This window comes from Sphingomonas sp. AC449, assembly GCF_979253475.1.
The window spans coordinates 1-115,343 of sequence record NZ_CEEDCZ010000009.1; the positions used below are offsets into that span (position 1 = coordinate 1).

Sequence of the window (115,343 nt, forward strand, 5' to 3'; positions counted from 1 at the left end):
GGATGCTGTCGCCCGTCGAGTTCGAACGGCAGCAGGCTTTGATGGCTCAAGGCGTCTAGAAAACGAGGGGCTACTCAAACCATTCACCGTAAACAATCTTGGAATTGCGATTGAGAGCCTACTCGGCTTGAGGAACGCCGCATAGCCTAGGTTTTTTACTAAATGCCTAAAGGCTTCTTATATCGAAGCTATGGTCAGGACCCATTGATGTGAGAGGCGCGATCTGATTCAGGCTCCGTGAGAAGAGCGTGGGATCAGCGACCTGTACTGGCTGACGGACGAACAGATGCCGCGCCTGCGGCCATATTTCCCTCAAGAGCCATGGTAAGCCGCTAGTTAACGACCGGCGGGTGTTGAGCGGCATCGTTTTCGTGAACCGCAATGGACTGCGCTGGCGTGATGCGCCCAGCACCGCCGTAAACGGCTGCGCCGTAAAATGGCTTCGCTTTGGCTAAAATTCGGGCTCGGCCCTTACTTGTTGCCTGTGCTCAATGGTCAACATGCGGAACGCCTAGATCACCGCCCATGTCTTCCGCCCGAGCCGACAAATGGCCTGCCGCGCCGGGGCTAAGCAGTAGCGATTAAAAATCAGACAGATTATAATGGCATCACGGGAACATGCCTGTGGTATTAGAGATTAAGTTTTAGCCGGCAAGCTTAGCGTCTTCGCGCAAACTCAAGGACGCAGAGGCGGTAAGGGTCACAAAGGAACATTCCACCCCTGTCGCAAGCATGTTGTAGCTTTCCGCAGCCCGTTCGGTAATCATGGCAGCATGCAAGACGTGATCTTACCGTCAAAGGGCCAGTTCCTACGCGAAGACGCTATCCGCGGCGGGATGGATTTGCTCTTCTTCGCGCACACCCGCCACCTGAAGCACGCGGACGAGGCGTTAGCAGCGGCCGGGCTAGGGTCAGGACCCATTGATGTGAGAGGCGCGATCTGATTCAGGCTCCGTGAGGAGAGCGTGGATGTCCACCATGTCGGGATTGCCGAGAAGGACGGACATGACGAACCCTATCTGTTCGTTGACGATGCCGAGGGTCTCGTCACCTGCGTCCAGATGGGTACGATCGAGTTCCACGGCTGGGGTGCGCGGATCAAAGACGTCGAGAAGGCCGACCGGCTGGTGTTCGATCTTGATCCTGATGAAGGCCTCGATTTCAAGGACGTCATTTCCGCGGCCCTTCATGTTCGCGACGTGTTGGCCCAGATGGGTCTCAAGACCTTTCCGATGGTGACGGGCGGAAAGGGCATTCACGTCATCGCGCCGCTAACACCGCAAGCCGAGTGGCCGGCCGTGAAGGATTTCGCACACCGCTTGGCACTCGTCCTGGCCCAGTCCGAACCCGATCGATTTACCGCAGCCCTTGCAAAGGCCAAGCGAACCGGACGCATCTTCATCGACTATTTGCGCAATCAGCGCGGGGCGACGGCAGTTATGCCGTACAGCGCTCGTGCTCGCGAGGGCGCGCCCGTTGCCGTGCCTATCACGTGGAAAGAGCTCGCTAAACTCGATCGCGCATCGGGCTGGCATATCGGCGATGCAGGCGCGCTGCTGAAGCGCGCAGCGTCAAAGGATCTGGTCGGTTGGGGACGCGCTGACCAAATTTTGCCCGACCTATGATCGACTCTCTTCGCCCGGTGCGCCGATGAAGATCGCGACTTACAACGTGAATGGCATCAACGGTCGCCTGCCGGTGCTTCTGCGCTGCCTGGAGGAAGCACAGCCCGACGTCGTCTGCCTGCAGGAACTGAAGGCGCCGGACGAGAAGTTCCCATTGAGCGCGATCGAGGCGGCTGGTTATGGCGCGATCTGGCAGGGTCAAAAGAGCTGGAACGGCGTCGCCATCCTCGCCCGGGGCGCCGAACCCGTCGAGACCCGACGGGGGTTGCCGGGCGACCCGGACGACGTGCAGAGCCGCTATCTCGAAGCGGCCGTTGGCGGTATCCTGATAGCAGGCTTCTATCTACCCAATGGCAATCCGAGGCCGGGTCCGAAGTTCGACTACAAGCTCGCCTGGATGGAACGCTTGATCGCCCATGCGGCCACGCTGTTCGGCACCGATGCGCCGGTCGTGCTGGCCGGCGATTACAATGTGATGCCGACCGAGATGGACGTCTACAAGCCGGAACGATGGATCAAGGACGCGCTGTTTGCGCCAGAAGTCCGAGCCGCGTTCTTTCGTTTGATCGATCAGGGTTGGCTGGATGCGCTGCGGGCAAAGCATCCCGACGAAACGATCTACACGTTCTGGGACTACTTCAGGAACGCGTATGGTCGCAATGCCGGGCTAAGGCTCGATCATCTTCTCCTGAACGCCCCTGCGGCCGCGCGACTGGCGGACGCGCAGGTCGATCATCACGTCCGGGGCTGGGAGAAGTCCAGCGACCATGCCCCTGTCTGGATGAAACTGAAGGCCGCGAGACGGAAGCGTTCCGCAACCTGATTGTCGGGCCGGCGCAAGCGATCGTTACACTGTGCACTTGATAATGCGCCGGCTTGGGACGCCCGTCCAAAGCCGCTGAGGCCTGCAGGCGCAGGTCGCCATCCCGCGTAATTTCGGGCACTGCGCTCCGGCTGTCGCGGGGCGCCGGTGACATCTGCTCATTTCGACGGCGCTGAGACAGCACCTTGCCGGTGTTCAGGCGCTACCGCGTTGACCGGTTATCTTGCCTGCAGCAGCGTCGAGCTTTTCACGGTCGTTCCCGACCTCGGCAATTAGGTCACGCGCCTGCTGCGCACTCAATCCATGCTTCTGGGCGAAATACTCGACCTCGTAAGGTTCGCTACCCGAAACACGGCTGCGATCACGGCCGTCGGTCTTGCTTTTGTCGTCTGCTATTTTTACGTCCTTAAAACTCCGAGACTTTGAAACGCTTGGGCCACAAGACGTTCCCGAGGAATTTCGGGAAATAGCTACGTCAAGTCGTCCACTAAACCGCCGCGGTGGGTGACACGATGGCGCTGCTCGTCAGGCAGAATCGAGTTCTACAGCGGTCAAATCCTGTCCCCGCAACCAACTTGATTTGCAACGCCTCCTCGGTCACCGCCGCAGGGGCTTTTTGCGTTTCTGGACACACGCATAGAAGCAACATTTACGTCAGCGCGCCGAGCGACTGGACGGACAATGAGGCAATTTTCTCCGCTGGCGTTGCCGTAGCGATAGACGAATGGATCCGATCAACGGCAGCGCATCCAGGGTTTAACGTACTGCCGAGATGCGTGCCCCTCAGGGTTCCCGTCGAAGGGGCCAGCATTAAGCGCTGTTGCCCCACCTTGCGTGATTGCGTCCGCAGGACCGAAGCATTCGATGTGAGGCCGCTAAATCGGCTTGCGTGGCTCGCTTACGCCGAGTGCGCTTGGCCGCGGAAGACGTCGCTGATCGCATTGTCGAAGTGCGAATCCATGAGCGCGGCTGCCTCGGTCGGCGCCCGGTCCGCAATCGCCTGCGCGATGTCCTGATGTACGCGGAAGACCACGTCGCGTTGCGCTTCGGTTTCGCGCGTGTCCCAGGCGGTTGGCACCGCGACCCGCATCAATTGTTCGAACGAGCGGACGATCTGGTGGAACAGTGCATTGCCGCCGGCCCGTGCAATGGCCTGGTGGAAGGCGATGTCGTGGCCGATGAGCCGGTCGAGATCGTTCGCGTGCAGCGCCATCTGCCTGGCATGATCGGCGATCACCATCACGTCCTGATCGCTGCGGTGTTCGGCGGCTAGCGCGGCTGTGCGCAGCTCCAGCGTGCGCCGGACATCCCAGACTTCGGTGGTCGTGACCTGCGCCGTGGCGACCGCGTGGTCGATCGAGGCCGCCATCACCGAACCGTCGATCGCGCCGACCCGGGCCTTGCGGCCGTTGCCGACGTCGATGAGGCGCAGTGCTGCGAGTGCGCCAAAGGCTTCGCGCATGACCGCGCGGCTGACACTGAGTTCCGTCGCGAAATGACCTTCGCCGGGAAGCGTGTCGCCGACCTTCAGATCATGGTCGCGGATGTGCGCGCGGACGCGGCGGACGGCCTGGTCGACCAGCGAGTCGCTCATGCGGCGAGCCGGGCGTTGCGCAGCTGGGTCGGTGCCTGGCCGAAGCGGCGCGAGAAGGCGCGCGTGAAGCTCGCATTGTTGAGATAGCCGCATTTGTAGCCGATAGCCGACACGGGCAGGTCGGTCGCAAGCAGCAGCTGGCGCGCGCCGCCCAGTCGGCGGTCGGCGATCGCATCGGCGACGCTCATCGCGAACATCGACCGGAACCCGCGCGTCAGCTGCGCGCGGTTGATCCCGCATGCGCGCGAGATCGTCTCCAATGTCAGCTTTTCGTTCCAGCGCTTGTCGATCAGGTCGCGTGCCGCGGCGATGCGCCCCGCCTCTGAGGCGGTCAGTGCGCCGGTGCCGTCGGCCGGGATCAGGCTGCCATCGCCGAGCTGTTCGAAGGTCGCACACAGGAGTTCGATGCTCTTGGCGACGCGCAACGTCGTCGCGGCGAGGCCCGTGAGCCGACAGTCGCGGACCGCGAGCGCGATTCCGCGCATCTGACTCGGCATGTGCCAGGTCGCCGCAGCGGCGGGCACCATGCCGAAGATGCGGGTGCACGCGTCGCGCTGGACGATGAACACAATATCGGCTGCTGACAGATCGCCGGCCGTGTCTGCATCCAGGTGGAACGAGCAGGTGGCGGGGGAGAAGACGTAGCTGAAGCCGATCGCGGTGTCTGTCCAGTCATCGAGCGCGGCGGGGCCGTCACCGACAAGCGCGACCATCTCCGGCGATACCTCGATCTGTGCCTTCATCATGCCTCTCCTCCCGTTTTCCAGGTAGAAGGCCACCATAACCTATCGGATAGCTGACGCAACTGCTTTCAGATAGGTTCGCTCGTCGCGGACGAGGGCGCGCGACGCATCGCTAGATAGAAGGCGATCAGCGACAGGAGGCTGGTGAGCGTACCGATCGTCGCAAGGCCCTGATCGAGATGGCTTTCGCCGCCGTAGAGGCTGCTGGCGACGGCCACCAGGGTTGGTGCGACGCCGAAGCCGATCAGCCCGGCAATGGCGATGAACGCGCCGATGCAGAGCCCGCGAAGTTCGTTGGGAATGAGGACGGTCAGCGCGACCGACGTCACCACGCCAGTGACGGCGCCGCACAGCAGCAGCGTGCCGAGCGTCGCGGCGAGCACCGGCACCGACGGCGCGATCGGGAAGAGCGCTGCGGGGATGCCGATCGCGGCGGCGATCACGGCGCCGATAAGCAGCCCGCCACGTCGCCCGCTTTTCTGACCCCAGTCGGCAGAAAGCCCGCCCAGGATCGCGCCGAGCAAGCCTGCGAAGAAGATGAGCGGCCCCATCCAATATGCGACCTGATCGGGCTGCAGGCCGAAGCTGCGCGAGAGAACGGGCGCGGCCCAGATCGCTGCCGCGGCGTCGGCCATGACGACGCCGACCTGGCCGACGAACAGCGGCAGCAGGAAGTTGCGGCGTGCCCAGAGTTCGCCGGCAACGACGCGGAGTGGTGCATGCGTGCTGGCGGCAACCTCCCGACGGGTGGGTTCGCGCATAAGGAACAGCGGGACCATCAGGACGGCGCCGAGGATCCCGAGCATGAGATGCGCGCTGCGCCACGGTGCCGCTTGCCAGAACCACGCGGGCGCGCCGCCATGCGCGACCATGCCGAACAGGATCCCGGTCAGCCCGAACGCCATCGCCTGACCAAGCGACTTGCCGAGATTGATGATGAGCAGCGCGCGCCCTCGCTGAGTCGGCGCACAGAGGTCCGCACAGAGTGACAGCGCCGCGGTGAGCGCGCCGGTCGTGCCGATCCCGGTGAGCATCCGCGCGACGAACAGCAGCACGACGCTGTTCGCGAACGCGGTCAGTATCGTACCGAGGACGAACGTCGTGACCAGCACGAGCATGATACGCACGCGGTTGTGGCGATCGACGAGGATACCGATCGGGATCGAAAAGAGCGCGAGCGGCAGCGCGGCGCTCAACCCCTGGATCAGGCTGAGGCTATAGTCGCTGAGGTGCAGCTCGGCCTTCGCGCCCTCTTGGACGGTGCCGAACGAGCCCATCAGTGCGAAACCGAGCATCATCGCCAGCGCGAGCGCGAACAATGGCAGAAGCGAGCGGGCGAACGGAGGCGCCGGCGGCGGCGATGCGCCGGTCACAGGCTGAAGATCTTGCCGGGGTTGAACAGGTTCTTCGGATCGAGGGCGCGCTTGAGCACGCGCATCACGTCGACCGCGTCGCCGAGTTCCTTGACCAGCCAGTCCTGCTTGCCCAGACCGATGCCGTGTTCGCCGGTGCACGTGCCGTCCATGTTAAGCGCGCGGGCGACGAGGCGGTCGTTGATCGCCTTGACCTCGCGCAGTTCGTCGGACGAATTCGGGTCCATCGCGAAGATCACGTGAAAATTGCCGTCGCCGACATGGCCGAGAATGGTCGCGGGCATGCTCGCGCTGGCAAGGTCATGCTTGGTCGCGGTGATGCATTCGGGAAGCCGGCTGATCGGCACGCAGACATCGGTGGTCCAGCCGACCGCGCCGGGCCTGAGCGCGACCGCCGCATAATAGGCCTCGTGCCGCGCCTTCCAGAGCCTGGCGCGTTCCTCGGGCAGGTTGGACCAGGCGAAGTCGCCACCGCCATTGTCCGCGGCGAGCGCGCTGACCATTTCGACCTGCTCGGCGACGCCGTTCGGCGAGCCGTGGAATTCAAAGAACAACGTCGTCACCTCGGGCAGTCCGAGCTTCGACCAGGCGTTGACCGCCCGGATCTGCATGTCGTCGAGGATCTCGACCCGCGCGAGCGGTACGCCGACCTGGATCGCCTGGACGACGGTGGTGATCGCCCCTTCGAGGCTTTCGAAGCCGCACACCGCCGACGAGATCGTCTCGGGGATCGGATGCAGGCGCAGCGTGACCTCGGTGATGATGCCGAGCGTGCCCTCGCTGCCGACGTAGAGCCGTGTGAGGTCATAGCCGGCGGCGGATTTGCGCGCGCGGCGGGCGGTCGTGATGACCTTGCCATCGGGGGTGACGACCGTGAGGCTCAACACTGCCTCGCGCATCGTGCCGTAGCGAACCGCGTTCGTGCCGCTCGCGCGGGTCGACGCCATGCCGCCGATCGTCGCGTTGGCACCCGGGTCGATCGGAAAGAACAGCCCGGTATCGCGCAGATGTTCGTTGAGCTGTTCGCGGCGGCATCCGGCCTGCACGGTGCAATCGAAGTCGTCGGCGTTGACCGCGACGATCTGGTTCATTTCGCCGAGATTGACGCTGACGCCGCCGCGGACCGGGACGGCGTTGCCCTCGATCGAGGTCCCCGCGCCGAACGGCACGATCGGGACGTCGGCAGCGACGCACAGGGTGACCAGGTCGACCACGTCCTGCGTCGAGCGCGCGAAGACGACCGCGTCGGGAAGGACGACATCGAAATGCGCTTCGTTGGCACCGTGCTGGCGCAGCATCGCGTCGGTCAGGTGCAGGCTGGTTCCGAACCGGTCGCGCAGCCGGTCGAGGAATGCGGGGTCGAGCGCTGCCCGAACGAAGGACGTGTCGAGATGCATGGGATCAGAACCTGAAGCCGAGGCGGACGCCGATACGGCGGCGGTCGCCGATGATGCCGAGATCGGAGGCGGGAAGCCCCGCGAGTTGCAACGTGGTCTTTTCGATATAGGCGTCGAAATAGTCCTTCTGCAGCAGGTTGTTGGCGAACACCGCCAATTCAATCGGCCCCGTCCGATAGGTGATCGCCGTGTTCACCAGCGCATAGCCCTTGAGGAAGGTCGGCGTGGTCTGGTTGAGCGTCCCGGCAAGGCGGCGGCCCTTGGCGACGACGCCGCCCGTCAGGGTCAGCGTGTCGCTGCCGCCAAGCGGGATCGTGTAGTCGCTATAGATATTGCCCGTGAAATCGGGCTGGAAGGTCAGCCGGTCCGACGACAGCGTACGCCCGGTCACGCGCGTGTATGGCGTTGAATCGGTGAGCCGCGCATGGACGTAAGTCACGCTGCCGTTGATCGTCCAGTTCCTGACCGGGCGCAGCGTCGCTTCAAGCTCGGCGCCGTAGCTTTCGACGTCGCCGGAGTTGAGATCGACCGTGACCAGCCCGCCGCCGGTCGCCGGCGCGATCGAGTTGAGCCCGATATAATCGGAATAGTCATTGTAGAAGATGTCGCCCGAAAGGCTGAACACGCGGTCGGGAGAGACGTATTTGGAGCCAATTTCATAGGTCCAGGCCGAGTCACCCTTATAGGTGCGGATCGGCGCGGTCGGCGCGTTGAAGCCGCCACCACGATAGCCGCGCGCGACCGAGGCGTAGGTCATCAGCTGGGGGGTCCAGTGGCGCGTGATCGACAGCCGCGGCTCGACCTGGTCGGACTTCAACTGCGCGTTGGTGATGGTCGGGGGCAGGCTGACCGGACCGACCGAGATCGCGACGTCGCCGTTAGCGCTGCGCTTCTCATGGTCGTAGCGCAGGCCGAGGGCGATTTCCCAGGCCGTGGTCGGTTTCCAGAACAGCGTGCCGAACGCCGCATAGGTGTCCGCTTGGGTCGCGTTGTTGGTGAGGCGGATCAGATTGGCGGGGACGATCCGCGTCGTGTCGGTCGCGCCGGTCGTCTCGCGGCTGTAGAACAGGCCGAACAACGAGCTCAGTGTACTGCCGATCTCGGTATCGAGACGCGCCTCGACGGTCTTGGTGCGCAGCTTGTCGGTGCCGGCCGAGCGGGCGATGTCGAGCGGACCGAAATCGGCGTCGCTGTCGGGCGAAATGCCGTTGCGCGCGTCATAGGAGCCGACCAGCGTGAATTTCGAATTGATCGCGTCGATCGGCGTTTCGAGCCGGGCATTGACGCCGCGATAGCGATATTCGACGCGGGACAGTGCGTTGAACTGCACGTTGCGCGAATAGTCGGTCGGGCCAGTGACGCGCGCATAGGGCGTGTTCGCGCCCTTCACCCAGTCGTAATAGCCGTTGACGGTCAGCACGATGTCGTCGACCGGCGCGAAGCGGATCGTGCCGTTCAGCGAGTCCGTCTTGAACGGGCTGGCGTCGGTGCCGAGCAGCGGATTGCGCAGGAAGCCATCCTGCTGGCGGTGGCCGGCGGCGATCCGGACCTGCAGCTTGTCCCTGATGATCGGGCCGCTGACCGACGCGGACGCCAGGATGCTGTCATCGGGTCCGGCAAAGCTCAGATTGCCGCGTGCCTCGACCGCGTTGGAGGGCTGGCGGGTGATGACGTTGATCGCGCCGCCCAACGTGTTCTTGCCGTACAGCGTACCCTGCGGCCCGCGCAGCACCTCGATCCGGTCGATGTCGAGCAGCGGGTTGTTCAGGTACGACGTGTTGGGCTGGTAGATGCCGTTGATGAACAGGCCGACGCCGGGCTGCACCGACTGGACGAGCGTGACGCCGACGCCGCGGATCGAAACGAACGCGCGGCCCGCGCCGTCGCTCGCGATGTTCAGGCCCGGCGTCAGCGCCGCGGCCTCGCGCACCGAATTGATACCGCGTTCGGTCAGCGTGTTGCCGCTGATCGCGGTCGCGGCGATCGGCACGTCGAGCAGTGTCTCTGCCCGCTTGCGCGCGGTGACGACGATGTCCTGATCGCCGGTCTGCGGCGCGGCGGAGGCGGCCTGGCCGGGCGGGGTGGAGGCGGTCGCGTCGGGGGTGTCGGCGACTTGCGCCCAGCTCGGCACGGGCAGCGCGAGAACGACAGCGGTCGAGGCAGCAAGCAGGGTGCGAAGGCGCATCGGTAATCCTCTCTACGGCTGGCGAGTCTTTGCTCACCTGTCTGAAAGGTTGTGCGCCCGACCCGACCTATCGGAAAGGCTGACGACTATGCCGATCGGATTTTAGGCTTGGCCGGTATGCGGGATCGCTCACCAGCAGCTATACCCGCCATCGGCCAGCACGATGCTGCCAGTCATCAGGCTGGCCGCGTCGCTCGCGAGAAAATGGACGACCGAGGCCACCTCTTCCGGATCTCCGAGGCGGGCCTGTGGCGTGCCGTCGATCCAGCGCTTGTACATTGCGCCGTCCTTGTTGGCGAAGGCGTTGAGCGGCGTCGCGATATAGGTCGGGGCGACGGCGTTGACGCGTACCCCGCGCGGTGCCCATTCCGCGGCAAGGCTCCTCGTCAGGTGATGCACGGCGGCCTTCGACGCGTTGTAATAGCTCTGCGGCTGCGGACGATTGACGATGAACCCCGACATCGATCCGACGTTGACGATGCTGCCCTTTGCGGCCGCGAGCATGTGCCGGCCAAAGGCGCGCGCGCACCAGAAGGTGCCGTTGAGATTGACGTCGATGACGTTGCGCCAATGCTCATCGGTCACGTCTTCGGCGGCGGTCTCGCTGCGCGCGATGCCGGCATTGTTGACGAGGATGTCGATCGTGCCGAACTGATCGGCGACCTGCGTCACCCGGCCCGGGTCGGTGACGTCGAGGACAACGCCCCCGACGTCATGGCCTTTCGCGCGGAGCGACTCGATCGCCGCATCGATCGCGTCGGAATTGCGGTCGGCGATCGTGACGCGCGCGCCTGCCTCGGCCAGCGCATCGACGAAGCAATAGCCGATGCCCTGCGCGCCACCCGTGACCAGCGCGGTGCGGCCATCGAGACGCAGACGGTCGAGATACATGCGGGGCGCTCCGGTCAGGGAAGGAATGAAGCGGCGGGCATCGGCGGCTCGAACCGTGCTTCGCCGGCGGCAAGCCTGTAGACGATCCGCGTGTCGCGCTCGAACGGTGCCCAGGGGAGCGACCCGTCGCGCGCGAAATCGACCCAGAGCCTGTGGACACGATCCGCCAGATCCTGCGGCGGATTGGTGCCGCACAGGCCGTCCTCGCCGGTGCAGGTTGCAAGGCTGTCGAACACGAACGGCAGTTCCATGCCGTGCGACGCGCCGAGCTCACCATCGAAGCGCGGCGAGCGCCATTCGAATTCGTACAGATGCGTGCGTCCCTGATGCTCCTCGGCGAACCGCCGCGCGGGCCAGCGGAAGACGAGGTCGGTCATCGCATCGGTCAGCGCCTGTCCGGGCGCCTTTCCGCTGCCCATGCCATAGGCCTTGAGCACCGCCCATGCGCGCGGCTGCGATTTGCGGAGCACGAACCAGGCGAGCAGCGTGCCGAGCTTGTCGCGGACACCGCTGGGGATGAGATAGAGGTTCATCTCCTCGGCATTGCTGCCGATCAGCAGGTCGACCTCGGCGCCTGCACCTTGGCTGAGCGCGTCGAGCGGCGCGATCGGGAGCACGTCGTCGCCATGGACGGGTACGAAGCGGCTGATCCCGAACACCGGCTCGCGCCCGTCGGGACCGCGCAGGTCGAGCCGCGTCGTCGGGAGCGAGACCCTCTCGACAGCGTCGAGCATGGCCTCGCCGGGGGGTACGCTGGCAAAGCCCGCGCGATCGGGGGTGATGCGGAGGAGCTTCGCGAGCTTGCGCACCAGACGCTGCGCAACGCCGATATCGCGCGTCATGCCGCCATGTCCGCTCTGCACGATCGCGCGGCGGAACAGGCCCTTGGCGAGCGGCGAGGTGAGCAGGTCGGCGATCGCCATCGCGCCTGCGCTTTCGCCGAACACCGTGACGTTCGCGGGATCGCCCCCGAATGCCGCGATATTGTCCTGCACCCAGCCGAGCCCGGTGATCATGTCGCGCAGGCCGAGGTTGGTCGGCACGCCCGGTATCGGCAGGAACCCGTCGATCCCCATCCGGTAATTCAGCGCGACATAGACGATGCCGTCGCGTGCGAAGCTTCTGCCGTCCTGTACCGACGCATCCTTGCACCCGACGACGAACCCGCCGCCGTGGATGAAGACCATGACGGGGAGGGCGGTGCGTTGGTCATGGGGACGTAGGACGTCGAGCGTCAGATACGCGTCGCCTTTCGACCAGCCCGTACCGATCAGCGGCGCGGCATCCAGCCCCGGCACCTGTCGCGTCCGCTGCGGCGCGTTTGCCCCCGGCGCCGTCGCGTCGCGCGGCGTCTCCCACGGAAGAACGGGTTGGGGGACGAGGAACCGATACTCGCCCACCGGGGCTGCGGCGTACGGGATGGCGCGATAGAACGACACGCCGTCTTCCGAACAGCCCTGGACGTCGCCAGCGGCGAGCCTCACGATTTCATTGCGCGTCGTTACCATCGTCGGATCATGCCGCGGGAGGGGTGCGTCAGGGAAGCGCGGTGGCTATGCCTTGCGGTAGGAATACGATGCTCAGCGGCGGCAATGCGCGCGCCCGGCTCAAGACGCGTGGGGTTGGGCGCGCTACTGATTGAGCCGAACGACCGTTCAACCAGTCTCGACGATGCAATAGACAAGCACCGGAACGCCAACGAACAGGATGAGAAGGACGAGATTGAGGTCCATGAGCCGGCCGAGCCAGTTCTGAATGTCATCCCGGCTCTCGTATCGATCGGCTTGCAAATTCAACCGGTCGAGCCGCGCGCCACCCTGGCCCGGTGTTGCGGACTCGGGCGCGTTACTGGCCGGCATCGTCACGACATCGTTTTGCGTGCGCGATAGCGTACTGCCCCGGTAATACCCGTCGGTTTTTGAGTTATGGTCTGTCACTGTGCGGTTTCCGCTATTCGAGAACATGGGCGCGCCAAGCGCATCCCAAAGGTCAGATCGAATAAAGCCCGAACTCAAGCGACACGCAGTCGCGAGCTCGGGCTAATCGCGTGCGGCGAGTTGGCCGGCGTGGTCGCGAAAACGCTTATGGGTTGCAAAAGCATCCATCGACGTAACATCGTGATGCGCGCGTTTCATGTCAACAGCTGCGGTGATTACCTATAATCATCTTGACCCTCGCTGCCGAAACGTTAGTTTGAACAGGCGGGCCGGGCCCCTCTGGCGCTTGTCTTCGGTCGAACGTGATGTCGGACCGCATCGGGGTAGCTCGATGTTTAGGCCTGGCCTGATTGCCTCCTCTCATCTCAGCTGGTCCGATCCATCATCCGAAAGGATCAGCAGTCCCGATCCGTCGTGATCGGAAGAGCAAAAGGAGAGCACATATGGCGTATCTACTCACAGCCGGGCTGGCACTCGCCGCCACTGGCGCGGTGATCGGCATGTCCGTGGATCACCAGAATCAAGTCGATCATCACACGGGTCCGGTCGCCGTGAAATATCGCGGTGATGTCGCCATCACGCACAAGCAGGTCGGCGCGGTGTCGCCCGGCGGCCGAGCGTCGTCGTTGCGCTGCGACTGGGCTGCAACCATGACCGTGGCGCGTCATGCCGTCGCGGCATCGGGGACGAACCTTGTCCGCACCATCGACAGCGAGCCTGGCGTGTCGGGTACCCGGCCTGGCTGGTGCGTCGCAAGTCGGCGAGCGATCACGCGGGAAGTTGCGGACAAGACCGCGGACATGAAGCGTCATCTGATGGTCGTGGCGCAGGAAGACGAAGCAATGCTGCGTGCCGAACTCGATCGGATCCATGGCGAGCAGCGCGCCGGATGATCGCGAATCTGACGCGGGCAGGCGTGCTCGGTGTCGCGGGCTGGGCGCTCGTGACGCCGGCAGTTGCCCAGAATGCCCGTTCGGCCTCTGTCGAGGTCATGACCGACGAGGTGCGGCGGGGCCTGAGCTGGACCGAGGGGCGCGCCGCCGCCGCCGGGGACGTTCGGGTTTCGCTCGGGCCGATCGATGCATCGGCGCGGGCGGTGACGACGCGTGGCAGCGCGCGACATGACGGCGCCGATACGGTGGTCGACCTCGTCGTCGGGACCGGCTGGGACCTTGGCGCGGTCCGGATCCGCACCGATGCCATCGGGCATGCGTTCGCCGGTGCGCGGGGGCGGATGGATTATGTCGAGGGTGCGGTATCGGCAAGCTATGCCTATGGTCCACTATACGCGACGCTGGGTGCCACCGCGGCCCCGTCGCAGCGGGCGATCGGCGGCAGCAACGTCTATCTCTATGCAAGCGCCAATGCCGGTATTCCCGGTACGCCGCTCACGATACTCGGCGAACTCGGCCATTCGACCGGCAGTGTCAGCGACCCCGTTCGTGCCGAGCGCCTTCGACCGGGCGGAAGCTACACCAATTGGCGGCTTGGGCTCGAGCATCGTCGTGATCGGTTGACGCTCGGCGTGGATTATGTCGGCACTGACGTCGATCGGACGGGCGACGCCAACAGATTTGCCGATCGCGGCAACGTGGCGGACAGGGTCCTCGGTCGCGTCCAGATTTCGTTCTGACAGATCTGCAGAGCCGGACGACACCGGCTCGAATTCTCGCGAGACGTTAGGCCGTCGGGCAGTTCGCGCTTCCCGACGGTATCTCGACGTCCGCTCGTTATCGATCGGACAGTGCTGCAGTGCGACACATACGATCAACCCTGACAAAGAATTCCAATCGCATAGATAAAGAAACTTGATGAAATATTTATTGCGGCAGGGTGGCTGATTGATTTAGGACAAGTTTCAGTCTCGGAGGTCCCAATTGACCCCGCGGCCACAAGGGGAGATTCTGATGCAGCGGGCCACCACTCTGAAATCGCTGCGAGCGATTTTCATCGCATCGACGATGCTGGCATCGCCAGCGCTCGCACAGCAGATGCCGCCCGCACCCGAACCCGCGCCGGCACCTGCGCCAGAGGCCCCCGTCGAACAGGCTGTGGAAGCCCCGCAGGCTGTCGAGGCGCCAGCGGCACCCGCCTCAGGTCAATCCGACATCGTGGTCACGGGATCGCGTATCACCGCGTCCGGCTTTACAGCGCCGACGCCGACCCAGGTTCTCAACGCGGACGCGATCGGCAAGAACGCGCAGCCAAACGTGTTTACCACCGTGGCGCAGCTGCCGTCACTGCAGGGCAGCACGGGCGCAACGGTGGGGTCGAACGGCACCTCGACGGGCGTGCAGGGCCTGAGCGCACTCAGCCTGCGTGGTCTGCAGCCGATCCGGACATTGACGCTGATCGACGGTCAGCGCGTCGTCGGCGCCAATGTCACCGGCGTCGCCGACGTCAGCCTGTTCCCCCAGCTGCTGATCGACCGCGTCGACGTCGTGACGGGCGGTGCGTCCGCAAGCTACGGATCCGACGCGGTCGGCGGCGTGGTCAATTTCGTGACCAACACGCGCTTCACCGGGTTCAAGGCCAACCTCCAGTCGGGGGTCAGCACCTATGGCGACGACGGCAACTATACCGTCCAGGCTGCGGTCGGGAAATCGCTCCTCAACGACCGGCTCCACATCATCGGCAGCGGCGAATACAGTCATGAAGACGGTATCGGGTCGGCGGGGTTCGGCGTCGGTTCGGATCCCAACGGCAGCGGTCCGGGCGGACGCAACTGGCTGGTCTCGCGCAATCTGATCAACCGCGGGATCATGAACGAGGGGCTGCCGCAATATCTCGACCGCAGCTTTACGCAGGCGAACAACACGGCGCTCTACGGGCTGATCACGGCAGGCCCGCTGCAAGGCACCGCGTTCGATATGGACGGAAATCCGCGCCAGTTCGACTATGGGTCGAACGGCGTTCCGGCGCGGGACGCCAATGGCAACGTTCTGGGCTGCTTCAACGGCGTCTGCGAGGGCGGTGACCGGTCGGGCAACGTGACCAATGCGAACTCGCTCAAATCCTCGATCACGCGCCTGAGTGGCTATGGCCGGATCGGGTTCGATATCGCGCCCGACAACGAGATTTACACGACGGTGAACGTCGCACGGGTCACGACGGGCAACATCCCCAATATCGGGTCCGCCCAGTTCGGCAATCTGACGCTGCAATGCTCCAATCCCTATGTCCCGGCATCGGTCCAGGCGGCGTGTGACGCGAATGGCATCACGGAGTTCCGCTACGGCGTCAGCAACGCGATCTTCCCGAATCCGATCACCGTCCGGACCGAGCGCGAGCAGTACCGGTTCGTCGCGGGGGCCAAGGGCAAGGTCCAGGCGTTCGGCAGCGACTGGCGTTACGACGCCTATTACGCGCACGGCACCGGGATCACCGATATCACGGTTCACGATATCCCGGTGATCCCGCGGTACAATGCCGCGATCCAGGCGGTCCGCGCGCCTGACGGGACGATCACCTGCGCAAATCCGGTCGCCGTCGCCAGCGGCTGCGTCCCGATCAACATCATCGGCGGACAGACGCCCAGCGCCGCCGCGCTGAACTACATCACGCCGGAAAACGGCCCCTATCAGCACTCCCGCCAGACGCAGGACGTCGCGAGCTTCTCGGTAAGTGGCGAACCGCTGCAACTCCCCGCGGGGCCCTTGGCGCTCGCGTTCGGCGGCGAGTACCGCCACGAATTCTACAGCGTCAATGCCGATCCCTATGGCAACGGCGTCGTGACCAGCGGTGCGTATAACGACCAGTATCCGAGCGATCCGCTGCTCAACCCACAGGGTGGCAACTGGTATGCCGGCAACTACCGCGACGGGCGCGGCGCCTATAGCGTGTATGAGACGTTCCTCGAACTGAACGCGCCGCTGTTCGACTCCGACGCCATCGGCAAGGCGAACCTGAACGGCGCCGCGCGCGCGACGAACTACAGCACGTCGGGAACCGTCTATACGTGGAAGATCGGGGGGACGTGGGATACGCCACTCGACGGCATCCGGCTTCGCGGCGTGACGTCGCGTGACATTCGCGCACCCAATCTGAGCGAGCTGTTCGCTGCGCCGGTCACGAGCAATCGTACGGGGACGACGGATCCGTTCACCCCGGGACGCACGCTCACCGTGTTGCAGACGACGACGGGCAACCCCGCACTCCGCCCCGAAGTCGCGCGGAATACCGAGTTCGGCATCATCCTGTCCCGCCCGAGCTGGGCGCCGCGGCTGAATATCTCGGTCGATTATTACCGGATCAAGATCAACAGCGCGATCGCGGCGCTGGACGCGCAGACGCAGATCAACCTCTGCTTCGCGGGCGTGACGTTCACCTGCAACAGCTTCGACATCAGCGATGCGAACAACGCATCGGTGACGGTCCAGCCGTTCAACTTCGCGTCGATCTTCACCGACGGTTTCGACATCGAGGCGAGCTATCAGATCCCGTTGTCCGGCATCGGCTTGCCCGGCCGGGCCACGGTGCGCGGCCTCGCCACGCACGTGAAGAATTTCGTGTCCGATCGCGGGCTGCCGAACACGATCCCGATCCAGGGCGCAGGCGTGAACCTGGGGCAGGGTGCGACGCCGAGCTGGAAGGTCCTCGCGATGCAGGACTGGACGACCGACCTGTTCGCGCTGACGCTTCAGGAACGATGGATCAGCGCGGGCGTGATCAGCAACGAGTTCGTCGTGTGCCAGACCGACTGCCCGGTATCGACGATCAACAATCCGACGATCGACCGTAACCATCTCGATGGCGCGCTGTATGTCGATGTCGGTGCGTCGTACAAGTTCACTCCCGCCGTGCAGGGGTACGTCAAGGTCGACAACGTCTTCAACAAGGACGCAGCGACGGTCCCGAGCGATGTGACCAATCCGGGCCTCTACGATGTGGTCGGTCGTGCGTTCCGTGTCGGCATGCGCGCCAACTTCTGACGCGAACGCGGGCCGGATAGCCGATCGGCGTGATCCGGCCCTCGAGACTCCGGCTTGTTGCGAGGGACGTCGATGCTGCTCTTTCTGTTGATGGCCGCCGGTCCCCAGACCACCACGCCGGCAATCGAGGCGGCGATCTCGGCAATGACGCTCGAGGAAAAGGCGGCGCAGCTCGGCAGCACCGCGCCGGAGGTGCCAAAACTGAACTTGCCCGGATATGATTACTGGAGCGAGGGGCTTCACGGTTTCGCGCGCGACGGGATCGCGACCGTCTTCCCCCAGGCGATCGGGCTTGCCGCGACCTGGGACACCGACCTGCTCCATCAGGTCGGCGACGTCGTCTCGACCGAGGCACGTGCGAAATACAATGCGAAGCTTAAGACCAGCAACCGGCGTCGCTTCTCGGGGCTCCATATTTGGTCGCCCAACGTCAACATCTTCCGCGATCCGCGCTGGGGCCGGGGGCAGGAGACCTATGGCGAGGATCCGTATCTGACCGGCACGCTCGGCGTCGCGTTCGTGCAGGGAATCCAGGGGCCCGACCCCGACCACCCCAAGGCGATTGCCACCCCCAAACATTATGCCGCGCATTCAGGGCCGGAGGCCGGGCGCAACAGCTTCGATGCGGACGTGTCGCCGCGCGACATGGCGGAGACCTATACCCCCGCCTTCCGCCGCACGGTGATCGAGGGCGGCGCACGATCGATCATGTGCGCGTATATTTCGCTGCACGGCACGCCGGCCTGCGCGTCGGCAGCGTTGCTCAACGACCGTGCTCGCGGTGACTGGAGTTTCCGCGGGATGGTCGTGTCGGACTGCGACGCGGTCGGCTACATCACCAGCTTCCATTACTACAAGCCCGACCTGCCCGGCGCCGCCGCTGCGGCGCTCTCGGCGGGCACCGATCTCGACTGCGGGCCGAGCTACGACGCGCTGCCCGCCGCGGTCCGCCAGGGCCTCGTTCCCGAAGCCACCGTGGATGCCGCCTTGCACCGTGTGCTGTCGTCGCGCGCGGCGCTCGGGATCGCCTTCGGGCAACGCAGTCCGTGGGATCGGATCAAGCCGTCGCAGGTCGATACGGCGGCACACCGCGCGCTGGCGCAGACCGCGGCGGAAAAGTCGCTGGTGCTGCTCACCAACAAGAACCGTCTTCCGCTCAAGCCCGGTCTCAAGATCGCGGTGATCGGGCCGAATGCGGACTCGCTCGATGTGCTCGAGGCGAATTATCATGGCACCGCCGCGGCCCCGGTCACCCCGCTGGAGGGGATCCGCACGCGCTTCGGCGCGGCACAGGTCCGCTATGCGCAGGGCAGCGGCCTTGCCGAAGGGGTGCCGTTGCCCGTGCCCGAGACCGCTTTGTCGGCAGGCGGAAAGCCCGGGCTGAAGGGCGAGTATTTCCGGACCAGCGCGATGACGGGGACTGCCGCGACGATCCGGCAGGACCGCAAGATCGACTTCGACTGGGACCGTGCGCCGCCTGCACCGGGGTTGGCGGAAAAGGGCTACGGGGTCCGCTGGACCGGGCAGCTCACGCCGCCCGCGCCGGGACGCTATCGCCTGCGGCTGGACATCGCGCGCTGTTTCGATTGCGACGGGCATGATCCGGTGCAGCTATGGCTCGACGACAAGGCGATCATCACCGATGTCGGCGACGACAGCGCAGTCGAGGCGAGCGTCGATTTCGACGACGCGAAGCCGCACGCGATCCGCATCGAATATCGCCATGTCAGCGAAGACGGCGGGATCGGATTGCGCTGGGTCGCACCCGATGCGGCGCAACGCGAGGAAGCACTGGCGGTCGTGCGTGCGGCGGACGTGGTGGTGGTGTTCGCAGGGCTGTCCCCGACGCTGGAGGGCGAGGCATTGCGGCTCGACGTACCCGGGTTCATCGGCGGCGATCGCACCGCGATCGAACTCCCGCAGCCGCAACGTGTGCTGCTGGAGACGCTCGCGACCGCAGGGAAGCCGCTGGTCGTGGTGCAGATGACCGGCTCGGCGATTGCCGACGCATGGAGCAAGCAGAATGCCGATGCGGTGGTCGCGGCCTGGTATCCCGGCCAGTCGGGCGGGACCGCGATCGCGCGGATGCTCGCGGGGGATATCAATCCCGGCGGGCGGCTGCCGGTGACGGTTTATGCGCAGACGCGCGATATGCCTGCGTACATCGACTATAGTATGAAGAACCGGACCTACCGCTTCTTCACCGGCACGCCGCTGTATCCGTTCGGCCATGGGCTCAGCTATACGCGCTTTGCGTATGACACGGTCTCGCCCGCGACCACCAGTATCGTGGCGGGGCAGCCGCTGGTCGTCACGGTCGGCCTCCGCAATGTCGGCAAGGTAGCGGGCGACGAGGTCGTGCAGGCCTATCTCGCGCCGACCGCACCGCAGGAACAGGGCCGCACTACGCCCGTATTGCAGCGGCAACTTGTCGGGTTCAGCCGGACCACGCTGCGCGCCGGCGAACGGCGTGCGGTTGCGCTCACGATCGAACCCCGCAGCCTCAGCCTGGTCGAGCGTGACGGTACGCGCGCGATCGTTCCCGGACGATACCGGCTGTTCGTGGCCGGCGGACAACCGGGTGATGCCGAGGCAACGGGTGGGGGCGTGTGGACCGACGTGACCATCACCGGCGACCGCGTCGTCCTGCCGAAATGACCGCTCGCAGCGACGTCCACGAGCAATTCGCGAGCCAGCTGCACCGGGCCTGAGGTTCTTCACCGGACAACGGTGAACGGGGCGCTAGACTACCAGTGACAAAGCGAGCGTCAGCACCAGCCCGATGACCGAGATCAGTGTCTCGCACACCGTCCAGCTGCGGATCGTGTCGGCGACGCTCAAGCCGAAATATTCCTTTACCAGCCAGAAGCCGCCGTCATTGACATGGCTGAGGATCACCGATCCCGCACCCGTCGCAAGCACGAGCAATTCGGGCCGGATCCCCGGATTGGCCGCGGCGAGCGGTGCGATGATGCCGGCGGCGGTGGCCATCGATACCGTCGCTGATCCGGTTGCCACGCGCATCAGCGCGGCGATCAACCAGGCGAGCAGGACGATCGGCAGATGCACGCTGGTCGCGGCGGCGACGATCGCGTCGGACACGCCGCTGTCTATCAGCACGCGGCCGAACCCTGCGCCGACCCCGACCACCAGCGTGATCATCGCAGTGGGCGCGAGGCAGTCGTTGGTGAATTTCTGGATCGTGCCAAGGTTCATCCCGCGTGCGAGGCCGAGCGTCCAATAGCTGACCAGCACAGCGGCAAGCAGCGCGACCACGGGGGTTCCAACGAAACGCAAGATGCCATCAAGGGTCGATCCCGGCACGGCAACCGCGGTCGCCAGGCTGCCAGCCATCATCAGCACGACTGGAAGCAGCAAGGTCGCGAGCGTTATCCCGAAGCTAGGGAGCACCCGGTCGTCATGCTCGTCCGCAACCGGGACAGGCGCGATCGGCAGGGGCGCGAGCCGTGGGACGATCAGCCGCCCGTAAAGCGGTCCGGCGATCGCCGCGGTCGGGATGCCGACGATCAGCGCGAACAGCACGGTCAGGCCGACGTCGGCGTTATACGCCTGAGTCGCGAGCAAAGCGGCGGGATGCGGCGGGACCATTGCGTGGACCACCGAAAGGCCAGCCGCCATCGGCAGCCCCATCCGCATCGGATGTTGCCCGAGCCGCCGCGCGAGCGTGAAGACGATCGGCACGAGCAGGACGAACCCGACCTCGAAGAACACGGGCAAGCCGACGATCAGCGCGACCGTCATCATCGCCCAGTCGGCGCGCGCGGGCCCGAAGAAACCGATGACGGTATCCGCGATCCGCTCGGCACCGCCCGATTCGACCATCATCTTGCCGAGGATGGTGCCGAGCCCGACGACGAGCGCGATATGGCCGAGCGCGCCGCCGACCCCCGCCTCGAAACTCTTGACGATCCCGCCGAGCGGAATTCCGACGACCAGCGCCAGCCCGAGCGAGACAAGAGTAAGCGCGATGAACGGACTCAGTCGAACCCGGACAATCAGCACGATGAGCAGGGCGACCGCGACCCCCGCCTCGATCAGGAGCAGGCCGCCCGGCGCCATCTTAAGGCTTTTTCCAGGCGATGCAGTCGACCTCGACCTTGCAGTCGACGACCATCTGCGAAACGACGCATGCGCGCGCCGGCGGGTTCGCCCCGAAATATTCCTTGAACACGCGATTGAACGACATGAAGTCGCGCGCGTCGTCGATCCACACGCCGCAACGGACGACATGTTCGGGGCCGTAGCCGGCTTCTTCCAGGATCTTCAGGACGTTGCGGATCGCCTGGTGCGTCTGCGGGATGATCCCGCCGTCGATCACTTCGCCATCGACCATCGGCACCTGGCCCGACACGTAGAGCCAGCCATCGGCCTGGACGGCGCGCGCGAACGGCAGATGCTGGCCACCGGTGCCGCTGCCGCCTTCGACGCCGTAGCGCTTGAGTTCGTCGGTCATGTCTTCAAAGTCCTTTGGTGGTGGGATGGGTTGGGTTGGACGCCGCAGCATCCGGCCGCCGCGCGCGCCGGTCGGGCCCCCAAGCGTCAGGGTCGCGATGCCGTTGACCCACACGCCGACGATCCCGGCAGCAGGAACGGTCGGATCGTCGTAGGTGGCGCGGTCGCCGATTTGCGCGGGATCGAACAGCACGAGATCCGCCGCCAGCCCTTCGCGCACATAGCCGCGGTCGCTCAGGCCGAAGCGGTCGGCGGGGAGGCCGGTCATCTTGCGGATCGCGGTTGCCATCGAAAACAGCCCGCGGTCGCGCGCGTAATGGCCGATCACGCGCGGGAAGCTGCCCCACAGGCGGGGATGCGGGCGCGGATCGCACGGCAGGCCGTCCGACCCGACCATCGTCAGGTCGTGTGCGAGGATCCGGTCGACGTCGCCGTCGGTCATGCAATGGTAGACGGCACCCGCCGGTTGCAGCCGCTCGGCGGCCGTCCGCAGATCGGTGCCCCAGTCTGCCGCGATGTCGGCGAGCATCCGCCCGGCTTGCGCGGGCTCCGCATCGGACCAGGTGATCTTGATCGGGGTTTCGGGGACGACCTGCTTCAGGTCGAGCGTCGAGGAACTGGCGGTATACGGGTAGCAGTCGCATCCGACGGGCTGCGTCGTCGCAGCCGTTTCCAGCATCGCAAGGATTTCGCCGCTGCGGCCATATTGCGGCGCGCCCGCGCATTTGAGATGCGAGACGACCACCGGTGCGGCGGCGTGGCGCCCGATCGCGAACGCCTCGTCGAGCGCGGCGACGATCTCGCCTGCTTCGCTCCGCAAATGCGTGCAATACAGTGCAGTGGTGTCGCGCAGTGCCTCTGCAAGCGCCATCACCTCTTCGGTCGATGCCGCATTGGCGTTGGCATAAGCGAGGCCCGTGGAAAACCCGAACGCGCCGGCATCGAGCGCGGTCGTCAGGTCGGCGCGCATCGCCATGCGCTCAGCTCCCGTCGCATCGCGGTCGAGCGCGTCCATGTGCCGCGCGCGCAGCGCGGTATGCCCCACCAGCGCCACCACGTTGGTCGCCGGGCCCGCGCGATCCACCGCCTGGGCATAAGCGGCAAAGTTGTCGTACCGGAATGCGTCCGCAGCGCCCAACAGCACGAGCGGATCTGGCAGGTCACCGTGCGCCGTGACATCCATGCCGCCGCTGATCCCGCAATTGCCGACGACGACGGTGGTCACGCCCTGCGTCACCTTGGCGGTCATGGCGGGCGCGGCGATCACCGCGAAATCGTCATGGGTGTGCGCATCGATGAAGCCCGGCGCGAGCACCAGCCCGCGTCCATCGATCGAATCGAGCGGGGGATGGCTGGCGGCCGGGCGGATGCTCGCGATGATATCGTCGCGAATCTCGACATCCGCGCCGTAAGCTGGGGTGCCGGTACCGTCGTACACGCTCACCCCGGCGATGATCGTCCGTGTCATTCCACATCCTCGACGGTTCCGGTCACAACGGCGTTGTCACCCTAGCGCGGAATAATGTAAACAATTTTCCTTAACGAGGAGCAGGCGCGTGAACGATCAGAAGCTCGAGCTCGACAAGGGCGTAGGTACCGAAGGTGCCGACCCGTGGCACCTGTTGCACGGCGATGTCAGCTTCCCGGCGGCGGTGCTCGACGAGCGGCGGATGCAGCATAATCTCGACTGGATGCGGTCGTTCATTGATGCCTATCGCGTTTCGCTCGCGCCGCACGGCAAGACGACGATGGCCCCCAAGCTGTTCCAGCGGCAGATTGCGCACGGCGCGTGGGGCATCACGGTTGCGACGAGCCAGCAGGCGCAGGTCGCGGCGGCGCACGGCGTCCGTCGGATCCTGATCGCGAACCAGATCGTCGGCAAGGCGAATGTCGCTGCGGTCGTCGGTCTGCTGGCGATCCCCGACCAGCACGTGATCTGCATCGTCGATTCCGCAGCGGGCGTGGCGTTGCTGGGCGAGGGATGCCGGTCGGCGGGCGTAGTGCTCGACGTGCTGATCGAACTCGCACCCGAGCCCGATCAGCCCGGGTATCGTGCCGGGGTTCGCGATGAAGCGGGGCTTGCGGAGGTTCTCGCCGCGCTCGATGCATGGCGCGATCATCTGCGGCTCGGCGGCGTAGAATTCTACGAAGGCGTGCTTCCCGACGAAGCGCATGTTCGCCGGTTCGTCCGTCGCGCGGTCGAGGTGACGAAGCGGCTGATCGCGGATGATCGGATCGACCGGACACCGGCGATCCTGTCGGGGGCGGGGTCCGCCTGGTATGACATCGTCGCGGACGAAACCGCATCGATGGCGAAGGCGGGCGAGGTCGAGGTCGTGCTGCGTCCGGGTTGCTACATCAGCCATGACGACGGATTGTACCGGGTCGCGCAGGAGGCAATCCTCAAGCGCAACGCCGTCGCCCCGACCTTCGGCGAGGCGTTGCTCCCGGCACTGCGGATCTGGGCGGTGGTGCAGTCGATCTCCGATCCGACGCGTGCGATCATCGCGATGGGGAAGCGCGACGTCGCGTTCGATGCGGGGCTGCCGCGCCCCGCGACGCTGTTCCGTCCCGAGCGGGACGATCGTCCCGTCGAGGCCCCCGTCCATTGGGAAGTCACCGGTTTGATGGACCAGCATGCGTATCTGACGATCGCGCCGGGCGACGACATCGCGGTCGGCGACGTGATCGCGTTCGACATCTCGCACCCGTGCCTGACCTTCGACAAATGGCGCAAGATTCTCGTGGTCGATGACGATTTTACGGTGATCGACGTCGTGGAGACGTTCTTCTGAAGGCGGGCGGGGGGCGACCCCCGCCCGGTTTCGTCAGGCGCGTGGTGCGGACGGCGGACGATCCGCAACCCCTGCGCCAAAGCGCGACGGCTTCGCGCCCATCGTGAACTCGAGCTCCCCGCCGCCGATGATATCGGCGTGCGCAATCCAGTTCTTGGTCCACGGCTTGCCGTTCCAGCGCACCGACTGGACATAGGGCCGGTCGGGCGCATTGCCGATCGCGCGGACGCGCAAGGTCTTGCCCGCACCGACGCGCAGTTCCGCAGTGTCGAACAGCGGCGATCCCAGCACATAGATCCCCGTCGTGGGATCGACCGGATAGAAGCCGAGCGACGTCAAAATGAACCACGCGCTCATCTGCCCGCAATCGTCGTTGCCGATCACGCCGTCCGGATCGTTCTTGTACATCTCGGCACACAGCCGCCGAACCATCGCCTGCGTCTTCCACGGCGCGCCGACATAGGCATAGAGATAGGCGACGTGGTGCCCGGGTTCGTTGCCGTGCGCATATTGCCCGACCAATCCTGCGATGTCGGGTGGCGCATTGTCGGGGAGGGTGGAGGGCGCGTTGAAGAAGGAATCGACCTTCGCCTCATACGCCGTATCGCCGCCCATGTGCGCGATCATGCCGTAGATGTCATGCTGGTTGAGGAACGTCGCCTGCCAGCCATTGGCCTCGGTATAATCGCGCCAGCGCGGTTGCGGCATGTGGCCGAGCGTGACCGGATCATACGCCGCCCACCAACTTCCGTCAGCAAAGCGCGGGCGCGCGAACCCGATCTTGGGGTCGATCACGTTGCGCCAGTTGCCGCTGCGCTTGCGCAGGACCGCCGCATCGCTGCGCTCGCCGATCGCGTCCGCCAGTGCCGCCATGGCGTAATCGTCATACGCATATTCCTGCGTACGGCTGACCGACTCCTTGATCTTGTCCGCCGGAATATAGCCGAGCTTCATGTAATGGTCGCGCCCGTGCGTCGCGAGGCTGTCCTTGTAGCTTGCGTCGAATGCGCGCTTGCGGATGTTGGGCCAGGCCGCCGCGTAATCGGCCTTGATCCCCTTGGCGTGTGCTTCGGCGAGCACGACGACCGAATGCCAGCCGTTCATGCAGCCCGTCTCGAACCCCTGGAGCGGCCAGGTCGGCGGACCGTACGGACTTTGCTGCGTCTGGCGGATCAGGTCGTGGACGAAGCGTTCGGCCATGTCGGGGCGCACCAGCGTCATCAGCGGATGCAGCGCGCGATAGGTGTCCCATAGCGAATAGGCACTGTACGCGCGCTCGCTGGCGGCGAGCGTATGGACTTGCTGGTCGAGCCCCATGTAGCGCCCGTCACGGTCGCTGAACAACGTCGGCCCCATCAGCGTGTGGTAGAGCGCGCTCGACAGGATCGTGTGCTGCGCAGGCGTACCGCCGGACACGCGCAGGATGTCGAGCTCCTTTGCCCAGATCCGGCGTGCGGCGGTGCTGGCGCGATCGAATGCCCAGCCCGGTGCTTCCGCCAGCGCGCCGCGCGCAGGTTGGACGGGATCAGGAAGGGAAGCGTGCAGGCATCGTCCGAAGGCCGGAACATCGAATGGATCAAGCCGACCTTGCTCGTCGGCGCGCCGATGCCCTTCAGCATCAGCGTCTCGGTCGCATGGCGATTGACGCGCTCGAACTTATACGGTCCGTCGCCGGTCTTGCGCTGCTGTTCGCGCATCGTCGCGACGGCGCGCGCCATCGCCTTTGCCCACAAGCCATCGAACGGAACGGTGTCCTTCGTCTCGCTCCAATAGGCGTGCGCCAGCCGCATCGGATAGCAGAGTGAATCGAGTTCCCACTTCCGCTCGGCGACGCCCGGCCGCATCTCGGTCATGTCGGTGATCGCGCCGAGGTTCGACTTGGTGGTGGGATCCGCCATGAACGCATTGGCGTAGGAGTCGATCAGGATGCAGCGCGCCTGCCGCTGGATCACACCCTGGAACAACCGGCGCAGGGCAGGGTCCTGGCGGCACAGATGGACGTAGGTCTGGAGCTGCGCCGAACTGTCGCGCAGCCACATCGCCTCGATGTCGCCGGTGATGACGAACGTGTCGGGCTTGCCGTCGATGGTGCTGGTGAAGACGGTGGTGTCGAGCGTGTTGGGGTAGCAATTCTCGAACAGTTGCGCGAGGCCGGGGTCCGCGATCTTCGCCTTCACGCGCGCGATCTCGCGTTCGACGGCAATGCTTACGAAGCGTCGGCGCGCAACGGGCGGACGCCGATCGAGGGGGGCTGCATGTTTTCGAGCGCTGGCGGGTGTAGCTCCTAGAAGCATTGCGCTGACCGACATCGCCAAACCTTCGCGACGGCTAAATCCTCTCAGAGTGAAATCGTTCATCCGGATATTCTCTCGATAATAGAATATAGCTTATGCCAAGAGTAGTTGAAGCTATCGGACCGTCCGATGTTGTACAGCGTTTGGCATAGGGACTTTCTGACAATCCCAAAATCATCGCTGTGCCGAATGCGATCGAGGTATCCTATAATTTTGAAATTGATAACGAGATCAGGCATGGGGATCAAGCGAAAGGAGAAAGTAATTTTCCTTATTCGCTTTGCGGCTCGTTCGACGCCGCTGTGACGGCAATGCGGCCGGCGTGACCGTTCGCGGCGAGCGCCGAATAAATAGGAGCTCCACCGGCTGCCGCATGTTCGGCGCGCGCGTTGGGCACCTGTACGATCAGGAGCTCATTCATGGTAAAAGTCTCTCGCGCGACCGATTATGCGGAGCGCGATGGCAGCATTGCGATCAACAGCTACACGACGGTGTTGCGCCGGCCCCGCGTTCCCCACGAGGTGTTCGCGACCTACTGGCGTGACGTCCACGGGCCGTTGTGCGCGCGCATCCCGGGGCTCGCCTGGTATGTCCAGCATCATCTGAACCGCGAGCAGGACGCGCATCTCTGGCCTGCGATTGACGGGATCGAGACGTTTGCGGACTATGAACTCGACGGCGGCGTCGAGATCGGTTTCGCCTCGAAGGCGGATCAGGATGTCTTCAATGCCGCTAGCCACATCCTGTTCGCCGACGAGCAGAACATGTTTGCGGCGACGGTTGCCTATGCGTTGCCTCAGGGATCGCGGACGCTGATCGACCGCGTCGCCGATCCGGTACCCAACGGCGATGACGGACTGGACCGGATCCACGTCCATCTTGGTGCCGCCACCGAGGATCTGGAAGCGTTTGGCGAGTTCATGCGCGGATTTGCCAAGACGCTGGCGGCAGACGACGCGGTGATCAAGCTCCGGCTGCACTTGCCCGACCGGTACGACAAAGCGAAGCCCGCGCCGCCTGCGCCGAACGTCGACCATGACGTACCCGCGTCACGCACGATAATCGCGGTGATCGAACTCGCGTTCGAGTCCCCGCTGACCCGTCGCAGGTTTTTCGAATCCGACGCCTTTCTGGCAACGCAGGACGCGCAGAAGGCGCATATCGCTTATGCCTCGGCCTTCGCCGTCAGTGGCGTCTACACCTATGTGCGCGACAAGCATCTGACGACGGCCGGGCTGCGCGGAAGCCGTCAGGCGCAACTGATCGAGCGGCTCGGGGCGAACAACCAGATCGCGCGCGACGTCCGGCATCTCATGCATACGGGAACGGTCGACTGACCCAGGCTGCCCCGCCCGAGGGCGCGGTACGACGTGCGGGCATCCTGCGTAAGGGGGGCCCCGTCTCCGGCGGTGCATTTGCAAACGGGGGCGGGGCGGAGGAGCGCGCCGCAGCGCAGCGTTTGATCATCGTCAATGCCGCATTGCCGGCGCCGTGCAAGCTGCCCGGACGGGGAGGGATGATGACCGAGCATGACGGACAGCGCGACGGCCGGGCGTCGGGCAGGGACCGGCATGTCATCGATGCGACCGACCTGCAGGCGTTGGTCGCTGATCACGCCAGACTTCACGGTCTGTGCGATCGTCTGGAGGCATGCGCCGATCTGTTGCCGGAGAAGCTTTCGCACGACGAAGCCGGCGCCCTCGGCCGGAGCTTGCAGGCAATCGTCGCCGGCCATCTCGATCAGGAAAATGCCGTGATCGATGCGTTGTTCGCGCACGATCCTGACGACGCCCTGACGGCTGCGCTGCTCGGGCGAATCCGCGCACGGCATCTGAGCGACGCGATCGATGCGGACGACATAGTAGCGGTTTTGTCCGGTGCTTCGAGACCGGGGGCGGAAGCGTTCGGCTTCATGCTGCGCGGTTTTTTCGAAGGATGCAGGGCGGCGATGGCCTTCACCGAACTGGTCGTGTTGCTGCTTGGTACTCCGCGCCTCAGTCGCGCTGCGCGGGCGGTGTTGATCGACAGCCTTTGCGCGCGACGCGCGGGTTAGGCGGCTTCGGCCAAGTCCTGCAACGCGCCTTCATCGGAGATCGTGATCGCCCGCCCCCCCGGGAGTGCGATCACGCCTGCGGCCTTCAGCCGGGTCATCTGACGGCTGACCGTCTCGATCGTCAGTCCGAGGACGTCGGCGATCTGGCCGCGCGTCAGTGGCAGATCGAACGTGATCGGGCCGCCGGGCGTCGCGCGACACCCGGTCGCGGACGCGCGCAAGGCCATGTCGAGCAGAAAACCTGCAATCTTCTCCTGCGCCGATTTGCGCGCCAGCGACAGGATCCGGGTCCGCGCCACCGCGAGCGCGGCGAGCGTGCGTTGCAACAGCAGGCGCTCCATCCGCGCATGATCCTCAAGCACGCGTTCGAACGCGTCGCGCGGAAAGATACAGAGTTCCGCGTCGGTCAGCGCGGTTATCGTGAAATCGGCTTGGCCGGCATAGGGCTGGCCGACGAAATCGGCGGGGTAAAGCAGCCCGACGATCTGCTCGCGACCATCGGGCGTCGCAGCGACCAGCTTGAGCACGCCGGACAGGAGATTTGCACAGATGATGCTGTCGTCGCCTGCCCAGATCAACGTTTGCCCGCGTGTGATCTTGCGACGGCGGCCAAGCGTATTGAGCGCGGTCAGCTCAAGATCGGTCAGGCTGCTGCAAAGAGCCTGGTCGCGGACGGCGCAATCCGCGCAGATATCGTGGTGAGCCATTGACCGGGTATAGTATGACCACCGCGAATATCCGCGTGAATTATTTGCAGCGGCGTAATGCGTTCAGGCGGTGTCCCCATCATCCGCAATCGGCAGATGGAACTCATGCCAGATACCATTGAGGATGCCGAAGCCGACCGCGAGTCCGAGGCCGAGAACCCAGGTGAAATACCACATGATTAGATGTCCTTGATGATGCCGGCTCAATAGAAATCGGGGTTTGTCGCGACCTCGCGCGTCGTGACCCGGCCGAACATCACCGAGTAGGCCCAGGCGGTGTAGGCCAGCACGATCGGCAGCAGCACGACGGTGACGAGCAGCATGATGCCGAGCGTCCGCGCGCTCGACGATGCGTTCCACAGCGTCAGGCTCGAATGCGCGTCGATGCTGGAGGGCAGGATAAACGGAAACATCGACAGCCCCACGGTTGCGATGATGCCCGTGGCCGATGCCGACGACCCTGCGAACGCCGCCCGTTCCCAGCCCCGCCGGATCCCGACCAGTGCGAGGGCCGCTCCGCCGAACCCGAGCACGGGGGCGATCATCATCCAGGGGTAGCGACCATAGTTGGCGAGCCACGCGCCACGCGCGATCTCGCTCGTGGTGTGCAACGGATTGGACGGGCCCGAGGGATCGATCGCACCGACGATGCGAAAGCCGATGTCCGCCTGCGCGACGAAGCCCCAGCCGACCGCGAACAAGAGGAGCGAGGCCAAACCGGCGACCGTCCCGAATGTGCGGGCGCGATCATGAACCGCGCCATGTTCGATCTTGATCGCCAGCCATGCACTGCCGTGAAGCATCAGCATCGACACCGACAGCAGCCCGCACAACAGCGTGAACGGCGAGAACAGCCCCAGAAAACTGCCGTCAAACACCGTGCGCATATCGCTGTCGAGGCGGAAGGGCGCGCCCGACAGGACATTGCCGACCGCCACGCCGAACACGAGCGCCGGCACGAACCCGCCCGCGAAGAGCGCCCAGTCCCACCGCGACCGCCACGCCGGATCCGGGCGCTTCGAGCGGTATTTGAAGCCGACCGGGCGTAAGATCAGCGCGGCCAGCACGAGGAACATCGCGAGGTAGAAGCCTGAGAAGCTGATCGCATAGACGAACGGCCACGCCGCGAAGATCGCGCCGCCGGCGAGGATGAACCATACCTGGTTACCCTCCCACGTCGGACCGATCGAGTTGATCACCATCCGTCGCTCGGCATCGGTACGACCGACGAACGGGAGCATCGCCGCGACGCCCAGATCGAAGCCATCGGTCAGCGCAAAGCCGATGAGCAGGACCCCCATGAGCGCCCACCAAATCAGACGCAGTGTTTCATAGTCGAACATGTCTGGTCTCCCCTCAGGCGGTGACGGCGACGTCGTGGGCGACGTGTGGCGCAGGCCGGAAATCCTCGTGGTCCTCGAACGGGCCCTTTCGAATCGTCGACAGGATCAGCCGCACCTCGATGACAGCCAGCGTGCCGTAGATCGCGGTAAAGCCGATGATCGTCGTCCACAGCACCCCGCGGGTCAGCGACGACGCTGCCAGGAATGTCGGCAGCACCCCCTCGATCGCCCAGGGTTGTCGTCCGATCTCGGCAAGCATCCAGCCGAGCTCGATCGCAATCCAGGGCAGCGGGATCGCGATGACCGCGAGCTTCAGGAACCAGCGCGTCTGCATGTGCAGTCGGAGCGACGTCAGCACGAAGGCGGTGCCGAACAGCGCGATCATCAAGAAGCCGATGAACGCCATGATCCGGAAGCTCCAGAACATCAGCGGCACGTTCGGGACAACGTCCCACGCAGTCGCGGCGATCAGCTGCGGGCTCGCCATCCTCGGATCGGCGATGTAGCGTTTGAGCAGCAGCGCATAGCCCAGATCACGCTTGTGCGCCTCGAACCGCGCGCGCTCGGCGATATTGGTGCGGTCAATCTTAAGATGCTCGACCGCATCATAGGCGATGATGCCCGAGGTGATCCGTTCCTGCGCCTTCAGCACCAGTTCGGACATCCCCGTCACCTCGCTATCGAGGCTTCGCGTCGCGATCAGCCCGAGCACCCACGGAATCTGCACCTCATAGCGGGTTTCGCGTGCGGCGACGTCGGGCATCCCGAACAGGGTCAGGCCCGCGGGGGCAGGGGCGGTGTGCCAGGCCGCCTCGATCGCCGCGAGCTTCATCCGCTGGTTGTCGGTCAGCGCGTACCCGCTCTCGTCGCCGAGCACGACAACCGAGAGCGACCCGGCAAGCCCGAATGCGGCGGCGACCGTCATCGAACGCCGTGCCACCGCGGTATAGCGTCCCTTGAGAAGCCAGAACGCCGAGATGCCGAGCACGACGACCGACGCGCAGACATAGCCCGCGCTGACGGTGTGGACGAACTTGGCCTGCGCGATCGGGTTGAACAGCACGGCGCCGAAATCGCTGACTTCCATCCGCATCGTGTCGGTATTGAACTCGGCGCCGGTCGGGTTCTGCATCCAGCCGTTCGCAACGAGGATCCACAGCGCCGACAAATTGGTGCCGAGCGCGACCATGCACGTGACGATCAGGTGGCCGAGCTTCGTCAGCCGCTCCCATCCGAAGAACATCAGCCCGACGAAGGTCGCCTCGAGGAAGAACGCCATCAACCCCTCGATCGCGAGCGGCGCACCGAAGATGTCGCCGACATAATGCGAGAAATACGACCAGTTGGTGCCGAACTGGAATTCCATCGTCAGCCCGGTCGCGACCCCCAGCACGAAGTTGATCGCGAAGATCCGTCCCCAGAACCGGGTGATGACGCGCCAGATCGGCCGGTTCGTCATGACGTACACTGACTCCATGATGACCAGCATCATCGAGAGGCCCAGCGTCAGCGGGACGAACAGGAAATGGTACAAGGCTGTCAGCGCGAATTGCAGCCGCGACAGGTCGATGACCGCAAGGTCCATGATGACGCTCCCCAGAAGGCCGTCGACCGGCCCTGTCCTCGAAAGCGTTAGGCACCGGGGGCAGCGCAAACATTGACCGCGGTCAAAGACGCGCACGGTGCCGCCGTCGATTGCGGTGGCATGAGCAGCATCGCAACGGCCGACGTTTCACGGGATCGCGCGCGCGCGTCGCGTGCCTATCTGAAGGCGGCAGTCGCCGATGGCGGCGGCGTGCGGCTGTCGACGAGCCTGCTGCTGCTCGACAGTGTCGCCGCGATCGGGTTCGCGGCCGGGCTGGCGGGCGGCGTCGTGACCGCGCACGACGGCGTTGTCGCAATGCTGCCCTGGGCGTTGCTCGCGGGCGGCTCGGCGATCGGACGCGGCGGATGCGCGATGCTTGCTGCGCGGGTCGGCGCGGGCGGTGCATACCACGCGAAGATACGGCTGCGGCGGCGGATCATCGACGCGGCGCTGCACCGCAGCCCGGGTTCCGACGCGACGACGGGCACGCTGATGAGTGCGGCGGTGGACGAGGTCGATGCGATCGACGGCTATGTTGCGCGTTTCCTGCCCGCGCGGAAGGCGGCGGCGATCGCGCCCTTGATCGTGCTGGCCGCAACGGCTGCCGCGAGCCCGATCGCTGCGGCGATCCTCGTGGCCACGTTCTTTCCGTTCCTCGTGGCGATGATCCTCGCGGGCGGTGCCGCAGCGGATGCGTCGCGGCGCCAGTTCGTCGCGCTTGCCCGGCTGTCGGGGCTGTTCGCGGACAGGATCGGCGCGCTGCCGACGGTGCTGGCCTTTCGAGCGGAAGCACGCGAGGCGCGCGCGCTTGGCGAGGCCTCGGAGGACCTTGCACGGCGTACGATGCGCGTGCTGCGCGTCGCGTTCCTGTCGTCGGGGGCGCTCGAGTTCTTCGCAGCGCTGTCGGTTGCGCTTGTCGCCGTGTATGCCGGGTTCAACCTGCTGGGTCTGCTGCCGTTCCCGGTGCCCGAGACGCTCGATCTTGGCCGTGCATTCTTCGTGCTGGCGCTTGCGCCCGAATTCTACGCGCCGATGCGCCGGCTGGCAGCGGCGTACCACGATCGGCAGGCGGCAGAGACCGCAGGCGAGCGGCTGGCGGCTGTGGAAACGGCCAGGGCGACGCCTGCGTCGTCGGCGTGTCTCGTGCCGGAAACGGTGCCTGCGATCCGCTTCGAGTCCGTTTCGATCCAATACGCCGGTCAGGAGCGCGCGGCGGTGTCTGGCGTCTCTTTCGACGTTTCGCCGGGGATGATCGTCGCGCTGACGGGCGCGTCGGGGAGCGGCAAGAGCAGCCTGCTGCATCTGTTGCTCGGCCTCGCACCGTTGTCGGCTGGCCACGTGTCGATCGGCGGTCAGGACCTGGGCACGATCGGCAGCATCGCGCCGATGGCCGCATGGATGGGCCAGTCGTCGCTGATCCTGGCGGGAACGATCGGATCGAACATCGCGCTTGCCCACCCCACGGCATCCTCCGAGCGTATCGCCGAGGTCGCGCGCATCGCTGGCCTGTCGCCGATGCTGCTCGCGCGGGGCGGGTTGGGTGCGGTGATCGATGCGAGGGGCAGCAGCCTGTCAGGGGGAGAACGGCGCCGTATCGCCCTGGCGCGTGCGATCCTGAAGCCGGCTCCCGTGCTGTTGCTCGACGAGCCGACTGCGCATCTCGATGCGGTGTCCGAAGCGCGCCTGATCACCGCGATTGCGCGGACCTGCGCCGGCCGCACGACGATCATCGCGACCCATAGCGCGAAGCTCGCCGCGATCGCCGATCTCGTCATCGATCTGGGAGACCGCACGTGACCGCGATCGACATGCTTCTTGCGAACGAGCGACGACGGCAACGGCGGGGGCTGTGGCGCGCGAGCGGGTTTGCGGCGGTCGTTGCGGTGGCCTCGGTCGTTCTGCTCGGACTGTCGGGATGGTTCATCACCGCCGCGGCGATGGCGGGGCTCGCCGGGACGACCGCGGCGTATGCGTTCAACTACATGTTGCCGAGCGCGGGTATTCGACTGCTCGCGATCCTCCGGACCGCCGGGCGGTATGGCGAGCGGCTTGCGAGCCATGAGGCGGCGTTCGGTGCGCTCGCCCGCATTCGCCCCGCCTTGTTCCTCGGGCTCGCGCGCGGTCCGGTAGCACAGGCGCTCGCCCTGACGCCGGGAGAGGCCACTGCGCGCATCGTCCAGGATGTCAGCGTGGTCGAGGCGCAGTTCGTCCGGCTCTCCGCCGCTCCGGGCGCGATTGCGGCGCTGGCGAGCGGTCTGGTTTTGTGTGTGCTTGGGGGGCCGTGGTCCGTCATCGCGCTGATGGTGTGTCTGTCGGGGCTGTTGGCGATAGCGGGGGTGCTGGCCCGACGTCTCGATGCGCCGGGGCGCGAGGTACAGCGCGCGAGTGGCGCATTGAAGGACGCCTTTGCAGGCATGGCCGACGCGGCGGCGGAACTGCGCTGCTACGGTATCGAGGCGCAGGCGCTGGCGACGGTCGACGCAAGCAGCCTGCGTCTCGCGGAGGCCCAGCGCGCACAGGCCTGCGTCGTCGGCTGGTTCGAGTTCATCCAGGCGGTCGCGCTCGGTGCGGCGGGTCTTGCGGTCCTGCTGATCGCCGCGCCCGCGGGCGCGGCGATCGCGGCACTGTGCGCGCTGGCCGCAGTGATGACGATCGACGGCGCCGCGCCGGTCCTGCGCGGCCTTGCGCAGCAGAGTGCGGTGCGCGAGGCGAAGACGCGGCTCGACGACCTGCTGGCGGGCCCGGTGGCGGAGCAGGGCTGCGGCGCGGGCGTTGCCGCGTGGTCGATCGATCTGCTCGATACGCATCTGCCGGCCGGCTCACGCGCCGCGCTGATCGGCGCATCGGGAACCGGCAAAACGACGCTCGTGGAAAGCCTGCTCGGCCTGCGACCGGTGGCACCCGGCACGGCATGCATCGACGGCACGGACATCGTCGGTATTCCGCTTGCCGCCCGCCGGGCGACGTTCGGCTGGGCACCGCAGGATGCGGCGTTGCTCGCGGGGACGGTCCGCGAGACGCTCGCGCTCGGCAATCCGCTGGTCGGCGATGACGCGCTGTTGGTGGCGCTTGCCGATGTTGCGCTCACCGAGGTCATCGAAGGTTTTCCGGACGGGCTGGACAGCTGGATCGGCGAGCATGGCGTGCGGTTGTCGGGCGGAGAGCGGCGGCGGCTTTCGCTTGCCCGCGCGTACCTCGTCCCGGCGCCCTGGCTATTGCTCGACGAACCCAGCGAGGGGCTCGATGCGGCGACTGAGCGGCGCGTCGCCCAGGGCCTTGCCGCCCGGCTGGCGCGTACCGGGCAGGGGCTGGTCATGGTCAGCCACCGCCCGGCGATGGGGGCGCTGTGCGACCGGCAGATCGCGGTCGTGCCCGAGCCCCGCGCACACGCGGTGTGGGCAGATACGGACCGCGCCGTGCCGGCCTAGGGCGTCACAGCCGCACGCCAAGCCCCACCCCGAACACCAGCGGATCGAGGCTGATCGCGACACGCTGCACACCCGCCGCCGTCGTTCGCAGCCGTGCGGTCGTGTCGATGTCGATATATTTGACGTCGAGGTTCAGGAAGACCTTTGGCGTGATGTCGATATCGACGCCCGCCTGTGCGGCCCAGCCGAAGCTGTCCTTCATGTGCACGCCGGTTCGCCCGACCGCCCCGACCAGAGCGTTCGACGCCGTCTCGTTCCAGAAGATCGTGTAGTTCAGACCGGCACCGACATAGGGGCGAACCGCGCCTGTCGGGTTCACGTGATATTGCGCGGTCAGCGTCGGGGGTAATACCCAGGTCGAGGCAAGCCTGCCGATCGTGCCCGTCGTGCCGGTGCGGCCGTCCGCATGATGCTTGGTCGTCGCCGCGATCAACTCGAAGCCGATATGGTTCGTCGCCATGTACGTGACGTCGACCTCTGGCATGATGCTGTTGTCGACACGGACGCGCTCGCCGGGAAATGCCGGCAGGATGCTGCCCGATGTCTCGTTCGGGGCAACCAGAATCGCGCGCGCTCGCAGCAACACGTCGCCCGCGGCGATCCCCTGCCGCGGCGCCGGATCGGTCTCCGCAAAAGCCGGTGCCGTCATGGCCATCGCCATGGTCGCACCGACGGCGAGGCTCTTGATCAATGAAGGCATGGTCCGGCTCCTGTGTTGCAATGCCGTCGGGCTAGTCGCACACCGGTGCCGGAGCGTTGATTGCGGACAAGGATCGGGTTGACCGCAGTCAAAGACGTCGCGCCGCGGCGGCACGCGACCCTGCCGCACGGGCTGGCTAACCCTCGCGGGTGCTTCGCCTTCACCGACGGGATTTCGCGTATTCGGACGACGGCCAATCAATGCGCGCAGCATGTCGATGCCGGCCGCCGCATGCGGCTCTAGTCGCCCGGGCGGTAGCGACGCTCGACATGCCCCTTGAGGTCTTCGGGATGGAAATAGACCGGGCGCAGATCGCCTTGCGCGTACCGCGTCACCTGATCGTCGAAGTGCGGTGACGCCGGGTCGCCGCTTTGGCCGCCCGCCATCACCGCCATCGCCTTCACGCGGGGACCGAATTCGACGATGGCGACAAAGCTGTTGCCGCTGGTGCCGTAATAACGCTTCGTTCCCGGCCAGGCCTTGGCGCCGAACGACGCGAGGCTCCCCCATTGGGCCGATGTAAAGGCTATGGGTGTCGAGCCGCGATCGTCGTCGAAATGCGGCTGGATCGCGTTGTCGAGCCGTTGAAAGCGATTGATTGCCTGCCACGGCGTGCGCCAGTCGCCGAAGTCGCGCGTGAGCCGATCCACCGCGGCGGACAGCGCGGCAAGCTTGGCGCCGGGTTGCACGCGTGTGGCGATGTAGTCGGGGACGTTGACCCGTTCGGCCTGCGCAAGACCGCCGACCTCGCGCCAGAGCTGATCGCCCCAGAACACCGCAAGGCTGGTCGCGACACTGTCATAACCCCAGCGGTGGTCCCATTTCGCAAGCAGCGCGATCGGTGCCTCCAGCGCGGCACGCCGCGGGTCGCCGGAAGGAAGCGCCTGCCATGCGGCGATCAGCCCCGGCAAAAGCCGTGCAAAGGCGGGCAGATACGGATCGAACGCCGCCGCGCGCAGCGTCTCCGGCGTCCACTGGCTCTTTCCGGTCAGCAGCAGGTCGGCATGGACGCCGCGCGCGTTGCCACCGACCTGATCCATGTACCGGGGATAGTCTGCGGCCTTGGGACTGTCGGGCCCCGCAGCGCTCCAGGGCCAGTCGTTCGTGTTGTGGACCCAGCCGGTACGCGGGTTCGCGACGCTCGGCAGGCTGGCGAGCGTGTGCAGGCCACGCCAGTCGGTCGCGGGGTCGCTGCCGTCGACGGGCCGGGTATAGTCGAACCGGTCGCTGCGAATCGGCATGAACTGCGGCATCAGGAACGCGACCTCGCCCTTCTGGTCGGCGAACAGCGTATCGTTGGACGAATTCGCCTTGCGGTCCGCGACGGCGATGTAGCTCGCAAGGTCGTGCGCCTTGGTCCGCAGATAGCTCTGCTCGAGCGCTGGGACGGGTTTCCACATCAGTGCGGTCGCGATCCAGCGCCCGTTCCGGCTTGCGACGATCGGGCCATGATGCGTGCGATAGGTCGTGAAGTGCCGCTCGCCGAGCAAGCCGTTCGCCTTGCGGAACCGCAACGTGACGACCTTGGTCGCGACCGGCCGGCGGGCCCTGCCGTACAGATAGTTGTAGCCACCTGCGCGACCGGCGATCCGCTCGGCGAACGCGTCGACATTGTCGACCGTGGACGAGGTGTGCATCCAGCCGGCGGTCGGATTGAAGCCCTGATAGATGAAGAACTGGCCCCAGGTGCTCGCCCCATAGGCGTTGAGCCCTTCGGCACTCGTCATCTGCGCCTCCGAGCGGAAATAGAAGCTCGTATGGGGATTGATGAGCAGCAGCGCGCGACCGCCGGCGGTCAGGCGGGGGGCAATCGCAATGCCGTTCGACCCGGACGGCTCACGCGGGACGATGCCCTGCTCCTCCGGACTGGGCGGCGTCGGATTGCCGTAGAAGGTTTTCAGCTCGCTCAGTGATATCCTCTCGATATCGCCCCCGATGCTGCCTTCGGTGAAGCCGAGCGCCATCCAGGGTTCGAAACGGCGGATAACCCGAGGCCTGGTCTGCGGATGCGTTGCCAGATAATAGTTCAGCCCGTCCGCCCAGGAGTCCGTCAACGTCCGCAACCACGCCGGACTGGTCGCATATTGCTGTTTCAGCTCAACGGGGTCGGCGAACAGCCGCTGACGCAGATCGGCCCATATCGCATCCTCACCCTCGGCCTCCGCGGTGCGGCCGAGCGCGGTGAGATAATTTGCCTCGATCCGCGCAAAATCATCCTCGGCTTGCGCGTAGATGAGACCGAACACCGCATCGCCGTCGGTTCGGCCAAGGATATGCGGAATACCCCAGTCGTCCCGCGTGATCGTAACGCGGTCGGCCTGCGCCTTCCATCGCGACAGATCCGTCGTCGGGGGACTGGAAGCCGCTGTCAGCAGCGCCAACAGGATCACCGGATTGCGCGCGTGACGAAGGAGCATATGCATGGGCGCACGGTAAGGACGAACACCGCGAAAGACCATGGATCGGTAGGCGGGATCGCGGATCAGGCTTCGGCGTGCGCGATCGGTCGCCCCGCCGTGCGCTTGCCTCAAGTCAGAACGAGAAGCTCATGCCGCCAGCCAGGCTGTGATTGCGCACGTCGAGACCGACAAGAATATCGCCGGTCGAGCCCGACACGCCACGTGCGGTGCCGCCGATGCGACCAGCCACGGCGCGCGCGTCGTTGACCCCTGTATACCGGTACTCGCCGAACACGGCGATCGAGCGGGACAGCGGTATCTTGGCCCCGCCGCCGGCGCGTACGCCCCAATGCCCGCTGATGTCGCTATCGGTGACGAGATAGGCAGGGCCGGCAAAGACATAGGGCTGCACGCCGGAACGCGGTACGCGGACCATCGCGAGCGCCGCGAAGGTGGCCGTGGTGGGTACGCCGACGCGGGGTATGTCGACCGCCACCGACCGACCCGGGTCGACGATGACTTCCCTGCCGAAGACCTGCTCGTCGAAGCGCAGATTCGCGGTCGCGCGGACGGTCTGTCGCTTCACGTCGGGGTTCAGCGTGGCGGCATCGACCGCGACGCCGAACCAGTCGAACCAGTGCCCCGCCCGGACGCCGAAGATCGTCGAATGGGTGGGCTTCAGGCTTTCGACGTCGATCCGCAGTTGTGCGGGAATAATGACATCGTCGATCCTGGCTTCGTTCGCGGTGATCGAGGCCGCGGTCCGTTCGGGGAAGGATCGACCTGCAAAGACATCCACGAAAGTCTGCGCATGCGCGGGTATCGGCGTGCTCGCTGCTATCAGCGCGAACAGAACGGTCCGTTTTCTCATGTCGTTGATCGTACCATCCCCTTATTTCGACGAAAAACTCCGTTGGTGTTCGTCCGTTCCGGGGCGATCGGGAAAGTCTCCGGCAGTACCGCGACAAAAGTCGTAATGGTCAATTAGATAGAGACGACCGATAGCGGCGCTTCGGACTGCAAGGCGCATTCATGAAAGCGGAGTGGGATATGCCAATCGAGCCTAAAGCGATGGGCACGCGATATCGCCCGGCGGTACCGCACGGCGTCGTCGTGATGGGCGTCAGTGGCAGCGGCAAGTCGACGCTCGCGGCCTTGCTTGCGCAGCGTATCGGCTGTCCGCTGCTCGAGGGGGACGACTATCATGCGGCCGCGAGCATCGCGAAGATGCGGGCCGGGCAACCGCTTGACGATGCGGATCGCTGGCCATGGCTCGACCGGCTGGGCGAGGCAATCGGCGTGGCAGCAGCCGGCGAAGCGGGCAGTAGGGCAGGCGGCACCGGGGCAGGGGCCGGCATCGCGGTGTCGGCGTGCTCGGCACTCAAGCGCAGCTATCGCGACCGGCTGTCGGCCGCGTCGCACGTGCCCCTGCGCTTCATCCTGCTGGAAACGCGACAAGAGGAACTGACACGACGTCTCGTCGCCAGGGCGGGCCATTACATGCCCGCCAGCCTCCTGGAGAGCCAGCTGGCGATACTCGAACCGCCAGGGGCTGATGAGTGTGCGTTGACGCTCGAGGCCACGACGGCACCCGATGCGCTGTGCAACCTGGCGCTCGCATGGCTTCGGACGAACAGCCCGGCTGACGGGGGACACGTGCGATAAACCGGAAGCAGAGGTAGAGAGATACTCGCGGTGCCAGCGCCTATGTCGGCCGGACTTGTCGTAGTTCCAGCGCATCCGCCAGTTCATCAGCCAACATGACAGGACTTCGCCAATTCGTATAAATGAGTTGGTTAATTATCTCCGGCAACCAGTCTGAAAGACATCGGGTCGACAGCGGGCAAATAACCTCAAAACGGTTACGGTTAGCTTAGGTGTCGGTGGGCCGAATTGTATAGTATTTGCTGCTGATGGATAATCGCGACAGAGCAAGACCGGAAAGGCAGGCCAGACTCCCGGGGCTCGTGATCGCTCGCTGGGGGATTTGCGGCGGGGCGGTCAGTGCATTGCTGACGCTGCTGGGCTGGATCCTCGATAAACCCGATCTGACGAGCTTTGGGATGATCGAGCCGTCACTGCCGTTCAGCAGCGTCGCATACCTGTTCATGGCGGCAGGCTTCGGGTTGTACGTGTCAGCACAGTCGCACCGCTTGGCCCGGCTGCTGCTCATCGTTCCGATCGCGATCGGCGCCGCACGGCTGGTGACGCTGCCGTCGCTGGGACTGGGCATCGATGGATGGCTGTTCGTCGCGGAGGTGAACCGTTCGCTCGCAGGTCGCGCGACGCCGCCCGGGATCATCCATGCGCTGGTGCTGATCGGCCTTCCGTTGGCGATCATGCTGACACCGGTCGCCACGCGTCGTGCTGGCTATGTCACGCTCGGCATCGCCGGATCGGCGCTGGCATTCGCAAGCCTGTCGCTGCTGTTCGTACCGATGGCCGAGGCGCTTGATGCGGCGGGGTGGCGCCTGTTCTCGACCTCGCTGCCTGCTGCCATCGAGACGCTGCTGCTCGCGTTGGGGGTGCTGGCGTGGCGTAGCGATATCGACGTCGCGGCAGGGCTGTCATCGCCCGAATGGCGCGTCATGCGGCTCGTCGTCCCGCTCCTGATGGTCGAGCCCGTGCTGGCATCGCTCGCCGAATTCGGGGCCGTCGAGGCGGGGTGGGTCACGCCGCTATGGGGCGAGATGTCGACGATCGCGTTGAACTTCGCGGCGATCGCGATCCTGCTGGCATGGTCGATGCGGAGCGCGGCGAAGCGGCGTGCGGCACTGGTCGAACTGAGCCAGGCGCTCGACGCGGCGCCGATGGCGCTGATCGATGCAGACGGGCGGATCGTGCACTGGTCGCGCGGTTGCGAAGACCTGTACGGCTGGTCGGAACGCGAGGCGCTCGGGCGGGCCAAGCACGAGCTGCTCGATTCGCGCGCGCCTGGCGGCGCGGCTGCAACACGGGCGCGGCACGCCGATGTCGAACGCGAGCTGGTCGAGCGATGCCGCGACGACCGGCTCGTCCACGTCATCGAGCATGCGCGCCCCGTCGCGAACTCGGCGCGTGGCGCGGTTCTGGTGCTGTCGATGACCGATATCGGCGCGCGGCTGAAGGCGGAGGCGGCGTTGCGCGCCAGCGAGGATCGGCTCGCGCTGACCGCGACCGCGCACGAGATCGGGCTGTTCGAATGGGACGTTGCGTCGGGCCGGCTGACCTGGGCCGCGGGATCGGAACAGAGGCTGGGGATCATTCCCGGCACGATCCAGGATTTCGAAAGCTGGGCCGCGCTGGTCGATCCCGAGGATCTCGCCGATATCCAGCGGACGATCTCGGCCGCGGTCGCAACACGGGCGGACCGCATCAGCTACACCTATCGCCTGTCGCAGGCGAACGGGGTCCGGCGCGCGCTCGAGGGATCGGCGCGGTGCTTCTACGATCGCGCGGGCAATCTCGTGAAGACCGTCGGCCTGACGCTCGACATTACCCGGCACGAGGAACGCGAGGCGGCGCTGCTGTCGCAGGAGGCACAGCTCCGGTCGATCCTGGAAACCGTGCCCGATGCGATGGTCGTGATTGACGAACGGGGGCAGATCCGGTCGTTCAGCGCGGCGGCCGAACAGATGTTCGGCTATTGCGCCGCGGACGCGATCGGCAGCAACGTCGCCACGCTGATCCCCGACGACGATGCGAAACGGCACGACCGGTATCTCAGGCGATATCTGCGGGCGGGCGCGCGGAGCGTCATCGGTGATCGCCGCCTGCTGACGGCAAAGCGCGTCGATGGCAGCATTTTCCCGATCGAACTGCATGTCGGCGAAGCGCGGGTGGCGGGCGAACGCGTCTTCACGGGGTTCGTGCGCGACATATCGGACCGGATCGCCGCGGAGGAGCGGCTGGGCCAGGTGCATCAGGAGCTGATGCATGTGGTTCGCCTTAACGCGGTCGGGGAGATGGCGGCGGCGCTCGCGCACGAACTCAACCAGCCCTTGTCCGCCATCGCCAATTTCGTCGCGACGGGCGAGCTGCTTCTCGATGTACCCGATGGTCAGCTCGACCAGTCCCGGCTGCGCGAGATGCTGCATCTGGCGAATGCGCAGGCGCTGCGCGCGGGCGACATCATCCACCGCCTGCGGGAATTCGTCGCCAAGCGCGAATCCGACATGCGGATCGAGCCGGTCGAGACGACGCTGCGCGAGGCAGCCGCGCTGCTGGCGGCAGGAAGCCAGCGCCCGGATATCCGCGTGACCTTCGCGCTGTCGCGGTCCGCCGACGTCATGCTCGCGGACCGGATCCAGATCCAGCAGGTCATGGTCAATCTCATCCGCAATGCATTCGAGGTGCTGGCCGGCATGCCGCCCGATCGGCGCGAGGTGACGATCGGTTCGCGTCGCCTGTCGCCGAGCGAGATCGAGATCAGCGTTCGGGACCAGGGCCCGGGGTTGTCGGACGCCGTGCTTTCGCGCCTCTTCACCCCGTTCACGTCGTCGAAGGGCGAGGGGGGGATGGGGATCGGCCTCTCGATATGCCGTCGCATCGTCGAAGCGCATGGCGGCATGCTCACCGCATCGAACATGCCCGACGGCGGAGCATGTTTCCGGTTCACCCTGCCCTGCGTTCGACCGCGATGACCATGTCGTGTCGAACCCACCCTACGCCGCTTGAAAGGACACGCAGATGCGCACCATCTACATAGTCGACGACGATGATGCGGTCAGAGCCTCGGTCCAGGGGTTGCTGTCGCTTCGATCGAACCTGATCATCCGCGCGTTTCGATCGGGCGATCTCTTCCTCGCTGCGCTCGACGATTGCGATCCGGGGGTCGTTCTGCTCGATCATCACATGCCCGGGACGACGGGGCTCGAGGTCCTTCGAAGGATCGCACCGCTCGCGCCGCGGTTTGCGCCGATCATGCTGACGGGGCAGGGTGACGTGCAGCTGGCGGTCCATGCGATGAAGTCGGGCGCGTTCGAATTTCTCGAAAAACCCTGCGATCCGCATGTGCTCCTGCGCATCGTCGACCAGTCGTTCGACCGGTTCGAGACGGAAAGCGTCGCCGCGGAGCGCGCCAGGACTGCGCGTGCGCGTATTGCCCGCCTGTCGGCGCGAGAAACCGATGTCCTGAGAGGCTTGATCGAGGGCCACCCGAACAAGGTGATCGCGCATGAACTGAGCCTTAGTCCGCGTACCGTGGAGATCTATCGCGCCAATCTGATGGACAAGCTCGATGTTCGCAGCCTGTCCGAAGCACTGCGGATCGCCTTTGCCGCGGGACTGGTCACGGCCGACTAGTGTCGCGGACAGTGCGATGTGATGTCTGCGCGTGTCCAAAGGGGGTGTTGCGTGCGGATCGAGGCCCTTAAGAGGGGGCGTCTCAATCCGGGAGTATCTGTTGGAAGCCGTCTCGATCGTCCTGTTTCTCCTGCTTGCGGTCGTCGTGAGCGGCTCCATCTCAAGAATGCTGCCCGTGCCGATCCCGACACCATTGGTGCAGATCATGCTGGGCGCGGTGATCGGCCTCTCGACGTCTTATCGCGTCACGCTTGATCCCGAGTTGTTCCTTCTGCTGTTTCTCCCGCCGCTGCTGTTTCTTGATGGATGGCGGATCCCCAAGGACGAATTGCTGAAGGATCTGTCGACGGTCGTCGAGCTTGCGCTCGGGCTGGTGCTGATCACGGTGATCGGGATGGGGTTGTTCATCCACTGGATGATCCCGGCGATGCCGCTCGCGGTCGCGTTCGCGCTTGCGGCGGTCGTGTCGCCGACCGACCCGATCGCGGTCTCCGCGATTGCGGCACGCGTGCCCATCCCGAAGCGGATGATGCATATCCTCGAGGGTGAATCGCTGCTCAACGACGCGTCGGGTCTGGTCTGCCTCCGCTTCGCGATCGCGGCCGCGCTGACCGGAACATTCTCGGCGTCGAATGCCGCCTTCAGCTTCCTGTGGGTCGCCGGCGCGGGGCTGGTCGTGGGCGTCGTCGTTACGCTGGCGGTCACACGCGCCAAGGCCTGGGTCTCGCGGCGGTTCGGCGAGGAATCGGGGTCGCAGATCCTCGTGAGCCTGCTGATCCCGTTCGGCTCGTATCTGTTCGCCGAGCATATCCATGCATCGGGCATCCTTGCCGCCGTCGCGGCCGGCGTCACGATGACGTTTGCCGAGATCTCGCGGCAGGCGCTGCCGACGACGCGGATGCGTCGCAATTCGGTCTGGGACACGATCCAGTTCGCGCTGAACGGCATCATCTTCGTGCTGCTCGGCGAGCAGCTTCCCGCGATCTTCGCGGTGGCGCGGCAGACGGTGCAGCTGACCGGGCATGCGGGCACGTGGTGGCTGGGTGCGTACGTGCTGGCGATCGTCGCGGGGCTGATCATGCTGCGGTTCGCCTGGGTCTGGGTATCGCTGCGCCTGACGCTGTTGCGGCGGCGGAACCGCGTCGGGGCGACGCAGCAGAGCCCCGACTGGCGGCTGGTTGCCGCGATGTCGCTCGCCGGCGTGCGCGGCGCGATCACGCTGGCAGGCGTCCTGACGATCCCGCTGGTACTCAACGACGGGACTCCGTTCCCCGCGCGCGACCTCGCGATTTTCCTTGCGGCAGGCGTCATCATCGTGTCGCTGATCGTCGCGAGCCTCGCGCTTCCCGTGCTGTTGAACGGCCTGACGATGCCATCGGAACCCTCGCTCCAGGCGGAGGAGGATGCCGCGCGGGTGGCGGCGGCGCAGGCGGCGATCCGGGCGGTCGAACGATCGCAGCATGACCTGGCCGAGCGGATGGGCGATGCCGATTTCTACGCGACCGCGGGCGGCCGCGTCATGGACGTCTATCGCGATCGGATCGACAGCCGGGGCGGATCCGCCAAGATGGCGGCCGAGGCGCGGCTTCAGGATCGTCTCGAGCGCGACTTCAAGCTCGTCGCGCTCCAGGCGGAGCGTGCGCTCGTGATCGAACTCGCCCGCGAGCGGCAGATCGGCAGCGTCACGGTCCAGAAACTCGTCCGCGAACTGGACCTGCTCGAGGCACGCTATCGCGGGTAGCGGCGCCTATACCAGACCGTGGCGGGGTTGCGCGGGACGGCGCAGGGGCGCACACGTCACCATCAAAATTGGGAGCTTGATATGGCGGTAAAGATCGTTGCGTTCGTTTCTGCGCGGCCCGGGTGCGAGGATGCGTTCATCGAGGCGGCACGCGTCTGTGTCGCGGCTTCGCGGCAGGAACCCGGCGTGCTCTATTACGAACTCTGGCGCGAGTCCGACGGCGACCGCCGGTTCGTCTTCAACGAGCGCTATGTCGACGATGCGGCGGTCGACGCGCATATGCAGTCGGACCATTTCAAGGCATTCGGCGCCGCCGCGCGCGACCTGGCGGCTGCACGGCCGACGATCATCAAGGCCGAGGCGATCGACGTCGCGGAATGACGTCGAAGCCTAGCTGAGCTGGAGCGCGGATCGCGTCCGCTCTGCTCAGCGCGGGGCGGTCCAGTCGCCCGACTTGCCGCCGCGCTTTTCGAGCAGGCGGATCCCGTCGATGACCATCGCCTTGTCGATCGCCTTTGCCATGTCATAGACGGTCAGCAGCGCGACGCTCACGGCGGTCAGCGCCTCCATCTCGACGCCCGTCTTGCCATCGGTCGCGACGGTCGCGGTCGCGGTGACGCCGGTCGCGTCGACGTCGAGGTCAAGCGTGATTTTGGTGAGCGGGAGCGGGTGGCAGAGCGGGATGAGATCGCTCGTCCGCTTTGCCGCCATGATCCCCGCGACGCGGGCAACCGCGATCACGTCACCCTTCTTCGCGGACCCATCGGCGATCGCCAGCGCCGCCTCTGCGGACATGGTGATACGGCCGGTCGCCACCGCCTCGCGCGCGGTCGGCGTCTTGCCGCCGACATCGACCATGCGGGCGGCGCCGGCGCCGTCGATATGCGTAAGGCCGCTCATCCGATCAGCACGCGCGTTGCCGCCTCGACATCGTCCTGCCGCATCAGCGCCTCGCCGATCAGGAAGCACCGTATGCCTTTCTCCGCCATCGCATCGAGGTCGGCGCGCGTCGTCAGACCGCTTTCCGCCACGAACGTGCAGTCGCGCGGCGCGCGGTCGACGAGGTCGTATGTCCGCTGAAAGTCGACGGTAAAGTCGCGCAGGTCGCGATTGTTCACCCCGATCAGCCGGGATTTGAGCTTCAGCGCGCGCTCGAGTTCGTGCGCGTCGTGGATCTCGACGAGCACGTCCATGCCGCATTCGAGTGCCGAGGCCTCGATCTCCGCCATCTGCATGTCGTCGAGCGCCGCGACGATGATCAGGATCGCGTCGGCGCCGATCGCGCGCGCCTCGGTCGCCTGCCAGGGATCGACCATGAAGTCCTTGCGCAGGACGGGAATCGAGACCGCGTCGCGCGCCGCGGTGAGATAGGCATCGGCCCCCTGGAACCACGTCTCGTCGGTCAGCACGGACAGGCAGGCGGCACCCCCGGCCTCATAGGCACGGGCATGCGCGGGGGGATCGAAATCGGCGCGGATCAGTCCCTTCGACGGGCTCGCCTTCTTGACTTCGGCGACGAGCGCATAGCCCGTCTTCGCGTCGAGCGCGGCGCGGAAGCCGCGCGGTTTCGACATCCGGGCGATGCCCGCGTCGATGTCGGACAGCGAGGTCGTGGCCTTGCGCGCGGCGACCTCCGCACGTTTTGTCTCAAGAATACGATCGAGCATGGTCATGTCAGTAGGCAATCCAGCGGGCCAGCAGCGCATCCGCGCTGCCGTCGTCGAGCGCGGTGGCGGCCGAGACCGCCCCGTCGACGAGGGTGGGGGAGTGGCCGGCAACGACGAGCGCCGCGGCGGCATTGAGCAGGACGGCTTCGCGATAGGCGCTGCGCTCGCCTTTGAGCAGACGGCGGAGCGCGTCCGCATTATGCGCCGGGTCACCGCCGCGGATCGCGTCGATCGGATGGCGGACGAGCCCTGCATCCTCGGGCGTGACGCGGCGTGGCAGTTTGGCGGTGCCGACGCTTGCGACGACGCTGTGGCCGGCGCCCGACAGCTCGTCGAGTCCCTCCTCGCCCGATACGACGAACGCCGCTTCGGTGCCGAGCTGTTCGAGTGCCTCTGCATAGAGCGCGGCATAGTCCGGGCGGGCGATGCCGATCAACTGGCGCGTGACCCGGGCGGGGTTGGCGAGCGGACCCATCAGGTTGAAGATCGTCCGCGTTGCGATCCGGCGGCGGATCGGCGTGATGCGCTTCATCGCCGGGTGGTGATTGGCGGCGAAAAGGAACGCGATGCCGATGTCGCGCAGACTGGCCTCGGCCGTCGCCCCGGCACGGTCCATGTCGAGACCGAGCATCTCGAGCGTGTCCGCGGCGCCCGCCTTGCTCGAGGCGGCGCGGTTGCCGTGCTTGGCGACGGGGATGCCACACGCGGCGACGACGAGTGCGACCGCGGTCGACACGTTGAGCGTGTGATGGCCGTCGCCGCCGGTGCCGCAGACGTCGATCGCACCCGCCGGCGCGTCGATCGGAATCATCCGGTCGCGTAGCGCGCGCGCCGCCTCGGCGATCTCGATGCTGGTCTCGCCGCGCCGCGACAGGTCGGTCAGGAACGTCGCGATCGCGTCTTCGCTAGCGCGCGCGTCGAGAATGTCGGCGAACGCCGCGCGCGCGGATTCGCGCGATAGCGGTGTCGAGGGATCGGGGAGCAGTACCGTCACGCTCATGACGGCACCCGCAGCCGCGCCGGCAGTTCGTGCGGAATTTCCGCCATCGTCAGGAAGTTGGCGAGCATGGCGTGGCCGTGTTCGGTGGCGATGCTTTCGGGATGAAACTGCACGCCGTGGATCGGCAGCGTCGCGTGACGGAAGCCCATGACGGTGCCGTCCTGCGCGGTGGCGTTGACGACGAGCGTGTCGGGGACCGCGTTGACGATCAGCGAGTGATAGCGCGTCGCGATGAACGGCGACGGAAGCCCGTGATACAGCCCGGTATCGTCGTGCAGCACGGGCGAGGTCTTGCCGTGCATCAGCCCGCCGCGCTCGACCTTGCCGCCAAAATGCTGGCCGATCGCCTGGTGCCCCAGGCACACGCCGAGCAGCGGTTTGCCTGCGTCGGCGCAGGCCGCGACGAGGTCGAGGCTGACGCCTGCCTCGGTCGGCGTGCAGGGGCCGGGCGAGATGAGAAAGGCGTCCGCGCCCGACGACAGAGCCTGTCCGGCGGAGATCGCATCGTTGCGGACGACCTCCACCTCGGCGCCCAACTCCATCAGATAATGGACAAGGTTCCAGGTGAAGCTGTCGTAATTGTCGACGACCAGGATCATCGCCCCGCCATAGACGATGACGGGCGTCGTGCAATGGGGTTGCGGACAGGGATTCGGAGGGGGATGTCCAGGGGAAGACAGCAGTGCAAAGATGCGCATGATAGGGCGCATGACAGGGAGCCATGATGCGTTCGACGTGTGCGATGGGGGAGTCGAGGGTGGTTTGGGCGGTGCGATGCACGCCTATGCAGGCCTATGCAGGGCGCATTGCATTCAGCATGGAGAAACGTGGCGCGGTAGACGTTCCGTATATAACAGGAGCCCTAATACATGTTTCGTTTGACGCTTATCGCCGCCTTGCTCGCCACGCCCGCGCTGGCCTCGGCCCAGACCGCGCCTGCCGCGCCCGCCGCGCAGGAACAGGGGCAGGACCAGGGATCGGAGACCGGCCAGCCGCCGCAGCGGATCCGCAGCGTCACGCTGGGCGCGGGACAGAAATGCCCGGCGTCGAGCACGGGCGAGATCGTCGTGTGCTCGACGCTCGACCAGCCCTATCGCATCCCGAAGGAACTGCGTGACGATGGCCCGATCGCCGCACAGAACCAGAGCTGGGTAAACCGCGCCGCGACGGCGGACGAGGTCGGACGCGTCGCGGGTGGCCTGCCCGATACATGTTCGCCGGTCGGGACGGGCGGGCAGTCGGGCTGTTCGCAGATGCGCGCGCGCGCGTTTGCCGCCGAGCGTCGCGCGGCGGCGACGGGGCAGGCGGACGGCCGCTGAGCCGAAGCCGGGGCAATCGGGGAGCCGCTCTCGTCCAGGACGAGAGCGGCTTTTTTATTGTCCGAAGGTCGGCGCGGCGGCGCGCGTGATCGCTTCGCGTGCGGCAGCCAGGATCGCGCCGGCCTTGGCCTCGCACTCGCGCTGTTCGGACGCCGGATCGCTGTCGGCGACGATCCCCGCGCCGGCCTGCGCATGGATCATGCCGTCCTTCACGACCGCGGTGCGCAGGACTATGCACGAGTCCATCGATCCGTCGGGCGAGAAATAGCCGACCCCGCCGGCATAGGCACCGCGCCGCTCGGGTTCGAGCTCGGCGATGATCTGGCACGCGCGGACCTTGGGCGCGCCGCTGACCGTGCCCGCAGGGAAGCCCGCGAACAGCGCGTCGAGCGCATCCTTGTCGGGAGACAGCCGGCCGACGACGTTCGAGACGATATGCATGACGTGGCTGTAGAATTCGACGCCGTAGCTGTCGGTCACGCGGACCGAGCCGGGCGTCGCCGCACGGCCGACATCGTTGCGCCCGAGATCGAGCAGCATCAGATGCTCGGCGCGCTCCTTGGGATCGGCGAGCAGGCTGACGCGGTTCGCCTCGTCCTCCGCGGCGCTGCGTCCGCGGGGTCGCGTGCCCGCGATCGGCCGGATCGTCACCTCGTCATCGCGGACGCGCACGAGGATCTCGGGGGACGAACCGATCAGCGAGAAGCCGGGCAGATCGAGATGGTAGAGAAAGGGCGACGGGTTGATCCGTCGCAGCGAACGGTAGAGCTCGAACGGCGGTAGCGAGAACGGCGCGCTGAAGCGCTGCGCGAGCACGACCTGGAAGATGTCGCCCGCGAGGATGTAGCGCTTCGCACTGGCCACCATCTCGCCGTACCGTTCGGGCGCGATCGCGGGTGTGTAGCGCGGCTCGGGGCAGTCGGCGCGGACCGGGGCAGGAAGCGGCGTCGTGGCAAGCCGCGCGGCGACGGCATCGAGACGCTCCTCCGCGTTCGCGACGATCGTCGCCGGATCGAGCGACGCATCGGGCCACGCGGGCGCGACGAGGTACAGCGCATCGGCGAGACGATCGAACACGAGCACGACCGTCGGCCGCACGAAGATCATGTCGGGCAGCCCGAGCGGATCGCGGTCGGGTTGCGGCAGCGTCTCGACCAGCCCGACCGTCTCATAGCCGAAATAGCCGACAAGGCTGGCAAGCGCGCGCGGCAGTTCGTCGGGAACGTCCGAGCGGCATTCGGCGACGAGCGCACGGAGCGCGGCGAGCGTCGGTTCCGCGCACGGCTCGAACGCGTCACGGTCGGTGGCCCAGCGACGGTTGATCTCCGCCTTCTGCCCGACCGCGCGGAACAGCAGGTCGGGGGCGAGCCCGATCAGGCTGTGCCGGCCGCGCGTGGCGCCGCCTTCGACCGATTCGAGCAGGAAGTCGCCGCGGCCGGGCTCGATGAGCTTGAGCGCGGCGGCGACGGGCGTCTCGGTGTCCGCGACCTGACGCCGCCAGACGAGCGCCGGCCGTCCCGCGGCCAGCGCGGCGCGTGCCGACTCAGTTATTGGAGCCATCCGGCGACAGGAGTTGCGTGCGGACGCGGGCGACCGCGGCGGGGTCGGTCTTGACGCCGACCTGCGCACGGACCGCCTTGACGAACTGCTCGACATATTCGCCGCCGACGCTGCGCGCGATCGAACCGCGTGCCGCACGGATCGCGCCCTGATTGCCCGTCGCGTTGCCCGGATCGATCTTGTCGAGCTTGACGACGAACCAGCCATCGGGGCCCGCAAGCGTCTTGGCGGTGCCCTGCGCCATGCTGAACATCAGCGAGAGCACGGGCGGCGTGCTCTGCGGGTTCTGCATGATCTGCGCGCGTGCCGCCGTAAGCGGGCGGACGGGCGGGACCGCGAAGCCGGTCTGGCCCAGCGCCTGCTGGACGGACATGCCGTTGTTGATCTTCGCGAGCGCCGCATTCGCATATTTGCGCGCGGCCTGGCCGGCGCGGTCGGCGGTCAGATCGCGGAGCACGGCGGGACGGACCTGCGCGAGCGGGCGCGGCGCGGCGCGGACGACGCGGCCAAGCCCGACCAGCGCAAAGCTGCCGTCCGATCCGGTCTGGACCATCTGCGGGGCGTCGCCCTCGCTCGCCTGGAACGCGGCGTTGAGGATCGGCGCGAGCGCGGGATCGGCCTGCGTGCCCGGCGCGTCGGGGTTGGAGCCGTCGGCGATCAGGCCGGGCGTGGTCGTCGCCGCCAGCTTGCGGTCGGCGACGATCTCGTCGAACGTCGCGTTGTTCGACAGGCCGTCGTCGATCGCGTCGTGGATCTTGCTCAGCGCTTCCTGCGCCTTCTGTGCGCCAAGCGCGGTCGCGATCTCGGCACGCGCCTGGTCGAGCGTCTTGGCGGGGACGTTCTCGATCGTGTCGACGCGCGCAACGGTCCAGCCGAGCGGCGTGCGGACCGGGCCGACCACCGCACCGCTCGCCGCGGCAAACACCTGATCCGCGACCTGCGCGCTGGTCGTGCCGGCATAGGCCGCCTTCTCGACGCCCGTCTGCGTCGAGGCCTCGAGCCCGGCGGCCTGTGCCGCCTGTGCGATCGTGCGGCCGCCCTTGACCGCGTTGGCCAGCGTGGTCGCGCCCGCCTGATCGGCGACGACGACCTGCGTGATCGTGCGCTTTTCGGTCGGAGCGTAGCGCGCGCGATCCTGCTGATACTGGCGCGCGATCTCGGCGTCGGTCGGCGTGGCCTGCGCCTTGACCTGGTTCGCATCGACCAGCGCGTAGCGGACGACGCGGCGCTCGGGGACGGTGTAGCGGGCGACGTTGCGGCGGTAGAAGGTGTTCAGCTCGGCGTCGGTCGGCGCGGGGCCCGCAGGTACCGCGGCGGTCGGGATGAAGCCGACGACGCCGCTGCGCTTTTCGAGCAGCAGCGAGGCGTAGGGAAGGGCGTGCTGGCTCGCGACCTGCGAGGCGCCGCGCGTCGGCAGGATCAGCTGTTGCGCATAGGTATCGCGGACGATGTCGCTGCGGATCTGTGCGTCGGTCAGCTTCCGCTCGACGAGCACGCGCTGATACAGCATCGGGTCGAACTTGCCCGTCGGCCCCTGCAGCGCGGGAATGCTGGCTATCTGTCCGTCGACCGCGCGCTTGCTGACGACCATGCCCTGCGCACGGCCGAACTGTTCGAGCGCGAGGCTGGCGACGATCCGGTCGAGCGTGCCGTCGAAGCCGCCCTGCTGGACGTAGCTGGCCATGTCGAGCGTCGGCTGTTGCTGGCGGAAGCCCTCCATCTCGGTCTGGACGCGCGTGCGCAGCTCGTTCGCGGTCACGTCCGCCTTGCCGACCGTGGCGACGTCGTCGCCCGTCAGGCCACCCGGTCCGGTGCTGCCCAGTCCGGTCATGTCACCCGCCGCAAAGGCCAGCGCAATGATCCCGAGGACCCCGAAGGTGATGATCACACCGAACCTCGACTGGGTGAGGCGGCGGAAGAAACTGAGCATGAATGGCCGATCGACAGGGACTGAATCGGTCCCGCTTTACGGTCTGCCTCTTCGCGCTTCAAGCTTGTGCGGCGCGCCCCTCGCGCTATCCGGGAACAAACGACTGTCTGGAGAGCATGATGCGGCGCAAGCTGGTAGCGGGAAACTGGAAGATGAACGGGTCGAGAGCGGCGCTGGCCGAGCTCGATGCGATTGCGGCGGCGGCGGCGGCCGCACCCGAGGTGGATGTCGAGATCGCGGTGCCCTTCACGCTGATCGCCGCGGCGGCGGAGCGCGTCCCGGCGCTCTCGATCGGTGCGGAGGACGTGCACGAGGCCGAGTCGGGCGCACATACCGGCTGCGTATCGGCGGCGATGGTGCTCGAGGCGGGCGCGCGGTTCACGATCGTCGGCCATTCGGAACGCCGCGCCGACCAGCACGAGACGAGCCACGATGCCTGGGCAAAGGCGGCGTCGGCGCATCGTCAGGGGCTGCGCGTGATCCTGTGCTGCGGCGAGACCGAGGCCGAGCGCAACGCGGATCGCGCCGAACGCGTCGTCCAGGCGCAGATCGAGAAGTCGGTGCCCGACAATGCCGATGGCAGCTGGTTCACGCTCGCCTACGAACCGCGCTGGGCGATCGGCACCGGGCGGACGCCGACGCTCGACGAGATTGCGGCGATCCATGCGATCGCGCGCGCCAAGCTGCGCATGCTGATCGGCGATGCCGCGGCGGGCGTCCGCATCCTGTATGGCGGGTCGGTGACCGGCGCCAATGCCGAGGCGATCCTGTCGACCGCGAACGTCGATGGCGCGCTGGTCGGCGGCGCGAGCCTGACGGCGGACAAGTTCGTGCCGATCGTCGAGGCCGCCGCCCGCTGCTGATTACTTGCATCAACTCACGGTAAATGCAGGATAGTCCATGAACTGACCCGAGGTCGGCGCGACGAGTCGTGCCGGCCGGTCATGGGGCGGCGGCGCGATGATTCGGGGGGAGGTTCTGTGGCAGGATCGAATTCGGCGTGGATCGCCGTCGCTGTGGGCGCGGCGATCGCTGCGACCCCGGCGTGCGCGGAGACGCCGCGCGAGCTGCTGACGCAGGCGGGGTTCGTCGATCGCGACCGCAGCGTGGCGCTGGCGCGGATCGACCGCGCCGCGGCGGTCGCGGGGCAGGCGCTGCGCGCGTCACCGCAGGATCAGGATGCGGCGATCGTCCAGGCGCTGGCCAATGGCTACCGTGCCAAGCTGCTCGGCAATCGCGGGCAGGCGATCGGTGCGCGCAAGCAATATGAGGCGCTCGTGCTGCGGTACCCGCGCAATGCGGAGGCGCAGGCGGCGCTGGGGGCGTGGCATGTCGGGGTGATCGCCAAGCTCGGGCGGTTCGTCGGACGCGCGGCGGCGGGCGCGCAGAAGGCGGTCGGCTATGCGGCGCTCGACCGGTCGGTCGCGCTCGGTGGCAATCGCGCGATGTTCGCGGGGCTTGCCGGATTGCTGCGGCTCGAGCTCGACCCCGAGGACCGGCGGGGGCGCGAACTCGTCGAGATGGCGAGCCGCGCGCCCGCCCCGACCGCGGTCGACATGATCGTGCGCCGGGCGGCGGTCGCGGTGATGGTGCCGCTGAAGGCGGGCGATGCGCAGCAGGTCCAGGCGCTCGCGGACCGGCTGCTGCCGTTCGGGCAGATCGCCGATCAGCGCGGGTAGCGGCGCGCAAGCATCGCGAAGGCGGCCCTGAGCGCATAGGCCTCGCCACCCTTGGGACGCCCCGGTTTGCCGACCGGGCGCCAGGCGAAGACGTCGAGATGCGCCCAGGCGATCCCCGAGGGTACGAACCGGCGCAGGAACAGCGCCGCGGTGATCGCGCCCGCAAACCCGCCATCGGGCGCGTTGACGAGGTCGGCGACGTCCGACTTGAGCATGTCGTCATACGCGTTCCAGAGCGGCATCCGCCAGACCGGGTCGGCTTGCGCATGGCTGGCGGCGATCAGGTCTGCGGCGAGCGTCTCGTCGTCGGTAAAGAGCGGCGGCAGGTCGGGGCCCAGCGCGACGCGCGCCGCGCCGGTGAGCGTCGCGAAATCGAGGATGAGGTCGGGCTTGCCCTCGACCGCGCGGGTCAGCGCGTCGCCGAGCACGAGCCGTCCCTCGGCATCGGTGTTGGTGTTCTCGACGGTCAGGCCCTGTCGCGTGTCGAGCACGTCGCCCGGGCGGAAGGCGTTGCCCGCAATCGCGTTCTCGACCGCGGGGATCAGCAGATGGAGGCGGACGGGAAGCCGCGCGCCCATCACGAGGGCTGCGAGCGCAAGCGTGTGCGCGGCGCCGCCCATGTCCTTCTTCATCAGCCGCATGCCTGCCGAGGGCTTGATGTCGAGCCCGCCCGAGTCGAAGCAGACGCCCTTGCCGACGAGCGCGACGCGTGGATGCGCGGGGTCGCCCCATTCGAGCTCGATCAGCCGCGGTGCGCGATCCTTCGACGCGGCCTGGCCGACCGCGTGGATCATCGGATAGCCCGTCGCGAGCGCATCGCCGCGCGTCGTCGTGACGGTCGCCCCGTGGCGCGCCGCGAGTGCCTCGGCTTCGGCCTCGAGCTCGGCGGGACCGAGATCGGATGCGCCGGTGTTGACGAGGTCGCGGACCAGCGCGGTCGCCTCGGCGAGCCAGACGGTCGCGTCGATCGATGCGGCGTCGGTGGTCAGAAGGACGCGCGCGCCCTTTGCGGGAAGCTTGCGATAACGGTCGAAGACATGCTGCGCGAGCATCCAGCCGAGCCCGGCGGCGCCGACTTCGCCGTCTGCAATACGGTAGGTGCCCGCGGGGAGCGAACCGCCGAGCGAGGCGATCCGCCACGGCGATGCCGTCGCTTCGTCACACACCAGCAGCATCGACCAGTCGTCCGCGGCATCGCCCGGCAGCACCGCGCGGTCGCCGGGCTTGCCGGTCAGGCCGTGCGCCGCGACCGCGGTCCGTATGCGCGGCGTCTGCGCGGCGAGCCACGTCGCGAAGGCTTCGGGCCGGACGACGTGGATCGGCGTTGCGGGCTGGCCGCGGTCGGGGTGAAGCAGGGAAGCGAAATCTGTCATTGCGTGCCAGTTACTGAGAGGGGGCCACGAGGAATTGTTCGTACCGGCCGGCAGCACCCGGCTCGGCATAGGTGCTGAGCGAGAGCGTGCGGTCGGGATAGGTGATCCGGTAGGTGCGGTTGACGAAGCCGCCGCGCAAGCGGGCGCGGCCGGTTTGTGCAAAACCGGTCGGTTCGCCGAGCGCGCCGAGGCTCGCCTTGTAGTCCGCGAGCGCGACCGGCTTGAAATAGAAATTGGCGTCTTCGGTCAGGCGACCGCGATCAAGCGTGCCGGCGCGGAGCTGGTCGTAGACCGCGCGGGCGCGGGGCAGCGCGGCGGCGTTCTCCGCGCTCGCCGCGGGGGGCGGGAGGATGATCCGGGCGATCCCCGTCGAGATGCGGCTGACCGCGTCGCTGAACCAGCTGTTGGTGAGCACGACGATCGCCGCCTTGTCGTCGGGATAGACGATGTTCTCGGACAGGAAACCGACCGCCTCGCCGCTATGCTCGACATAGCGACGGCCGTTCGCGGTGCCGGTCGAGACGCCGAGGCCATAACCGTTGGTCGAACCGTCCGCGAGCTTGACGGGGGTTTCCTGCGCCGCCCAGTCGTCCGCGGGCAGCGTGGTGCGCGCGAGCCGGGCGACGTCCCATTTGGCGAGGTCGCCCGCGCTCATCGAAAGCTCGCCCGCGGCGTAGAGCCAGCCGGGCGCGCTGGGCGTCTCGGCGCGAACGGGGCCGAGCGCGAACCGGCCATAGCCTTGCGGAAAGCGCTTGCCGATCGCCTTGTCCTGGTCGAGCGCGCGGATGTCGAGCGGCTTGAAGATGCGCTGCTGGAGGAAGGCGAGCAGCGGCACGCCTGCGACCTTCTCGACGATCATCCCCGCGACGACATAGCCGGTGTTCGAATATTGCCACTGCGTGCCCGGCGCGAAATCGAGTGGTTTCTTCGCCCAGCGATCGACGATCTGCTGCGGCGTGACCGGATGCGCCATCGCGGCGAAGCTGTAATCCTGCGGCCAGTAATCCTGCAGCCCCGCGGTATGGCTGAGCAGCTGCCGGATCGTGATGCGGTCGCCACCGGTGATCCCGGGGACGTAGGTCGCGACGGTGTCGTCGAGCTTGAGCTTGCCCTCGTCCTCGAGCAGCAGGATCGCGGCGGCGGTGAACTGCTTCGAGATCGAGGCGATCTGATAGGGAAGCGCCGGATCGGCGGTCCGGATCGTCTCGGACGGCTTGCCATACGCCCTGGTGAAGACGACGCGGCCGCCGCGCACCACCGCGATCGAGGCCGACGGCACGCCCGTATCGGCGAGCGCGCCGGTGACGAGCGTGTCGATCCGCGTAGTCTCGTCGGGGGTGAGCGACTGGGCGAGGGCGGGGATCGGCAACGCGAGCGCCGCGAGGGCGAGAAGACGGGTCAGCATGCGCGCAACGAAGCAGAACCCGATCGTCCGCGCAACGCCGTGATATTAATCACGTGTCCGTTGAAGGGGTTACAGAATGGCCGCCAAGACGCCGGAACAGGGGTCGTTACAGCGGCGTTTCAATATAGGGCCGCAAGCCTGTCATTACCGAGGGGACGAACTCATGCTGTATACCATCGCCGTCATCCTGCTGATCCTCTGGTTGGCGGGATTCGCCTTCCATGTCGCGGGCGGACTCATCCACATCCTGCTGGTTATCGCGGTCGTCGTCGTGCTGGTGAAGCTGTTCACCGGTCGCAACGTCGTCTGAAGTCCCGGTCTCCCCCGCTTCCGCGGGGGGGACCAGCGCGTCAGGCAGGGACGCCGTACAGATCGTGGTCGTCGGCATCCTCGATCGTCACTGGCACGATGTCGCCGACGTTGAGGTGGCCGGCGTCGCGCAGGAAGACCTCGCCGTCGATCTCGGGCGCATCCGCCTGTGAACGACCGGTCGCACCCTCGTCGTCGACGACGTCGATGATCACCTCGAGCGTGCGGCCGATCTTGGCCTGCAGCTTGGCTGCCGAGATGGCCGCGGTCTTCTCCATGATGCGGGCGTACCGCTCTTCCTTGAGCTCTTCGGGCACGTGGTCGGGTAACGCATTGGCCGCGGCGCCCTCGACGGGTTCGAACCGGAATGCGCCGACGCGGTCGAGCTGCGCCTCGTCGAGCCAGTCGAGCAGATACTGGAAATCCTCCTCGGTCTCGCCGGGGAAGCCCACCACGAAGGTCGAGCGGATCGTGATGTCGGGGGCGATCTCACGCCATTTGTGGATGCGCTGGAGCACCTTGGCGTCGTTGCCCGGCCGCTTCATCCGACGCAGCACCGAGGGTGCGGCATGCTGGAACGGAATGTCGAGATAGGGCAGCACGAGACCCTCCGCCATCAGCGGGATGACGTGGTCGACATGCGGATAGGGATAGACGTAGTGCAGCCGCACCCACGGCGCGATCTTGCCGAGCTCGCGTGCGAGATCGGTCATATGCGCGCGGACCTCGCCGCCGCCCTTGAGCGGCCACACCGAGTGGCGCAGGTCGACGCCGTACGCCGACGTGTCCTGGCTGATGACGAGCAGCTCCTTCGTGCCCGCGGCGACGAGCTTTTCGGCTTCGCGCAGGATCGCGTCGGGGCGGCGGCTGACGAGATCGCCGCGCAAGCTTGGGATGATGCAGAACGAGCAGCGGTGATTGCAGCCCTCCGAGATCTTCAGATAGCTGTAGTGGCGCGGGGTCAGCTTGAGCCCGGCGTCGGGGATCAGGTTGAGGAACGCCGAGGGCGGCATCGGGGCGGCCTCGTGCACCGCGCCGACGACCTGCTCATATTCATGCGCACCGGTGATCGCGAGCACCTGCGGGAAGCGCGCGCGGATCGCGTCGGCTTCCTTGCCCATGCAGCCGGTGACGATGACGCGGCCATTCTCGGCAATGGCTTCGCCGATCGCCTCGAGGCTTTCCTCCTTCGCCGAGTCGAGAAACCCGCAGGTGTTGACGAGCACGACGTCGGCGCCGGCATAGTCGGGCGACATCTGATAGCCGTCGCCGCGCAGCTGCGTGAGGATCCGCTCGCTGTCGACGAGATTCTTCGGACAGCCGAGCGAGACCATGCCGATCTTGGGCGGAGTGGGGAGGATGGTTGCCATGGGAGCCGCGCACATAGGCGCAAAGTTCGGTTTTTTCTAGGCAGCTGCGAAAAGGCCGTGCGGGGACGGGTCACGCGGCGGCGGCGCCGCGATGCAGGCGCGGAAACGGGGGCGCCTGCCGCATTCCACGGCCGCGTTGCTCGACTTCGATCGGGTGCGGCGGCATGGGAGGGGACGCGCGCCGGCTGGGTCTCGCGCGAAGGGGGTTGGGCATGCTGGCTATTGGACTGATGTCGGGAACGTCGCTCGACGGCATCGATGCGGCGCTGATCGAGACCGATGGCGAGCAGCAGGTGCGCGCGATCGCGTTTCGCGGCGAACCCTATTCGGATGCCGCGCGCGCGCAGCTCGCCGAGGCGACGCGGATGGCGCTGACCTTCGAGCGGCCGCGCGCGAGCCCGCCGATCGTCGCGGCGGGCGACCTGATCACGCGCGCGCATGTCTTTGCGGTTCACAAGCTGCTCGCGGATGCGGGCGTTGCCGCCGCCGAGATCGACGTGATCGGCTTTCACGGACAGACGATCGCGCATCGCCCCGATCGCGGCTGGACCTGGCAGATCGGCGACGGTGCGGCGATGGCGCGTGCGACGGGGATCACGACGGTGTCCGATTTCCGGTCGGCGGATGTCGCGGCGGGCGGGCAGGGCGCGCCGTTGCTGCCGGTGTATCACGCGGCGCTGGCGGCGGCGCTCGACGGACCGGTCGCGGTGCTGAACCTCGGCGGGGTCGGCAACATCACCTTCATTCCCGGCGACGCGCACGATTCGCGCGAGATGTCGCCCGAGCGCGCCGGCGGGTCGGCGGCGGGCGATGGGCTGGTCGCGTTCGACACGGGGCCGGCGAACGGCCTGATCGACAGCTGGGTCGAAGCGGAGACGGGCGCACGCTATGACGCGGGCGGCGCGCTCGCGGCGGCGGGGCGCGTCGACGAGACGGTGTTGACGGCGATGCTCGATCACCCGTTCTTCGATGCACCCCCGCCCAAGTCGCTCGATCGCAACGATTTCACGATCCAGCCCGCGCGCGGGTTGTCGGCGGCGGATGGCGCGGCGACGCTGACGGCGTTTACCGCGGCGACGGTCGCGGACGCGGTACGGCATCTGCCCGCGCGGCCGAAGCGGCTGCTGGTCGCGGGTGGCGGGCGGCACAATCCGACGATGCTGGGGATGATCGCGACCGCGACCGGACTGGTCGTCGAGGCGACCGACACGCTCGGGTGGAACGGCGATGCGCTGGAGGCGGAGGGCTTCGCCTATATGGCGGTGCGGGTGCTCCGCGGGTTGCCGATCAGCTTTCCGGGGACGACGGGCGTGCCCGTGGCGATGACCGGCGGGGTGGTCGACCGGGTCTGAACGGCGCTGGTGTCATGGGGCCGACCACCCCGGAGACCGGGGTGGTGCGACGGTCGGTCCGGCCGGGGGGCCGGACGCGCGTATCAGTGCGACTTTTTCGGCTTGGCGGGCTTCTTCGGGGCCGGCTTTGGCGGGGTCTTCTTTTCCGGCGTATCCTTCGACAGCAGCGCGGGCGCGGCGATCGCGGCGGCGATCCCGGCGACCAGCGTCGCGCCGACGGCGATCGCGGTCTTGGGGTGCGACTTCACCGCGTCGGTCGCAGTGGCGATGCCGGCCTTTGCCGCATCGGTCGCGTCGTCCATCCAGTCGCCCTTGGCGGGCGGTGCGACGTCGTCGTCATGCTTGACCTTGGCATGCGGCATGGCGGAGTTCGGGATAGACGACATAAATATTCCTCGCACAGGGATGATGCGGGTTAAACAGACCGGGTCCGTCACGGTTCCGTTACGGTCATCAAGCCGGCGAGCGACCGGCGCGGCTCAGCGTTTGCGCGTCAGTTCGCGCATCGCGTCGTCGAGCCCGGCGAGCGTCAGCGGGTACATGCGGTCGGTCATCAGTTCGCGGATGATGCGGACCGACTGCGAATATCCCCATTGCGCCTCGGGCACGGGATTGAGCCATGCCGCGGACGGATAGGTCGTCGTCAGGCGCTGCATCCACACGGCGCCGGGTTCCTCGTTGAAATGCTCGACCGAGCCGCCGGGGTGGGTGATCTCGTACGGGCTCATCGACGCGTCGCCGACGAGCACGAGCTTGTAGTCGTGGCCGAATTTGTGGAGCACGTCCCACAAGGGGGTCCGCTCGGCGAAGCGGCGCCTATTGTCCTTCCACACGCCCTCGTACGGGCAGTTGTGAAAATAATAGAATTTGAGGTTCTTGAACTCGGTCGTCGCGGCGGAGAAGAGTTCCTCGCAGAGCTTGACGAAGGGGTCCATCGAGCCGCCCACGTCGAGGAACAGCAGCATCTTGATCGCATTGCGGCGTTCGGCGCGCATGACGATGTCGAGATAGCCCTGGCGCGCGGTGCCCGCGATCGTGCCGTCGATGTCGAGCTCGTCCGCGGCGCCGTCGCGCGCGAACCGGCGCAGGCGGCGCAGCGCGATCTTGATGTTGCGCGTGCCGAGTTCGCGCGTGTTGTCGAGGTTGCGGAACTCGCGCTGATCCCAGACCTTGAGCGCGCGCTTGTGCCGGCTCTCGCCGCCGATACGGACGCCTTCGGGGTTGTAGCCGCCATTGCCGTACGGCGACGTGCCGCCGGTGCCGACCCATTTGTTGCCGCCCTGATGCCGGCCCTGCTGTTCCTCGAGCCGCTTCTTGAGCGTCTCCATGATCTCGTCCCACGACCCGAGCGACTCGATCGCGGCCATTTCTTCGGGGGTGAGGAATTTCTCGGCGACCGCCTTCAGCCAGTCCGCAGGGATGTCGGTCGGCGTGGTGCCATAGCTCGTCGCGAGACCGCGAAAGACCTTGGCGAAGACCTGGTCGAAGCGGTCGAGCAGCCCCTCGTCCTTCACGTAGACCGCGCGCGAGAGATAGTAGAACTCCTCGGGCGTCCGCTCGATCACCTCGGCGTCGAGCGCCTCGAGCAGGAGCAGATGCTCCTTGAGGCTGGCGGCGATGCCCGCGCTGCGCAGTTCGTCGAGAAAGTTCAGGAACATCTTTGCACCCTGCCGATCCCGTCGCCCGAAGTCGAGGCGGAATCGAGTATCGGGTATGCGGCGTCAGCTGCCCGGGACGTAGGCGTCGATCAGCGCGCCGACATAATCGGGATTGCGGCTGGTCAGTTCGGCCGCGGGGCGCGCATCGCCGTGGATGAAGCCGTAGACGGGGTAGATCCCGCCGCCGAGCCCGTCGACGTCCTTGTACCAGACCTTCACCCGGCTCCAGTCGTTATGCGGGGAGACGTCGAACAGCGTCACGTCCTGTTCGGCGTGACCGCGCTCGCCGTTCTGGCGCGACCAGTTGGCGTGGGTGAGCATCACGACGCGCTTCTCGACGACGCGGCTGATGACCGCGACATGGCCCATCGGCAACCGGCCGGTCTTGGCGAAGACGATGACCGAGCCGACCTTGGGCGCGTGCGTGCGCTGGTAGCGGCCGTCGGCCTGGCGCCACCAGGTCCAGGCGTCGCCATAGATATCGATCCCCGATGCGGCGCGCGCGAAGGGGACGCACTGGCCGACATAATCGAGGAGCGACGCGCCTGCGGCGGACCCGGTGCCGACCGCTATCGCTGCGGCGAGGAGAAGTCGGGGAAAGCGATACATGCGCGGACCCTAATGGCGAGGACATGACCAGCACGTTGCCGCACAAGGTTAACGCTATTCACCATGACCCTCGTTGATGTCGATCATGTTCGACGAACCGTGGCATAGCCAAGTCGTACAACGCCCAGTCGGTACCCGACAGCGTGCCGCCGCGGCGCGCGAGCCGGCGGGCATAGCGGCGCGCGCACCGCGTCACGTTCGATTCGGCGGGCGCGCCGGTCTCGAGGTCGACCAGCGCAAAGCGCGCGGGCCTGCAGTCGTCGGTGATGGTCAGGCGATAGCGATGCGTGGCGGCCGCGACGCGCAACGCCGCGACCGAGCGCAGATGGTCGACATGGACGGTCGTACCTGCAGGTGCCTCGGCACGCATCCGGATGACCGCGGCATCGATGTCGCCGCGGCGCCGCGCGGCTTCGGTGCGGACCGACTGGAGGCTGCCGAGCGTCAGCATGACGAGCAGCACCGCGCCCGCGATCCGCTTGGCGGATCCGCGCGCGAGCAGGTCGGCTATCGCATCGCCGACGAGCAGGAGTATGGCGATGCTCGACAGCAGGAAATAGCGGGGGATCCCGCTATTGGCGACGTGAAGCAGGATGAAGCCGGTCGGGAGGCCGAGGATCGCGACCGCGTGGAACCAGGCCATCGGGCGATCCCGGCGCAGCGCGTGCCAGACTGCGCCCAGAACGACGAGCGCGACCGCGGCGATCGCCCAGCCCGGGAGCGCGGTCGCGCCGATCGTCGTGGCGATCATGACACCGATCGCAGCGAACAGGCTCGAGAATGCGAACGGGCAATAGTCGCCGACCTGGAGTCCGGTCACGCTCGCCGCGGCGGCGCCCAGCAGCAGCCCGAAGACGAGCAGGACCGCGACGATGCTGGGCGCCATCACGCGCACCGTCGCGATAGCGGCCGCGCGGGTCGACGAGTTCTGGCGGAGCGTGAGCGCGATCCATGCGCCGATCGCGACGGTGACGAAGAGCATCGTGAGTTGCGCGAGCAGGCCGACGAGCGTGAGCGCGCCGAGCGTCCAGGCGACGGGGCGCGTCGGCGCGCGCGTCTCGAGCCAGCGTGCGACGACGAGGATCGCCGCGGTCGCCGCGAGCAGCATCGGCGCATAGCCGCGCGCTTCACTGCCGTAATTGACGAGGATCGGCGAGATCGCGAACAGCAGCGCGGTGACCAGGGCATGCCGCGTCGACCGGCGGGCGCCGATCGCGGCGGCGACGAGGATCGTCAGCGTTCCCGTGGCGATCGAGAGGCTGCGCAGCGCCAGCGGGTCGGCGCCGAAGCCGAGCGCGAGCATCCACAGGCTGTTAAGATAATGATTGTTGTCGTGGTTGATCGCGACGAACACGCTGAGCGGTGTCGCCGCGCGGTCGACGAGCACCGCGGACCATGCCTCGTCGATCCACAGTCCGCCGCCAGCGGAAACGATCCGCAACGCAAGCCCAAGCGCGACGATCGCGGCGAGCGACAGACGCGCCGCTGACGGGATGGCGGCAAGGGAGGCGGACGTGCGCACCGCCACGCTATGCGCCGGCACTCGTTAAAGGCGCGTGAGTCGGACTTCGGTGCCCGCCGTGTGCGCCTGCGCCTAGCCCTGGTTCTTCTGCCGCTTCGCCATGAAGGCCAAGCGTTCGAACAGCATCACGTCCTGCTCGTTCTTGAGCAGCGCGCCGTGGAGCGGGGGGATCGCCTTGGTCGGATCGCGGTTCTGCAGCGTTTCGAGCGGCATGTCCTCGTGCAGGAGCAGCTTCAGCCAGTCGAGCAGTTCGGAGGTCGAGGGCTTCTTCTTGAGCCCGGGGACGTCGCGGACGTCGTAGAACAGGTCCATCGCGCGCGAGACGAGCATCCGCTGGATACCAGGGAAGTGGACGTCGACGATCGCCTGCATCGTGTCGCGATCGGGAAACTTGATATAGTGGAAGAAGCAGCGGCGCAGGAACGCGTCGGGCAGCTCCTTCTCGTTGTTGCTCGTGATGATGACGATCGGGCGCTCGACCGCGCGGACGGTTTCCTTGGTCTCGTAGACGTGGAATTCCATCCGATCGAGTTCCTGCAACAGGTCGTTGGGGAACTCGATATCGGCCTTGTCGATCTCGTCGATCAGCAGGACGGGCGGCGCGGGCTGCGTGAACGCCTCCCAGAGCTTGCCCTTGCGGATATAGTTGCCGATGTCGTGGACGCGTTCGTCGCCGAGCTGGCCGTCGCGCAGGCGGGCGACCGCATCATATTCGTACAGCCCCTGCTGCGCCTTGGTGGTCGACTTGATGTTCCACTCGATCAGCGGCGCGCCGAGCGCCTTGGCGATTTCATAGGCGAGCACGGTCTTGCCGGTGCCGGGTTCGCCCTTGATCAGCAGCGGGCGCCGCAGGGTGACCGCGGCGTTCACCGCGACCTTCAGATCGTCGGTGGCGACATAGCTCTGGGTGCCCTCGAAACGCTTCATGCCAGTTCCCGTCAGATTCGAATTACGGGTATGGATAGAGGGTGATGGGGGCGATGCGCAAGGCGCAGTATGGGCCGCAGGTCCACAGTCCGCTATGGCTGCGTGGTCAGGAGGAAAGGGCGTGATGCAGAGGCTCGACAGGCGGACGTTCGTCGCGGGGCTTTCGGTGGCGCTCACCGGGCCGGCGACGGCGCGCCGGCCCGGCGCGCCGGCGGTGATCGCGGCGTATGAAGCGGCGACCGGCGGGCATGTCGGCGTCTATGCGCGCAACGTCGCGACGGGGCGGACGATCGCGTGGCGACCGGACGAACGGATGGTGATGTGCAGCACGTTCAAGGCGTCGCTCGCCGCGTGCGTGCTCGCGCGGGTCGATCGCGGGCGTGCGCGACTGGCGGACCGGCTGAGGCTCGACGCCGCGGACATGCAGGACTGGCATGCCCCGGTCGCGCGCGCGAACCTGGCGCGCGGGGCCATGTCGGTCGGCGAGATGTGCCGCGCGGTGGTCGAGCAGAGCGACAATAGCTGCGCCAATATCCTGCTCCGCGAGATTGGCGGTCCCGCGGGCATGACGCGGTTCTGGCGCGCGCTGGGCGATGACGTGACGCGGCTGGACGATGTCGAGCCGGTGCTGAACCGGACCCCGCCCGGCGGGATCCGCAGCACGACGACCGCGCGGTCGATGGCGACGATCCTCGAAACGCTGACGCTGGGTCCGGTGTTGTCGACGGGGTCGCGCGCGACGCTGGTGGCGTGGCTGAAGGGATGCCGGACGGGGGACAACCGGCTGCGCGCGGGGCTGCCCGATGGCTGGGCGGTCGGCGACAAGACGGGCAACAACGGGCGCGACGCGGCGGGGGACATCGCGCTGGTCTGGCCGCGGCCGGGCGCGCCGATCGTGGTCAGCGTCTATACGCGGGGGGGATCGCCGGCCGAGGCGCAGTTCGCGGCTTTGTTTGCGGGTATCGGTCGCGCGGTGGCGGCGACTCTGGCCTGACGATCGCCGCGGCGAGCGGCCTGGAGATCGCCGCGGGGAGCGGCCTAGATATCGCCGCGCGCGCTGGCGCGGGCTTCGAGCAGTGACCAGAGGCCACGGTGCTGCGCGTAGAATTGCTGCGCGCCGAACGCGATCGCGCGCTCGCGCCCCGCGCCGGTGCCGAGCCGCGGCACGATCGCGGCGCAGTCGTCGGGGGTCGGGATCGAGAGCGCGGGTGCGTCGACCTCGAGCCGCGACGCCGCGACATCGAGGACCCCGCGCACCGCGACCCAGTCGTAGAGCAGCGCCGCGATCGCCCCGCTCGCACAGCCCGCACGGCCCGAGCCGCCCAGCATGCCGAGCGCATGACGCAGCCCCGCGAGTGCTGCCTCCGTCTCGGCCTGGCCCGGTGTCGACGGCACGGGGCCGACCGCGGCGGTGAGCTGCGCGAGGAAGGTGCGCTCGGCGGCAAAGCTGCGCGCTGCGATTTCGATCCAGGGCAGCGCCTCGGGCTGCCGGGCGTGCGCGAGCGCGTCCTCGATCATCCCGGGGAAGCGGCCGTGCACGTCGCAGATCGCGTGGACCGCATCGGACAGCGTGCGCTGAAGCGGAACCGGGAGCGGGGTGGCGACCGCCGCGAGCAGCCGGCGGAGGTGCGGATGCGCGCTGCTGCCATCGGCGTCACCGAGGCGCACGACGACGGTCCAGGCATTGCCCTTCGCGTCGCCGCCCTTTCCGTCGAATGCCGTCGTCAAATCCATGATGCCCCGGTCGTGCCAACCGCATGCGCCCCATACGCACCGTCCTGTATCAATGCCTTGGAGCAGGGCGCGTAAAGACGAGGTGTATGCGGCGTTAACCAGCGTGTAACCATGAGGGCGCACCGGGACGCCGGCTCCCCGGCAACCCGCAGCGGCCCCCGTGGCAGGCGGCGCGAAACCGGCTTTACCTCGGCGGGGTGCACCGCGATAACGCGCACGCTGCCGGCCGTCCGTCGCGGCTGTTCCCTCGGAGACTACAGGATGCGTACATGGTTGCTCGGGCTTGCACTTGCTTCGGTCGGATCCGCCGCCATGGCCGCTAACGACGCGCCGCAGACGGGTACGCCGGCGGGCACGCAGTCTCCGACGCAGACTTCCGCGCAGACCCCGGCCCAGACCCCCGCCCAGACCCCCGCGCCGACTGGCGAGACGGGCGTCGACGCGGGCGGTCCGGCGGTCGGTGTACCCGGCGACCTCACGCTCGGGCGCGTGTTCGCCAATCCCGATCTGTCGGGGCCCCAGCCACGCGCGGTTCGCCTGTCGCCCGATGGCGGCTTGCTCACGTCGCTGCGCAACCGGACCGACGAGAAGGAGCGCTTCGACCTGTGGGCGGTGGATACGGCGACCGGGCAGGAGCGGATGCTGGTCGATTCGAAGAGCGTGGGCAGCGGCGCCGAGCTGAGCGAAGCCGAGAAGATGCAGCGCGAGCGGGCGCGGATCGCCGGGTCGAAGGGCATCGTCGCCTATGACTGGGCGCCCGACGGCAAGTCGATCCTCGTGCCCCTCGACGGCGACCTGTACATCGCGACGCTCGACGGCAAGGTCCGCCGGCTGACTGACAAGCCCGGCGGGCAGCTGAACCCGGTGATCAGCCCCAAGGGCGGGTTCGTGTCCTATGTCCGCGACCAGAACCTCGTCGTCCAGCCGCTCGGCGGTGGCGAGGCGCGCGCGGTCACCAAGGGCGGCGGCGGCACCGTGCATTTCGGCGAGGCGGAGTTCGTCGCGCAGGAGGAAATGGATCGCCGCACGGGCTATTGGTGGTCGCCCGACGAACGCTATGTCGCGGTCGAGCGGTTCGACGAGGCGCCGGTGCGGATCTTCACGCGCGCGTCGATCGGCGCGACCGGTACCAAGGTCTATGACCAGCGCTATCCCGCCGCGGGAACGCCCAACGCACTGGTCGAGCTTTACGTGATGAAGCCCGACGGGTCGGGGCAGGTGAAGGTCGATCTGGGGACCAACCCCGACATCTATCTCGCGCGCGTCGACTGGACGCCCGACGGGACGATGCTGCTGGTGCAACGCCAGAGCCGCGACCAGAAGCTGCTCGAGATGCTCCGCGTCGACCCCGCGACGGGCAAGTCGACGATCCTGTTTACCGAGAAATCGGGGGTGAAGAGCTGGCTCAACCTGTCCGACGCGTACCGCGTATTGAACGACGGCAGCCTGATCTGGCGGTCCGAGCGCGGCGGCTATGGCCATCTCTACCGGTTCGCGGCGGGGCGCTGGACACAGCTGACCAAGGGCGACTGGGTGGTGACCGAACTGGTCGGTGTCGACCAGGCGAAGGGGCGGCTGTTCTTCACGGGCAACAAGGACGACGTGCTCGAGCAGCAGCTCTATTCGGTCGACGTCGCCAAGCCGAACGCGATCACCAGGCTGACCGAGCGCGGCTGGTGGAACAGCGCGACGATGGACGCCGCGGGAACGCGGTTCATCGTCTCGCGCTCGAACCCGTCCCAGCCGACGCAGGTCTATCTGGCGGATGCGGCCGGCAAGCGAATCTCGTGGATCAACGAGAATGCGGTCAAGGAGGGGCATCCCTATTACCCCTATGCCGCGAGCCACCAGCAGACCAAGTTCGGCACGCTGAAGGCCAAGGACGGCACGACGCTCTATTACGAGATGATCACCCCGCCGCTTGAGCCGGGGAAGAAATATCCCGTCTTCTTCCAGCATTATGGCGGTCCGGGCACCGGCCAGCAGGTCACGCGCGGCTGGCAGGGGCCGCTGCCGCAATATCTCGTCGACCAAGGCTGGATCTTCTTCCAGATCGACAATCGCGGGTCGTACAACCGGGGCAAGAAGTTCGAGGCCCATATCTATCACGCGATGGGGACGGTCGAGGTCGAGGACCAGCTGAGCGGGGCGGAGTATCTGAAGACGCTGCCGTTCGTCGAGCCGAGCAAGATCGCGACCTATGGCTGGTCGTACGGCGGGTACATGTCGCTGAAGATGCTCGAGAAGACGCCGGGGGTCTATGCCGCCGCGGTGTCGGGCGCGCCGGTCACCGACTGGCAGCTCTACGACACGCATTATACCGAGCGGTATCTGGGCGATCCGAAGACCGATCCGGCGAGCTATGCGACGTCGGCGGCGGTCGAGGATGCACCGCTCATCAAAGATCCGCTGCTGCTGATCCACGGCATGGCGGACGATAACGTGTTTCTCGACAATTCGACCAAGGTCGCGGCCAAGATGCAGGCGACCGCAACGCCGTTCGAAATGATGTTTTACCCCGGCTACACGCACCGCGTCGCGGGGCCGGGGATCAGCGAGCATGTCTGGGGGACGATCCTCAACTTCCTCGACCGGACGGTGAAGGACAAGCCGGTAGCGCCCTGAGGCTACAGGGGGGCAATTCGTCTCCGTCATCCTGGGCTTGACCCAGGATCCAGGGTCGCGGGCGGTGACGTACGTGGCTCTGGATCCTGACTTTCGTCAGGATGACGGGGGTGGCTGGCTTGCCATCGGTGAAATAAAGTTATCTGGCGGGCGTCGTTCGGGACGTTTAAGGACGCGCGCAAACCCCGGCGGGGCGGGTGCAATCGGAGAAGTGTGATGGGTTATCGGATCGTGGTCGCAGGGGCGACCGGCAATGTCGGGCGCGAAATGCTCAACATCCTGGCGGAGCGCGAATTTCCCGCGGACGAGATCGCCTGCGTCGCATCGTCGCGCAGCCAGGGCGAAATGGTCGACTATGGCGACACCGGCAAGCAGATCAAATGCCAGAATATCGAGAATTTCGACCCCGCCGGCTGGGACATGGCGCTGTTCGCGATCGGGTCGGAGGCGACCGCGGTCTATGCGCCGAAGTTCGCCGCGGCGGGGTGCACCGTGATCGACAATTCGTCGCTCTACCGGATGGACCCGGACGTGCCGCTGATCGTGCCCGAAGTGAACGCCGACGCGATTGACGGGTACAAGGTGCGCAACATCATCGCCAACCCGAACTGCTCGACCGCACAGATGGTCGTCGCGCTCAAGCCGCTGCATGACGCCGCCAAGATCACGCGCGTCGTCGTCGCGACTTATCAGTCGGTGTCGGGCGCGGGCAAGCAGGGCATGGACGAGCTGTTCGAGCAGAGCCGCAACATCTTCGTCGGCGACCCAGCCGAGGCCAAGAAGTTCACCAAGCAGATCGCGTTCAACGTGATCCCGCACATCGACAGCTTCCTCGACGACGGCTCGACCAAGGAAGAGTGGAAGATGGTGGTCGAGACCAAGAAGATCCTCGACCCGAAGATCAAGGTCACCGCGACCTGCGTCCGCGTGCCGGTGTTCGTCGGCCATTCGGAAGCGATCAACATCGAGTTCGAGAACGAGATCTCGGCCGAGGAGGCGCAGAACATCCTGCGCGAGGCGCCCGGGGTCATGCTGATCGATAAGCGCGAGGATGGCGGCTATATCACGCCGATCGAATGCGTCGGCGAGTTCGCGACCTTCATCAGCCGCGTGCGCGAGGATTCGACCGTCGAGAACGGGATCAACCTGTGGTGCGTGTCGGACAATCTGCGCAAGGGCGCGGCGCTGAACGCGGTGCAGATCGCCGAGCTGCTCGGTCGACGGCATCTGAAGAAGGACGCGTAAGGGACTGATCTGGGGGGAGGCTGTGCCGCCCTCCCCTCATCCCGGGCTCGACCCGGGACCCAGGGCCATAGATGTCGCCCTTGATACTCTGGGTCCCGGGTCGGGCCCGGGATGACGGAGAGGGTCGGCGGCGATTAGTGCCCGATATACCGTCCCGGCCGGTGCCAGGCGATCAGGATCAGGCTGATCGCCGCTGCGCTGAGTACCGACCAGACGAGCTGGCCCGTGCTGACGACGGGGATCGCCGCAGCGAGGATCACGACGTCGAGCGCGATCTGCGTGCGGCCCGCATTCCAGCCGCGCGTGCGCTGTAGCCAGAGCGTCACGACCCCGGTGCCGCCGACCCCGGCCTGATGTCGCGCGAGGACGAGGATGCCGAGCCCGATCACCGTGCCGCCGCCGACCGCGGCGAAGAACGGGTGCATCTGGTCGACGTGCATCGATCCGCCCGCAAAGGTCGAGAAGGCGGCGATCCCTGCATTCACCAGCATCGTCTTGATCGCGAAGCGGCGGCCCATCGCGTAATGCGCGAACAGGAAGAAGGGCAGGTTGATCAGCGTGAACAGCACGCCCGTCGGCAAGGGCACCAGGTAGGACAGGAGCAGCGCGATCCCGGCAACGCCCCCGGTGACGAGCCCCGCCGCCTTCAGGAAGACCAGCCCGATCACGAGCAGGATACAGCCGATGACGAGCGCATAGAAATCCTCCGCGATGCTGTGCGGGCGTCCCAAGGGAAGGGTGGCTATGGGGAGGGTGGCGGCAGATGGCGGCATTGCGGGTCCTTGGTCGGGCCCTTCGCGCATCCTCGGTGAATCGTCCGACGCGATCCTTGCGCCATAGCTAGAGAAGTTTGCGCGTCACACTACCCCTTTTTGTGATGGCGTGGTGCGGCGGGGCGATGCCGATGCGCGCCCGTCATCCTGACGAAAGTCAGGATCCAGGGTACCAGGCGCCGCGTTCGTGGCTCTGGGTCCTGACTTTCGTCAGGATGACGTGGGGGTGGGGCGCGGATATTCCTCGGAGCGCGTGTCTTCGTGGCGGTTGACAGCAAGGGGGCGTGTGTCGGACGGGGGCGGCGACATCCTACGACTACAGGGATCTGGATCCGTGGCACATTCCCCGACCGAGACGCAGTATTTCGAGAGCTTCGACGGCACGCGGATCGCGTGGCGCGAGGTCGGCGAGGGGCGGCCGGTGGTGCTGATCCACGGCTATTTCTCCGACGCGAAGACCAACTGGATCCGCTATGGCCACGCCGCCAAGATCGCGGCCAAGGGGTTCCGCGTGATCATGCCCGACCTGCGCGCGCACGGCGAGAGCGGCAAGCCGCACGGGCTGGAATTCTATCCCGCGGATGCGCTGACGCTCGACGGCCATGCGCTGGTGGATCATCTCGGGCTCACCGACTATGACCTTGGCGGCTATTCGCTCGGCGCGCGGACGACGTCGCGGATGCTCGCGACGGGCGCGACCCCCAGGCGCGTGATCTTTTCGGGGATGGGGCTCGCCGGGCTGACCGAGACGTCGCGGCGTGCAGGGCATTTCCGTAACATTCTCAGTAATCTCGGCAAGCATGTTCAGGGTACGCCTGAATGGCTGGCCGAGGCGTTTCTCAAGACCACGGGCGGTGATCCGGTCGCGCTGCTCGGGATTCTCGAGACATTCGCGGACACGCCGATCGAGGCGGTCAAGGCGATCGAGCAGCCGGCGCTGGTCGTCTGCGGCGCGGAGGACGCGGATAACGGGTCGGCGCCGGACCTCGCCGCGGTGCTGCCGCATGGCCGTTATGTCGCGACGCCGGGCGGGCATATGAGCGCGGTGGTGAAGCCCGAGCTTGGCCAGGCGATCGCGGATTTCCTTGCGGGCTAAGTTTCCGTCATCCTGACGAACGGCAGGACCCAGGGTTACGGGGGGCGGCACGGCTTGGCTCTGGATCCTGACTTTCGTCAGGATGACGAGTGGGTTGGCGGGTCGCGGGTTGACCATCTGGCGGCGGATCATCCATCAGGGCCTCACGATAAGGGGATGATGATGGTTCGGTTCAGCGTTTCAATGTTTGCTCTCGCCGGCGCGCTGTGCGCCGTGCCGTCGGTGGCGGGTGCCCAGGCCGCCGCTGCCGCGTCCAGCCCGACCGCCGCGCAGGCGGATGCGTTCGTCGCCGAGGCGGAGAAGGTCTTTGCCGCGCGGTCGGTCGACGCGTCGCGCGTGGCGTGGGTGAACGCGACCTACATCACCGACGATACCGATGCGCTGGCGGCGAAGTCGGGCGCGGAGATGACCGACCTCGGCGTCAAATATGCGCTGGGTGCGGCGAAATACGCCACTGTCCCGGGGCTGTCGGTCGACACCAAGCGCAAGCTCGACCTGCTCCGTGGGGGGCTGACGCTGCCCGCGCCGACGCGGCCGGGCGCATCGGACGAGCTGTCGATGCTGACGACGAAGATGTCGTCCTCCTACGGCAAGGGCATGGGGACGCTCGACGGCAAGCCGATCAACGGCTCGGACATCGAGGCGGCGATGGGCGAGAGCCGCGATCCCGCCAAGCTGCAGGAGATGTGGACGAGCTGGAACGACGCGGTCGGCGCACCGATGCGCGGCGACTATGCCAAGATGACCGCGATCTCGAACGAGGGCGCGCGCGAGCTGGGCTACAAGGATGTCGGCGCGCTCTGGCGGTCGGGCTACGACATGAGCCCCGAGCAGTTCGCCGCGCTGACCGACAAGATCTGGAAAGAGGTCGAGCCGCTCTACATGGCGCTGCACACCTATACGCGGTGGAAGCTCAACGAGAAATATGGCGACGCGGTCCAGTCGAAGACCGGCCCGATCCGCAGCGACCTGCTCGGCAACATGTGGGCGCAGGAATGGGGCAACATCTACGACATCGTCGCTCCCAAGGGCGCGGGCGATCTGGGCTTCGATACCGGCGAGCTGCTCAAGGCCAAGGGCTATGACGCGGTGAAGATGGTCAAGCAGGGCGAGGGGTTCTATTCGTCGCTCGGTTTCGCGCCGCTGCCCGAGACATTCTGGAAGCGGTCGCAGATCACCAAGCCCGCGGATCGCGACGTGATCTGTCACGCCTCGGCCTGGGATATCGACAATCTGGACGATATCCGGATCAAGATGTGCACCAAGGTGAATGCGGACGACTTCGTCACGATCCACCACGAGCTCGGCCACAATTACTATCAGCGCGCGTACAAGGCGCAGCCGATGCTGTACAAGAACGGCGCGAATGACGGGTTCCACGAGGCGATCGGTGACACCGTCGCGCTGTCGATCACGCCCGATTATCTCGTGAAGATCGGGTTGCTCGACCAGGCCAAGGTGCCGAGCGCGGACAAGGACATCGGCCTGTTGCTGCGTCAGGCGATGGACAAGGTCGCGTTCCTGCCGTTCGGGCTGCTGATCGACAAATGGCGCTGGGGCGTGTTCTCGGGGCAGATCCCGACGACCGGCTATCAGGCGGCGTGGGACCAGATGCGGCTGCAATATCAGGGGATCAAGCCGCCGGTCGCGCGCGACGAGACCAAGTTCGACGCGGGCGCGAAATACCATATCCCGGCGGCGGTGCCGTACACGCGCTATTTCCTCGCGCGCGTGCTGCAGTTCCAGTTCTACAAGGCGGCGTGCGACCAGTCGGGGTGGAAGGGACCGCTGCATCGCTGCTCGTTCTACGGCAACAAGGCGGTCGGCACGAAGCTGAACGCGATGCTGAGCATGGGGCAGTCCAAGCCATGGCCCGATGCGCTGCAGGTGTTCACCGGGAGCCGCGAGATGTCGGGCGCGGCGCTGGTCGAGTATTTCAAGCCGCTCAAGACGTGGCTCGACGTGCAGAACAAGGGCAAGCCTACGGGTTGGTGAGCGGTGGTCGCGGCCGGGCTTGCCGGATTCGTCGTCATTCCGTTGTCGTGACGGAGGGCGGCGGATCCGGACGTGCCCAAGGCGGCGTGCCTGGCTCTGGGTCCTGACTTGCGTGAGGATGACGGAGGGGGCGCCGGCCTTCGCTGCCGTGAGCGCGGGAGCGCTGGGGCGATTATTCGGGGATCGTGCCGGCGTCGGCGATGCCGGACTCGAACGATTTCGACGAATCGGTGCCGTCTGCCTGATGCGCGCCCTTGCCCTTGGCCTTCGGAGCCGGGGCGTCCTTCGGCGTGCTGCCGCGCAGCGTGAGGAGCGCGGCGGCCGCGCCGATCATCGCGACCCCGCCGGCGATCGCGGCCGCACCCCATTTGCCGCCGACCTTGTCGGTTGCGGTGGCGATCGGCGACTTCGCGATGGGCTTGCGTGCCGAAGATGGCCGCGGTGTGCTGCGCTTCGTCGAGCGCGGCTTTGGCGCGGGCTTGGCAGCGGGCTTGCGCGGCGTGGTACCCACGGGCTTTTCAGCGACGGGCTTGGCCGCGGTCGCGGGTTTCGGCGTCGCCTTGGGTGCCACCTTGCCGGCCGCCGGGGCCGCCGTCTTGCGGGGGGCACGGCGGCGCGTCACGGGCTTCTTGACGTCCGTATCGGGGGTATCGGTGTCAGCCACGGCTATGCTCCCTGAAAAAATGATTCCGGATGCGTAACGCATTGCGCACCGATCCGCTCCGTCGATGACGCCATGGCTCAGCGGAACGGGGGTTCGTCGAACGCGCGCAGCTTGCGGCTGTGGAGCTTGGCGCCCTCGAGCCGCAATTGTTCGCACGTCTCGATCCCGATCCGTAAATGCTCGCTGATCGCGCGTTCGTAGAAGCGGTTGGCCTGGCCGGGAAGCTTCAGTTCGCCGTGGAGCGGCTTGTCCGAGACGCAGAGCAGCGTGCCGTAGGGGACGCGGAAGCGATAGCCCTGCGCGGCGATCGTCGCCGATTCCATGTCGATGCCGACCGCGCGGCTGAGCGAGAACCGCAGCGCGGACTTCGAATAGCGCAATTCCCAGTTGCGATCGTCGGTGGTGACGATCGTGCCCGTGCGAAGACGACGCTTGAGATCCTCGCCCGACTGGCCCGACACGATCTCGGCGGCCTTCGCCATCGCGACCTGGACCTCGGCGATCGCGGGGACGGGGATCTCGGGCGGAAGGACGTCGTCGAGGACGTGGTCGTCGCGCAGATAGGCATGCGCGAGCACATAGTCGCCGATCCGCTGGCTGGGGCGCAGCCCGCCGCAATGCCCGATCATCAGCCACGCCTCGGGACGCAGCACCGCGAGATGGTCGCAGATCGTCTTGGCGTTGGATGGCCCGACGCCGATGTTGACGAGCGTGATGCCGGTGCGATCGTCCGCCATCAGGTGATAGGCGGGCATCTGGTGACGGCGCCATGCGCTGTCGGAGATGATCTTGTCGATGTCGTCGCCCGACGAGATCGTGATCCCGCCCGCGCCCGACAGGCTGGTGAAGCGGCTTGGCGTTCCATCCGGTTTCGGCCCGAGCTGCGTTCCCGCCCAGCGAACGAATTCATCGACATAGCGGTGATAGTTCGTGAACAATACGAAGCGCTGCGCATGCTCGGCGGGCGTGCCCATATAGTGGCGCAGCCGCGCGAGGCTGAAATCGGTGCGAAGCCCGTCGAACAGCGCGAGCGGGCGGATATCGTCCTGCGCGACCCAGAGGCCGTCGGCGATCTCGTCGCCGATATGCGCGAGCTCGGTGGCGGGGAAGAAGCGGGCGAGCTCGGTCGCGGACACCTCGTCGAGGCTGAGCGCGTGGCCGGGATCGATGACATAGGGGAAGGGGATTTCCTGCCGCCCCTCGACCGCCTCGACGTCGACGTCGTAATCCTCGATCAGCAAAGTGAGCTGTTCGGTCAGATAATCGGCGAAGATCGCGGGCTTGGTGACGCTGATCCGGTATTCGCCGGGGCTCACCATCCGCCCGAACGAGCGCAGCGGCGTGGGGCGGTCGACGCCACCCTTGTAGATCAGGCGGATCTCGGGATAGGCGAACGCGCCGTCGCTGCGGCTGGCCGGATCGGGCACGGTGCCGTCGGCGATATACGCGCTCATGGCGGACTGAAGACGCGCGACGGAGGCGCGGTAGAGGCGGTCGAGTTCTGCGACCAGATCGGATGCGATTGTCATCGCGCAGTGTTACGCGGGGCAGGTTACGGAGGCAAGACGTCGGGCGACGCCAAATCCTCCCCCTCGCGGGGGAGGATCGAAACGGATCAGATCTCGCTGAGCAGGTGTTCGGCGGAGCTGACCTTGAACTCGCCCGGGGCCTCGACGTTGAGCTGTTCGACGACGCCGTCGTTGACGATCATCGAATAACGCTGGCTGCGCGTGCCCATGCCGAAGCCCGAGCCGTCCATCGTCAGGCCGATCGCCTTGGCGAAGTCGCCATTGCCGTCGGCGAGCAACGTGATGTCGCCGGCGCCCGCGGACTTGCCCCATGCGTCCATCACGAACGCGTCATTGACCGAGGTGCAGGCGATCTCGTCGACGCCCTTGGCCTTCAGCGCGGCTTCCTTCTCGACGAAGCCCGGCAGATGCTTGGCCGAGCAGGTCGGCGTGAACGCGCCGGGAACGGCGAACAGCGCGACCTTGCGGCCTGCGAAGAAGCTCTCGGACTCGATCTGATCGGGGCCATCGGCCGTGGCCTTGACGAATTTGGTGTTGGGAAGGCGGTCGCCGACGCTGATCGTCATGGATAATCTCCTGGATGTCGCGAGAAGGTCTCGGAGCGGACCCGTACCTCGGATGGCGGCATGGCGATTTCAAGCGTGGCGGCTGGGGGTCCGCGTCGCTATGTGACAAAGCATGGACAAGACGGCCTTTCTTTCCGGACAATTCCTGCTGGCGATGCCCGGCATGAGCGACCCGCGGTTCGCGCGCGCGGTCATCGCGATGTGCAGCCACGATGCGACGGGTGCGATCGGGATCGGGCTGGGGGCGACGATCGACGGCCTGGGCTTCCACGATTTGCTCGAGCAGTTCGAGATCGCGCCGGGCGACGCGCCGAACGCACCGGTGCATTTCGGCGGACCGGTCGAGCCGCGGCGGGGCTTTGTCGTGCATTCACGCGACTGGGGCGGGCAGGATACGATCGACGTCGCCGGGCTGTGGGCGTTGTCGGGTACGGTCGACGTGCTGCGCGCGATCGCCGAGGGCAAGGGGCCGTCGCAGTGGGTGGTCGCGCTGGGCTATGCGGGCTGGGACGGCGGGCAGATCGAGGGCGAACTGTCCCGCCCCGGCTGGTTCAACGTCGCAGGCGATACCGACCTGCTGTTCGAGACCGCAGCGAAGGACCGCTGGACGAGCGCGTTCGCCAAGGCGGGGGTCGATCCGCGGCTGCTGGTGGCGGAGACGGGGCGGGCCTGACCGGATCCTTCTCCTTGGCGGGGGAGGAAAGTTTGGGTGCTTTAGGACCGTCGTCGGGGTTTCGTGCGTCATATAAAGATATCTTTATATTTGATTTGGCGCGTTCGATCCTTTATGCGGCGGCGCATCCGGCACGGGCATGAGGCTCGCCGATCAAAGATTTCCAGGAGACATCCTCGTGGCCACCACGCTCGCGCCCCAGAAGACGGACGGCAAGACCGATTACGTCGTCGCCGACCTCAGCCTCGCCGATTTCGGCCGCGCCGAGATCAACATCGCCGAAACCGAAATGCCGGGCCTGATGGCGCTCCGCGAGGAATTCGGCGCAGCGCAGCCGCTCAAGGGCGCGCGCATCACCGGTTCGCTGCACATGACGATCCAGACCGCGGTGCTGATCGAGACGCTGACCGCGCTCGGCGCCGACGTCCGCTGGGCAACGTGCAACATCTTCTCGACGCAGGATCATGCCGCGGCCGCGATCGCCGCAACGGGCGTGCCGGTGTTCGCGATCAAGGGCGAGACGCTCGCGGATTATTGGAACTATGTCGGCGACATCTTCTCGTGGGATCGCGACGTCGAAGGCCAGACCGCGAACATCATCCTCGATGACGGCGGCGACGCGACGATGTTCGCGCTCTGGGGCGCCAAGCTCGAAGCCGGCCACACGATGCCCGAGCCCGAGAACGAGGAAGAGGTCGAGATGCAGCGTGCGCTGAAAGCGTATGTCGCAAAGAACCCCGGCTACCTCACCGAGACCGTCAAGAACCTGAAGGGCGTCTCGGAAGAGACAACGACGGGCGTGCACCGCCTGTACGAGATCGCCAAGAAGGGCGAGCTGCCGTTCCCCGCGATCAACGTCAACGACTCGGTCACCAAGTCGAAGTTCGACAATCTGTACGGCTGCAAGGAATCGCTGGTCGACGCGATCCGTCGCGCGACCGACGTCATGCTCGCGGGCAAGGTCGCCTGCGTCGCCGGTTTCGGTGACGTCGGCAAGGGTTCGGCCCAGTCGCTCCGCAACGGCGGCGCGCGCGTGATGGTGACCGAAGTCGATCCGATCTGCGCACTGCAGGCGGCGATGGAGGGCTTCGAGGTCGTGACGATGGAAGAGGCCGTGAAGCGCGCGGACATCTTCTGCACCGCGACCGGCAACGCCGACGTCATCACCGCCGATCACATGAAGGCGATGAAGCCGATGTCGATCGTCTGCAACATCGGGCACTTCGACTCCGAGATCCAGATCGCCGCGCTGTCGAACTATGACTGGACCGAAGTGAAGCCCGGCACCGACCTGGTGAAGTTCCCGGACGGCAAGCAGATCATCATCCTCGCAAAGGGTCGCCTCGTGAACCTGGGTTGCGCGACTGGTCACCCGTCGTTCGTGATGTCGGCCTCGTTCACCAACCAGACGCTCGCACAGATCGAGCTCTGGACGAAGGGCGAGAACTACAAGAACGAAGTGTACGTCCTGCCGAAGCATCTCGACGAGAAGGTCGCAGCGCTGCACCTCGAAAAGCTCGGCGTGAAGCTGTCGAAGCTGTCGGACAAGCAGGCCGGTTATATCGGCGTGCCCGTCGAAGGCCCGTTCAAGCCGGATCACTACCGCTACTGATCGCCCACGCGATCGACCGCGCTACGGGGCCGCGTCTACCGGGAGGTGGACGCGGCCTTTGTCGTTTTGGGGCAAGTGATACCGACCAGATCCTGCCGGGTTCGCAGGTGGTTAGGACGCGGTCTTCGGATCCGGTTTGACGGTCGGCGACGGCGCCGACGACGCGGCGGCAGTGCCCGGCTTGCGACGGACGCCATCGAGGTCGCGGGGCGGTACGGCCGCGGGGGATGGCGGGTCGCCCGCGACGGGGACCGCACGCAGCGTCTGCTGAGTCCGCATGCACTGCGACAGATCGGTCCGGCGGACCTGCTGGCAGTTCCACAGCGACTTCTCGTAACTGTTCGCCCGGTCACGCATATAGCTGAACGTCATCGCCGACGTCTGCGCGGGGGTGAGCGGCAGGCTGGTCGCGGCCTTGGTGCGGTCCGCCCATGCCATGTAGCGGCAGAAGGCGCGGTCGCCACAGGCCTCGACCGCAACGGTCTGGAAACTCGCCGACAGCGTGCCCGGCGGGAAGACGACGAGCAGCGTGTCGCGGTCGGCGGCGGGGGTCGGCGCTGCCGAAGCGGCCGCGACGTCCGGACCGGCGCCCGCGGTGTCGCCCTCGAAGACGAAGCCCATCGCCGCCGACGCCTCGGCGAGGGCTGCGTCGGCCTGCTCGAGCGCGGCGCCGGTGCGGTGCGCGTCGGAGATTTGCGCGAGCTGCGTGATCACGGGTTCGCTGCCCTCGGGTTGGCGGCGGAACGCGGGGGGCGTGCCCCACCAGCCCGACCAGCGGAAGAACAGGTGCGACTTCACCGCGACGATCTTGTCGAGGCTCGACTGCCAATAGGGGACGACCCAGTCGGTATGGTAATGCGTGGCATAGCCGACCGGGCGATACACCGATCCCGCGAGCGCGGCGGCAGCGACCTCGCGCGCCCGCCGCCATGCGTCGTCGCTCGGCGACCACCGCCGCAGCGCGCCGTCGCAGCTGAAACTGAACTGGCAGCCGGTCTCGCGCGCCTCGCCCTCGAAGACGACGCCGCAGACGGTCTTGGGGAAGGCGGGGTGCCGCAACCGGTTGAGCACGACCTGCGCCACCGCGCGTTCGCCGAGCGTGTCGTCGCCCGCCTCGTAGAGAATGCCCGCCGCCATGCAGTCGGTCGCGCGCGCGCGATCCGCGGTCCCGCCGGCAAAGCGGAATGGCCGCGCGGCGGGGTTGGGGTCGGTCGAGAAGGGGACGCTCGCGTTGAACGCGCGCGCATCCTCGGGCGCGAGATCGACGAACTTGACGGGTTCAACCTGTGGCAGCTCCGCCTGCGGCACCACGCGGGGGCGGGGGATGACCGGCACCCCCCGCTTGCGGACGGCGGGCGGGTCCGACACGACCAGCGACGGTACCGCGATCGCCGCCGCGGCGATCGCCAGTACCGACACGCGGACCAGCGTCGACCGGCGCGTGCCGGTCCCGGTGGTCTCTTCGCCGGGCGCGTCCGGTAGGGCGCCGGCGTCGCCACGCGCGTCGATCATCGTCTTCACTGCTCCGGAAGGAAGTCCGGCACCGACAGATAGCGCTCGCCGGTGTCGTAGTTGAAGCCCAGCACGCGGACGTCGTCGGGCAGGTCGGGCAGCTTCTGCAGGATCGCCGCAAGCGTCGCGCCCGAGCTGATCCCGACCAATATGCCTTCCTCGCTCGCCGAGCGACGCGCCATATCCTTGGCGACCGCGGCATCGACCTCGATCACGCCGTCGATCGCCTGGGTGTGGAGATTGGCGGGGATGAAGCCTGCGCCGATGCCCTGGATCGGATGCGGCCCGGGCTGGCCGCCCGCGATCACGGGCGACGCGGCGGGTTCGACCGCATAGACCTTGAGCGATGGCCATTCGGCCTTGAGCGCCTGTGCGACGCCGGTGATGTGACCGCCCGTACCGACCCCGGTGATGATCACGTCGATCGGAGAATCGCGGAAGTCGTTGAGGATTTCCTGTGCCGTCGTACGGACATGCACGTCGATGTTCGCAGGATTTTCGAACTGTTGCGGCATCCACGCGCCGGGCGTCTGCGCGACGAGTTCGCGCGCACGCTCGATCGCGCCCTTCATCCCCTTTTCACGCGGGGTGAGATCGAAGGTCGCACCATAAGCGAGCATCAGGCGGCGGCGTTCGAGGCTCATGCTCTCGGGCATGACGAGCACGAGCTTATAGCCCTTGACCGCGGCGACCATCGCGAGACCGACGCCGGTGTTGCCGCTGGTCGGTTCGATGATCGTCCCGCCGGGCTTCAGGCGACCATCCGCCTCTGCCGCCTCGATCATCGCGAGCGCGATCCGGTCCTTGATCGAGCCGCCGGGGTTCGAGCGTTCGGACTTCACCCAGACCTCGGAGTCGGGGAACAGCTTCGACAGGCGGATGTGCGGCGTGTTGCCGATCGTGTCGAGGATCGTGTGGGCCTTCATGGCTTGGCTTCTCCGTGCTGGGGTTCGGTCTCTAGTATCTCTGGCGGATCAAAGGTCTTGGCGCGTCCGAGTTCCGGGAACAGGCGCGCCCAGCCGATCGTGACGGCAATAGCACCGACGCCCCCGAACACCACTGCACCGACCGGGCCGAGCATCGCCGCCATCACGCCGCTCTCGAACTCGCCGAGCTCGTTCGATGCCGAGATCGTCAGCTGCGACACCGCGCTGACCCGGCCGCGCATGACGTCGGGGGTGTGAAGCTGGATCAGTGACTGGCGGACATAGACCGAGATCATGTCGGCACCGCCCGCGACGATCAGCGCGACGAGGCTGAGCAGGAAGGCGGGGTGGACGGGGATGCCGGCGATCGTGCCGGGCGCGATGCCGAGCAGGTCGACGATCGGGGTGGCGACGCCGAAGGTCAGGATCGCGAGGCCGAACACGACGACCGCGATCAGCATCTTCACGCCGACATTGCTGCTCATCGGCCGGAACGAGAACCAGATCGCGGTGACGGCGGCGCCGATCCCCATTCCCGCCGCGAGCACGCCGAGACCCTGCGACCCGACATGGAGGATGTCGCGCGCATAGACGGGCAGCAGCGAGGTGGCGCCCGCCAGCAGCACCGCGAACAGGTCGAGCGTGATCGTCGCGAGCACGAGCCGGTTGCGGCGGACATAGGTGAAGCCCTCGATGATCCGCGCCAGCGGGCGGTGATCGGTCTGCGCGGCGGGCTGTGCTACCGGGCCGATCAGGAACATGAAGACGAGCGCGACGAGGAACAGCAACGTCGCGACGCCGTAGGCGACCTCGGGATGGATCGCGTAGAGCAGTCCGCCGACGCTCGGCCCGGCGATCGTGCCGACCTGCCACGCGATCGAGCTGACCGCGATCGCGGTCGGCAGGACCGCGCGGGGGACCAGATTGGGGGCGAGCGCGGAATAGGCCGGGCCCGAGAACGCACGCGCGACGCCGAACGCGACCGCCGCGGTGAACAGCGCGCCGAGCGTCAGATGGCCCGACCAGGTCAGCAGCCAGAGCGTCGCCGCGGTCAGCACGAGCAGCCCCGTGGTGCCGCGCACGATCCAGCGACGGTCGAAGCTGTCCGCGACGAGCCCGGTGATCGGGGTCAGCAGGAACAGCGGGACGAACTGCGCAAAGCCGATCATCCCGAGCATGAACGCGGCCTGGCGGATGTCCATCGTTTCGCGCGCGAGATTGTAGACCTGCCACCCGATGACGATCGACATCGCGCTGACCGCGATCGTGCCGGTGAAGCGGGACAGCCAATAGGCGCGGAAATTGGCGATCCGGAAGGGATGCTGATGCGGGTCGATCGTCGGGTCCATCGTCCCGGGCTTTAGGGGGAAGCGCGCGCGAAGGGCAACCGGAGCTTTGCTTGGGGCGGGGATAGGGCGGGGGCGGCTCCGCTTCTATTGGTCGCTGTCGTCATGCTCCGTCATCCTGACGAAAGTCAGGATCCAGAGTTACAGGCGCTGCCCTGCGTTACTCTGGATCCTGACTTTCGTCAGGATGACGGGGGGAGGAAGGGGTCCCCCCGACTAGCGGCGGCAAAGCATGCGGCAGGGGACCCGTTGCGCGCGACGAGCCGCGGGGGTTCGGAGCCGCACAGAACCGCATACCCCAGACGGGAATTGATGTTCGGCCCCGTCCGCGCCTATAGGCTCCATCAACTCCCCTACGGAAAACGAGGTTTCCCACATCGTGGCCAAAGCCCCCCCAGCACGCGCAATCGCCGAACCGCCGATCACCAACCGCGAACGACCGGCCGAACCCAAGCCGTACGAGCCCAGCAAGGACGAACTGCTCGCCTTCTACAAGCAGATGCTGCTGATCCGCCGTTTCGAGGAAAAGGCGGGGCAGCTCTATGGCCTCGGCCTGATCGGCGGGTTCTGCCATCTGTACATCGGCCAGGAAGCGGTCGCGGTCGGGCTGCAGTCCGCGCTCAACGGCGACACCGATTCGGTGATCACCGGCTATCGCGACCACGGCCACATGCTCGCCTACGGGATCGACCCCAAGGTGATCATGGCCGAGCTGACCGGGCGTGGCTCGGGCATCTCGAAGGGCAAGGGCGGGTCGATGCACATGTTCTCGACCGAGCATAAATTCTATGGCGGCCACGGCATCGTCGGCGCGCAGGTGTCGCTGGGCACCGGCCTCGCGTTCAAGCACAAATATTCCGACGATGGCGGCGTCTGCATGGCCTATTTCGGCGACGGTGCGGCGAACCAGGGCCAGGTCTACGAGAGCTTCAACATGGCCGAGCTGTGGAAGCTCCCGATCATCTTCGTGATCGAGAACAACCAGTACGCCATGGGCACGAGCGTCAATCGCGCCTCGGCCGAGGACCAGCTCTATCGCCGCGGCGAATCGTTCCGCATCCCCGGCATCCAGGTCGACGGCATGGACGTGCTGGCGTGCCGCGGGGCCGCCGAGGAAGCGCTGGCGTGGGTCCGCGCGGGCAAGGGCCCGGTCATCCTCGAGATGAAGACCTATCGCTATCGCGGGCACTCGATGTCCGATCCGGCGAAGTATCGCACGCGTGACGAGGTCCAGGCGGTCCGCGACAAGTCCGACCCGATCGACCACGTCAAGAAGCTGCTCGACGCGCAGGGCGTGACCGAGGCGGACCTGAAGTCCATCGAACAAGAGATCAGGAAGACCGTGAACGAAGCCGCCGATTTCGCCGAACAGACGCCCGAGCCGGATGCCGCCGACCTGTACACCGACGTTCTGGTGGAGTCGTACTGATGGCGATCGAGATCAAGATGCCCGCGCTCTCGCCGACGATGGAAGAGGGTACGCTCGCCAAATGGCTCGTCAAGGAAGGCGATAGCGTCAAGTCCGGCGACATCATGGCCGAGATCGAGACCGACAAGGCGACGATGGAGTTCGAGGCGGTCGACGAAGGCACGATCGGCAAGATCATGGTCGCCGAGGGTACCGACAATGTGAAGGTCGGCACCGTCATCGCGACGCTGCTCGAAGAGGGCGAGAGCGCCGATTCCGCGCCGACCGAGGCACGCGCGGGCGAGGCCGCGAACGCCGCGCCGAAGGAAACGCCGTCGGACGACAAGGCGCCGCCGGTTCCCGAGGGTGCCTCGCCTGCCAAGGCCGAGAGCGGCACGCAGCAGCTCGTCGCGTCGGCGGAGAAGGTCGGCAAGACCGATCCGGCGATCCCGGAGGGTACCGAGATGGTCAAGACGACCGTCCGCGAGGCGCTGCGCGATGCGATGGCCGAGGAAATGCGCGAGGACGACCGCGTCTTCGTGATGGGCGAGGAAGTCGCGCAATATCAGGGCGCGTACAAGGTGACGCAGGGTCTGCTCGACGAGTTCGGCGAGCGTCGCGTGATCGACACGCCGATCACCGAATATGGCTTTGCCGGCATCGGCGCGGGCGCGGCGATGGGCGGTCTGCGCCCGATCGTCGAGTTCATGACCTTCAACTTCGCGTTGCAGGCGATCGACCACATCATCAACTCGGCGGCCAAGACCAACTACATGTCGGGCGGCCAGATGCGCTGCCCGATCGTGTTCCGCGGTCCCAACGGCGCGGCGTCGCGCGTCGGTGCACAGCATTCGCACAACTTCGCGGCCTGGTATGCGAGCGTCCCCGGCCTGATCGTGATCGCGCCCTATGACGCGGCGGATGCCAAGGGTCTGCTCAAGGCGGCGATCCGTACCGAGGATCCGGTCGTGTTCCTCGAGAACGAGCTGATGTACGGCCGCAGCTTCGACGTGCCCAAGCTCGACAACCACGTCCTGCCGATCGGCAAGGCGCGGACCGTGCGCGAGGGCAAGGACGTCACGATCGTCAGCTATTCGATCGGCGTGGGCATCAGCCTCGAAGCCGCCGAAAAGCTCGCCGAGGAAGGCATCGACGCGGAGGTCATCGACCTGCGCACGCTGCGGCCGCTCGATACCGAGACGGTGCTGAAAAGCCTCACCAAGACCAACCGCATGATCATCGTCGAGGAAAACTGGGCGACCTGCTCGATCGCGTCGGAGATCGTGTCGGTGGTGATGGAGCATGGCTTCGACGACCTCGATGCGCCCGTGCTCCGCGTGACCAACGAGGCCGTGCCGATGCCCTATGCGGCGAACCTCGAGAAGCTGATGCTGGTCGACGTCGCCAAGGTCGTCGCTGCGGCGAAGAAGGTGACGTACAAGTAATCGTGCCTGACTCGGGCACGCCGTTTCGGCGGCGTGCCCGGACTGCCGGGCGGCGATGCCCGGAACGTCACCGCGTCAGGCGGTGAAGGTCGAGCAGGATGACGCGGTGCCGGTCGACTGGACGTCGTTGACCTTGCGCTCGCGGACCATCATGCCAGTGACCGACCGCAGCGTGCGTGCGCCGAGAAAGCTGTTCGAGATGAGCGGCTGGTAGCGATAGACGACCTCGACGAAGATGACCTCGTCATTGGGGCCCGCGGCGATCTTGCGATCCGCCGGGCCGATCCCCGCCACCCCGAGCGATGTTCCCGCGAGGCCATAGGACGAGGTGGCGGTCATCGCGCCCGTGCAGCGCTGCCAGCGGATCTTCTGGTCGGTCACCTTGCCAGCGGCATCGACGATCGGCTGGACGCTCGAGACGATCACCCGCCCGTTCGCGGCGAAGTTGAGCGTCGCGCCCGTCGTCTTGATCCCGTCGAGCGATTCGGTGATGTCGGCCTCGCTGATGCCGATCCGGATGCGCGCGATCTGATCGGTCGTCAGCGTCGCGATGTCCCCGATCTTCTGTGTCGCATAGGCGAGGTTGACGGTTTCCATCCCCACCATCGTCAACGCGATGAAGATCGGCATCGACAGCGCGAATTCGAGCATCGCGACGCCCGACCGGTTGCGTGCGAGCGCGCGAAGGCCGGCACGCAGCGACGAAGCGGGTGCGGGCGTCACGACTTGCACCGGATCGTGGGCGAGGCCTGCGCCTCGAACGGCTGGCGGCGGACGACCGTGGTCGCCTGCGTCGAGGCGCGCGCGGTGCCGCCGATGAAGCGGTGCACGGGCAACAGGCGATCATAGCTCACGGTGACGGTGTATTTGACGATGTCGTCGGCGCCGCCGATGCCGTCCGCACCCGCGGTGACGATGTTGCGCACGCCATTATTGTCGACATCCTCCCAGCAGTCCGACTTGTCGGGGACGCCATTGCCATCGGTATCGACCGGCCCGTCGAGGATGCCGTTGTTGTTGAGGTCCTGCGTCAGGCGTTCCAGCGTTCCGAAGCTGTTGTAGCGATTGACGCTGCCGCGGACGATATCGATCGTCGCCGCGGGCGCGACACGCCTGATCTGCGTGCGCAATTCGGTCTCGCTCGTGCTGGCATCGGCGTTCTGCAGCGTGACCGCCCGCGTCAGCGTCTCGAGCGCGCCGAGCGTGACCGAGCGGACATAGGCCTGATAGCCGACCTCCATCGTCCCCATGATGATCACGCACAGCGGCACGAGCAGGAGCGCGAACTCGGGCAGCGTCGCGGCACGCCGGTCGGCGGCGAGGCGCAGCGTCGTCCGGGCGATCATTTCGACAGTCTCAGCGAACCGATATTCTCGCCAATGTCCTGAAACGCCTTGTTGAGCGCAGCACTGTCGGCGGCGCGATAGCCATAGCCGGCGCCCGACGAGCAGGCCTCGAGATCCGCCGACAGCGTCGATCCGTTGCCGAACGAGATCGCATAGATCTGCGCTTCCATGTTCTTGATCGCCGCGCAGGTCATCAGCAGGCGCTTGCTGTGATTGTCGTCGGACGTGTCGCGGTCGCCATTGTTGGTGATCCGCCGCCAGAAATATTCCTGCGCATAGGCGCCGTAGCCCAGATTGCCCGTGTCCATCTCGCCGTCGGTCATGAGGATGACGTACCGCTTCACCGGGAACCCGTTGTAGAATTCCGGGTTTTCCGTGCCCCAGAGGCCGGTGCGCGACAGGAACCGCGCCGCCCAGAGCATCCCGATGTCGAGATAGGTGCCGCCATTGGCAACGAACCCGTTGTTGAAGGCGAAGTAATTGTTGAAATCGCTCCCCGTCATCGCGCCCAGTTCGCGCATCGGTTTGGGGCAGGCGTACTGCGCAACGCCGGTGGCGTTGGGATCCGCCATCGTCCAGCGCCGTTCCGGGCTGGTCGGTGTTTCGTCGAACTTCAGGTCATACGCGTTGGCGGGGATATTGCCGGGAATCTGGTAGCTCGAGGTCGCGGTAATGAGGTTGCTCGTAGCGCGCTCCTCGACGCAGCCGTCCCATGTCTTGCTGATCCAGTCGGCGTCATGCGAAGTGGTAGCGGGCGCATAGGCGCAGCTGCTGCTGTAGGCGTTGCAGCGTGAATAGCGATAGGATCCGCTGCTGTTGAACCAGCTGGGATTGCGCGAATACAAGGTCGTTCCCGCAGCGCCGGTACTGAACCCGGGATTGGTCATCTGCGAAAAGGGGACGATCGCCCAGCGAATCCGCTTGCGCGAGCTTGAGGATGCCGCCGCGAACTGATTCTCGATGATCGCCATCTGGGCTTGCAGCGATTTCAGCGCGTCCCTCAGGCCCTGCATGCGCGAGATGTTCGTGGTACCGCTTCGCTCCTCGCCGACATAGCTCACGTTCTTGCCGTTGACGGGCAGCGTGTAGCCGGATTCATTGTTGGCATAGGTGCTGCACGTCGCCGCGGTCCGCGACGGCGCGCACGCCATCGAGCCCGTCGTGTCGAGCACGAGGACGATGTCGATATTGGCGTAGTCGTCGCGCGCGCTGCACGTCACCGAGACCGGGATCGTCGCCGTGCCGAACAGCCGCATGATCGCTGTGTTCATCGTCGTCGACAGGGTCAGGTTGATCGTGTCGGTGGAACTCGTCAGCGTCGGCGTGACCGGGAACGCGGTCGTGTCCAGCGAGCGCTGCGGGAAGTTGAAATTGACGTAGCTGGTGACCTGATCCGTCACCGGGGTCGTCAGCGAGCCGCCCGCGCCCATCGTCCGCCGCCCGGCAAGAACCCCCGCGTCGCAGGCCTGCTGGAGCCGCGTGCGGACGAGATAGGCGCGGCTGAGATCAAGGCCCGCGCCGACGAACGCGGTCATCGGCAGGATCGCGGCGGCGACGATCGCCAGGACGTTGCCACGCGTGTCGCGCGCGAGCGAACCCAGGAAACCTCGTGCGGACGATGATGCTCTAGTCTTGCGCAATCGCATGGCGGGCCAACGTAAGGGGGGCATTCGCCCGTGCCTTACGCCGGGAGTTCATAAGCGGAGCACAAGCGATATGGTTAACGGGCGCGGCGATGATGGTGCCGGGGAGGGACATGGCGTCCCGACGCTCGCCGAGCGCGAACATGGTCTGGCGATCGGCTACGCGCCTTCGGCCGTACGGCCCAGGCTCGAGGCGCTGTTCGCGCTCGATACGACGCTGGGGGCGATCCTGAAGACGACGCGCGAGCCGATGGTGGGGCAGATGCGGCTGACCTGGTGGTATGAGGCGCTGGTGAGGCTGGACAGCGCGCCGCCGCCCGCCGAGCCGGTCCTCCAGGCGCTTGCGGCGCATGTCGTGCCGCGCGTGTCCGGGGCTGCGCTCGCCGCGATCGCCGAGGGCTGGGAGGCGCTGCTCGAGACGCCGCTCGAGGACGATGCGGTCGAGCGGTTTGCGCAGGGGCGCGGCGGGTTGGTGTTCGCGGCGGCAGCGAAGCTTTCGGACGTCGAGGACGCGCGGATCGCGCTCGCTGGGCAGGGCTGGGCGCTGGCGGATCTGGCGCTGCGGCTGTCGGACGACGCGCGGGCGGCGGCGGTCGCGACGCGCGCGCGTGAGCGGCTGGACCGCGCGCTGACGGGACGCTGGCCACGCCGCGCGCGGGCACTGGGGGCGCTCGCGCTGCTCGCGCGGGCGGACGTCGATCCGGCGCGCCGGCCGGCGGGGAGTCCGGCGCGGGTCGGGCGGCTGCTGCTGCACCGATTGGTCGGATACTGACCGATCGGATTGGGCGCGGCGGTGGGAGGCGCTAGCGTGGCGACCGGGGCGATGTCCGCCTGCGGGGAGAGCGGCGATGTGGCGATACCTGACGGGTGGGGCGGCGCTGATCGCGTTCGCCGGCGCGGCGGTCCTCTTCCTGGGAGGGAAGGCGCCATCGGCCGCGGTGCTGAAGCCGCAGCCCGCGGGCCGGGTCGCGGGGGGCGCGGGCATGGCGCCGGGCGCATTACCCGATGCCGCGCCCGAGGCGACGGAGCTGACGCGCGAGCAGAAGCGCTTCGACCGCTACGACAAGGACCGCGACGGCGCGGTGACGCGCGACGAATATCTCGTCGCGCGCCGCAAGACCTATGCGAAGCTCGACGTTGACGGCGACGGGCGGCTGTCGTTCGACGAATGGGCGCTCAAGGCGACGACGAAGTTCGCCGCCGCGGACAAGGACCGGTCGGGCGCGATGACCCCGCCCGAATTCGCCGCCACCGCGTTCAAGCGGAAGCCGTCGTCTCGGGCTGCCTGTCCGCCGGTTCCGGCGCCGTCGGAGGAGAGTTGAGCCACGCCGCCAGCGCCGCGCGGCCCCGGTCGGTGTACATGCGCTTGCGACCGGTCTTCTTCGTCCGGCCGGGGATCGGCGGGAAGAGGCCGAAATTGACGTTCATCGGCTGATAGGTTTCGGCCTCCGCGCCGCCGGTGATGTGCCCGAGCAGCGCGCCGAGCGCGGTCGCGAAGGGCGGCGGCGTCAGCGTCTGGCCGGTCAGCTCGGCCGCGGCGAACCGCCCGGCGAGCAACCCGATGCCACAGCTCTCGATATACCCCTCGCAGCCCGTGATCTGGCCTGCGAAGCGGATGTTGGGGCGCGATTTCAGGCGCAACGTCTGGTCGAGCAGTTCGGGCGACCGGATGAAGGTGTTGCGGTGGAGGCCGCCGAGCCGCGCGAATTCGGCGTTTTCGAGCCCCGGGATCGTGCGGAACAGCCGGACCTGGTCGGCGTGCTTGAGCTTGGTCTGGAAGCCGACGATGTTCCACAGCGTGCCCTGCGCATTGTCCTGGCGGAGCTGGACCACGGCGTAGGGCCAGCGGCCCGTCTTGGGATTGTCGAGACCGACGGGCTTCATCGGACCATAGCGCAATGTGTCGACGCCGCGCTCGGCCATGACCTCGATCGGCATGCAGCCGTCGAAATAGGGGGTGTCCTTCTCCCAGTCCTTGAACGGGGTCTTCTCGCCATCGACCAGACCCCGGTGGAAGGCGAGATACTGGTCCTTGTCCATCGGACAGTTGATGTAATCCTTGCCCTCTCCCTTGTCCCAGCGCGAGGCGAACCACGCGGTGTCCATGTCGATCGAATCGCGGTGGACGATCGGTGCGAGCGCGTCGAAAAAGGCAAGCGCCTCGCGGCCGGTCTCGGCCCCGATCCCGGCGGCGAGCGAGGCGGCGGTCAGCGGGCCGGTGGCGACGATCGTCGGGCCGTCGGGCAGCGCGTCGATCCGTTCGCGGACCAGCGTGATGTTCGGGTGCTGGTCGATCGCCTCGGTCACGCTGTTCGAGAAATTGTCGCGGTCGACCGCGAGCGCGGAGCCTGCGGGGACGCGGTGCAGATCCGCCTGCCGCATGATCAGCGAGCCGAGCGTGCGCAGTTCCTGGTGGAGCAGGCCGACCGCGTTGCTTTCGGCGTCGTCCGAGCGGAAGCTGTTGGAGCATACCAGTTCGGCTAGGCCGTCGGTCTGGTGCGCGGGCGTCGCTTCGCCGCTGCCGCGCATTTCGGACAGGCGCACCTTGAGGCCGGCTTCAGCGAGCTGCCAGGCGGCCTCGGATCCGGCAAGGCCGCCGCCGATAACGTGAATGTCGTGGGTCATCCCCGTCAGATAGCGCCGGACGCTTGCCGTGTCAGGTCCGCAATCCCATTTCGACGGCATGAAAATCTTCACGATCGGGTACGAAGCCACGACGATGCCGGACTTTATCGGAACGCTTGCCGCGGCGGGGGTCGAGCGCGTCATCGACGTCCGCGCGCTGCCGCTGTCGCGCCGGCCGGGGTTTTCGAAGACATCGCTCGCCGCGTCGCTCGGCGAGGCGGGGATCGGCTATGTCCACCTCAAGGCGCTGGGCACGCCCAAGGCCGGGCGCGACGCCGCGAAGAAGGGCGACGTCGCGACGCTGACCGCGGTGTACGAAGCGCAGCTCGAGCTGCCCGAGGCGCAGGCGCAGGCGGCGATCATGCTCGGGCTGGCGGCGGAGAAGCCAAGCGCGCTGCTCTGCTACGAACGCGATCCGTGTCACTGTCACCGCACGCTGCTGCTCGACGCGGTGGGCGATGGCGCGGAGGTGGTCGACCTTTTCACCTGATGTGATGCGCCATGCTATTGACTCTGATAATCAGTCGCAATAGCGAGGAGCCCGTAAAGGGGTTCCATCATGTCCAACATTTTGTCACGGCCGGTCACGGCCGGTCGCTTCCTCGCGCTCTCCTGCGTCGGGTTTCTCGCCAGCGCGCCGGGGCATGCGGCGGACGCGCCACGGACCCGGCCGGTCGATGCCGATACGCCGCAGGTCGGTGATATCCTCGTCAAGGGTCAGCGACCGACCGACGACGAACCCAAGCGCGTCGCGCCGTTGCTCGATACGCCGCGATCGATCCTCGTCCTGCCGAGCGAGATCATCGAGCAGACCGGGTCGAACAGTCTCCAGGATGCCCTTCGCACCGTGCCGGGGATCACCTTCGGCGCGGCGGAGGGGGGCAATCCGGTCGGCGACCGGCCGTTCATCCGCGGCTTCGACAGCCAGGGGAGCCTCTATCTGGATGGCGTCCGCGACCTGGGCGCGCAGAGCCGCGAGGTCTTCGCGGTCGACAATGTCCAGATCGTCCGCGGGTCGGACTCGACGCTGGGCGGGCGGGGATCGGCAGGCGGCTCGATCAACGTCGTGTCGAAACTGCCGCAGCTCGACACGTTCGTGCGCGCAAGCGCGAGCTATGGCGAGGCGTCGTACAAGCGGACGACCGCGGACGTGAACGTCAAGGTCGCGGACTCGGTCGCGGTGCGGATCGCGGGACTGTGGCACGATCAGGACATTGCGGGTCGCGACGCGCTCTACGCGCGGCGCTGGGGCGTCGCGCCGAGCGTGACGATCGGGCTCGGCACGCCGACCCGGCTGACCGCGAGCTATTATTATCTCGAAAGCCACGACCTTCCCGACAGCGGGATCCCGTATCTGAACACGCTCGCCAATGCGCCGGGAACGGGAACGGGAACGATCCGGGTCCGTCCCGCGATCGGCACGGTCACGCTCGCCGACGGCAGCACGGGGCGGGTCGATCGCGCGACCTTCTACGGTCTGGCGAACCGCGATTTTCGTGACACGACCAACCATCAGGCGATGCTGCGGGTCGAGCATGACTTCGGTGCGCTGACGCTGCGCAACACGTCGCGGTTCAGCGACAGCGTCCAGCGCTATATCTACACGCAGCCCGATGACAGTCAGGGCAACGTGTTTGCGACCGGCCGCGTCTGGCGGCGCGCGAACACGCGGGACAGCCATTACGAGAGCATCGTCAACCAGACCGACCTGTACGGCGTGTTCCATACGGGCGGGATCGAGCACAGCATCTCGGTCGGCGCCGAACTGTCGGCAGAACGCGCGCGACGTGGCACGTTGCTGGTCACGACAGACCCGCGGTGCACCGCCGAGGGGGTGGCGCGGTACAATTGCACCAGCCTGTTCGCGCCCAACCCCTATGACACCTGGGTCAATTCGGTGAGCGGCACCGACGCGACGGCGACGCCGATCGTCCCGAGCGCGCAGACGACGCGCGTTCAGAACAGTGCGACGAGCAAGGGGGTCTATGCGTACGACTCGATCACGCTGATGCCGCAGCTCGTCCTCAATCTCGGCGCGCGGTACGATCACTTCCGCTCGGTCGCGATCGCGGCGGGCGCGACGCAGGTCCGCGTGACGCGTGCGGACGATCTGTTCAACTGGCAGGCGGGGCTCGTCTTCAAGCCGACCCCGGAGACCAGCGTGTATGCGAGCTATGCGACGGCGGCGACACCGCCCAACAGCCTGCTCGGCGAGGGGCGCGAGGACAATGCGATACCCGCCAGCGCAACCGGCGCGAACGCGGCGCTGCTCGACAGCCTGAAACCGCAGAAGACCAAAAGTTACGAGGTCGGCGCGAAGGCGAACGTGCTTGGCGAGCGGCTCGCGCTGAGCGTTGCGGCGTTCCAGACCGAGATCAGCAACGCGCGCGTGACGGGCGACGACGCCACCGTCGCCTTTGTCGGCGAGACGCGGATCCGCGGCATCGAGCTGTCGGCGACGGGGACGATCGTGCCGGGCTGGACGGTGTTCGGCGGCTACAGCTATCTCGATCCCGAGATCGTCGATGGCGGCTTCACCGCGCTGACCGCGCCCGCGGTCGGGGCGCAGCCGGCCCGGATCGTCGCGGTACCCTCGGTCAATACCGGGCGCCAGCTGCAGCAGACCGCGAAGAACAGTTTCACCGCGACGACCAACGTCACGCTGTTCAAGCGGCTCCAGCTCGGCGGCACCGCGATCTACATGGACAACGTCATCGGCGGCTATCAGGACAATCGCACCGCGACCCAGACCGCCGCGGGGGTGGTCACGGTCAACCCGGCGACCAAGCTGATCGTGCGCGACGTGCCGAGCTATTGGCGGTTCGATGCGCGCGCGAGCTTCGCGCTGACGCCGAGCATCGAACTCGCGGTCAATGCGCAGAACCTGACCGACAAGACCTATTTCAACCAGGTATTCACGACGCATTATGCGGGGATCGCGCCGGGGCGGACGATCTTCGGCACGATCAACCTGAAGTTCTGAGGAGACCGGTGGTGACGACGATCGATGCGCTGACCCCCGAGGCGATCGCGGCGCGACTGTCGGGTGCGCTCGAAGAGCGGACGGCGTTGATCCGCGAGGGTGCCGAAGCTGCGCTCGCCGAGGCGCAGGCGGTCTATGGCCAGATGCTGCTCGACGGCGCGGGGGTGCCCTGCGACCCCGCCGCCGCGCTCGGATGGTTCGTGCGGGCGGCGGCGCAGCACCACCTGATGGCACTCAACATGGTCGGGCGCTGCTACGATCTTGGCTGGGGGACGGCGCCGGACAAGGCGAAGGCGGCGGCGTGCTACCGCATCGCTGCCGAACGCGGGCTCGACTGGGCGATGTACAATTATGCGACGTTGCTGACGCTGGGCGATGGCGTCCCCGAGGACCGGGTGGCGGCGCTCGGCTGGCTGCGGCGCGCGGAACGGGACGGCGCGGGGCTCGCACGCGCCAAGGCGGTCAACGTCATCGGCAGCTTCCACGAGGACGGCTGGGCGACGCCGCGCAGCATGACGGATGCGGCGGCATGCTATGCGCAGTCCGCGGAAGGCGGCGATTTTCGCGGCTGCTTCAACCACGCGCGGATGCTGGGTGCGGCGGGCGAGATCGCGGCCGCGCTGCGCTGGCTGACGCGAGCGGGCGAATGGGGCAACGCGTCGTTCGTCGCCAAGGCGGAGGCCTGGCTTGCGAAAAGCGATGTCGCCGCGTTTCGAAGCGAGGGCGTCGCCGCGCTCCGCCTGGGTGCTGCATGCTGATCGCGATCCCCGATGTGCTGAGCCCGGCGGGGGTCGCGCACGTGCGCACGATCATCGACGCGGCATCCTGGGTCGACGGCAACGCGACATCGGGGCAGCAGAGCGCGCTCGCCAAGCGGAATGCGCAACTGCCCGAGGACAGCGCGGCGGCGCGCGAGGCGGGCGGGATCGTGCTCGACGCGCTGGGGCGAAGCGCGCTGTTCGTTGCCGCCGCATTGCCGCTGAAGGTGTTTCCGCCATTGTTCAATCGCTATGCCGGCGGACAGGATTTCGGGCTTCATGTCGATACCGCAGTCCGCGTCAAACGCGGCAGCGACTTCCGGATCCGCAGCGACCTGTCGGCGACGCTGTTTCTCGAGGATCCCGCGGAGTATGACGGCGGGGAATTGATGATCGAGGGGCAGTTCGGGCCGCAATCGGTGAAGCTGCCCGCCGGACACATGGTGCTCTATCCCGCGTCCAGCCTTCACCGCGTGATGCCGGTCACGCGGGGCACGCGTACGGCGTCGTTCTTCTGGCTGCAGTCGATGGTCCGCGACGGGGAGTCGCGGCGGATCCTGTTCGATCTCGATCAGGCGGTACAGGCGGTCTCGGTCGACAAGGGGCTGGCGGACCCGAGCGTCGTGCAGCTGACCGGGGTGTATCACAATCTGCTGCGGCGCTGGGCGGACGTCTGAGCCGAGCCGGGCGGGCGGGTCAGTCGTCGAGCATCGCGTGCAACGCTGGCGAAAGATGCTCGGCTTCCCTGCCGTCGATCACCGTCACCAGCCGTGCCGCGATCCCCAGATCCGATGCGAGCGCGAGGCCGTCGGCGGGGCCCAGCACGCTCAGCGCGGTGGCGAAGCCATCGGCGGCGGCGGCGGTGGCGTGGATGACGCTGGCGGAGACGACGCCGGTCGCGATCGGCCGGCCCGTGCGCGGGTCGAGCGTGTGCGCGCCCCGGCGGTAGTCGCCCGACGTCGCCACCGCGAGTCCGTGCAGCGCGATCCGCAGCGGTGGCAGCACCACGCCCGGCGGACTTTCGAGATCGACCCACCACGGGTCGCCATCGGGCTTGACGCCCCGCCCCACCAATTCCCCGCCGATCTCGACCAGCGCATGCGCGATGCCGTGCGTCCGGAGCAGATCCGCGACCGCATCGACCGCATGGCCCTTCGCGATGCCCGACAGATCGAGCGCGACGCCGCCCGGCTGGTGGAGCATCGCGCCCTGCGTCGCGATTGCCTGCGTCGCCAATGTGAGCCGCTGCCAGCCGGACAGCGCGCGCGCGTGTGCGATCGCCGCGTCGTCGGGGCGGCGGGGCTGCCCGCTCGCGCCGAACCCCCAGGCGTCGACGATCCGGCCGATCGCCGGATCGAACGCGCCGTCCGTCGTGCGGGCGATCGACAGCCCCTGCGTCATGCACCGCGCGAAATCGGGGGGAAGCGCGAACCACGTCCCCGCGGCCGCACGGTTGAAGCGGGACAGCAGCGACTGCGGCGCCCAGTGGCTCATCTCGGCGACCAGCCCCGCCAGTCGCGCGATGATCGCGCGGTCGAGCGCCGCCACGTCGACTCCGCTGCGGGCCGCGAAGCGTATGCACCAGCTCGTGCCCATCGTCTCGCCGCGAAGGTCGACGAGCGCGGCGGCGGGATCGCGGTCGCGGAACGCCGCGGGGTCGATCGATGGCGGCAGCGCTATCCGCACGACGTCACGGCGTCAGCACCTCGAGCGTCGTGACATAGCTCATCCGCCGTTCGGTCGCGCGCGGCGTGGTCGCCTTCGCATCGGTCAACGTCGCGTTGAGCCAGTACATCCCTGCCGCGGGCCAGGTGACGCTGAGCACGCCGTCGGCGCCCGTGGACAGCTCGCGCGCGCCCTCGTCGTTGCGATAGCGCTTGCCACCGGGGATGATCGTCACCTTGAGCCCCGGCGCGGGTTTGCCGTCGACGAGGAAGCGGAACGTCGCGGTCTCGCCCGCGACCAGCTCGTCGGGATGCGTGACGGGCGCGAATTCGAGCCCCTTGCCCGTCGGCCTGAAGACCGTCGTGGTGGGCGCGCCCGCGGTGACGAAGATCTCGTTGCGCGTCGACGTCTCGGCGAGCTTCACGTCGGTGGCGTTCGCGGGAATGTCCGCGACGGTGAGCGGGGCCGGGGCACCCCGCTGCGGCGGGCCGCGCCGGCCGAGGCGCTTCTCGACGCCGTCGACCTTGAAGCTGCCCATGACGGCGGTCATCTGCGTCCCGATCTTCCACGTCCCCGGCTTGTCGAGCCTGACGTCGAATACCGACCGATAGCGTCCGGTCGCGCCGTTCTGGAGGACGCCCTCGCTGCCGTCGGGCTGCCAGACCTTGACGCCGTCGAGGCGGAGCGGCTGGTGATCGAAGAAGAAGAGGTCGTTGGACACCGCGGCGTCGACCGTCACCCAGCCGCTCGTGTCGGAGAACACCGTGCCCGACGGCAGCATCCACATGCGATGCGCGGACAGCGCGGCGGGGACCGACACGAGTGCGGCGGCGGCGATCAGGCGTGCGACCAGGGGTGTCATGAGGCTGTTCCTAACGGGGAGAGGCGGGAGGGGCGGGCGCGTCAGCGCGGCGACAGCGCGATCGCGCCGAGTTCGGTCTTGCCCGCGCCCTGCGCGGCGGCGCGCACCGGGACGACGAGCGGGATGCTGACGAGTTCGCGGCCGCCCGTCTCGCGCGCGGCCTCGACGTTCAGCACATAGTTGCCGGGCTTGAGCGTGGCGGGGAGGGGGATGCTGTACCGGCCGGGTGCGCGCGTCGCGCCGCTGATGCCGTCCGCGGGCATTTCGAGCCCGCGGCCACCCTTGCGCCACCATGCCCGCAGTTCCGAGAGCCATTTGGTGCCGGGTTCGTTGCCCGCCTTCTTGACGTCGTACCACAGGGCGAGCGTCCGCGGTGCACCGCCACCGACCGGGTCGAGCCAGACCGCGACATAGGGCCGGTGATATTCGGCGACGCTCAGGCGCGGAATCGTGACGGTCACGGTTCCGGCGGCCGCGGGCGCCGCGACGGCACCCCCGATCAGGACAAACGCGGACAGACGCATGGCAGAACCCCTCAATGCAGGAACAGGATGGCAAGGATGACGGGAATGGCGAGCCCGGCGCCGACGATCGGCCAGGTCGACGGACGATGCCGCGCGTGCAGCTGGAGCAGCAGCAGCCCCGTCAGCGTGAAGACGATACATGCGACCGCGAAGACGTCGATGAACCAGAACCATGCGGTTCCGGCGTTGCGGCCCTTGTGCAGGTCGTTGAGATACGAAATCCAGCCGCGATCAGTCGTCTCTGCGGTGATGCGGCCGGTCGCGCGGTCGATGCTGACCCAGGCGTCACCACCGGGACGGGGGAGCGCGACATAGGCGTCGGTATCCGACCATTCGACCGCCCGGCCGGCAGGATCGAGCCCGGTCGCCGCGGCAACGGCGCTGGCGACCGGCGATGGCAGGCGCGCGTCCGGCGCCTGAGAACGCGAGAGCAAGGGCCGGAGCGGTGCGGGCAGGATCGCCGCCTGCTCGGTGACCACGGGCGTCGCGCCGATCGTCGCGGCATGGTTGAGCGTGAGCCCGGTGACCGCGAACAGCAGCATGCCGACCAACGACAGCGCGGCGCTGATCCAGTGCCAGCTGTGGAGCTGTTTCAGCCACCAGCCCCGCCAGCGGCGCTTGCGCTGTTGCGGTGTCGGTGCAGCTTTGGGGGGCGGGGTGGTCACGCGCGAGCGCTATCGCAACGAGCAGCGCCTAGCAAGCTATTGCGACCCATTATCAATAGATTTGGTTCTTCCCCTGTTGCAATGCAGCATCGAGGGAGGTAGGGGGCGGACATTCACAAGGACCCGGTGAAATTCCGGGTGGCTATTCCGGCCGCCGATCCGCCGGACAACGCAACGACGCCTTTCCATCGACTGCCGGCCAGCGCGCCGCAGCATCGTGCGTCCTATGCGGATACATCCATGACATCCTTATCGTTTTCTCGTTACCGAGCCGAATGGTTCAGCGGCCCCGCCGCCGCGCGCCGCGACATCCTTGCGGGGATGGTCGGTACCTTTGCGCTGATCCCCGAGGTCATCGCCTTCTCCTTCGTTGCCGGGATCGATCCCGAGGTCGGCCTGTTCGCCTCGTTCGTGATCGGCATCGTCATCGCCTTTGCCGGCGGGCGTCCCGCGATGATCTCGGGTGCGGCGGGTTCGGTCGCGCTGGTTGCGGCCGCGCTCGTCCACGCGCACGGGCTGCAATATCTGCTCGTCGCGACGATGCTCGCAGGCGTGCTCCAGATCGCGTTCGGGCTCGCCAAGCTCGACGTGCTGATGCGGTTCGTGTCGCGTTCGGTGCATGCGGGCTTCGTCAACGCACTCGCGATCCTCATCTTTTCGGCGCAGGTGCCGCAGATGGTCGGCGTCAGCTGGCAGGCCTATGCGATGATCGCGGCCGGGCTGGCGATCATCTATCTCGCGCCGCGGATCTCGAGTGCGATCCCGTCGCCGCTGATCTGCATCGTCGTGCTGACCGCGATCGCGATGTGGTTCCCCATGCCGCTGAAGACGGTCGGCGATCTCGGGCGCTTGCCCGATTCGCTGCCGTCGTTCGGGCTGCCCGACGTGCCGTTCGGCTGGGATACGCTGCGGATCGTGGCGCCCTATGCGTTTGCGATGGCGGCAGTTGGCCTGCTCGAATCGATGATGACCGCCAATGTCGTCGACGAGCTGACCGAGACGCGCAGCTCGAAGGCGCGCGAATGCACCGGGCTCGGGCTCGCCAATGTCGCCGCGGGCGCGTTCGGCGGGATCGCCGGGTGCGGGATGATCGGGCAGACCGTCGGCAATGTCCGCTATGGCGGTACCGGACGGCTCTCGACGATGGTCGCGGGCGTGTTCCTGCTCGTGGTCATGGTGCCACTGCGGCCATGGGTCGCGCAGGTGCCGGTCGCGGCGCTGGTCGCGATCATGATCATGGTGTCGATCAGCACCTTCTCCTGGGGCTCGCTGCGCGACCTCGCGCGGCACCCGAAGATGTCGAGCGTCGTCATGCTGGCGACCGTCGTCGTGACCGTCGCAACGCACGACCTGTCGCTCGGCGTCGGCGTCGGCGTGCTGCTGAGCGGCGTGTTCTTCGCGTGGAAGGTCACGCGGTTGATGGATGTGGCTGTCGACTACGACGCCGCCAGCGACACGCGGATCTACCGCGTGACGGGGCAGGTGTTCTTCGCCAGCGCGGATATCTTCGCCGACACGTTCGACCTGCGCGAGGAGGCGAAGCACGTGCGGGTCGACCTGACGGGCGCGCATCTGTGGGATGTGACCGCGGTCGGCGTGCTCGACGACGTGGTCGGCAAGCTGCGGCGGCATGGCGTGGCGGTCGAGGTCGTCGGGCTCAATCGGGCCAGCGAGATGCTGGTCGACCGGCATGCGCCTTTGATGCGCGATCTGGCGGGGTGATCGGGTAGCGGCGGGGGGCGGTCCTAGCGACGATCGTCGCCTGCCGCCCCCTCCGTCAGGCTCTGCCTGCCACCTCCCCCTGGCGGGGGAGGATTGGTCAGGGGTTCAGCCGGCTACGGGGAGTTTGACTCGGCCGGCATCGTCGCGTTCGAGCGGGCCGTAGGACAGCACCGTCTCGAGCAGCAGCGGGCCGTTATAAATGTGCGGAAAGAGCTGCCCGCCGCGCGATTCCTCCCAGGTCACGTCGTCACCGATCGCTTCGAGATCGACCGCGGCGACGTGGAGGTCGGACTGGCCGGCGAAGTGCTTGTCGACCGTCTCGGTCAGCTGCTCCGCGGTCGACAGGTGGATATAGCCATCGGCCAGATCGACTGGCGCGCCGGCGAAGCTGCCGCTTTCCAGCGACGCGAGCTGCTCGCCCGTCAGCACCTTGTAGGCGATAGGATCGCGGCTCATTCGCTATCCCCCTGGCCTTCGGTGGGATCACCCGCTGCCGTGTCCTCGCCGATCGTCGCGCCGGTGTCGGGCGCGAGCTCCGGCGTTGCGTCGGCCAGGTTCACTTCGGCGTCTTCCTCGGTTTCCTCGATCCGTGCGGCCGAGACGACATGCTCGCCCTTCGCGACGTCGAACAGCTTCACGCCCGCCGAGTTGCGGCTGATGACGCGCAGCGACGCGAGCGTCGTGCGGATCAGCTTGGCCTGGTTGGTCACCAGCATCAGCTGATGGCCCTTGGCCGCGGCAAAGCTCGCCACGACCTGACCGTTGCGCGCAATGTTGTCGATGTTGGTGATGCCCTGACCACCGCGACCCGTGCGGCGGTAATCATAGGCGCTCGACAGCTTGCCATAGCCGTTCTCGCAGACCGTCAGGATGAACTGCTCGCGGTCCTTGAGATCGTTGTAGCGCTCGTCGCCCATCCCGTGATCGCCCTCGCGCTCGCCCTTCCACGGGGCGAATTTGAGGTACGTCTCGCGCTCTTCGGGAGTCGCGCCGACACGGTGGAGGACCGACAGCGAGATGACCTCGTCATCGCCCTTCAGCGTCACGCCGCGGACACCGGTCGAGGTGCGGCTCTGGAACTCGCGGACGTCGTCGCCGGCAAAGCGGATCGCCTTGCCGAGACGCGTCGCGAGCAGCACGTCGTCATGCTCGGTGAGCAGCGCAACGCCGATCAGCTTGTCCTCCGAACCCTCTTCGAAGCGCATCGCGATCTTGCCGTTTGACGGCACGTTGGTGAACGCATCCATCGCGTTGCGGCGGACGAGCCCGCGCTGCGTCGCGAACATCACGTGGAGGCGGCTCCACTCGCTGAGATCCTCGGGCAGCGGGAGCACGGTCGAGATCGTCTCGCCCGGCGCCAGCGGCAGCAGGTTGATCATCGGCCGGCCGCGCGTGGCGGGGCCACCCTCGGGCAGGCGCCAGACCTTGTAGCGATAGACCTTGCCGAGGTTCGAGAAGAACAGCACCGGCGTGTGCGTCGAGGTGACGAACAGCTCGGTGACGACGTCCTCGTCCTTGGTCGACATGCCCGCGCGGCCCTTGCCGCCGCGTGCCTGCGCGCGGAACGTGTCGAGGCTGGTGCGCTTGATATAGCCCTGCATGGTCACGGTGACGACCATGTCCTCGCGCTCGATCAGGTCCTCGTCGTCGATGCCGTTGGCGGCGGCGGCGATCTCGGACCGGCGCGGCGTGGCGAATTCGTCGCGGATCGCGATCAGCTCGCCGCGCATGACTTCATAGAGTTTTGCCCGATCACCGAGGATGTGGAGCAGCTCGGCGATCGAGGCCGCCAGCACCTTCAGCTCATCGCCGATCTCGTCGCGGCCGAGCGCGGTGAGGCGGTGCAGACGAAGATCGAGGATCGCGCGGACCTGCGGCTCGGACAGCTTGTAGATGCCCTCCTGCTGCTTGTCCTCGACCGCCTCGACGAGTGCGATGTACGGCGCGATCTCCGCGACCGGCCATTCGCGTGCGAGCAATTTGCCGCGGGCTTCGGCGGGGCTCGACGACCCGCGGATGATGCGGACGACTTCGTCGAGGTTGGTGACCGCGATGACGAGGCCGAGCAACAGATGCGCGCGCTCGCGGGCCTTGGCGAGCTCGAACTTCGATCGGCGCGTGATGACCTGCTCGCGGAACGTGATGAACGCGCCGATGATGTCGCGCAGGTTGAGCAGCTCGGGGCGGCCCCCGCGGATCGCGAGCATGTTGGCGGGGAAGCTCGACTGCGCGGGCGTGTGGCGCCAGAGCTGGTTGAGCACCACGTCGGGGGTCGCGTCGCGCTTCAGGTCGATGACGATGCGGACGCCCATGCGGCTCGATTCGTCGCGAATGTCGCTGACGCCTTCGATGCGCTTGTCCTTGGCGGCTTCGGCGATCTTCTCGACCAGGCCGTTCTTGCCGGTCTGGAACGGGATTTCGGTGAGGACGATCGAGCGGCGGTCGCCCTTGCCCTCCTCGACGACGTGGCGCGAGCGGACGATGATCGAGCCGCGGCCGGTCTCATAGGCGGACTTGGCGCCGGCGCGGCCGAGGATGATCGCGCCGGTCGGGAAGTCGGGACCGGGGACGATCTCGAACAGCTCCTCGGTCGTGATCGCGCCATTGTCCATATAGGCGAGGCACGCGGCGATGACTTCGCCGAGATTGTGCGGCGGGATGTTGGTCGCCATGCCGACCGCGATGCCGCCCGCGCCGTTGACGAGCAGATTGGGGAAGCGCGCCGGCAGCACCGACGGCTCGCGCTCCGACCCGTCATAGTTCGGCGTAAAATCAACGGTGTCCTTGTCGAGATCGCCGAGCAGCGCGTTGGCGACCTTGCCGAGGCGGGCCTCGGTGTAGCGCATTGCCGCGGGCGGATCGGGATCCATCGAGCCGAAATTGCCCTGACCGTCGATCAGCGGCACGCGCATCGACCAGTCCTGAGTCATGCGGGCCAACGCGTCGTAGATCGAGCTGTCGCCGTGCGGGTGATATTTACCCATCACGTCACCGACGATGCGCGCGGACTTGCGATACGGCTTGCCGGCGACGAAGCCGCTCTCGTGCGCGCCGTACAGGATGCGGCGATGGACGGGCTTCAGGCCGTCGCGGACGTCGGGCAGCGCGCGGGCGACAATCACGCTCATCGCATAGTCGAGATAGCTCGACTTCATCTCGTCGACGATCGAGATGGTGGCAATGCCGGCTGGCTCGCCGCCGTTGGGTTCGGCGAGCATGGTCTCGTCGGTCAAATCTGAAGGCTTTCGGCTTGTTTCGGTACGATGACACACCTTAGCCGAGGGGCAGGCGCCTTACTACCCCCGCGCACGCGTACGCACGCGAGCGATATGGGTTTCATGGGTATTTTACGGGTGGTTGCGGCTTGGCGGGAGCGCGGCCGCCCCTATCCGTCATCCCGGCGGACGCTGGGATCTCATTATGGGACGAGCGTCGCCGGATGCGGGGAGAGGCCCCAGCTTTCGCTGGGGTGACGAATTGCCGGGGAGGATTGCACGGGGTTACGGCGTGATCTCGGCGCCGTCCCATGCGAACAGCTTGCCGCTGTCGGGCGCGCGGAGCCCGTCGATCACGTCGAGCAGCTGGACCGCGGCGCGATCGGGCTTGAACAGCGTGCCGGGCGTGACGTTGCCCTGGAACGGTTGCGACAGCGCGGTGTCGACGGTGCCGGGATGCAGGCCGACGACGATCCCGCTCGAGTTGCGGCGCTTGTCCTCGATCGCGATCGTCCGGACAAGCTGGTTGAGCGCGGCCTTCGACGCGCGATAGCCGTACCAGCCGCCGAGCTTGTTGTCGCCGATGCTCCCCACGCGCGCGGAGAGCACGGCGAAGACGATCCGCCCCGCCTTGGGCATCGTCGGGAGGAAATGCTTGGCGACCAGCGCGGGGCCGATCGCGTTGATCGCGAAGTTGCGCGCCATCCATGCCGGATCGAGATCGCGCATCGCCTTTTCAGGCCCCTTGTCGCCGTCGTGGAGCAGTCCCGTCGCGACGATCACCAGCGTCGGCGATCCCACGCGCTGGGCGGCGGCAGCGATGCTCGCCTCGTCCTCGAGGTCGAGATGACGCTCGCCGCTGTCCGAGCGCGAGAAGCCGTGGACGGTGTCGAATGCCCCCTCGTCGAGAAGCGCCTCCTCGAGCGCTTTGCCGATTCCACCCGAGGCGCCGATGACGACCGCGCTGCTCATGCGCGGACGAACCGCCACTGTGCGTCGGTGCTCCCGGCCGCGTCATACGCATAGCCGTCGGTGTCGAAGCCCTTCATCCCCTCGATATCGTCGATGCGGTGCTCGACCATCCAGCGCGCCGCCATGCCGCGGGCCTTCTTGGCGTGGAAGCTGACGAATTTCTGCGCGGCACCCTCGCGGAAGTCGAACGCGACGACGCGGATCGACGATGGCAGCTGGCCGTCGGCGGCGGCCCAATATTCCTGGCTGGCGAGATTGAGGATCGTCCCCGAGCCCTCGGCCTCGACGTCCTTAGCGAGCAGCGTGGCGATCCGGTCGCGCCACCAGTCGGTCAGCTTCTTGTGCCGCGGTGCCCAGCGTGTGCCCATTTCGAGCCGGTATGGACGCATCGCATCGAGTGGACGGAGCAGCCCGTACAGTCCCGACAGCATCCGGAGGTGATCCTGCGCATAGTCGATCGCCGGCTCGTCGAGCGTCCCGGCATCGAGCCCGGTATAGACGTCGCCGGCAAAGGCGAACAGCGCGGGGCGTTCGGGGAGCGTGTCGAAGTCGCGAAACCGGTCCGCGTTCAGCTTGGCGAGCGCGGGCGAGATATGCATCAGCGCGGCGAGCTTCTTCTGGGTGAGGTTCGCAGCGGCATGCGCGAGCGTCGTCGCCTCGGCGGCGAAGCGCGGCGTGGTGGGATCAAGCGGGGGTAGCGCCGTCTCGTAGTCGAGCGTCTTGGCGGGCGATAGGACGGCAATCATCGCGAACACGTAGCGGTGCAACCCGCGCCGTTCAATTGGCGTTCAGTGCGCAGGAGGGATAAGACGCGTCGTCATCATCCATCTTCGGCTGTTCGCTTGAACGCCGGCCGCCACACCCATATAGCGTCGCGCCAAGGCGCACATACGCACGAGGAGAGTCCCCGCATGAAGACCATTTCGAAGCTCGCACTGGCCGCGGTGCTCGCCACCGGCGTAAGCGGCATGGCGCTGATCGCCCCCGCCACCGCGATGGCGAAGAAGGAAGAGGCCAAGCCCGGCCTCAAGCTCAGCCCAGACGTGCTAAAGGCGGCGCAGGTCGCACAGCCCGCGATCGCGGCGAAGGATTTCGCCACCGCCGAGCCCGCGCTGGCGCAGATCGACGCGGCCGCCAAGACCGACGACGACAAGTATATCGGCGCCGCGCTGCGCTATGACCTCGAGCAGCAGAAGCTCGCGGCGCAGCAGGCTGCCAATCCGAACGCGCCGCTGAACGAGACGGTGCTTGCCGGCCCGCTCGACGTGCTGATCGCCAACCCGAGCACGCCCGCGGACATGCGTGGCCGCTATACCTATCGTCGTGGTGCGCTCGCGTTCAACGGCAAGCAGTATCCGGTCGCCGTCCAGTATTTCCAGAAGGCCAAGGCGCTCGGCTACACGAACGAGGATCTGGATCTCCAGATCGTCAAGGCGAAGATGGAGAGCGGCGACGTCAAGAACGGCCTCGCCGATCTCGACGCGTCGGTGACCGCATCGACAGCCGCGGGCAAGAAGGCGCCCGAGGATTATTATCGCTACGCGATCAGCAAGGCGAACGGTGCCAAGCTGAAGCCCGAAACCTTTGCCTGGCTGCAGAAATACGCGGTCGCCTATCCGTCGCCAAAGACGTGGCGTGACGTGATCGTGACGTTCGGCCTGCAGCAGAACGGCGTCGTGACGCTCGACGAAACGCAGAAGATCGACATGTTCCGCCTGATGCGCCAGACCAAGTCGCTGGCCGACCAGAACGACTATCTGGAATATGCTGACAGCGTGAACCGTCGCGGGCTTCCGAGCGAAGCGCAGGCCGTGCTGAAGGAAGGCATGGCTTCGGGCAAGATCCCGGCGTCGAACACGATGGCGAAGACGCTGCTGACCGATACCGCGACCGCGATCCGCAACGACGGTCCGCTGGCGGGCCTCGAGAAGAAGGCGACGACGAACGCCGACGGCAAGCTCGCCGCGGGTACGGCGGATGCGTATCTCGGGCAGGACAATTATGCCAAGGCGATCGAGCTGTACAAGGTCGCGCTGAGCAAGGGCGGCGTCAACGCCGATGACGTCAACCTCCACCTCGGGATCGCGCAGGCGAAGTCGGGCGACAAGGCGGGCGCGGCGGCATCCTTCGCGGCGGTCAAGACGACCCCGCGGATGGAGCAGGCCCAGCTCTGGACCGCATGGATGAACGCACCGACCGCCTGATCATCGGACGTCGGTTACGGGAAGGGGCGGCAGCGATGCCGCCCCTTTTTCGTGTCGCGTCCGGTTCGTTGGAGAACGACGCGACCCCCCTAGCCGCAGCCGGACCGGTCGATCAGTCGACGGTGACGGGGATTCCCGATAGCGCCTTCGCCGTGCGGATCGTCAGCGAGGTCTTCACGCTGGCGACATTGGGCGCCGGGGTGAGGTGCGTGGTGAGGATTTCCTGGAAGCTCTTGAGATCGGCGGCGACGATCTTCAGGATGAAGTCGATCTCGCCGTTGAGCATGTGGCATTCGCGGATTTCGGGAATGTCCGCGATATGCGTCTCGAACGCGGTCAGGTCGTGCTCCGCCTGGCTGCGCAGGCTGACCATCGCGAACACGGTGATCGGAAATCCGAGGCGGCTGGCGTCGAGGTCGGCGTGATAGCCACGGATCGCGCCAGCTTCCTCGAGCGCACGGACGCGACGCAGGCAGGGTGGAGCGGTCAATCCGACCTGGTCTGCAAGGTCGACATTGGTCATGCGACCATCGGCTTGCAGAAGCGACAGGATCTGACGATCGATCCGGTCAAAACTCATTACGCGCAACTCCCATCAAACGTTTCGAACCATGCGGTTCGGATGGGCTAGCTATAAGATAATTACCGGAGAACGCAATTGTCCCACATTGCGACGCAGCACGGGAACGCGGCAATTCTGCGGTTTCCTCACAGGCGCCGCGGGGGTATGACACAGTTATGACGTTTGCCGTGCAGCGTCGATCCGGGGAACGACGTGCGCTTCGATGATAGCCTGAAGACAGTGTTATCTGCCGACATGTCGACGGGCTTCGGCGCGCAATCGACATGGCGGCAGCTCGTCGACCTGATGGGCAGGGGCCGTGGTCCCTCGAATGGCGAGGCGCTGGCATGTCTTCGTGCGCTGCGTCCCGATATTCCCGAACCGATCAGGGCGAGCAGCGCACGCGCGCTCGCCTTTGCCGCGCCTGACGCCGCGCTGGTCGCATTTTTCGCCGAAGACAGCCTCGCGATCGCAGCGCCCGTGCTGCGGACGGCGACGCTCGATGCGGACGACTGGCTCGCATTGCTCCCGCGGCTGACCCCAGCGGGACGGTCGGTGCTTCGCCACCGCCGCGACCTGCCGCCCGCGGTCGGGCGGGGTCTCGAGAGCTTCGGATCGACCGATTTCGTGCTCGGGCATCCCGAACCTGCGATGAGCTCCGACGCTGTCGTGGCCGTCCCCGTGGATGCCGTCGCGGTGGGTGAGGATCCGGTCGCATCGCCACCGGCAGCCGCGCCGTCGGCGCCGTCGCCCGACACCCCGCTGAGCGCGTCGCCGTTCATGACGCTGGGGATGATTGCGCGCGGGCTGCCGTTCGTTGCCGAGGCTCTGCGTCATGCCGCCGAACCCGGCGAGCCGGCGTCCCAGGTCAGCGACACCGCGATGCCGGAGCCCGTCTCGACCGCGTCGCCTGCGCCCGAGCGGTTCGAGATTTCCGACCTCGTCAAGCGGATCGACGCGTTCAACCGCGATCGGGTCGTTCCCGAGGTCGCGCCGGAGACGGCGGCGGCGCCGCCGGAGGCGTTCCGGTACGAGACCGATGCGGCCGGCGTGATCCGCTGGGTCGACGGCGTGTCGCGCGCCGCGCTGATCGGCGTCTCGGTCGCGCATGCGGCGCGACAGGGCGAGGTCCAGATCGATGGCGTCGCGGTCGGCGGGTATCGTCGCAGGTCGCCGTTCGAGGCGGCACGGCTTCAGGTCGGCGGGCTCTCGAACGCGGCGGGATCGTGGCGCGTGTCGGGCGTTCCCGTGTTCGACGAGGGATCGGGCCGGTTCATCGGCTTTCGCGGCAGCGCGCGCCGGCCGCGCCGCGACGAGATGGCCGAACTCGCGGTGGCCCCCGAAAAGGCGAATTCGCCGGTATCCGATTCGCTGCGGCAGCTGGTCCACGAACTGCGCACGCCGACCAATGCGATCGCTGGGTTTGCCGAGCTGATCGAGACCGAATTGCTGGGCCCCGTCGCACCGACCTACCGCGACCGCGCGACGACGATCCGTCGCCAGGCCTCGGACCTGCTGGCTGCGATCGACGATCTCGACATCGCCGCGCGGATCGAGGGGCGCGCGCTCGACCTGCGTCCGACCGTCGTCCCCGTGCTGCCGCTGCTGAACGCGGTCGTGCACGATTTGACCCCGCTCGCGGCGTTGCGCGGCGCGCATGTGATGGTCGATCCGTCCGCGGGCCCCTGCGAGATCGCCGGCGACGACCGTGCGGTCGAGCGGCTGGTGAGCCGGCTGCTGTCAACGCTGGTATCGGCGAGCAGCAAGGACGAGATGCTGATGGTCGGGGTCGAGGCGACCGCCGGCGAAGTCTGCATCGGGTTCGACCGGCCGCGCTCGCTCGCGGTGCACGCCGCCAACATCCTGCTGAGCATCGATACCGAGCGCGAGCATGAGCGCGAGGGTGCGCCGCTGCTCGGCACCGGCTTCGCGCTTCGGCTTGCACAGAATTTTGCGGTCGAGCTCGGCGGGCATCTGTCATTCGGGCCGGACCGCCTCACGCTGCGCCTGCCCGCCGTGGCGACCGAGCGGAGCGAACGGGTGCTCGACGGCCTGCGGTGATCGCGCGCTATCGGCCCGAACGGCCCGCACCGGAACACCATGTCAGGTGGAAAAGCCGCTTTGGCCCGTGCTTCACGCTGTTCGTCGACGTCGAGGAGGAGTTCGACTGGCGTCGTCCGCTCGGCACCGCGCCCTATTCGACTAGGGCGATGGCGGCATTTCCCGCGGCACATCGCCGCTTCGCCGATCGCGGCGTTGCGCTCGCCTGCGTCGTCGACCTGCCGATCGTCAGCGATCCGCGGTCGGTCGACATCCTCCACGCGGTCGTCGCCGACGGCCGGTCGGAGATCGGTGCGCAACTGCATGGCTGGGTCAATCCGCCGATCGTCGAGCAGATCAGCGCGGTGACGAGTTATGCCGCGAACCTGCCCGCGGGCGTCGAAGCCGCCAAGATCGCGGTGCTGACCGACGCAATCACCGCAGCCTTCGGAATGCGGCCTAGGGTCTATCGCGCGGGACGGTACGGGATCGGGCCCGATAGCTTCGCGATCCTCGCGGCGATGGGATACCGGATCGATAGCTCGGTCCGGTCGGGCTATGATTACAGCGGGCAGGGCGGGCCCGACTTCTCGGGCATCGGGTCGGAGCCCTATCATGCAGGATCGCTGATCGAACTGCCGTTGACGACGGTGCATACCGGCAGGCTGCGCGGCGGCGGGAGCGCGTTGTACCGGGCGCTGTCGCGGGTTCCCCGTGCGCGCGGAGTCTTCTCGCGTCTGGGTCTAATGTCGCGCGTCGCGATGACGCCCGAGGACATGCCGATCGCGGCCGCGATCGAGGCGGTGACGATAGCGATCGGAGAGGGCGCCGCGTTCCTCAACTTCTCGTTTCATTCGCCGTCGCTCGCGCCCGGGCACACGCCCTATGTCCGCGATCACGCCGATCTGCAGCGCTTTCACGACTGGTGGACCGCGATGCTCGACCATCTCGACCGTCTCGGCGTGCGCAATGCGTCGATCGCGGAGATTCTCGACAATATCCGCGAGGGCTAGGCCTGCAAGCGGCGTTCAGATCGCGCGGCGATGCTTTCCGCCATAGCGACGGCCGATATAATCGCCGATCTGCGCGACTTCCGCCGCGGCTTCGCGTGCGGCCTTTGCCTGGCATGGCATCGGATCGGTGGTCGGGTCGGCGGCGCGTCGCTGGACGGTTGCGCAGAGATCCTCGATATCGGCTCGCGACAGGATGTTCTTTTCGCGCAGCAGGCAAATCAGGCTCTGCAGGATGACGAGGTTCTTGTCCTCGGGATCGGCTTCGAGCCGTAGCGGCGTCGTCACTGTCTCTCTCCTTATATTTATACGCGGATGATATGCCTATGCCGTGCGCACGCAAGGGCTGATTTTCACGGTCCTGCAGCGTGTTGCCGGTAACGGGTGACGCGTGGCGCAACGCACCCTATCTGGGAGCGATGTACAAACCAAAAGCCGGTCTTCCGACCCGCCAGCAGATCCTGGACTTCATCGCGTCGTCGGACGTCCCCGCGGGCAAGCGCGAGATCGCCAAGGGTTTCGGCCTGAGTGCGCAGGACAAGATCGGACTGAAGGCGTTGCTGAAGGACATGGCGGACGAGGGGCTGATCGACAGCGCCCCCGGCCGCGCGTTCCACAAGATGGGCGGCGTGCCCAAGGTCACCGTGCTGCGGATCGCCGATGTCGACGATGCGGGCAATGTCTGGGCGGTGCCCGAACGCTGGGAGGCCGAGGGCGTGCCGCCGCCGCGGCTGCGCGTACGCGAACGCAAGCGCGGCGCGCTGGGGATCGGCGAGCGGATCCTCGCGCGGACCGAGGAAGCGGGCAATGGCTGGACTGCGCATCCGATGAAGGTGCTCGCGCCCGCGTCCGAACAGGTGCTCGGCGTGCTACGCGAGGAGGCGGGGCGGCTGTGGCTGACCGGCGTCGACAAGCGCGAGCGGCGCGAATTCGCGGTCGCCGATGCGGGCGGCGCCGCGCCGGGCGATCTGGTGCTTGCCGAACTGGCGGGCAAGCCGCCGCGGATCGCCGCGCGGGTCGTCAACAAGCTGGGCGACCCGTTCGCCGCGCGGAGCTTCTCGCTGATTGCGATCCACAAGCATGGTATCCCCGACGTCTTTGCGGTCGAGGCGATCGACGAGGCGAAGCGCGTCGCGCAGCTCCCGCTCGGCGACGACCGCGAGGATCTGCGCCACCTGCCGATCGTCGCGATCGACCCCGAGGATGCGCGCGATCATGACGATGCGGTCTGGGCGCAGGCGGACGAGGATCCGGCCAATGCCGGCGGCTGGAAGGCGATCGTCGCGATCGCCGATGTCAGCTTCTACGTGCGTCCGAAGTCGGAGATCGACCGCGAGGCGCGGCGGCGCGGGAATTCGGTGTATTTCCCCGACCGCGTGGTGCCGATGCTGCCAGAGATCCTGTCGGCGGACGTCTGTTCGCTGAAGGAGGGCGAGGATCGCGCCGCGCTCGCCTGTCACCTCGTGATCAGTCGCGACGGGTCGCTCAAGTCGTGGCGTTTCACGCGCGCCGTCGTTCGGATCGCGGCGAACCTCGCTTATGAGGAGGCGCAGGCGGCGATCGACGGGACGCTGGCGCTCGACATGACCGAGACGGTGCTGAAGCCGCTCTGGGGCTGCTGGGCATCGCTCGCCAAGGCACGCGACGCGCGCGCGCCGCTCGACCTCGACCTGCCCGAGCGGCGGGTGGTGCTCGACGAGAAGGGGCGGATCATGTCGGTCGCGCCGCGCGAGCGGCTCGATGCGCACCGGCTGATCGAGGATTACATGATCGCGGCGAATGTCGCCGCGGCAAAGGCGCTCGAGGGCAAGAAGGCGCCGGTGATGTACCGCGACCACGAGCCGCCGAGCCGCGAGAAGCTGGCGGCGCTGAAGGAGTATCTCGAGACGTTCGGCGTGCCGTTCGCGCTGGGGCAGGTCATCCGGCCGGCGACGTTCAACCATGTGCTCGAGCGGATCGGCGATGCCGATTTCCGGCCGCAGGTGATGGAGCAGGTGCTGCGCACGCAGACGCAGGCCTATTACAGCCCCGCCAATCACGGGCATTTCGGGCTGGGCCTTGGCAGCTATGCGCACTTCACCTCGCCGATCCGTCGTTATGCCGATCTGATCGTGCACCGGTCGCTGGTCGCGGCGTACGGGCTTGGGGCAGGCGGGTTGCCTGCCGAGGATGCGGCCGGGATGGAGGCGATCGGCGAGACGATCAGCCGGCTCGAACGCCGCGCGATGGAGGCGGAGCGCGACACGATCGATCGCTATGTCGCCTCGTTCCTCTCCGAACGCGTCGGCCAGATCATGGAGGTGCGGATCACCGGTGTCACCAATTTCGGGTTCTTCGCGACGGTCGAGGGAATCGGCGGCGACGGACTGATGCCCGTGCGCGACCTTGGCGGCGAATATTTCCGCTTCGACGAGGCGGCGCGGACGCTGGTCGGCGAGGATAGCGGCGACGTCTATGCGCAGGGGCAGATGCTCGACCTCAAGCTGGCCGAGGCGAACCCGGTGTCGGGCGCGCTGCGCTTCGAAATGCCCGAGGGGAAGGGGGCCGCGGGACCGGCACGCGCGCGCAAGCCGGGCCGCGAGATCAAGCGGCGCGGGCGTCCGGCGAACATCCGGCATCAGGGAAAGCGACGCTGATTGTGATCCCCGTTGCCACGGATGTCGCGGAAGCTTTGGCATAAGCCCGGCGAGGTGCTAACGGCGCGCGCATGACGACCGCATTGTCCCACATCCGCAACTTCTCCATCATCGCGCATATCGACCATGGCAAGTCGACGCTCGCCGATCGGCTGATCCAGCAAACCGGCGGGCTGACCGCGCGCGAAATGTCCGAGCAGGTGCTCGACAACATGGACATCGAGAAGGAGCGCGGGATCACGATCAAGGCGCAGACCGTGCGCCTGGCCTACCGCGCGAAGGACGGCGAGGATTACGTCCTCAACCTGATGGACACGCCGGGGCATGTCGACTTCGCCTATGAGGTGAGCCGCAGCCTCGCCGCGTGCGAGGGCGCGCTGCTGGTGGTCGACGCGGCGCAGGGCGTCGAGGCGCAGACGCTGGCCAACGTCTACCAGTCGATCGAGCATGACCACGAGATCGTGCCCGTCATCAACAAGATCGACCTTCCCGCCGCCGAGCCCGAAAAGGTCCGCAAGGAGATCGAGGACGTGATCGGCATCGACGCGTCCGGCGCAGTGCTTGCGTCGGCGAAGTCGGGGATCGGCATCGAGGATATCCTCGAAGCAATCGTCACGAAGATCCCGCCGCCCAAGGGTGACCCCGAGGCACCGCTGAAGGCGATGCTGGTCGACAGCTGGTATGATCCGTATCTCGGCGTCGTCATCCTCGTCCGCGTGATCGACGGGGTCCTGAAGAAGGGCCAGCAGATCAAGTTCATGCAGACCGGCACGATGCATCTG

Annotated in this window: 96 protein-coding genes, 4 pseudogenes and 1 other annotated feature (1 of these 101 running past the window's edge); of the genes and pseudogenes, 43 read left to right on the plus strand and 57 right to left on the minus strand. The window is 66.9% G+C overall.

The genetic code is table 11. The annotated features are described in order from the left end of the window. Positions 1–253: 253 nt before the first annotated feature. The 3 genes and pseudogenes from AC0CH3_RS14085 to xth all read left to right on the plus strand — a co-directional run. Positions 254–407 (plus strand): annotated as a pseudogene (locus AC0CH3_RS14085) (transposase); the annotation flags it as partial. Between the two features lie 564 nt (positions 408–971). Beyond that, positions 972–1,625, plus strand: a pseudogene (gene ligD / locus AC0CH3_RS14090) (non-homologous end-joining DNA ligase); the annotation flags it as partial. Between the two features lie 25 nt (positions 1,626–1,650). Then, on the plus strand, positions 1,651–2,448 hold the full coding sequence (gene xth, locus AC0CH3_RS14095) for an exodeoxyribonuclease III (protein ID WP_056024545.1): 798 nt from the start codon (positions 1,651–1,653) through the stop codon (positions 2,446–2,448). Between the two features lie 195 nt (positions 2,449–2,643). Here the strand turns inward: xth and AC0CH3_RS14100 are convergent, their stop codons facing one another. The 9 genes from AC0CH3_RS14100 to AC0CH3_RS14140 all read right to left on the minus strand — a co-directional run bounded on the left by AC0CH3_RS14100 (position 2,644) and on the right by AC0CH3_RS14140 (position 12,568). Further along, positions 2,644–2,916: a DUF3606 domain-containing protein gene (locus tag AC0CH3_RS14100; RefSeq protein WP_327196496.1), complete on the minus strand. Its 273-nt coding sequence runs from the start codon at positions 2,914–2,916 to the stop codon at positions 2,644–2,646. A gap of 430 nt (positions 2,917–3,346) precedes the next feature. Further along, positions 3,347–4,042, minus strand: coding sequence for a FadR/GntR family transcriptional regulator (locus tag AC0CH3_RS14105; protein WP_354304276.1), 696 nt, complete (start codon positions 4,040–4,042; stop codon positions 3,347–3,349). Further along, on the minus strand, positions 4,039–4,785 hold the full coding sequence (locus tag AC0CH3_RS14110; protein ID WP_354304274.1) for a helix-turn-helix domain-containing protein: 747 nt from the start codon (positions 4,783–4,785) through the stop codon (positions 4,039–4,041). The genes AC0CH3_RS14105 and AC0CH3_RS14110 overlap by 4 nt, the downstream gene beginning before the upstream one ends. A gap of 68 nt (positions 4,786–4,853) precedes the next feature. Further along, positions 4,854–6,158, minus strand: a complete 1,305-nt coding sequence (locus AC0CH3_RS14115) for an MFS transporter (RefSeq protein ID WP_354304272.1) — start codon at positions 6,156–6,158, stop codon at positions 4,854–4,856. Continuing rightward, complete coding sequence (locus AC0CH3_RS14120) at positions 6,155–7,555, minus strand: FAD-binding oxidoreductase (protein WP_354304270.1); 1,401 nt, start codon at positions 7,553–7,555, stop codon at positions 6,155–6,157. Before AC0CH3_RS14120 ends, AC0CH3_RS14115 begins: the two co-directional genes overlap by 4 nt. Before the next feature lie 4 nt (positions 7,556–7,559). After that, on the minus strand, positions 7,560–9,740 hold the full coding sequence (locus AC0CH3_RS14125) for a TonB-dependent receptor (protein ID WP_354304268.1): 2,181 nt from the start codon (positions 9,738–9,740) through the stop codon (positions 7,560–7,562). A gap of 129 nt (positions 9,741–9,869) precedes the next feature. Further along, positions 9,870–10,631, minus strand: a complete 762-nt coding sequence (locus tag AC0CH3_RS14130) for an SDR family NAD(P)-dependent oxidoreductase (protein WP_465238004.1) — start codon at positions 10,629–10,631, stop codon at positions 9,870–9,872. Positions 10,632–10,645: 14 nt separating this feature from the next. Then, positions 10,646–12,139 (minus strand): carboxylesterase/lipase family protein, encoded by a 1,494-nt coding sequence (locus tag AC0CH3_RS14135; RefSeq protein ID WP_354304264.1) that lies wholly within the window; start codon positions 12,137–12,139, stop codon positions 10,646–10,648. A 147-nt stretch (positions 12,140–12,286) separates the two neighbouring features. Beyond that, positions 12,287–12,568 carry a hypothetical protein gene (locus AC0CH3_RS14140; protein WP_354304263.1) on the minus strand — a complete coding sequence of 94 codons (282 nt, stop codon included), beginning with the start codon at positions 12,566–12,568 and terminating at the stop codon, positions 12,287–12,289. Between the two features lie 443 nt (positions 12,569–13,011). On the opposite strand from AC0CH3_RS14140, the gene AC0CH3_RS14145 reads away from it, so the two are divergent. The 4 genes from AC0CH3_RS14145 to AC0CH3_RS14160 all read left to right on the plus strand — a co-directional run bounded on the left by AC0CH3_RS14145 (position 13,012) and on the right by AC0CH3_RS14160 (position 20,157). Continuing rightward, positions 13,012–13,461, plus strand: a complete 450-nt coding sequence (locus tag AC0CH3_RS14145; RefSeq protein WP_056024564.1) for a hypothetical protein — start codon at positions 13,012–13,014, stop codon at positions 13,459–13,461. Beyond that, entirely contained in the window at positions 13,458–14,201 is a 744-nt protein-coding gene (locus tag AC0CH3_RS14150) for a TorF family putative porin (protein WP_354304262.1), read from the plus strand. The genes AC0CH3_RS14145 and AC0CH3_RS14150 overlap by 4 nt, the downstream gene beginning before the upstream one ends. Before the next feature lie 274 nt (positions 14,202–14,475). Next, on the plus strand, positions 14,476–17,499 hold the full coding sequence (locus tag AC0CH3_RS14155) for a TonB-dependent receptor plug domain-containing protein (protein WP_354304260.1): 3,024 nt from the start codon (positions 14,476–14,478) through the stop codon (positions 17,497–17,499). A gap of 72 nt (positions 17,500–17,571) precedes the next feature. Next, positions 17,572–20,157: a glycoside hydrolase family 3 C-terminal domain-containing protein gene (locus AC0CH3_RS14160; protein ID WP_465238005.1), complete on the plus strand. Its 2,586-nt coding sequence runs from the start codon at positions 17,572–17,574 to the stop codon at positions 20,155–20,157. 84 nt (positions 20,158–20,241) lie between these two features. Here the strand turns inward: AC0CH3_RS14160 and AC0CH3_RS14165 are convergent, their stop codons facing one another. Together AC0CH3_RS14165 and AC0CH3_RS14170 are read right to left on the minus strand one after the other, a co-directional pair. Next, positions 20,242–21,579: a GntT/GntP/DsdX family permease gene (locus AC0CH3_RS14165; protein ID WP_354304256.1), complete on the minus strand. Its 1,338-nt coding sequence runs from the start codon at positions 21,577–21,579 to the stop codon at positions 20,242–20,244. A 1-nt stretch (position 21,580) separates the two neighbouring features. Continuing rightward, positions 21,581–23,440 carry an amidohydrolase family protein gene (locus AC0CH3_RS14170; RefSeq protein ID WP_354304254.1) on the minus strand — a complete coding sequence of 620 codons (1,860 nt, stop codon included), beginning with the start codon at positions 23,438–23,440 and terminating at the stop codon, positions 21,581–21,583. 88 nt (positions 23,441–23,528) lie between these two features. Here AC0CH3_RS14170 and AC0CH3_RS14175 point away from each other — a divergent pair, with 88 nt between their 5' ends. Then, positions 23,529–24,767, plus strand: a complete 1,239-nt coding sequence (locus AC0CH3_RS14175) for an amino acid deaminase (RefSeq protein ID WP_465238006.1) — start codon at positions 23,529–23,531, stop codon at positions 24,765–24,767. Between the two features lie 33 nt (positions 24,768–24,800). Here the strand turns inward: AC0CH3_RS14175 and AC0CH3_RS14180 are convergent. From AC0CH3_RS14180 to AC0CH3_RS14190, 3 genes and pseudogenes are all read right to left on the minus strand, one after another. Continuing rightward, a pseudogene (locus tag AC0CH3_RS14180) lies at positions 24,801–26,267 on the minus strand (GH92 family glycosyl hydrolase); the annotation flags it as partial. A 59-nt stretch (positions 26,268–26,326) separates the two neighbouring features. Then, a pseudogene (locus AC0CH3_RS14185) lies at positions 26,327–27,124 on the minus strand (glycoside hydrolase family 125 protein); the annotation flags it as partial. A gap of 208 nt (positions 27,125–27,332) precedes the next feature. Continuing rightward, the gene (locus AC0CH3_RS14190; protein ID WP_354304250.1) at positions 27,333–27,482 is read right to left on the minus strand and encodes a hypothetical protein; all 150 of its coding nucleotides are present in this window, start codon (positions 27,480–27,482) and stop codon (positions 27,333–27,335) included. On the opposite strand from AC0CH3_RS14190, the gene AC0CH3_RS14195 reads away from it, so the two are divergent. Both AC0CH3_RS14195 and AC0CH3_RS14200 read left to right on the plus strand, forming a co-directional pair. Next, positions 27,481–28,398: a hypothetical protein gene (locus AC0CH3_RS14195; RefSeq protein WP_354304248.1), complete on the plus strand. Its 918-nt coding sequence runs from the start codon at positions 27,481–27,483 to the stop codon at positions 28,396–28,398. The genes AC0CH3_RS14190 and AC0CH3_RS14195 overlap by 2 nt on opposite strands. A gap of 182 nt (positions 28,399–28,580) precedes the next feature. Continuing rightward, a complete protein-coding gene (locus AC0CH3_RS14200) occupies positions 28,581–29,114 on the plus strand; it encodes a hemerythrin domain-containing protein (protein WP_354304246.1) in 534 nt (177 codons plus the stop codon). Here AC0CH3_RS14200 and AC0CH3_RS14205 read toward each other — a convergent pair. From AC0CH3_RS14205 to AC0CH3_RS14220, 4 genes are all read right to left on the minus strand, one after another. Further along, positions 29,111–29,821: a Crp/Fnr family transcriptional regulator gene (locus tag AC0CH3_RS14205; RefSeq protein WP_354304244.1), complete on the minus strand. Its 711-nt coding sequence runs from the start codon at positions 29,819–29,821 to the stop codon at positions 29,111–29,113. The genes AC0CH3_RS14200 and AC0CH3_RS14205 overlap by 4 nt on opposite strands. A gap of 63 nt (positions 29,822–29,884) precedes the next feature. Beyond that, positions 29,885–29,998, minus strand: a complete 114-nt coding sequence (gene cydX / locus AC0CH3_RS14210; RefSeq protein WP_354304242.1) for a cytochrome bd-I oxidase subunit CydX — start codon at positions 29,996–29,998, stop codon at positions 29,885–29,887. A 26-nt stretch (positions 29,999–30,024) separates the two neighbouring features. Further along, complete coding sequence (cydB, locus tag AC0CH3_RS14215) at positions 30,025–31,164, minus strand: cytochrome d ubiquinol oxidase subunit II (RefSeq protein ID WP_354304240.1); 1,140 nt, start codon at positions 31,162–31,164, stop codon at positions 30,025–30,027. Between the two features lie 13 nt (positions 31,165–31,177). Next, on the minus strand, positions 31,178–32,749 hold the full coding sequence (locus AC0CH3_RS14220) for a cytochrome ubiquinol oxidase subunit I (protein ID WP_465238007.1): 1,572 nt from the start codon (positions 32,747–32,749) through the stop codon (positions 31,178–31,180). A 120-nt stretch (positions 32,750–32,869) separates the two neighbouring features. Here AC0CH3_RS14220 and cydD point away from each other — a divergent pair, with 120 nt between their 5' ends. Then, positions 32,870–34,546 (plus strand): thiol reductant ABC exporter subunit CydD, encoded by a 1,677-nt coding sequence (gene cydD, locus AC0CH3_RS14225; protein WP_465238008.1) that lies wholly within the window; start codon positions 32,870–32,872, stop codon positions 34,544–34,546. Further along, on the plus strand, positions 34,543–36,177 hold the full coding sequence (locus AC0CH3_RS14230) for an amino acid ABC transporter ATP-binding/permease protein (RefSeq protein ID WP_354304234.1): 1,635 nt from the start codon (positions 34,543–34,545) through the stop codon (positions 36,175–36,177). Before cydD ends, AC0CH3_RS14230 begins: the two co-directional genes overlap by 4 nt. Positions 36,178–36,181: 4 nt before the next feature. Here AC0CH3_RS14230 and AC0CH3_RS14235 read toward each other — a convergent pair whose 3' ends face one another. The 3 genes from AC0CH3_RS14235 to AC0CH3_RS14245 form a co-directional block, all read right to left on the minus strand. Next, positions 36,182–36,877, minus strand: a complete 696-nt coding sequence (locus AC0CH3_RS14235) for an OmpW/AlkL family protein (RefSeq protein ID WP_082446255.1) — start codon at positions 36,875–36,877, stop codon at positions 36,182–36,184. Between the two features lie 239 nt (positions 36,878–37,116). After that, complete coding sequence (locus tag AC0CH3_RS14240) at positions 37,117–39,300, minus strand: penicillin acylase family protein (RefSeq protein ID WP_457326379.1); 2,184 nt, start codon at positions 39,298–39,300, stop codon at positions 37,117–37,119. Between the two features lie 109 nt (positions 39,301–39,409). Continuing rightward, positions 39,410–40,147, minus strand: coding sequence for an outer membrane protein (locus AC0CH3_RS14245; protein WP_354304230.1), 738 nt, complete (start codon positions 40,145–40,147; stop codon positions 39,410–39,412). Between the two features lie 179 nt (positions 40,148–40,326). Between AC0CH3_RS14245 and AC0CH3_RS14250 the strand changes: the two genes are divergently transcribed. From AC0CH3_RS14250 to AC0CH3_RS14270, 5 genes are all read left to right on the plus strand, one after another. Then, complete coding sequence (locus tag AC0CH3_RS14250) at positions 40,327–40,941, plus strand: gluconokinase (protein WP_354304228.1); 615 nt, start codon at positions 40,327–40,329, stop codon at positions 40,939–40,941. Positions 40,942–41,339: 398 nt separating this feature from the next. Next, positions 41,340–43,898, plus strand: coding sequence for a PAS domain S-box protein (locus AC0CH3_RS14255; protein ID WP_354304226.1), 2,559 nt, complete (start codon positions 41,340–41,342; stop codon positions 43,896–43,898). Between the two features lie 46 nt (positions 43,899–43,944). Further along, on the plus strand, positions 43,945–44,559 hold the full coding sequence (locus AC0CH3_RS14260) for a response regulator transcription factor (RefSeq protein ID WP_354304224.1): 615 nt from the start codon (positions 43,945–43,947) through the stop codon (positions 44,557–44,559). Between the two features lie 100 nt (positions 44,560–44,659). Further along, positions 44,660–46,300, plus strand: coding sequence for a Na+/H+ antiporter (locus AC0CH3_RS14265; protein WP_333996822.1), 1,641 nt, complete (start codon positions 44,660–44,662; stop codon positions 46,298–46,300). 81 nt (positions 46,301–46,381) lie between these two features. Further along, positions 46,382–46,681: a putative quinol monooxygenase gene (locus AC0CH3_RS14270; protein WP_056024628.1), complete on the plus strand. Its 300-nt coding sequence runs from the start codon at positions 46,382–46,384 to the stop codon at positions 46,679–46,681. 45 nt (positions 46,682–46,726) lie between these two features. Here the strand turns inward: AC0CH3_RS14270 and moaC are convergent, their stop codons facing one another. Genes moaC through AC0CH3_RS14290 form a run of 4 tightly spaced genes read right to left on the minus strand, consistent with a single transcriptional unit; the run spans position 46,727 to position 49,566 of the window. Continuing rightward, complete coding sequence (gene moaC / locus AC0CH3_RS14275; protein ID WP_354304221.1) at positions 46,727–47,200, minus strand: cyclic pyranopterin monophosphate synthase MoaC; 474 nt, start codon at positions 47,198–47,200, stop codon at positions 46,727–46,729. Further along, positions 47,197–47,973, minus strand: a complete 777-nt coding sequence (gene trpC, locus AC0CH3_RS14280; protein ID WP_333996824.1) for an indole-3-glycerol phosphate synthase TrpC — start codon at positions 47,971–47,973, stop codon at positions 47,197–47,199. Before trpC ends, moaC begins: the two co-directional genes overlap by 4 nt. Position 47,974: 1 nt before the next feature. Continuing rightward, the gene (gene trpD, locus AC0CH3_RS14285) at positions 47,975–48,967 is read right to left on the minus strand and encodes an anthranilate phosphoribosyltransferase (RefSeq protein WP_354304219.1); all 993 of its coding nucleotides are present in this window, start codon (positions 48,965–48,967) and stop codon (positions 47,975–47,977) included. Further along, positions 48,964–49,566 carry an anthranilate synthase component II gene (locus tag AC0CH3_RS14290; RefSeq protein ID WP_056024640.1) on the minus strand — a complete coding sequence of 201 codons (603 nt, stop codon included), beginning with the start codon at positions 49,564–49,566 and terminating at the stop codon, positions 48,964–48,966. Before AC0CH3_RS14290 ends, trpD begins: the two co-directional genes overlap by 4 nt. A gap of 270 nt (positions 49,567–49,836) precedes the next feature. Between AC0CH3_RS14290 and AC0CH3_RS14295 the strand changes: the two genes are divergently transcribed. Continuing rightward, the gene (locus AC0CH3_RS14295) at positions 49,837–50,286 is read left to right on the plus strand and encodes a hypothetical protein (RefSeq protein ID WP_354304217.1); all 450 of its coding nucleotides are present in this window, start codon (positions 49,837–49,839) and stop codon (positions 50,284–50,286) included. A 54-nt stretch (positions 50,287–50,340) separates the two neighbouring features. Here the strand turns inward: AC0CH3_RS14295 and trpE are convergent, their stop codons facing one another. Together trpE and AC0CH3_RS14305 are read right to left on the minus strand one after the other, a co-directional pair. Next, complete coding sequence (gene trpE / locus AC0CH3_RS14300) at positions 50,341–51,846, minus strand: anthranilate synthase component I (RefSeq protein ID WP_354304215.1); 1,506 nt, start codon at positions 51,844–51,846, stop codon at positions 50,341–50,343. Next, the gene (locus tag AC0CH3_RS14305; protein ID WP_465238009.1) at positions 51,830–53,776 is read right to left on the minus strand and encodes a peptidylprolyl isomerase; all 1,947 of its coding nucleotides are present in this window, start codon (positions 53,774–53,776) and stop codon (positions 51,830–51,832) included. The genes trpE and AC0CH3_RS14305 overlap by 17 nt, the downstream gene beginning before the upstream one ends. A 116-nt stretch (positions 53,777–53,892) precedes the next feature. Between AC0CH3_RS14305 and tpiA the strand changes: the two genes are divergently transcribed. Then, positions 53,893–54,639, plus strand: coding sequence for a triose-phosphate isomerase (gene tpiA / locus AC0CH3_RS14310; RefSeq protein ID WP_056024652.1), 747 nt, complete (start codon positions 53,893–53,895; stop codon positions 54,637–54,639). A gap of 117 nt (positions 54,640–54,756) precedes the next feature. Beyond that, positions 54,757–55,455, plus strand: coding sequence for a hypothetical protein (locus tag AC0CH3_RS14315; RefSeq protein ID WP_056024655.1), 699 nt, complete (start codon positions 54,757–54,759; stop codon positions 55,453–55,455). On the opposite strand, the gene AC0CH3_RS14320 is transcribed toward AC0CH3_RS14315, so the two are convergent. Then, positions 55,443–56,828, minus strand: coding sequence for a leucyl aminopeptidase family protein (locus AC0CH3_RS14320; protein ID WP_465238010.1), 1,386 nt, complete (start codon positions 56,826–56,828; stop codon positions 55,443–55,445). The genes AC0CH3_RS14315 and AC0CH3_RS14320 overlap by 13 nt on opposite strands. Positions 56,829–56,838: 10 nt before the next feature. Continuing rightward, positions 56,839–58,233 carry a serine hydrolase domain-containing protein gene (locus AC0CH3_RS14325; protein ID WP_354304209.1) on the minus strand — a complete coding sequence of 465 codons (1,395 nt, stop codon included), beginning with the start codon at positions 58,231–58,233 and terminating at the stop codon, positions 56,839–56,841. A gap of 163 nt (positions 58,234–58,396) precedes the next feature. Between AC0CH3_RS14325 and AC0CH3_RS14330 the strand changes: the two genes are divergently transcribed. Next, positions 58,397–58,543, plus strand: a complete 147-nt coding sequence (locus tag AC0CH3_RS14330) for a lmo0937 family membrane protein (RefSeq protein WP_156350623.1) — start codon at positions 58,397–58,399, stop codon at positions 58,541–58,543. A 40-nt stretch (positions 58,544–58,583) separates the two neighbouring features. Here the strand turns inward: AC0CH3_RS14330 and rimO are convergent, their stop codons facing one another. Then, on the minus strand, positions 58,584–59,912 hold the full coding sequence (gene rimO, locus AC0CH3_RS14335) for a 30S ribosomal protein S12 methylthiotransferase RimO (RefSeq protein ID WP_354304205.1): 1,329 nt from the start codon (positions 59,910–59,912) through the stop codon (positions 58,584–58,586). A 212-nt stretch (positions 59,913–60,124) separates the two neighbouring features. On the opposite strand from rimO, the gene AC0CH3_RS14340 reads away from it, so the two are divergent. Next, on the plus strand, positions 60,125–61,264 hold the full coding sequence (locus AC0CH3_RS14340) for an anhydro-N-acetylmuramic acid kinase (protein WP_354304203.1): 1,140 nt from the start codon (positions 60,125–60,127) through the stop codon (positions 61,262–61,264). An 83-nt stretch (positions 61,265–61,347) separates the two neighbouring features. On the opposite strand, the gene AC0CH3_RS14345 is transcribed toward AC0CH3_RS14340, so the two are convergent. The 5 genes from AC0CH3_RS14345 to AC0CH3_RS14365 all read right to left on the minus strand — a co-directional run bounded on the left by AC0CH3_RS14345 (position 61,348) and on the right by AC0CH3_RS14365 (position 65,980). Further along, complete coding sequence (locus tag AC0CH3_RS14345) at positions 61,348–61,650, minus strand: hypothetical protein (protein ID WP_354304201.1); 303 nt, start codon at positions 61,648–61,650, stop codon at positions 61,348–61,350. A 93-nt stretch (positions 61,651–61,743) separates the two neighbouring features. After that, positions 61,744–62,922 carry a vWA domain-containing protein gene (locus tag AC0CH3_RS14350; protein WP_354304200.1) on the minus strand — a complete coding sequence of 393 codons (1,179 nt, stop codon included), beginning with the start codon at positions 62,920–62,922 and terminating at the stop codon, positions 61,744–61,746. A 63-nt stretch (positions 62,923–62,985) separates the two neighbouring features. Further along, positions 62,986–63,531 carry a CHAP domain-containing protein gene (locus AC0CH3_RS14355; RefSeq protein ID WP_354304199.1) on the minus strand — a complete coding sequence of 182 codons (546 nt, stop codon included), beginning with the start codon at positions 63,529–63,531 and terminating at the stop codon, positions 62,986–62,988. 58 nt (positions 63,532–63,589) lie between these two features. Continuing rightward, positions 63,590–65,059, minus strand: coding sequence for a hypothetical protein (locus AC0CH3_RS14360; protein ID WP_465238011.1), 1,470 nt, complete (start codon positions 65,057–65,059; stop codon positions 63,590–63,592). A 66-nt stretch (positions 65,060–65,125) separates the two neighbouring features. Further along, entirely contained in the window at positions 65,126–65,980 is an 855-nt protein-coding gene (locus AC0CH3_RS14365; protein ID WP_031394950.1) for an AAA family ATPase, read from the minus strand. Between the two features lie 124 nt (positions 65,981–66,104). On the opposite strand from AC0CH3_RS14365, the gene bla reads away from it, so the two are divergent. Continuing rightward, entirely contained in the window at positions 66,105–66,974 is an 870-nt protein-coding gene (gene bla, locus AC0CH3_RS14370; protein WP_465238021.1) for a class A beta-lactamase, read from the plus strand. Positions 66,975–67,018: 44 nt separating this feature from the next. On the opposite strand, the gene AC0CH3_RS14375 is transcribed toward bla, so the two are convergent. Further along, positions 67,019–67,714, minus strand: a complete 696-nt coding sequence (locus tag AC0CH3_RS14375; RefSeq protein WP_200916373.1) for a DUF6975 family protein — start codon at positions 67,712–67,714, stop codon at positions 67,019–67,021. A 261-nt stretch (positions 67,715–67,975) separates the two neighbouring features. Between AC0CH3_RS14375 and AC0CH3_RS14380 the strand changes: the two genes are divergently transcribed. Both AC0CH3_RS14380 and AC0CH3_RS14385 read left to right on the plus strand, forming a co-directional pair. After that, positions 67,976–70,339 (plus strand): S9 family peptidase, encoded by a 2,364-nt coding sequence (locus AC0CH3_RS14380; RefSeq protein ID WP_465238012.1) that lies wholly within the window; start codon positions 67,976–67,978, stop codon positions 70,337–70,339. A 216-nt stretch (positions 70,340–70,555) separates the two neighbouring features. Beyond that, complete coding sequence (locus tag AC0CH3_RS14385; RefSeq protein WP_333996840.1) at positions 70,556–71,584, plus strand: aspartate-semialdehyde dehydrogenase; 1,029 nt, start codon at positions 70,556–70,558, stop codon at positions 71,582–71,584. 134 nt (positions 71,585–71,718) lie between these two features. Here the strand turns inward: AC0CH3_RS14385 and AC0CH3_RS14390 are convergent, their stop codons facing one another. Further along, the gene (locus AC0CH3_RS14390) at positions 71,719–72,357 is read right to left on the minus strand and encodes a YitT family protein (protein WP_465238013.1); all 639 of its coding nucleotides are present in this window, start codon (positions 72,355–72,357) and stop codon (positions 71,719–71,721) included. Positions 72,358–72,691: 334 nt separating this feature from the next. On the opposite strand from AC0CH3_RS14390, the gene AC0CH3_RS14395 reads away from it, so the two are divergent. Both AC0CH3_RS14395 and AC0CH3_RS14400 read left to right on the plus strand, forming a co-directional pair. Then, the gene (locus tag AC0CH3_RS14395) at positions 72,692–73,453 is read left to right on the plus strand and encodes an alpha/beta fold hydrolase (RefSeq protein ID WP_457326395.1); all 762 of its coding nucleotides are present in this window, start codon (positions 72,692–72,694) and stop codon (positions 73,451–73,453) included. 162 nt (positions 73,454–73,615) lie between these two features. Then, entirely contained in the window at positions 73,616–75,448 is a 1,833-nt protein-coding gene (locus AC0CH3_RS14400; RefSeq protein ID WP_465238014.1) for a M2 family metallopeptidase, read from the plus strand. A gap of 172 nt (positions 75,449–75,620) precedes the next feature. Here the strand turns inward: AC0CH3_RS14400 and AC0CH3_RS14405 are convergent, their stop codons facing one another. From AC0CH3_RS14405 to AC0CH3_RS14415, 3 genes are all read right to left on the minus strand, one after another. Continuing rightward, the gene (locus tag AC0CH3_RS14405; protein WP_354304188.1) at positions 75,621–76,112 is read right to left on the minus strand and encodes a hypothetical protein; all 492 of its coding nucleotides are present in this window, start codon (positions 76,110–76,112) and stop codon (positions 75,621–75,623) included. Positions 76,113–76,189: 77 nt separating this feature from the next. Next, positions 76,190–77,641: an AMP nucleosidase gene (locus AC0CH3_RS14410; protein WP_354304186.1), complete on the minus strand. Its 1,452-nt coding sequence runs from the start codon at positions 77,639–77,641 to the stop codon at positions 76,190–76,192. An 86-nt stretch (positions 77,642–77,727) separates the two neighbouring features. After that, positions 77,728–78,207: a peroxiredoxin gene (locus AC0CH3_RS14415; protein WP_056024702.1), complete on the minus strand. Its 480-nt coding sequence runs from the start codon at positions 78,205–78,207 to the stop codon at positions 77,728–77,730. Positions 78,208–78,319: 112 nt separating this feature from the next. Between AC0CH3_RS14415 and AC0CH3_RS14420 the strand changes: the two genes are divergently transcribed. Together AC0CH3_RS14420 and ahcY are read left to right on the plus strand one after the other, a co-directional pair. Beyond that, positions 78,320–78,880, plus strand: a complete 561-nt coding sequence (locus AC0CH3_RS14420; RefSeq protein ID WP_056024705.1) for a YqgE/AlgH family protein — start codon at positions 78,320–78,322, stop codon at positions 78,878–78,880. A gap of 178 nt (positions 78,881–79,058) precedes the next feature. Then, on the plus strand, positions 79,059–80,492 hold the full coding sequence (ahcY, locus tag AC0CH3_RS14425; protein ID WP_354304184.1) for an adenosylhomocysteinase: 1,434 nt from the start codon (positions 79,059–79,061) through the stop codon (positions 80,490–80,492). Positions 80,493–80,603: 111 nt separating this feature from the next. Here the strand turns inward: ahcY and AC0CH3_RS14430 are convergent, their stop codons facing one another. Genes AC0CH3_RS14430 through AC0CH3_RS14440 form a run of 3 tightly spaced genes read right to left on the minus strand, consistent with a single transcriptional unit; the run spans position 80,604 to position 84,279 of the window. Continuing rightward, on the minus strand, positions 80,604–82,004 hold the full coding sequence (locus tag AC0CH3_RS14430) for a cell wall hydrolase (protein ID WP_354304182.1): 1,401 nt from the start codon (positions 82,002–82,004) through the stop codon (positions 80,604–80,606). Between the two features lie 5 nt (positions 82,005–82,009). After that, positions 82,010–82,930, minus strand: a complete 921-nt coding sequence (gene cysK / locus AC0CH3_RS14435) for a cysteine synthase A (RefSeq protein ID WP_056024711.1) — start codon at positions 82,928–82,930, stop codon at positions 82,010–82,012. Then, positions 82,927–84,279, minus strand: coding sequence for an MFS transporter (locus AC0CH3_RS14440; RefSeq protein ID WP_333996848.1), 1,353 nt, complete (start codon positions 84,277–84,279; stop codon positions 82,927–82,929). Before AC0CH3_RS14440 ends, cysK begins: the two co-directional genes overlap by 4 nt. Positions 84,280–84,655: 376 nt before the next feature. Here AC0CH3_RS14440 and pdhA point away from each other — a divergent pair, with 376 nt between their 5' ends. Then, a complete protein-coding gene (gene pdhA, locus AC0CH3_RS14445) occupies positions 84,656–85,705 on the plus strand; it encodes a pyruvate dehydrogenase (acetyl-transferring) E1 component subunit alpha (protein ID WP_056024717.1) in 1,050 nt (349 codons plus the stop codon). Then, positions 85,705–87,129, plus strand: coding sequence for a pyruvate dehydrogenase complex E1 component subunit beta (locus tag AC0CH3_RS14450; protein ID WP_465238015.1), 1,425 nt, complete (start codon positions 85,705–85,707; stop codon positions 87,127–87,129). The genes pdhA and AC0CH3_RS14450 overlap by 1 nt, the downstream gene beginning before the upstream one ends. Positions 87,130–87,204: 75 nt before the next feature. Here AC0CH3_RS14450 and AC0CH3_RS14455 read toward each other — a convergent pair whose 3' ends face one another. From AC0CH3_RS14455 to AC0CH3_RS14465, 3 genes are read right to left on the minus strand one after another with little or no spacing between them, the layout of a single operon-like run. Then, on the minus strand, positions 87,205–87,852 hold the full coding sequence (locus AC0CH3_RS14455) for a TadE/TadG family type IV pilus assembly protein (protein ID WP_354304176.1): 648 nt from the start codon (positions 87,850–87,852) through the stop codon (positions 87,205–87,207). Next, entirely contained in the window at positions 87,849–88,475 is a 627-nt protein-coding gene (locus AC0CH3_RS14460; RefSeq protein WP_354304174.1) for a TadE/TadG family type IV pilus assembly protein, read from the minus strand. Before AC0CH3_RS14460 ends, AC0CH3_RS14455 begins: the two co-directional genes overlap by 4 nt. Beyond that, entirely contained in the window at positions 88,472–90,145 is a 1,674-nt protein-coding gene (locus AC0CH3_RS14465; protein ID WP_354304172.1) for a TadE/TadG family type IV pilus assembly protein, read from the minus strand. The genes AC0CH3_RS14460 and AC0CH3_RS14465 overlap by 4 nt, the downstream gene beginning before the upstream one ends. A 46-nt stretch (positions 90,146–90,191) precedes the next feature. Here AC0CH3_RS14465 and AC0CH3_RS14470 point away from each other — a divergent pair, with 46 nt between their 5' ends. Together AC0CH3_RS14470 and AC0CH3_RS14475 are read left to right on the plus strand one after the other, a co-directional pair. Beyond that, positions 90,192–90,890, plus strand: a complete 699-nt coding sequence (locus AC0CH3_RS14470) for a squalene/phytoene synthase family protein (protein ID WP_354304170.1) — start codon at positions 90,192–90,194, stop codon at positions 90,888–90,890. Between the two features lie 76 nt (positions 90,891–90,966). Next, positions 90,967–91,440, plus strand: a complete 474-nt coding sequence (locus AC0CH3_RS14475) for an EF-hand domain-containing protein (protein ID WP_354304168.1) — start codon at positions 90,967–90,969, stop codon at positions 91,438–91,440. Here AC0CH3_RS14475 and trmFO read toward each other — a convergent pair. Continuing rightward, positions 91,376–92,743, minus strand: a complete 1,368-nt coding sequence (gene trmFO / locus AC0CH3_RS14480; protein ID WP_465238022.1) for a methylenetetrahydrofolate--tRNA-(uracil(54)-C(5))-methyltransferase (FADH(2)-oxidizing) TrmFO — start codon at positions 92,741–92,743, stop codon at positions 91,376–91,378. The two genes, AC0CH3_RS14475 and trmFO, sit on opposite strands and share 65 nt — an antisense overlap. Before the next feature lie 58 nt (positions 92,744–92,801). Here trmFO and AC0CH3_RS14485 point away from each other — a divergent pair, with 58 nt between their 5' ends. The 4 genes from AC0CH3_RS14485 (at position 92,802) to AC0CH3_RS14500 (ending at position 97,161) form a co-directional block, all read left to right on the plus strand. Further along, a complete protein-coding gene (locus AC0CH3_RS14485; protein WP_056024739.1) occupies positions 92,802–93,233 on the plus strand; it encodes a DUF488 domain-containing protein in 432 nt (143 codons plus the stop codon). A gap of 69 nt (positions 93,234–93,302) precedes the next feature. Next, positions 93,303–95,726: a TonB-dependent receptor gene (locus AC0CH3_RS14490; RefSeq protein WP_354304166.1), complete on the plus strand. Its 2,424-nt coding sequence runs from the start codon at positions 93,303–93,305 to the stop codon at positions 95,724–95,726. Positions 95,727–95,737: 11 nt separating this feature from the next. Next, positions 95,738–96,484 (plus strand): tetratricopeptide repeat protein, encoded by a 747-nt coding sequence (locus AC0CH3_RS14495; RefSeq protein ID WP_465238016.1) that lies wholly within the window; start codon positions 95,738–95,740, stop codon positions 96,482–96,484. After that, a complete protein-coding gene (locus AC0CH3_RS14500) occupies positions 96,478–97,161 on the plus strand; it encodes a Fe2+-dependent dioxygenase (protein WP_354304162.1) in 684 nt (227 codons plus the stop codon). Before AC0CH3_RS14495 ends, AC0CH3_RS14500 begins: the two co-directional genes overlap by 7 nt. A gap of 19 nt (positions 97,162–97,180) precedes the next feature. Here the strand turns inward: AC0CH3_RS14500 and AC0CH3_RS14505 are convergent, their stop codons facing one another. From AC0CH3_RS14505 to AC0CH3_RS14520, 4 genes are read right to left on the minus strand one after another with little or no spacing between them, the layout of a single operon-like run. Continuing rightward, entirely contained in the window at positions 97,181–98,170 is a 990-nt protein-coding gene (locus AC0CH3_RS14505; protein WP_354304160.1) for an FAD:protein FMN transferase, read from the minus strand. 4 nt (positions 98,171–98,174) lie between these two features. Continuing rightward, the gene (locus tag AC0CH3_RS14510) at positions 98,175–99,011 is read right to left on the minus strand and encodes a DUF4198 domain-containing protein (RefSeq protein ID WP_354304159.1); all 837 of its coding nucleotides are present in this window, start codon (positions 99,009–99,011) and stop codon (positions 98,175–98,177) included. A gap of 41 nt (positions 99,012–99,052) precedes the next feature. Beyond that, positions 99,053–99,535 carry a DUF2271 domain-containing protein gene (locus tag AC0CH3_RS14515; RefSeq protein WP_354304157.1) on the minus strand — a complete coding sequence of 161 codons (483 nt, stop codon included), beginning with the start codon at positions 99,533–99,535 and terminating at the stop codon, positions 99,053–99,055. A gap of 11 nt (positions 99,536–99,546) precedes the next feature. Continuing rightward, positions 99,547–100,200, minus strand: a complete 654-nt coding sequence (locus AC0CH3_RS14520) for a PepSY-associated TM helix domain-containing protein (protein WP_465238017.1) — start codon at positions 100,198–100,200, stop codon at positions 99,547–99,549. Between the two features lie 116 nt (positions 100,201–100,316). Continuing rightward, positions 100,317–100,372 (plus strand) — a sequence feature (sul1 is cis-regulatory element that is thought to sense ions involved in sulfur or methionine metabolism; They are found in Alphaproteobacteria). A gap of 68 nt (positions 100,373–100,440) precedes the next feature. Here AC0CH3_RS14520 and AC0CH3_RS14525 point away from each other — a divergent pair. Further along, entirely contained in the window at positions 100,441–101,922 is a 1,482-nt protein-coding gene (locus AC0CH3_RS14525) for a SulP family inorganic anion transporter (RefSeq protein WP_354304153.1), read from the plus strand. Positions 101,923–102,027: 105 nt separating this feature from the next. Here AC0CH3_RS14525 and AC0CH3_RS14530 read toward each other — a convergent pair whose 3' ends face one another. The 4 genes from AC0CH3_RS14530 to yaaA all read right to left on the minus strand — a co-directional run bounded on the left by AC0CH3_RS14530 (position 102,028) and on the right by yaaA (position 106,855). Next, complete coding sequence (locus AC0CH3_RS14530) at positions 102,028–102,378, minus strand: DUF952 domain-containing protein (RefSeq protein ID WP_354304151.1); 351 nt, start codon at positions 102,376–102,378, stop codon at positions 102,028–102,030. Beyond that, positions 102,375–105,155 (minus strand): DNA gyrase subunit A, encoded by a 2,781-nt coding sequence (gene gyrA / locus AC0CH3_RS14535; protein ID WP_354304149.1) that lies wholly within the window; start codon positions 105,153–105,155, stop codon positions 102,375–102,377. Before gyrA ends, AC0CH3_RS14530 begins: the two co-directional genes overlap by 4 nt. A gap of 267 nt (positions 105,156–105,422) precedes the next feature. Further along, positions 105,423–106,109 carry an SDR family NAD(P)-dependent oxidoreductase gene (locus AC0CH3_RS14540; protein WP_354304148.1) on the minus strand — a complete coding sequence of 229 codons (687 nt, stop codon included), beginning with the start codon at positions 106,107–106,109 and terminating at the stop codon, positions 105,423–105,425. Beyond that, the gene (yaaA, locus tag AC0CH3_RS14545) at positions 106,106–106,855 is read right to left on the minus strand and encodes a peroxide stress protein YaaA (protein WP_333996865.1); all 750 of its coding nucleotides are present in this window, start codon (positions 106,853–106,855) and stop codon (positions 106,106–106,108) included. The genes AC0CH3_RS14540 and yaaA overlap by 4 nt, the downstream gene beginning before the upstream one ends. 165 nt (positions 106,856–107,020) lie before the next feature. On the opposite strand from yaaA, the gene AC0CH3_RS14550 reads away from it, so the two are divergent. Then, positions 107,021–108,313, plus strand: coding sequence for a hypothetical protein (locus AC0CH3_RS14550; RefSeq protein WP_056024762.1), 1,293 nt, complete (start codon positions 107,021–107,023; stop codon positions 108,311–108,313). A gap of 112 nt (positions 108,314–108,425) precedes the next feature. Here the strand turns inward: AC0CH3_RS14550 and AC0CH3_RS14555 are convergent, their stop codons facing one another. Then, positions 108,426–108,893 carry an Lrp/AsnC family transcriptional regulator gene (locus AC0CH3_RS14555; RefSeq protein WP_056024765.1) on the minus strand — a complete coding sequence of 156 codons (468 nt, stop codon included), beginning with the start codon at positions 108,891–108,893 and terminating at the stop codon, positions 108,426–108,428. Between the two features lie 195 nt (positions 108,894–109,088). Between AC0CH3_RS14555 and AC0CH3_RS14560 the strand changes: the two genes are divergently transcribed. Together AC0CH3_RS14560 and AC0CH3_RS14565 are read left to right on the plus strand one after the other, a co-directional pair. Continuing rightward, positions 109,089–110,936 carry a sensor histidine kinase gene (locus AC0CH3_RS14560; RefSeq protein ID WP_354304143.1) on the plus strand — a complete coding sequence of 616 codons (1,848 nt, stop codon included), beginning with the start codon at positions 109,089–109,091 and terminating at the stop codon, positions 110,934–110,936. After that, entirely contained in the window at positions 110,933–111,928 is a 996-nt protein-coding gene (locus AC0CH3_RS14565; protein WP_354304141.1) for a polysaccharide deacetylase family protein, read from the plus strand. Before AC0CH3_RS14560 ends, AC0CH3_RS14565 begins: the two co-directional genes overlap by 4 nt. 15 nt (positions 111,929–111,943) lie before the next feature. Here AC0CH3_RS14565 and AC0CH3_RS14570 read toward each other — a convergent pair whose 3' ends face one another. Beyond that, the gene (locus AC0CH3_RS14570) at positions 111,944–112,213 is read right to left on the minus strand and encodes a hypothetical protein (protein WP_056024772.1); all 270 of its coding nucleotides are present in this window, start codon (positions 112,211–112,213) and stop codon (positions 111,944–111,946) included. 131 nt (positions 112,214–112,344) lie between these two features. Here AC0CH3_RS14570 and AC0CH3_RS14575 point away from each other — a divergent pair, with 131 nt between their 5' ends. Beyond that, complete coding sequence (locus AC0CH3_RS14575; protein ID WP_354304380.1) at positions 112,345–114,561, plus strand: ribonuclease R family protein; 2,217 nt, start codon at positions 112,345–112,347, stop codon at positions 114,559–114,561. 71 nt (positions 114,562–114,632) lie between these two features. Further along, positions 114,633–115,343, plus strand: the 5' portion of a protein-coding gene (gene lepA, locus AC0CH3_RS14580; protein WP_056024779.1) for a translation elongation factor 4. It continues 1,113 nt past the right edge of the window; 711 of the gene's 1,824 nt are visible here — the first part of the coding sequence; the start codon lies at positions 114,633–114,635; its stop codon lies beyond the right edge, outside the window.

Bases quoted from the DNA above. Each gene is read 5' to 3' on its own strand.
- xth (WP_056024545.1), top strand. From the start codon at position 1,651: ATGAAGATCGCGACTTACAACGTGAATGGCATCAACGGTCGCCTGCCG.
- AC0CH3_RS14105 (WP_354304276.1), bottom strand. From the start codon at position 4,042: ATGAGCGACTCGCTGGTCGACCAGGCCGTCCGCCGCGTCCGCGCGCAC.
- AC0CH3_RS14110 (WP_354304274.1), bottom strand. From the start codon at position 4,785: ATGAAGGCACAGATCGAGGTATCGCCGGAGATGGTCGCGCTTGTCGGT.
- AC0CH3_RS14120 (WP_354304270.1), bottom strand. From the start codon at position 7,555: ATGCATCTCGACACGTCCTTCGTTCGGGCAGCGCTCGACCCCGCATTC.
- AC0CH3_RS14125 (WP_354304268.1), bottom strand. From the start codon at position 9,740: ATGCGCCTTCGCACCCTGCTTGCTGCCTCGACCGCTGTCGTTCTCGCG.
- AC0CH3_RS14130 (WP_465238004.1), bottom strand. From the start codon at position 10,631: ATGTATCTCGACCGTCTGCGTCTCGATGGCCGCACCGCGCTGGTCACG.
- AC0CH3_RS14135 (WP_354304264.1), bottom strand. From the start codon at position 12,139: ATGGTAACGACGCGCAATGAAATCGTGAGGCTCGCCGCTGGCGACGTC.
- AC0CH3_RS14145 (WP_056024564.1), top strand. From the start codon at position 13,012: ATGGCGTATCTACTCACAGCCGGGCTGGCACTCGCCGCCACTGGCGCG.
- AC0CH3_RS14150 (WP_354304262.1), top strand. From the start codon at position 13,458: ATGATCGCGAATCTGACGCGGGCAGGCGTGCTCGGTGTCGCGGGCTGG.
- AC0CH3_RS14155 (WP_354304260.1), top strand. From the start codon at position 14,476: ATGCAGCGGGCCACCACTCTGAAATCGCTGCGAGCGATTTTCATCGCA.
- AC0CH3_RS14160 (WP_465238005.1), top strand. From the start codon at position 17,572: ATGCTGCTCTTTCTGTTGATGGCCGCCGGTCCCCAGACCACCACGCCG.
- AC0CH3_RS14165 (WP_354304256.1), bottom strand. From the start codon at position 21,579: ATGGCGCCGGGCGGCCTGCTCCTGATCGAGGCGGGGGTCGCGGTCGCC.
- AC0CH3_RS14170 (WP_354304254.1), bottom strand. From the start codon at position 23,440: ATGACACGGACGATCATCGCCGGGGTGAGCGTGTACGACGGTACCGGC.
- AC0CH3_RS14195 (WP_354304248.1), top strand. From the start codon at position 27,481: ATGGTAAAAGTCTCTCGCGCGACCGATTATGCGGAGCGCGATGGCAGC.
- AC0CH3_RS14190 (WP_354304250.1), bottom strand. From the start codon at position 27,482: ATGAATGAGCTCCTGATCGTACAGGTGCCCAACGCGCGCGCCGAACAT.
- AC0CH3_RS14200 (WP_354304246.1), top strand. From the start codon at position 28,581: ATGACCGAGCATGACGGACAGCGCGACGGCCGGGCGTCGGGCAGGGAC.
- AC0CH3_RS14205 (WP_354304244.1), bottom strand. From the start codon at position 29,821: ATGGCTCACCACGATATCTGCGCGGATTGCGCCGTCCGCGACCAGGCT.
- cydX (WP_354304242.1), bottom strand. From the start codon at position 29,998: ATGTGGTATTTCACCTGGGTTCTCGGCCTCGGACTCGCGGTCGGCTTC.
- cydB (WP_354304240.1), bottom strand. From the start codon at position 31,164: ATGTTCGACTATGAAACACTGCGTCTGATTTGGTGGGCGCTCATGGGG.
- AC0CH3_RS14220 (WP_465238007.1), bottom strand. From the start codon at position 32,749: ATGGACCTTGCGGTCATCGACCTGTCGCGGCTGCAATTCGCGCTGACA.
- cydD (WP_465238008.1), top strand. From the start codon at position 32,870: ATGAGCAGCATCGCAACGGCCGACGTTTCACGGGATCGCGCGCGCGCG.
- AC0CH3_RS14235 (WP_082446255.1), bottom strand. From the start codon at position 36,877: ATGCCTTCATTGATCAAGAGCCTCGCCGTCGGTGCGACCATGGCGATG.
- AC0CH3_RS14240 (WP_457326379.1), bottom strand. From the start codon at position 39,300: ATGCATATGCTCCTTCGTCACGCGCGCAATCCGGTGATCCTGTTGGCG.
- AC0CH3_RS14245 (WP_354304230.1), bottom strand. From the start codon at position 40,147: ATGAGAAAACGGACCGTTCTGTTCGCGCTGATAGCAGCGAGCACGCCG.
- AC0CH3_RS14250 (WP_354304228.1), top strand. From the start codon at position 40,327: ATGCCAATCGAGCCTAAAGCGATGGGCACGCGATATCGCCCGGCGGTA.
- AC0CH3_RS14255 (WP_354304226.1), top strand. From the start codon at position 41,340: ATGATCGAGCCGTCACTGCCGTTCAGCAGCGTCGCATACCTGTTCATG.
- AC0CH3_RS14260 (WP_354304224.1), top strand. From the start codon at position 43,945: ATGCGCACCATCTACATAGTCGACGACGATGATGCGGTCAGAGCCTCG.
- AC0CH3_RS14270 (WP_056024628.1), top strand. From the start codon at position 46,382: ATGGCGGTAAAGATCGTTGCGTTCGTTTCTGCGCGGCCCGGGTGCGAG.
- moaC (WP_354304221.1), bottom strand. From the start codon at position 47,200: ATGAGCGGCCTTACGCATATCGACGGCGCCGGCGCCGCCCGCATGGTC.
- trpC (WP_333996824.1), bottom strand. From the start codon at position 47,973: ATGACCATGCTCGATCGTATTCTTGAGACAAAACGTGCGGAGGTCGCC.
- trpD (WP_354304219.1), bottom strand. From the start codon at position 48,967: ATGAGCGTGACGGTACTGCTCCCCGATCCCTCGACACCGCTATCGCGC.
- AC0CH3_RS14290 (WP_056024640.1), bottom strand. From the start codon at position 49,566: ATGATCCTGGTCGTCGACAATTACGACAGCTTCACCTGGAACCTTGTC.
- AC0CH3_RS14295 (WP_354304217.1), top strand. From the start codon at position 49,837: ATGTTTCGTTTGACGCTTATCGCCGCCTTGCTCGCCACGCCCGCGCTG.
- trpE (WP_354304215.1), bottom strand. From the start codon at position 51,846: ATGGCTCCAATAACTGAGTCGGCACGCGCCGCGCTGGCCGCGGGACGG.
- AC0CH3_RS14305 (WP_465238009.1), bottom strand. From the start codon at position 53,776: ATGCTCAGTTTCTTCCGCCGCCTCACCCAGTCGAGGTTCGGTGTGATC.
- tpiA (WP_056024652.1), top strand. From the start codon at position 53,893: ATGATGCGGCGCAAGCTGGTAGCGGGAAACTGGAAGATGAACGGGTCG.
- AC0CH3_RS14320 (WP_465238010.1), bottom strand. From the start codon at position 56,828: ATGACAGATTTCGCTTCCCTGCTTCACCCCGACCGCGGCCAGCCCGCA.
- AC0CH3_RS14325 (WP_354304209.1), bottom strand. From the start codon at position 58,233: ATGCTGACCCGTCTTCTCGCCCTCGCGGCGCTCGCGTTGCCGATCCCC.
- AC0CH3_RS14330 (WP_156350623.1), top strand. From the start codon at position 58,397: ATGCTGTATACCATCGCCGTCATCCTGCTGATCCTCTGGTTGGCGGGA.
- rimO (WP_354304205.1), bottom strand. From the start codon at position 59,912: ATGGCAACCATCCTCCCCACTCCGCCCAAGATCGGCATGGTCTCGCTC.
- AC0CH3_RS14340 (WP_354304203.1), top strand. From the start codon at position 60,125: ATGCTGGCTATTGGACTGATGTCGGGAACGTCGCTCGACGGCATCGAT.
- AC0CH3_RS14345 (WP_354304201.1), bottom strand. From the start codon at position 61,650: ATGTCGTCTATCCCGAACTCCGCCATGCCGCATGCCAAGGTCAAGCAT.
- AC0CH3_RS14350 (WP_354304200.1), bottom strand. From the start codon at position 62,922: ATGTTCCTGAACTTTCTCGACGAACTGCGCAGCGCGGGCATCGCCGCC.
- AC0CH3_RS14355 (WP_354304199.1), bottom strand. From the start codon at position 63,531: ATGTATCGCTTTCCCCGACTTCTCCTCGCCGCAGCGATAGCGGTCGGC.
- AC0CH3_RS14365 (WP_031394950.1), bottom strand. From the start codon at position 65,980: ATGAAGCGTTTCGAGGGCACCCAGAGCTATGTCGCCACCGACGATCTG.
- bla (WP_465238021.1), top strand. From the start codon at position 66,105: ATGCAGAGGCTCGACAGGCGGACGTTCGTCGCGGGGCTTTCGGTGGCG.
- AC0CH3_RS14375 (WP_200916373.1), bottom strand. From the start codon at position 67,714: ATGGATTTGACGACGGCATTCGACGGAAAGGGCGGCGACGCGAAGGGC.
- AC0CH3_RS14380 (WP_465238012.1), top strand. From the start codon at position 67,976: ATGCGTACATGGTTGCTCGGGCTTGCACTTGCTTCGGTCGGATCCGCC.
- AC0CH3_RS14385 (WP_333996840.1), top strand. From the start codon at position 70,556: ATGGGTTATCGGATCGTGGTCGCAGGGGCGACCGGCAATGTCGGGCGC.
- AC0CH3_RS14390 (WP_465238013.1), bottom strand. From the start codon at position 72,357: ATGCCGCCATCTGCCGCCACCCTCCCCATAGCCACCCTTCCCTTGGGA.
- AC0CH3_RS14400 (WP_465238014.1), top strand. From the start codon at position 73,616: ATGGTTCGGTTCAGCGTTTCAATGTTTGCTCTCGCCGGCGCGCTGTGC.
- AC0CH3_RS14410 (WP_354304186.1), bottom strand. From the start codon at position 77,641: ATGACAATCGCATCCGATCTGGTCGCAGAACTCGACCGCCTCTACCGC.
- AC0CH3_RS14415 (WP_056024702.1), bottom strand. From the start codon at position 78,207: ATGACGATCAGCGTCGGCGACCGCCTTCCCAACACCAAATTCGTCAAG.
- AC0CH3_RS14420 (WP_056024705.1), top strand. From the start codon at position 78,320: ATGGACAAGACGGCCTTTCTTTCCGGACAATTCCTGCTGGCGATGCCC.
- AC0CH3_RS14430 (WP_354304182.1), bottom strand. From the start codon at position 82,004: ATGATCGACGCGCGTGGCGACGCCGGCGCCCTACCGGACGCGCCCGGC.
- cysK (WP_056024711.1), bottom strand. From the start codon at position 82,930: ATGAAGGCCCACACGATCCTCGACACGATCGGCAACACGCCGCACATC.
- AC0CH3_RS14440 (WP_333996848.1), bottom strand. From the start codon at position 84,279: ATGGACCCGACGATCGACCCGCATCAGCATCCCTTCCGGATCGCCAAT.
- AC0CH3_RS14450 (WP_465238015.1), top strand. From the start codon at position 85,705: ATGGCGATCGAGATCAAGATGCCCGCGCTCTCGCCGACGATGGAAGAG.
- AC0CH3_RS14460 (WP_354304174.1), bottom strand. From the start codon at position 88,475: ATGATCGCCCGGACGACGCTGCGCCTCGCCGCCGACCGGCGTGCCGCG.
- AC0CH3_RS14465 (WP_354304172.1), bottom strand. From the start codon at position 90,145: ATGCCCCCCTTACGTTGGCCCGCCATGCGATTGCGCAAGACTAGAGCA.
- AC0CH3_RS14470 (WP_354304170.1), top strand. From the start codon at position 90,192: ATGGTTAACGGGCGCGGCGATGATGGTGCCGGGGAGGGACATGGCGTC.
- AC0CH3_RS14475 (WP_354304168.1), top strand. From the start codon at position 90,967: ATGTGGCGATACCTGACGGGTGGGGCGGCGCTGATCGCGTTCGCCGGC.
- trmFO (WP_465238022.1), bottom strand. From the start codon at position 92,743: ATGACCCACGACATTCACGTTATCGGCGGCGGCCTTGCCGGATCCGAG.
- AC0CH3_RS14485 (WP_056024739.1), top strand. From the start codon at position 92,802: ATGAAAATCTTCACGATCGGGTACGAAGCCACGACGATGCCGGACTTT.
- AC0CH3_RS14490 (WP_354304166.1), top strand. From the start codon at position 93,303: ATGTCCAACATTTTGTCACGGCCGGTCACGGCCGGTCGCTTCCTCGCG.
- AC0CH3_RS14500 (WP_354304162.1), top strand. From the start codon at position 96,478: ATGCTGATCGCGATCCCCGATGTGCTGAGCCCGGCGGGGGTCGCGCAC.
- AC0CH3_RS14510 (WP_354304159.1), bottom strand. From the start codon at position 99,011: ATGACACCCCTGGTCGCACGCCTGATCGCCGCCGCCGCACTCGTGTCG.
- AC0CH3_RS14515 (WP_354304157.1), bottom strand. From the start codon at position 99,535: ATGCGTCTGTCCGCGTTTGTCCTGATCGGGGGTGCCGTCGCGGCGCCC.
- AC0CH3_RS14525 (WP_354304153.1), top strand. From the start codon at position 100,441: ATGACATCCTTATCGTTTTCTCGTTACCGAGCCGAATGGTTCAGCGGC.
- AC0CH3_RS14530 (WP_354304151.1), bottom strand. From the start codon at position 102,378: ATGAGCCGCGATCCTATCGCCTACAAGGTGCTGACGGGCGAGCAGCTC.
- AC0CH3_RS14540 (WP_354304148.1), bottom strand. From the start codon at position 106,109: ATGAGCAGCGCGGTCGTCATCGGCGCCTCGGGTGGAATCGGCAAAGCG.
- yaaA (WP_333996865.1), bottom strand. From the start codon at position 106,855: ATGATTGCCGTCCTATCGCCCGCCAAGACGCTCGACTACGAGACGGCG.
- AC0CH3_RS14550 (WP_056024762.1), top strand. From the start codon at position 107,021: ATGAAGACCATTTCGAAGCTCGCACTGGCCGCGGTGCTCGCCACCGGC.
- AC0CH3_RS14555 (WP_056024765.1), bottom strand. From the start codon at position 108,893: ATGAGTTTTGACCGGATCGATCGTCAGATCCTGTCGCTTCTGCAAGCC.
- AC0CH3_RS14575 (WP_354304380.1), top strand. From the start codon at position 112,345: ATGTACAAACCAAAAGCCGGTCTTCCGACCCGCCAGCAGATCCTGGAC.